Source organism: Alsobacter sp. R-9 (genome assembly GCF_054612375.1).
On sequence record NZ_JBTSWJ010000004.1, the window covers coordinates 55,958 to 165,699 of the forward strand.

Sequence of the window (109,742 nt, forward strand, 5' to 3'; positions counted from 1 at the left end):
GGGGACCGCGCAGCCGCCCACCGGCACGCCACCGAAGGACCGGCTCGAGGGCGTGATCCGCAGCCGACCCGCCGGAAGGGCCCCGGAAGCGGGTTCCGTTCCGCCCACCATGATGACGAGCGCGGTGTCCGTCGCCTTGCCGACCAGCTCGCTCGCCACGGAGATCGCGCCGCCGAACGGCACGAGGGTCTGTCCCGTGTCGCTGCGGTGGATGCCGATGCCGCTCAGCCCTCCCGTCGTCGGGACCGCGGAGAGGAACACGGCGCCGTTGCCCGCGCTGGGCTGGAGCCTCGGCAGGCCCGTGCCGGTGATCGCCGAGAAGATCTGCCGGTAGGCCGGCGGCGACACGGTGAAGTCGATGATTCCGAGAGCATGGTCGGACCCGTTGCTTTCCACGACCGCGAGGTGGTTCGCCGCCCCGAAGAAGCGATGCCGAACGGTGCCGGCGGAGGGAAAGAAGGCAGTCCCGTTGACGGTGTAGCCGGCGCCGGGCGTGACGGTGATGCTGCGTCCGCCGGCGCTTCCGTTCCCGGTCGACCAGAAGCCTTGCTGAGTCGTCTCGAAGAGGCCCGGCAGAATGCCGAGAGGAGAACAAGCCATGATGAAAAAACCTCGGTGAAAGCAATGACGGGAAGTGTTCCGGGCCAGGCGGAACCTGTCAACGGAGGGCCCGCTCCCGCAGGACGGTTGACCGGCTGAGCCGTCCGCCGGCGCCAACGGCGGGAGAGCTCCCATGTCCATTGGTCGAAGGCGGGAAAAACACCAATTTCTCAAGGAGATAAGCGGTCTTTCCCCGTCCTTGACACCGTTTCGACCGGAAACTATGGTGCGCGCGACTTTCAGGGGGCGTCAGGGACGGCGTCCCGGGCTCATGCAACGCGCGGCTCCGACGATGGCGGCAGACGACGGGCATCAAGAGCACGGGACCGGATCCGGATCCTCCAGGGACGTCGAGCTCTCCGGTCGGCTCCAGCGCCTGGAACAGCGGCTCGCGCAAGCGAAGGCCGAGGATCCGAGGCGAAGCGCAGCCAGCCAGACCACCAGCACCGGGCCCTCGGCGATGGGCAAGGCCTTCCGTCTCTCGACGGAGTTCATGGCCGGGATCATCGCGGGTGCGCTCATGGGCTACGGGCTCGACAGCGTCGCAGGGACGCGGCCCTGGGGGATGATTGTCTTCCTGATGCTGGGCTTCGGCGCCGGCGTCTGGAACGTGATGAGGGCGTCCGGCTTCGTGAAGCCGCCCTCTCCTCCTCCGGGCGGCGGCTCCTGAGACCGGCGCAGGCATCATCCCGCCGGGTGGATACCGGCCGGCGGACCAGGATGATGCCCGCACAAGACGTGGTGCCGCCCCGGCGGCGTTGAAGCGGAGACCGGCTCGCCGGGCGCCGCGACAGAGAAGAGAGAGCCCGACCGGCCATGGCCGATCCGATTCATCAGTTCGAGCTGAAGACCCTTGGCGGCCCTCTGTTCCACATCGGGCATACCGAGATCGTCTTCACCAACTCGGCGTTGTACATGCTCGGCGCGGTCGCGCTGATCACGGTCGTCATGCTGATGGCCACGTCGAGCCGCTCGATGGTGCCGACGCGGCTCCAGTCGATGGTCGAGGTCCTCTACGAGTTCGTGGCGGACACGGTGCGAAGTTCGGCCGGCTCGGACGGCATGAAGTTCTTCCCGCTCGTCTTCTCGCTGTTCATCTTCATTCTCGTGCTGAACCTCGCGGGCATGCTGCCCTACGGGTTCACGGTGACGAGCCACATCATCATCACCGCGGCGCTCGCGGGCGTGGTGATCCTGACCGTCATCATCTACGGCCTCATGGCGCACGGGACCCACTTCTTCGGCCTGTTCGTGCCGTCGGGCGTGCACCCGGCGATGCTCGCGATCCTGGTGCCGATCGAGGTGATCTCCTTCATCTCCCGCCCGATCAGCCTCAGCGTCCGTCTGTTTGCGAACATGCTGGCGGGCCACATCGCGCTGAAGATCTTCGCAGGCTTCATCGCGACGCTGCTCGGCGCCGGCGCCTGGGGCCTCCTCGCCCCGCTGCCGCTGGCGCTCACGGTGGCGCTCACCGCCCTGGAAGTCCTGGTTGCCGTGCTGCAGGCCTACGTCTTCGCCACGCTGACCTCGATCTACCTGCACGACGCCCTTCATCCCGGTCACTGAGACCGGCTCCTTCCCCACGATCCGACCTCAAGGAGAGTTCCATGGATCCCGTTGCTGCGAAGTACATCGGCGCTGGTCTGGCCTGCCTCGGCATGGCGGGCGCCGGCATCGGCCTCGGCAACCTGTTCGGCCAGTTCCTCTCGGGCGCCCTGCGCAACCCGTCGGCCGCCGACGGCCAGCGCGGCACCCTGCTCCTCGGCTTCGCGCTGACGGAAGCGCTCGGCATCTTCTCGCTGCTGATCGCGCTGCTGCTCCTCTTCGCCGTCTGATCGGCGACTACGGTCGGATCCGACGCGGGCGGGAGCGGCTGACGCCTCCCCGCCCGCACGGACCGTTCCACGCATCGAGGTAAGGTCATGGCGCAGACGACGCACGCAACCACTCAGGCGCCGGCTCCCGGCGGGCATGGGGGCGGCTTTCCGCCGTTCGACAGCCACACCTTCGGCTCGCAGCTGCTGTGGCTGGCCATTGCCTTCGGGGCCCTCTACGTCCTGATGGCGAAGGTCGCGCTGCCGCGCGTCGCCGCCATTCTCGAGGAGCGCGGCCGCCGCGTCTCCGACGACCTCGACGAGGCCGCCAAGCTGAAGGCCCAGACGGACGACGCAATCGCGGCGTACGAGAAGGCCCTCGCCGACGCCAAGGCCCGCGCCCAGTCCATCGCCGGCGAGACGCGCGACAAGCTGGCCGCCGAGACGGATGCCAAGCGCAAGGCGCTGGAGGCCGATCTCAACGCCAAGCTCGCCGCGGCCGAGCAGCAGATCGTCGACGGCAAGGCCAAGGCCATGCAGAACGTCCGCGGCATCGCGGTCGATGCCGCCTCGGCCATCGTCCAGCGCCTCGCCGGGTCCGCGCCTGCGGCCGGCGACGTCGAGGCCGCCGTCACCAAGACCCTGTCGCGCTGAGGTCCGCCATGTTCGAAGCCGAATTCTGGGTCGCCGTCGCCTTCTTCATCTTCGTCGGCATCGTCATCAAGATGGGCGGCGTGAAGGCCCTCACCTCGGGACTCGACGGCCGCGCCGAGAAGATCCGCGCCGAGCTGGAGGATGCCAAGCAGCTGCGCCTCGAGGCTCAGCGCGTGCTCGCGGACTACCAGAAGAAGCGCCAGCAGGCCGAGGCCGAGGCCGAGGAGATCGTCCGCACCGCCCGCGCCGAGGCCGAGCGCCTCGCGCAGGAGACGCAGGCGAAGCTCGCCGACTTCGTCACCCGCCGCACCAAGATGGCCGAGCAGAAGATCGCCCAGGCCGAGGCGCAGGCCGCCGCCGAGGTGCGCGCCGCTGCTGCTGATGCCGCGGTTGCTGCCTCCGAAGCCTTGCTTCGGGCCCGTGTCGCCGGCGGCGACGCGGACAAGATGATCGCCCAGGGCCTCGCCGACGTGAAGGCGCGGCTGAACTGAGGTCTTGGCCTGAACTGCCTGACCCAGACACCCGAAAGAGCCGCCTCCGGGCGGCTTTTTTGTTTGCCGTCGCGTCGCGGCTCACTCCTCCCTTCTCCCCACGCCGTGGGGAGAAGCTGCCCCGCAGGGGCGGATGAGGCGCCTCGCTGCGCTCTCTTCCACTGCCGCCCCTCATCCGCCTCCGCTGTGCTCCGACATCTTCTCCCCGTGGACGGGGAGAAGGGCATGGCACCGCCGGGGCTTGTTCCGCTTGCCGCTCAGGAGAACGAGACGCCTTCGGGCGTCGTCAACCCGGCGTCCGGTTGCCCTCCTCCAGCGCCGCCCTGATCGCCTTGAAGTCGCGCCAGGCGAGGCGCTTCTGCAGGGGCTGGCGGAGCAGGTAGGCGGGGTGGAGGGTGGCGATGGCGCGGATGCTGCGGGTGCCCGTGTCGTAGGTCGTCCAGCGGCCCCGGGCCTTCAGGATGCCATCCTTCACGCCGAGAAGCGCCTGCGCCGAGGGGCCGCCGAGGCAGACGAGGATGTCGGGGTCGGCGAGCTGCACCTGACGCTCGATGAAGGGCTGGCAGACCGCCGCTTCCTGGGGGGTCGGCGTGCGGTTGCCGGGCGGCCGCCACGGGATCACGTTGGCGATGTAGACGCTGCCGCGGTCGAGGCCGATGGCGGCCAGCATGCGGTCCAGCAGCTGTCCCGAGCGGCCGACGAAGGGCAGGCCCGAGCGGTCCTCCTCCGCACCCGGCGCCTCGCCGACCAGCATCACCCGGCCCGCCGGGTTGCCGTCGGCGAAGACGAGCGACTTCGCCGTCTTGCGCAGCGCGCAACCCTCGAACGTGTCCAGCAGGCCGCGCAACTCCTCCAGCGTCTTCGCCGAGCGCGCGAGCAGACGGGCGGACTGCGCGGCGTCCGACGGTGCAGGCGGCGCGGCGGAGGCAACCGTGGCGGCGGCCTGCCCGCGGGACGCCGGCGGCGCGGGCTGGGGTGCCGATGCACCGCGCCCCTCCGGCGCGGCGGGGTTCGCCACCATCCGGTCGTGCGGGCTTTCGTCGATCGCCACGTCGACGCCCATGTCGGCGTACCAGCGCAGCAGCTGCGCGGCCGCATGATGGAGGTCGGGCTGGGTCATGCCGTCATTCTAGGGCACCGGGGCATGCGGGAGGAAGGGGCCGCGCATCGGCCGAAGGCACGAGGCGGCGCGGCATCTCCCCGCTTGCGGGCGCCATGGGCCTCGTCCATAGGTGGGGCCAACCGCAAGACCCGGCGGAGACGCCGGCGGACGGGCAGCAGGAGCAGGGTTGCGATGGATCTGGCCGAAGCGCAGAGCATGCCGCGCGAGGGCATGGACTACGACGTGGTCATCGTGGGGGCGGGGCCAGCCGGGCTCGCGGCGGCGATCCGGCTGAAGCAGGTCGCGCCCGATACGTCCGTCGTCGTCGTCGAGAAGGGCTCCGAGGTCGGGGCCCACATCCTTTCCGGCGCCGTCATCGACCCCGTCGGCCTCGACAGGCTCCTGCCCGACTGGCGCGAGGACCCTGATGCGCCGCTGCGCACGCCCGTGACCGACGACCGGTTCTACGTGCTCGGCCCAGCCGGGGCGCTGCGCCTGCCCAATGCGCTGATGCCGCGGCTGATGAACAACCACGGCAACTACATCGCCTCGCTCGGCAACGTGGCGCGCTGGCTGGGCCAGCGGGCCGAGGCGCTGGGCGTGGAGATCTACCCCGGCTTCGCCGCCGCCGAAGTGCTCTACGACGACAACGGCGCCGTGGTCGGCGTCGCGACCGGGGACATGGGCATCTCGAAGTCCGGCGAGGTGAAGGAGAGCTTCACCCGGGGCATGGAGCTCCGGGGCAAGTACGTGCTCTTCGCCGAGGGTGCGCGGGGCTCGCTCTCCAAGCAGCTCATCGCCCGCTACAAGCTGTCGGATGGGCGCGATCCGCAGAAATTCGGGATCGGGCTCAAGGAGCTGTGGCAGGTCGCCCCCGAGAAGCACCAGCCGGGCCTCGTGCAGCACAGCTTCGGCTGGCCGCTCGGCAACGGCACGGGCGGCGGGTCGTTCCTCTACCACCTCGAGGACAACCTCGTGGCGGTGGGCTTCGTCGTCCACCTCAACTACGACAACCCCACCCTCTCCCCGTTCGACGAGTTCCAGCGCTTCAAGACGCACCCGCTCGTGCGCGACACGTTCGAGGGCGGCAAGCGCATCAGCTACGGCGCCCGCGCCATCACCGAGGGGGGCTGGCAGTCGGTGCCGCGGCTTTCCTTCCCGGGCGGGGCTCTGGTGGGCTGCGCCGCCGGCTTCGTCAACGTGCCGCGCATCAAGGGCAGCCACAACGCGATCCTGTCCGGCATGCTGGCGGCCGAGCACGTCGCGGCGGCGCTGGCGGAGGGCCGCGCCAACGACGAGCTTTCGAGCTACGAGGAGGCCTGGCGGTCGAGCGCCATCGGCCAGGACCTCTACAAGGTGCGCAACGCCAAGCCGCTGTGGTCGCGGTTCGGGACGGCCGTCGGCGTGGCGCTGGGCGGGCTCGACATGTGGACCAACGAGCTCTTCGGGTTCTCGCTGTTCGGCACCATGAAGCACGGCAAGCCCGACCACGCGACCCTGAAGCCGATCGACCAGGTCAAGCCGATCGTCTACCCCAAGCCGGACGGCGTGGTGTCCTTCGACAAGCTGTCGTCCGTGTTCCTGTCGGCGACCAACCACGAGGAGGACCAGCCGGCGCACCTGAAGCTGGCCGACCCGTCGGTACCGGTGGCGAAGAACCTCCCGTTGTACGGCGAGCCGGCCCGGCTCTACTGCCCGGCGGGGGTATACGAGGTCGTCTACGCGGACGCCGAGGCGCGCAAGGACCCGCGCTTCGTGATCAACGCCCAGAACTGCGTGCACTGCAAGACGTGCGACATCAAGGACCCGGCGCAGAACATCACCTGGGTGACGCCGGAGGGCGGCGGCGGGCCGAACTACCCCAACATGTGAGAGCGGCGACGAGGCGCAGCGGCGCCCGAAACGAAAAAAGCCCGGCCTTCGCCGGGCTTCTTCATGCCTCTCGCCGAGGATCAGCCCTTGCGGACGATCGGGGCGGGCGACGGAGCCGGCTTGGTGGCGCAGGCGGCCACGAAGCTCATCATCAGGACGACGGCGACGGCCTTGGCAACGGTCTTGGTCATTCGGGCCTCCTCGGGCGCGACGGTGGATACCGGCGCCATGATGCGGCCCGATCCGTAAACAACACGCAAAAGTCGCGTTATCGTTCGGTAAATCCCGCCGCCGGGCTCACGCTTCCGAAGCAGCCCGCCCGGACGGGCGCGGCGGAGCCCGACGCGGGGTCTCGTCGTCGGATCGTGACGACCTGCCGCGACGGCGCGTGCGGTCGATGCTTGCCGCGCCACCCCAAAAACGCCATGTTGCGAGGGCGATTCAGGGTGCCATGGGCCATGCGGGCCCGTCTCCGGCCGGACGGCCGACTCGCACACAGGGAAAGCGGGACGTCGTGATCTTCGCCTCACTCGCCGCCCGGCGCCGGGCCAGCCTTGCCGCCGCCGCTCTCCTCGTGAGCCTCGGGCTGCCGGCGTTCGCCAACCAGCCGGCGCAGCCCGCCTATTCGGACACCATCGACGCCGGCTCGTCGCTGGCCGGCAACTACCTCTCGGCGTGGGTGGCCGGCACCGCCCGTGACACGAGTGCCGCCGCCTTCTTCTACCGCGAGGCGCTGCGGGACGACCCGCGCAGCGCGGAGCTCACCGAGCGGGCCTTCATCGCCCTGCTCGTCGAGGGCTCCTATGCGGAAGCGGGCCGCCTGGGCGAGAAGGTGCTCGCCCGCGATCCCAACAACGGCGTCGCGCAGCTCGCCCTCGCCGTGCGCGACCTCAAGGGCAAGCAGTGGTCGAAGGCGCGCCAGCGCCTGTCGAAGGGCGGCAAGAACCGGTCCGACGACATCACCGCGACGCTGCTGACCGCGTGGTCCTACGCCGGTTCCGGCAACGGCAAGCGGGCGCTCGAGATCGTCGACGGCATGAAGGGCGGCGACGCCATCGCCGTGTTCCGCGACTACCATGCGGGCCTCATCGCCGACCTCACCGGCAACCAGGCCGAGGCGGAGAAGCGCCTCAAGGCCGCCTACCAGGCCGAGAGCAAGACGCTGCGCATGGTCGACGTCTATGGCCGCTTCCTCGCCCGCCGGGGCAAGACGGACGAGGCGAAGCAGGTCTACCGCGATTTCGACAAGTTGCTGCCGCGCCACCCGATCACGGTCGATGCGCTGGCGAGGCTGGAGGCCGGGACGCCGCTCGACAGCGCCGTGCCGACGGTTTCGGCCGGGGCTGCCGAAGTGCTCTACGGGCTCGGCGCAGCCGGCAACCGCCAGGGCGACGAGATCGCCGCCATGCTCTACCTGCGGTTGGCGCTTTGGCTCGACACCACGAATCCGCTGACGACGATCACGCTGGCCGACATCTACGACCGGCTGAAGCAGACCGAGCGCGCCAACGACACCTACGACCTCGTGGCGGCCGACTCGCCGCTGCGGCGCAGCGCCGACGTGCAGATCGCGCTCAACCTCGAGCAGCTCGAACGCCGGCCTGAGGCCGTGGAGCAGCTCCAGAAGGTGCTCGCGAAGTCCCCGAAGGACATCGAGGCGCTCAGTGCGCTCGGCAACATCTACCGCTCGCGGAAGGACTTCGCGAAGGCGGCGGATGTCTACACGCAGGCCATCGACGCCGTCGGCCCGATCGACAACAGCCACTGGAGCCTCTTCTACTTCCGCGGCATCGCTTACGAGCGCACCAAGCAGTGGCCGAAGGCCGAGGCGGATTTCCGCAAGGCGCTGGAGCTGTTCCCCGACCAGCCGCTGGTGCTGAACTACCTCGGCTACTCGTGGGTCGACCAGCACATGAACCTCGACGAGGCCTTCAAGATGCTGAAGCGTGCCGTCGAGCAGCGGCCGACGGACGGCTACATCGTCGACAGCCTCGGCTGGGCCTATTATCGCCTCGGACGCTACGACGAGGCCGTGCGGCTCCTCGAGAAGGCCGTGGAACTGAAGCCGGCCGACCCGGTGATCAACGACCACCTCGGCGATGCCTACTGGCGCGTCGGCCGCAAGCTGGAAGCCACCTTCCAGTGGAACCACGCGCGCGACCTGAAGCCGGAGCCCGAGGACCTGCCGAAGATCCTCAAGAAGCTCGAATCCGGCCTCGAGGACGACCCCAAGCCCGCGGCGGCCGAGATCGAGAAGAAGGCGAACGGCGGCTGAGCCGGACGGCGGCGCGAGCCCCGGGTCCGCCTCCATGCTGCGCGACCGCGCCCCGGCGAAGGTCAACCTGACGCTTCACGTACTCGGGCGCCGCAACGACGGGTTCCACGACCTCCTGAGCCTCGTGGCCTTCGCCGGTGTCGGCGACGGCCTCGTCCTCGAGGCCGGACGGTCCCTGGCTGTGAAGGTCGAGGGGCCCACGGCCGCGCAGGCGGGGCCCGACGACGACAACCTCGTCTTGCGGGCCGCCCATCACCTCGCTGCGCTCGTCCCCGGCCTCGTTGCCGGCCGTTTTCGATTGACGAAGCGGCTGCCCGTCGCGGCGGGCCTTGGCGGCGGTTCCTCCGACGCGGCGGCGGCCTTGCGGCTCCTCGCCCGCGCCAACGGCCTTCCGCCTGACGACCCGCGGCTGGCGGAGGCGGCCCGGCGCACCGGCTCGGACGTGCCCGTCTGCCTCGCGCCGCGGGCGCGGGTGATGGCAGGGACGGGCCACGAGGTCGGTCCGCCTGTCCCGCTCGATCCGCTGTTCGCGCTGCTGGTCAACCCGCGGGTCGCGGTGCCGACGCCCGCGGTGTTCAGGGGACTGGCCCTCGCGCCCGGTCAGGCCGGCCCGTCGGCGGGCTTCACGGCGCCGTCGGACCCGACGGCCTGGGCGAACGAAGGACGCAACGACCTCGAACCGCCCGCCATCGCGACGGCGCCGGCCGTTGCCGACGTCCTGCTGGCGCTGCGCGGCCTCCCGGGCTGCCGGCTCGCGCGGATGTCGGGCTCGGGAGCAACGTGTTTCGCGCTGTTCCCGGACTGCCATGCCGCAGCCCGCGCGGCACGCGCGCTCCGCGCCCTCCATCCGGACTGGTGGATCAGCCCGACGGTCCTGCGGTAGGGGCTGCCGACGCGCAGGGCGCGGCGGTCAGAGCGACTTGTGAGACCCGTCGCAGAGCGGCGACTTGCCCGTCTGCTTGCAGGTGCAGAAGAAGGCGCGCTTGTCCGCGTCTGCCGTCCATTCCATCGGCACGAAGGCCGTGCCCTGGTGCGAGCCGTCGCAGAAAGGCTGGTTCTTCGACTTGCCGCAGGCACACCACCAGTAGGTCTGTCCGGCCTTGACTTCGACGGGGATGGGGGCGGTGCCGCCCACGGCAGGCTTGTCCATGAAGGTCCCTCCCGGCGGCAGGGCGCCACCGACGGCCAAGCCTAGGCCGCCGCGATGCCGCGCCGGAAGGAGCAGGCCTGCAAGGATCGGCTTGCAGCAACGCCCGGAGGCGCGATGGGTCAGCCTTCAGGCCGCGGCGAAGCCGCCGCCTTCGGTCTTCAGCCACGCGGCACCGCACGCCTTGGCGAGTTCGCGCACACGCAGGATATAGCTCTGCCGCTCGGTGACGGAGATGACTCCCCGTGCGTCCAGCAGGTTGAAGGCGTGGCTTGCCTTGATGCACTGGTCGTAGGCCGGCAGCGCCATGGCGTGACGCTCGCCCTCGCCGCGTTCGCCCTTCTCCAGCAGCGCACGGCACTCGGCCTCGGCGTCGCGGAAGTGACGGAAGAGCATCTCCGTGTCCGCGGCCTCGAAGTTGTGGCGGGAGTATTCCTGCTCGGCCTGCAGGAAGACGTCGCCGTAGGTGACCTTGTCCGCCCCCTCGCCGCCATTGAAGTTAAGGTCGTAGACGTTGTCGACGCCCTGCACGTACATGGCGAGGCGCTCGAGCCCGTAGGTCAGTTCGCCCGAGACGGGCGAGCACTCGAAGCCGGCGACCTGCTGGAAGTAGGTGAACTGGCTCACCTCCATGCCGTCGCACCAGCACTCCCAGCCGAGGCCCCAGGCGCCCAGCGTCGGGCTCTCCCAGTCGTCCTCGACGAAGCGGATGTCGTGGAGGCCGGGGTCGATGCCGATGGCATAGAGCGAGCGGAGGTAGAGGTCCTGCAGGTCCGGCGGGGACGGCTTCAGGATCACCTGGTACTGGTAGTAGTGCTGGAGGCGATTGGGGTTCTCGCCGTAGCGGCCGTCCTTGGGGCGGCGCGAGGGCTGCACATAGGCCGCCTTCCAGGGGCGCGGGCCGAGGGAGCGCAGCGTCGTCGCAGGATGGAACGTGCCGGCGCCGACCTCCATGTCGTAGGGCTGCAGGACGACGCACCCGTGCTCCGCCCAGAAGCGGTGGAGCGTGAGGATGAGCCCCTGGAACGAGCGTTCCGGTCGCAGCGTTTCAGTCATCGATCAGCCCGCCTGAGGGGCCCCGGCCCCGAACGGCGCGCACCGTAGAAGCGGCCCCCGAACCGGTCAAGCACGCCACGTGCGCGGGCGCACACCGGCGGGGACGGCCCTGCGGTACCGGTGGAGCAAGGCCGAAACGGCCAAAGAACCGGGAGTTGCGTCATGAAGCTTGCACTGTTCGGCGGCGCCGCCCTCATGGCCGCGCTTCTTACCCCCCTCGCCGTCTCCGTCGTTGGCGCGACGGCCCGCGGCCCGGTGCTCGCGGACCTCGAGGTGCCGGTCGGCGCTGTCCAGACGATGTGCGCCATCGAGCGGGAGCGCGGCATCGCCGATGCGGCGCAGGCCGCCCCGGCGCGCCCCGCGCCCGTGGTGTCGGAGGATGCGTCCGAGGGTTGTGCCCGGCCGGTTCGCGTCGTCGGCCCGACCTACGGCGAACCGGTCCTATGCCGGAAGTGACGGCTCGGCGCCGTCCTGTCCTTCCGCGGCAAACAGCGGCCCGAAGCTGAGACGGTGGTAAGGGCAGGGTCCGACCGCGCGGATTGCCGCGCGATGCGCAGCCGTCGCGTACCCGGCATGCCGTTCGAATCCGTAGTCCGGATAGTGCCGGCCGAGCCGAGCCATCAGCCTGTCGCGGGTCACCTTCGCGACGATCGAAGCTGCCGCGATGGACGCGACCCGGGCATCGCCGCCGACGACGGCTTCGCCCGGAACGGGGCAGGCGGGCACGTCCCGCCCGTCGACCAGCAGGAACAGCGGCGGTCGGCGGAGCCCTGCCACGGCACGGCGCATCGCTTCGAGCGTCGCCGCGCGGATGTTGATCGCGTCGATCCGGCTCGCCGGCACGGACGCTACGGCGACGTCGGACGTCGCCATGATCACGTCAAACAGTTGCTCCCGCCGCTCGGCCGTCAGGGCCTTTGAATCGTCGAGGCCGGTCGGCAGGCGATCGGGATCGAGGATGACGGCGGCCGCGACGACCGGTCCCGCCAAAGGCCCGCGTCCCACCTCGTCGATGCCCGCCACGGGCACATGCCCGGACCGGATCAGCGCCGCTTCGCGCGCGAAGTCCGGTCCGCTGCGGACGGTGATCGAGGAGGCTGCGGAGCGGGCGATTCGGGCCATGTCCCATGGTCACCACCCGCGGCGCCGCCGCAAGTCCGGTCCGCCGGCCCCCCGCCCTGTCCTGTTCCGTGGAGTTCCGCCCACAAACGCACCTTGGTGGCCTTCGGAAGATCCTGCCAGGGGATTCCGATGATCGCGGCCTCCATCGCGTGCAGCGCGTTGAGGCTGGTCCGCGGATCGGCGAACCGCAGGCGAGCGAAGGCGGCCACGGCACCGAGGGCCCGCAACTCCTCCTCGCTCGTGATCCCCACCTCGTTCAATCGGCGCTCCATCACCGGGCCGAGGTTGCGCATGTCCGCGATCCGGCCCATGGCTCAGCCCGCCGGCGGCGGCAGAACGAGCCGCCCTTCCCCGTCGAAGGGCCAGAACGGGTTGTGCGCCACCTCCCAGACATGGCCGTCGGGATCGGCGACGAAGGCGATGGTGCCGCCCCACTCGGCCGTCGCCGCTGCCTTCACCAGCGTGGCGCCGGCCGCGAGGAAGACGTCGACCGCACGTTGGACGGCATCCTGCGTGGCGACGTTGTAGGCCAGCGTCACGGCCGGACCCGTCGGCGGAACGGAGGCCCCGGTATCCCGCGCCAGTGCATCCCGCCCGTAAAGCGACAGGATGGTCCCGCCGCAATCGAAGAAGGCGACGGTGGGCTGGCTGTCGGCCGAGGCGCGCCATCCCAGGGCCTCGTAGAAGAGCCGGGCACGGGCAACGTCGGCGACGGCCAGCGTCACGAGGTGGAGGCGCGGCGGCAGCGCAGCGGGTGCGGGATCGGCGGAGCGGGCCATGGCGGCCTCCTCGGTGGTGGCGGACGGCCCCGGTGAAGCGGGGGCCATCCGCCCGATTCAGAACAGGGACAGCTGGCGGCCTCCAGGACCGGGCGAGACGAACAGGTCCGTCCTCAACTTGAGACGGCGCCGGTTGAAGCCGAGGCGCTGCGCGGCGATCTCGAACCGGCGGCCGATCATCCAGGCATAGGGCCCGTCACCCGTCATGCGTTCCCCCCACTTCGCGTCGTAGTCCTTCCCCCCTCGCGTCGAGCGAATGAGGGACAGGACGTGCCGAAGCTTGTCGGGATGATGCTCCAGAAGCCACTCCCGGACGAGGTCGCGCACCTCGAGCGGCAGGCGCAGCAGCACATAGCCCGCCTCGCGGGCGCCGGCCTCCCACGCTGCCTCGAGGATGCGCTCGAGTTCCGGATCGTTCACGGCGGGGATGACAGGCGCGACCATGACCGACGCCGGAATGCCGGCCTGGGCCAGCTGACGGATGGCCTCGAGCCGCCGGTGCGGCGCGCTGGCGCGCGGCTCCATCGACCGGGCGAGGCGACCGTCCAGCGTCGTCACCGACAGGGCGACCTTCACCAGCCCCTTCTCCGCCATGGGGCCGAGGATGTCGATGTCGCGGGTGACGAGCGCCGACTTCGTGACGATCCCGACCGGGTGGTTGGTCCGCGCCAGCACCTCCAGCACCTGCCGCATGACGCGGTGCTCGCGCTCGATGGGCTGGTAGGGGTCGGTGTTCGTGCCGATGGCAATGGTACGCGGCACGTAGTCCTCGGCCGCCAGTTCGCGCTCAAGCAACTGCGCGGCACCGGCCTTGACGAACAGCTTCGTCTCGAAGTCGAGCCCCGGCGACAGGCCCATGTAGGCGTGGGTCGGCCGAGCGAAGCAGTAGACGCAGCCGTGCTCGCAGCCGCGGTACGGGTTGATCGAGCGGTCGAACGAGATGTCCGGCGATTCGTTGCGGATGATGATCGACTTCGGCTTCTCCGTCGTCACCTCGGTGCGCAGCGGCGGCAGTTCGGCGGCGCTGCCCCAGCCGTCGTCGGCACTCTCCCGCGCCACCGGCTCGAAGCGGCCGCTGCGGTTGGTCGCCGTGCCGCGACCGCGGCGGCGCTGCGGGTCGACGAGGTCGGCGACGCAGGACCGACCGTCGCCGACCTGGAAGTTCGTGGCGGCGCCCTGGCCTGGGCACCCGAGCCGGCCGGCGGGGGCGGCAGCCGGTTTGACCGAGGCCATCGAGCGAGTCTCCTTCTGGAACATAAGAAGAACAGATCACTCTCCAACGCCGTTGGCAAGGCCGCGTTCCCTTCTTGTTCACAACGCGGCGTCGCACCCCCGCGCGCGGATGTTGCACTGCAGCGTAAGCTCTGCCTGACTAGGGACGATGATCAGTGCCCTCATCCGGGTCCCGCGCGAGGACCCCGCCCTCCTCGACACGCTGGCAGCTCTCGTGCCCGCCGTGGCGGACGGGCTGCTGCGCGATGCCGTGCTCCTCGCGGACCAGGAGACCGACTACCTGCGCACGGTGGCGGATGCCTCGGGCTGCATGGTCGTGGCCGAGGGCCAAGGCAACCTGCGGTCAGGCGCGGCGGCGGCGCGGGCGCCATGGCTGATGGTGCTCGAGGCCGGGTTGGTGCCGGGCGGCCCGTGGATCGAGGACATCGCCGACGCCGTCCGCGACCGAGAGGTCGCCGTCTTTACCCTGCGGGCGCGCCGGGGCCCGGGGCCGGCGCTGCGTGCCGCCGCGCTCAACGTGATGGCCGGGGTCGTCGGCATCGCCCACCCGGACCTCGGCCTCGTCCTCCCGCGCGAATGCATCGAGGCCGGCGAGCGCCTGCCGCGGGTCAGGCGCCTCGGGAGCGTCCTGCACGACCGGCGCGGAGCGCCGGCGCGCTCATAGGCGGGTCGTGCTCTGGAACGTGTTGCACTGGCGCATGTCGCCGGTGCGAAGCCCCGTCATCAGCCAGCGCACCCGCTGCTCCGAAGAGCCGTGGGTGAAGCTGTCGGGCACCACACGGCCGCTCGACTGCCGCTGCAGCCGGTCGTCGCCGATCGCCGTGGCGGCGTTGACGGCGTCACGCACGTCCTTCTCGTCGATGTTCGAGTGGCGGGCGTTCATCTTGTTGGCCCAGACGCCGGCGAGGCAGTCGGCCATCAGCTCGACGCGAACGGAGAGCGCGTTGGCCTCCGCCCGGTCCGAGGCCCGCGCCTGCGCCTGCTGCACCTTGGGCAGGATGCCGAGCAGGTTCTCGATATGGTGGCCCACCTCGTGGGCGATGACGTAGGCGTAGGCGAAGTCGCCGCCGCCGCCGAAGCGCCGCTTCATGTCCTCGAAGAACGAGGTGTCGAGGTACACACGCCGGTCGCGCGGGCAGTAGAACGGCCCCATGGCCGACTGGGCGCCGCCGCATGCCGATTGCGTGTAGCCCGAGAAGAGCACCAGCTTGGGCACCTCGTAGCGCAGGTTCGCCTGCTGCGGCAGCACCTGCGACCAGACGTCCTCGGTTTCTCCGAGCACCTTGGCCACGAACACGCCGACGTCGTCGCTTGGCGGCGCCGTGTTGCGCGGCTGGGCCTGCTGCTGCTGGACGGATGGACCGCGCCCGCCGGCCACCATCTCCGCGCCGCCGATGAGGATGGCCGGGTTGATGCCGAGCGCCCAGCCGAGGATGCCGAGCACGACGATTGTGCCGATGCCGAGCCGGCCGCCCCCGCCGCCGAGGCCGAACCCGCTGCCGCCGCCCCCGTAGCCACCGCCCTGGCCGCGGCGGTCCTCCACGTTCTCGGACGTCCTGAGGTCGTCGTACCGCATGGGCTCCCCCCGTCGCCGTCGCGATGGCCGCGCTCTGCCTCCATCAATGCCGCGCCGGCGCTGCGGTTGCAACGGCATGGCGACGCACCCGGCGCCGCAGGGGGGCGCCGGGTGCGGTCGGATCGGGGCCCGGTGGAGGGCTACTCCGCGGCTTCCTTGACAGGCTGCGGCGGGGTCCAGCGCAGGATCGGCGCGCGCGCGGCGCGCGTCTCGTCGAGGCGCCGGCGCGGCGCGAGGCGCGGCGCCTGGGTGAAGCGGGCCGTGTCGCCGTCGCGCACGGAGAAGGCGAGATCGCGCAGCGTCGCGATGAAAAGGTCCAGCGACGCCTTGGATTCGCTCTCCGTCGGCTCGATCAGCATGGCGCCGTGCACGACGAGCGGGAAGTACACCGTCATCGGGTGGTAGCCCTCGTCGATCATCGCCTTGGCGAAATCGAGGGTGGTGACGCCGGTGTTCTTCAGCCACGTGTCGTCGAAGAGCGCCTCGTGCATGCAGACCCGGTCGCCGAAGGGCTGGGACATGACGTCGCGCAGGCCCGCGCGGACGTAGTTGGCGTTGAGCACCGCGTCCTCGGACGCCTGCCGCAGCCCGTCCGCCCCGTGCGAGAGCATGTAGGCGAGCGCCCGCACGAACATGCCCATCTGCCCGTGGAACGCCGTGAGCCGGCCGAACGGATGGGCATCACCCGCCTCAGCGGCGTGCTCGACGAGGGCGAAGCGGTCGCCGTCGCGGCGCAGGAAGGGCACCGGAGCGTAGGGCGCGAGCCGCGACGACAGCACCACCGGCCCCGCGCCCGGCCCGCCCCCGCCATGCGGCGTGGAGAAGGTCTTGTGCAGGTTGATGTGCATGGCGTCGACGCCGAGGTCGCCCGGGCGCGTCTTGCCGACGATGGCGTTGAAGTTGGCGCCGTCGCAGTAGAAGTAGGCGCCGGCCTCGTGCATCGCGTCGGCGATGGCGACGACGTCCGGCTCGAACAACCCGCAGGTGTTGGGGTTGGTCAGCATGATCGCCGCGACCTCGGGGCCCAGCAGGGCCTTCACCGCGGCAGGGTCCACGGTGCCGTCCTCGCGGGCAGGGACCGGGCGGACCTCGAAGCCGATCAGCGCGGCTGTGGCGGGGTTGGTGCCGTGGGCGCTGTCGGGCACCAGCACGACGCGCCGCGTGGCGCCCTCGCCGCGCGCCTCGATGGCGGCCTTGATCGCCATCATGCCGCACAGTTCGCCGTGTGCGCCCGCCTTCGGCGACAGCGCGACGGCGTCCATGCCGGTGAGCGTCGCCAGCCAGTGGGCGAGCGTCTGCATCAGGTCGAGCGCGCCCTGCACGGTCGAGACCGGCTGCAGCGGGTGGACGTCACCGATGCCCGGGAGGCGGGCCATCTTCTCGTTCAGGCGCGGGTTGTGCTTCATCGTGCACGAGCCGAGCGGGAAGAGCCCGGTGTCGATGCCGTAGTTCTTCTGCGACAGGCGCACGAAGTGGCGCATCGTCTCCGGCTCGGACAGGCCCGGAAGGCCGATGGGCGCCTTGCGCTGCAGCGTCCCGAGGCGCGGTGCGAAGGCCTCCGGCTCGTCGAGGTCGACGCCGGTCACGTCGGCGCGGCCGATTTCGAAGAGCAGCGGCTCCTCCTGCATCAGCGCGCGGTTGCCGGTGAAGGTCGCGACGTCGCCGCTGCCCGCGTCACCCGGCGTGGTGGGGCGTCCCTGGCGGTTCAGCATCACAGCACCTCCTTCAGGCCCGCGACGAGCGCGGCACGGTCGTCATCGGTGTTCACCTCCGTCGAGGCGACGATCATGAGGTCGTCGAGCCCCTGCCCCGGCAGCAGGCGCGACACGGGCACGCCGGCGAGGATGCGGCGTGCCGCCAGGTCCTCCACCACCTCGGCGGCGGGGCGGGACAGGCGCACCGTGAACTCGTTGAAGAACGAGCCGTTGAGCACCTGCGCGCCGCGCACGCCAGAGAGGCCGTCGGCCAGCTTCACCGCGTTGGCGTGGTTGATGCGCGCGAGCCGGGTGAGACCGGCCTCCCCGAGCAGCGTCATGTGGATGGTGAAGGCGAGGCAGCACAGCCCCGAGTTGGTGCAGATGTTGGAGGTCGCCTTGTCGCGGCGGATGTGCTGCTCGCGGGTGGAGAGCGTCAGCACGAAGCCCCGCTGGCCGTCGGCGTCCACCGTCTCGCCGCACAGGCGGCCCGGCATCTGGCGCACGTGCTTCGAGCGCGCCGCGAACAGGCCCACATAGGGCCCGCCGAAAGACAGCGCGTTGCCGATGGACTGGCCCTCGCCCACGACGATGTCGGCGCCCATGGCGCCGGGCGCCTCCACGAGGCCGAGCGACACGACCTCGGTGAACACGGCGATCAGCAGCGCCCCGCGGGCGTGGCAGGCGTCGGCCACGGCACGCAGGTCGCGCAGGTTGCCGAAGACGTCCGGCGTCTGCACGACGACGCAGGACGTCTGGTCGTCGATGCGGGCGATCAGGTCCTCGGCCGCCGTCACGTCCGGCGCCAGCGCGTCCACGGTGTCGCCGGCCATGTGCGAGAGCGTGCGCACCACGTCGGCGTAGTGGGGATGCAGGCCGCCCGACAGCACCGCCTTGCGGCGGCGGGTGACGCGGTGGGCCATGAGCACCGCCTCGCCGCAGGCGGTGGAGCCGTCGTACATCGAGGCGTTGGCCACCTCCATGCCGGTGAGCGCCGCGACCTGGGTCTGGAACTCGAACAGGTACTGGAGCGTGCCCTGCGCGATCTCCGGCTGGTAGGGCGTGTAGCTCGTGAGGAACTCGGAACGCTGGATCAGGTGGTCGACCGTCGCCGGCACGTGGTGCTTGTAGGCGCCGGCGCCGACGAAGAAAGGCACCGAGCCGGCCGGCACGTTTCGGGCGGCCATGGCGCCGAGGATGCGCTCGACCTCGAGCTCACCCTTTCGGCGCGGCAGGTCCACGAGGCCGGCGAGGCGCTTGTCGGCGGGGATCGAGGCGAACAGCTCGTCGACGGAGGCGACGCCGATCTTCGCCAGCATGTCGCCGCGTTCGACGTCGGAGAGGGGCAGGTAGCGCATGGCGTGGGGTCGTCCCGCTCGGCTCAGAGGTTGGCGACGTAGTCGTTGTACTGGTCCTCGGTCATCAGCTCGCCGAGCTGGGAGGCGTCGGCGATGCGGATCTTCAGGAACCAGCCCCGGCCCCTGGGGTCCTCGTTGACCGTGCCCGGGGCGCCCTCGAGCTCGCCGTTGACCTCCACGACCTCGCCCGAGACGGGCGCGTAGATCTCGCTCGCCGCCTTGACGCTCTCGACCACGGCGGTCTCGCCGCCCTTGGCGACGGCCTTGCCGACCTGCGGCAGCTCGACGAACACCACGTCGCCCAGCTGCTGCTGCGCATAGTCGGTGATGCCGACGATGCCGGTGTCGCCCTCGACGCGGATGTACTCGTGGTCCTTGGTGTAGCGGGTCTCGGCCATGGCGGGTCTCCTGTCGACGGGATCAGACGGCGCGCCGCGCGTAGCGGTGCGGGACGAAGGGCAGCGGCACGACCCGCGCGGGCAGCGGGTTGCCCCGCACCACCAACGCAAGCTCCGTGCCGGGGGCGGCAAGGGCGGTCTCGACGTAGCCCATGGCGACGGGGCCGCCGACCGTGGGGCCGAAGCCGCCGGATGTGACGACGCCGACGGCGCGGCCGTCGCGGGTGGTAACGACCGTGCCCTCGCGGGCCGGGGCGCGTCCTTCCGGCAGGATGCCGACGCGCTTGCGCGACGGACCCTCCGCGAGTTCGCGACGGATACGCTCGAAGCCGGGGAAGCCCCCCTCCTCGCGGCGGCGCTTCTGCATGGACCAGACGAGCGCGGCCTCGACGGGCGAGGTCGTGGTGTCGATGTCGTGCCCGTAGAGGCAGAGCCCGGCCTCGAGGCGCAGCGAATCACGGGCGCCGAGCCCGATCGGCTTCACCTCCGGCTCGGCGAGCAGCGCGTCGGCGACCTGCTCGAGTCGGCGGGCCTTCACGGAGATCTCGTAGCCGTCCTCGCCGGTGTAACCGGAGCGGGAGACATGGCAGTCGATGCCATCGAAGGTGGAGGACGCCGCCGTCATGAAGGCGAGGTCGGCGGCGCCGGGAACGTGACGCGCGAGGACCTCGGCCGCCTTCGGCCCCTGCAGCGCGAGGAGCGCGCGGTTCTCGGCGGTGAGGAGCCGGACGCCGGCAGGAAGGCGGGCACCGATGTGGGCCCAGTCCGCCTCCTTGCCCGCCGCGTTGACGACGAGCATCAGCACGCCTTCCTCCGCCGGATCGGCGGAGCGGGTGACCATGAAGTCGTCGAGGATGCCGCCCTCGTCGTTCAGTAGTTGCGAGTAGCGCTGATGGCCGGGCTTGAGTCCGACCACGTCGGCCGGGCACAGCGCCTCGAGGGCCCGCGCGACCGTCTCGTGGTCGGCACCGATCAGGAAGCCCTGGCCCATGTGCGAGACGTCGAAGAGGCCCGCGTTCTCGCGCGTCCACTGGTGCTCGGCGAGGATGCCCGTGGAGTACTGCACCGGCATGTCGTAGCCGGCGAAGCCCACCATGCGGGCGCCGAGCTGACGGTGACGGGCGTTGAGGGGCGTGATGCGCAGCGGCGCCGGGTCGGCGGGCGGCGAAGCAGCGGTCTGGACGGCGCTTCTGGCTTCGGAAGTCTCGGTCACCGATGGCATCCCCGGTCAGCGTTGCACGGCCGGGCCTTGCGGCCCGTTGCGTGCCCCCTCTGTCCGAGAACCTGAGAGATTTCCCGCTCCCGCCCTCGCCGGGCCGGACCGGTTACCCCCGTCGGTGAGCCGTCCTTGCGGACGACTGCTTTCCAGAGTGCCAGCTCCCCGCGGTCCTTTTGCCTGAGCGTTTCCGGGGCGGTTGCGCCTTCGGCGCCGGCGCAGGGACCCTAAGGTTCCGGCCGGTCTCTTCCGCGAGGATCGTGAGCTGTGTCGAGGCGTAGTGGCTCGATCGGCCGGAGTCAATTGCGCCGACGGGACCGTCCCCGCGGCATTCCGTTCGTGTCGTTCCGGCGCGAGGCCGGCTCCCCCTGCTGCCGGGGAAGCCTCACCCGCGCGGCTTGCGTCGAGGAGCCTCGACGGCCGTGCCCTTCGGGTCGAAGCCCACGATGATGGCCATCTCCTCGCCCTCCTTCGGAACGAGGAGGCCTTCCTCGATCACGACGAAGCTCGCCTGGGTGTCGCCGGCGGGGATCGTCACGGACGGGCGCTGGAGCTTCGACGCCACCACCTTCTCGCCGCGCTTGACGACGAAGCGGACGGGGGCGGGGAAGGTGCCTGGCGAGCCGGACGGCCCCAGCAGGGCGCGGCCTTCCACGCCGACCCGGATCGAGATCTGGTTTCCGACCACCCTGCACTCGCGCGCCGTCTGGCCCAGCGAGAGCTGGTGACGCACGGCGCCGCCGCCTTCGACCCGAATCGCCGCGCCTCCATCGAGGATCTCGACCTGGGGGCACTCCACGTCCGTGTTCTCCGGCAAGGCCGGCGGAGGCGTGGTGGAGCCGCCGTTGCGGAAGAACTCCGTGAAGGACGAAGAAGAAGACGAGGCGGTGGACGTCGCGGGAGCCCGGTCGTCGGAGCCGAGGCCAAGGCTGGAGCATCCGGCGAGGCCGGTGGCGGCAACGAGAATCAGGACGGCGGCAGGGCGATTCACGGACATGACGTCTTTCGTTCCGGAAGAGCCCCGGCGTGGAGCCGGGGCGTGGGACGGGGGACGGCGGGCGCGCACGGCGCAGCCGTCGAAGGCATCACGGCAGGCTCTCGAAGGCCTTGCCGAAGCCGTTGAGGGACACGGGAATGCCGATGCCCTCCTCCGGCGTCTGGAACACGATGAAGGTGGCCGCCTGCCCGTTGCGCAGCTTGCCGAGCAGGTCGTCGTCCATCACCACTTCGGCGATGCAGCCGGTGGTCATGCAGCGGACGAAGCCCGCCCGCCCGACGTCGGTCGTGTCGATCTTGAGACCGAGCCCCGAGGGAAGCAGGACGCCGAGCGGGGCGATGACGCGCAGAAGCCGGCTGCGGCCGTCGGCCGTCTTGAGCACGATGACGACGAGGGAGACGTTGGGCTTGTCCTCGGCCTGCACGCTCTGGACGATGGCGCACTGCTCGGTGCGGGCGCCCGGCGGCGTCTCGCAACGCATCTGCCAGTCGCCGAAGGTGTTCTTGACGGGCCCTTCCGCAAGGGCCGTCGCGGAGAGGCCGCCCGCCAAGCCGAAGGCCAACGCTGCCGCGGCGAATCCGAGCGCCCGGCCCGGCCGTCCGAAGAGCCTCATCCGTCTCGCTCCCGCCTTGTCGATCCCGCACCCGGCGACGCCGCCCCGTGCGCGATCGGCCTCTTGTCCGGCGTTTTGGGACCATGACCGGCCGGTCGTGTCAAGGCAAGGCGCTGACATGGCGAAGGAGAGGTGCCGGGACGAAACCCATCAAGATCGTCCGAAAGAAGGGTCTCTCGCGCCTCCATGACGCAGATCATTGACCGGAAGTGGACGTTGCACTGCAGCGCCCTTTGTGATTTTTGGCGTCTGTCAAACTGCGTAGAGGGCCTCCTGTCAGGCTGACGCGACCGTCCAGACCCCCGCGGACGGCTTTTCAGGTCGACAGAACCGCCCGCGGCGCCGACCGCAAGGCAATCGGGAGATCGCAAGGTGAAGATCAACTTCTGGAACCGTTCAGCGCTCGCACTGGCGGCGCTCGGTCTCAGCGCCGCCGTACCGGCCATGGCCGGCACCGGCCAGCCCTCGCCATGGCAGATCGGCCTCCAGGGGCCCGTCACCGAGGTCGCCAAGTTCACCTACGACCTGCACACCGCGCTGGTCTGGATCATCTCGCTGATCTCGCTGTTCGTGCTCGGCCTGCTGGTCGTGGTGGTGGTGAAGTTCAACGAGAAGGCGAACCCGACGCCGTCGCGCACGACTCACCACACCGGCCTCGAGATCGCCTGGACGATCATCCCGGTGCTGATTCTCGTGGGCATCGCGATCCCGTCCTTCCGCCTCCTGAAGTTCCAGGTCGAGCTGCCCAAGGCCGACATGACCGTGAAGGTCTACGGCAACCAGTGGTACTGGTCCTACGAGTACCCCGCGGACCAGGGCGGCGGCTTCCGCTTCGACTCGAACATGCTGACCCGCGAGGAGGCCGCCAAGGCCGGCCAGCCGGGCCTGCTCGCCGTCGACAACGAGATGGTCGTCCCCGTCGGCAAGACGGTCGTCCTCCAGGTCGTCGGCAACGACGTGATCCACTCCTTCTCGGTCGCATCGCTCGGCTTCCGCATGGACGCCGTGCCCGGCCGCCTCAACCAGACGTGGTTCAAGGCGGAGCAGGAGGGCATCTACTACGGCCAGTGCTCGCGCCTGTGCGGCCAGAACCACGCCTTCATGCCGGTGGCGGTCCGCGTCGTCAGCGCGGAGAAGTACCAGGCGTGGCTCGCGGACGCGAAGAAGAAGTTCGCCTCGACGGAGACGTCGCCGGTGAAGGTCGCCGCCGCTTCGGCGCAGTGACCCTCGCCCCGACCCAGGAATAAGAAGCCCGGAAAAGACATCATGGCTCACGCGGCTACTGCCCACGACGCACATCATGGCATCCCGACCGGCTGGCGCCGGTGGGTGCTGTCGACCAACCACAAGGACATCGGGACGATGTACCTGCTGTTCGCGCTGGGGGCGGGCCTGATCGGCGGCGCGCTCTCCATCGCGATGCGCCTCGAGCTCCAGGAGCCGGGGATGCAGTGGTTCACGAACCCGCAGACCTACAACGTGTTCGTGACGGGCCACGGCCTGATCATGGTGTTCTTCGTGGTCATGCCCGCGCTGATCGGCGGCTTCGGCAACTGGTTCGTGCCGATCATGATCGGGGCGCCGGACATGGCGTTCCCGCGCATGAACAACATTTCGTTCTGGCTGCTGCCCTCCTCCTTCGCGCTGCTGCTCATCTCGATGTTCGTCGAGGGCGCGCCGGGCGCGAACGGCTTCGGCGGCGGCTGGACGGTCTACCCGCCGCTGTCGACCTCGGGGCATCCGGGCCCGGCACTCGACTTCGGCATCCTGTCGCTGCACATCGCCGGCGCCTCGTCGATCCTCGGCGCGATCAACTTCATCACCACCATCCTGAACATGCGCGCGCCTGGCATGACCATGCACAAGATGCCGCTGTTCGCGTGGGCGATGCTGATCACCGCCTTCCTTCTGCTGCTGTCGCTGCCGGTGCTCGCGGGCGCCATCACGATGCTGCTGACGGACCGCAACTTCGGCACGACGTTCTTCGACCCGGCCGGCGGCGGCGACCCGATCCTGTACCAGCACCTGTTCTGGTTCTTCGGGCACCCCGAAGTCTACATCATGATCCTGCCGGCCTTCGGCATCGTCTCCCACATCATCTCGACGTTCTCGCGCAAGCCGGTGTTCGGCTACCTCGGGATGGCCTACGCCATGGTGGCGATCGGCGCGGTCGGCTTCATCGTGTGGGCGCACCACATGTACACGGCCGGCCTGTCGCTCGACACGCAGCGCTACTTCGTCTTCGCCACGATGGTCATCGCCGTCCCGACGGGCGTGAAGATCTTCTCGTGGGTCGCGACGATGTGGGGCGGCTCGATGCGCTTCACCACGCCGATGGTGTGGGCCATCGGCTTCATCTTCCTGTTCACGGTCGGCGGCGTGACGGGCGTGGTGCTGGCGAATGCCGGCGTGGACCGCGCCCTGCACAACACCTACTACGTGGTGGCGCACTTCCACTACGTGCTGTCGCTCGGCGCCGTGTTCGGCATCTTCGCGGCCTGGTACTACTGGTTCCCGAAGATGACGGGCTACGTCATCCCCGAGTTCATTGGCAAGCTGCACTTCTGGATCGCCTTCATCGGCGCCAACGTGCTGTTCTTCCCGATGCATTTCACGGGCCTGGCCGGCATGCCGCGGCACTACGTGGACTATCCGGACGCCTTCGCGGGCTGGAACCGGATCTCGTCCTATGGCTCCTACATCTTCGCGTTCGGCCTCCTGGTGTTCTTCTACGGCATCTGGGTCGCCTTCCAGCGCAAGGAGAAGGCGGGCGAGAACCCGTGGGGCCCCGGCGCGACGACCCTGGAGTGGACGCTGCCGTCCCCGCCGCCCTTCCACCAGTTCGAGACCCTGCCGCGCATCACGGGTTCCGAGCACTGATCCTGCGACGGGCCGGCCCATCCGGGCCGGCCCGCCGATCCTCCGCCCCGTCGCGTTTTCCCGCGGCGGCGCCGAGGACCGGCAGGGGCGAGAGCCCCGGCGGGCACCGACCGACGAGATCGACCATGTCACTGGCCAGCGACAGCTTCACGACCGACACCGCGAGCGCCCCGCGCCTGTCGTCCGGTTCGGCAGGCGACTTCTTCGCCCTCCTCAAGCCGCGCGTGATGTCGCTCGTGGTCTTCACCGCGCTGACGGGCATGATGCTCGCCCCGCACGTGAACCCCGTGCTCGGCTTCGCATGGCTGCTGGCCATCGCGGTCGGCGCCGGTGCGTCGGGCTGCCTCAACATGTGGTACGACGCGGACATCGACGCGATGATGTCGCGGACCGCCAAGCGTCCCATCCCCGCCGGCAAGGTGACGCCGCAGGAGGCCCTGGCCTTCGGCACGGTGCTCTCGGTGGGCTCGGTGGCGTTCCTCGGGCTGACGGCCAACTGGCTCGCGGCCGGCCTGCTGGCCTTCACCATCTTCTTCTACGCCGTCATCTACTCGATGTGGCTGAAGCGCTGGACGGCGCAGAACATCGTCATCGGCGGCGCGGCCGGCGCATTCCCGCCCATGATCGGTTACGCCGCGGCGACGGGAAGCCTGTCGTGGGAGACGGCCGTCCTCTTCGGCATCATCTTCCTGTGGACCCCGCCGCACTTCTGGGCCCTGGCGATCCTCAAGACCGCCGATTACCGGAAGGCCGGCGTGCCGATGCTCCCTGTCGTGGTGGGCGAGGACAAGACGCGGGTGCAGATCCTGCTCTACTCGCTGGTGCTCGCCCCGTTCGCTCTCGTGCCCTTCGCCATGGGCTTCGCGGGTTGGGCCTACGCCGCCACGGCGGCCGTGATGGGCGCGCTGATGGTGCTGCACAGCTGGCGCCTCTACCGCGAGACGGACGCCGAGAAGGCCCGCAAGGCGGCGGTGAAGGTGTTCACCTTCTCCATCCTGTACCTCTTCGTCGTCTTCGCCGTGCTGCTCGTCGAGCTGAGCGTCGGCGCCTCGCGCCTTGCCGCCATCGCCGCGCTGGTGCGCGGCCTCGTGGGAGGCGCGGCGTGAGCGAACCCGGCCGCGGAGGCATCGTCCTCACCGAGGAGGAGCAGAAGCGCCGGCGCTCGCGCTCCATCGCGCTCGGCCTCGTGCTGGGCGCCCTTGCCGTGCTGTTCTTCGTCGTCACCATCGCCAAGCTTGGTGGCAACGTCCTCAACCGCCCTCTCTGACGCCATGAGCGAGACGTCCACCTCCCCCGACCCCGCCCCCTCCCCCGCCGACCGCCAGCAGCAGCGCCAGCGTGCGGTCCGGCGCACGGCCATGATCTGCTCGGGTGTGTTCGTCGGCATGCTGGGCGCGGCCTACGCGGCCGTTCCGCTGTACGATCTCTTCTGCCGGGTCACCGGCTTCGGCGGCACGCCGATGGTGGCGCGCGTCGCCCCCTCGACCGTGGGCGAGCGGGTCATGACCGTCCGCTTCGACTCGAATGTGGCCCCGGGACTCAACTGGAAGTTCGAGCCCGAGGTGCCGACGGTGCAGGCCCGCGTCGGAGAGACGCTGACCGTCTTCTACAAGCTCACCAACACGGGCTCGAAGCCGACCACGGGCATCGCCTCGTTCAACGTGACGCCGGAGATGACCGGCGGCTACTTCAACAAGATCCAGTGCTTCTGCTTCAACGAGATCACGTTGCAGCCGGGAGAGAGCATGGAGGCGCCGGTGGTGTTCTTCGTCGATCCGGCGATCGACAAGGAGCGCGACCTCAAGAGCGCCAGCATGATCACCTTGTCCTACACCTTCTTCCCGGCCAAGGGCTCGCCAAAGCCCCTGGCCGAGGTTAAGGACCTGACGAAACCACAACTGTGACCGGGGGTGCCCGGACCCGCGAGGGACCGGGCGGCATACGAGCGGAGAGCGACCCAATGGCGGACGCCCACACCAAGAACCACGACTACCATCTCGTCGACCCGAGCCCGTGGCCGTTCATCGGCTCGATCTCGGCCTTCGTCATGGCGGTCGGCGCCGTCATGTGGATGAAGGGCATCCCGGTCGGTGGCCTGAAGGCCGGCTCGGTGATCTTCGGCCTCGGCCTGATCGGCGTGCTCTACACGATGATCGCCTGGTGGTCGGACGTCACCCGCGAGGCCGAGCACGGCGGGTTCCACACCCGCGTCGTGCAGATCAGCCACCGCTACGGCATGATCATGTTCATCGCCTCCGAGGTGATGTTCTTCGTCGCGTGGTTCTGGGCGTACTTCGACGTCAGCCTCTTCCCCAACGCCGCGCCGCAGTTCCAGCGCACCGAGGTGATCGGCGGCGTGTGGCCGCCGAAGGGCATCGCGGTCTTCGACCCGTTCCACCTGCCGCTGCTGAACACGCTGATCCTGCTGACCTCGGGCACCACGGTGACCTGGGCGCACCATGCGCTGCTGCACAACGACCGCGAGGGGCTCAAGTGGGGCCTCGTGCTGACGATCGTGCTCGGCGCGCTGTTCTCGGTCGTGCAGGTCTACGAGTATTCGCACGCCGCCTTTGCCTTCAAGGGCAACGTCTACGGCGCCACGTTCTTCATGGCGACCGGGTTCCACGGGTTCCACGTGCTGGTCGGCACGATCTTCCTGATCGTCTGCCTCGCCCGCGCGCTGAACGGCCACTTCACGCCCAAGCAGCACCTCGGCTTCGAGTTCGCCGCGTGGTACTGGCACTTCGTCGACGTGGTGTGGCTGTTCCTCTTCGTCGCCATCTACCTGTGGGGTTCGAAGTGGGGTGCCGCCGCGGCCGCGGCCGCCGGCCACTGACGTCGATCCTCGTGCAGCGATCCGGGGCGGCCACGGCCGCCCCTTTCGCTTTTCCGGGGCCGGGAGTGTTCTGCGCATGAGCGAGCCGCGCGACGACTGGCACGGGCCCTCGCCCTCCCCGATCGGGGCGGGGCTGGCCGGAAAATGCCCGCGCTGCGGGCAGGCCTCGATGTTCCAGGGCTTCATTGCAGTGCGGCCGTCGTGCCCGAGTTGCGGGCTCGACTACGGCTTCGCCGACTCAGGAGACGGACCGGCGGTGTTCATCATGCTCATCGCCGGCTTCCTGATCGTCGGCGCCGCGCTGTTCGTGGAGATCCGCTACGAACCGTCGCTGTGGACACACCTCATCATCTGGCCGCCGCTCGTCATCGGGGTCTGCCTCGCCATGATGCGCCCCTTCAAGGGCGTGCTGATCGCGCTGCAGTTCCACAACAAGGCCGAGCAGGGCCGCCTCGAGCGCTGACCGATGGCCGCACGTTCCCGCCTGTTCTTCCTCGTCCCCGCCCTCTTCACGCTCGTCGGCGTGGGCCTGCTCGTGGCCCTCGGGGCCTGGCAGGTGGAGCGCGGCGGAGCGAAGAAGCGGCTCATCGCGCGCGTCGAGCAGCGCGTCAACGAGGCGCCCCGCCCGCTGCCGCCGGAGGCCGCGTGGGCCGCGCTCTCGCCGAAGGAGTACGAGTATCTCCGCGTCACGGCGCAGGGCACGTTCCGGCACGACCTGGAGGCCCGGATGCACGGGCTGCGGCAGCCCGACCGCCCCGGCCAGCCCACGCTCCAGGGCTTCTACATCCTGACCCCGCTTCAACTGGCGGACGGGTCGACCATCATCGTCAACCGGGGCTTCGTGCCGACGGAGCGCGGCGACCCCGCCACCCGGGCCGCCGGGCAGGTCGCGGGCCCGCAGACGGTCACCGGGCTCCTGCGCGCGCCGGAGGTCCGCGGCTGGTTCGTCCCGGAGAACGACCCGGCCAAGAACGTCTGGTTCACCCGCGACCCCGGCGCCATCGCCGCCGCCCGCGGCCTCACCCGGGTCGCGCCCTTCGTGCTCGAGGCGGATGCCACGCCGGTGCCCGGCGGACTGCCGGTCGGCGGGAACACCCGCATCTCGTTCCCGGACAACCACCTGCAGTACGCGATCACGTGGTTCACGCTGGCCATCGGCCTGATCGTCGTGTTCGTGGTCTGGCTGCGCCAGCAGGCCCGCAAACCGCCGGAGGCGGAGGGCTGAGCGCGGGCACCGCCTGCTTGTCAGTCCTGCGCAAGACTCCTACGCTCCCCACCAGACGAGGACCCACGGCCGTGCAGCACGTTTCAACCCGGGGCGAAGCTCCCGCGCTCGGCTTCTCAGATGCTCTGCTCGCGGGTCTCGCCCGCGACGGCGGCCTCTACGTGCCTGCGCAGTGGCCCACGATCACGGGCGACGCCATCGCCGGGCTTGCCGGCGTGCCCTACGCCGAGGCGGCGCGGCGCATCATCGGCCCCTTCGTCGACGGCGACATCGACGAGGCCGCGTTCGGCCGCATGGTCGAGGACGCCTACGCGGGCTTCCGCCATCCCGCTGTGTGCCCGCTCACGCAGATCGGCGACAACCTCTTCATCCTCGAGCTCTTCCACGGCCCGACGCTGGCGTTCAAGGACGTGGCGATGCAGCTGCTCGGGCGTCTGATGGACCATGTCCTCGAGCAGCGCGGGCAGCGCGCCACCATCGTGGGCGCCACCTCGGGCGACACCGGCGGCGCGGCCATCGAGGCCTTCGGCGGCCTCAAGCGCGTCGACATCTTCATCCTGTACCCGCACGGCCGGGTGAGCCCGGTGCAGCGGCGGCAGATGACGACGGTCGCGGCCGACAACGTCCACGCCATCGCCGTCGAGGGCGACTTCGACGACTGCCAGGCGCTGGTGAAGGCGATGTTCAACCACCACGCCTTCCGCGACGAGCTCGGCCTTTCCGGCGTGAACTCGATCAACTGGGCGCGGATCGTCGCCCAGATCGTCTACTACTTCACCGCGGCGGTGAGCCTCGGCGGACCGCACCGGCCGGTGTCCTTCTCGGTGCCGACGGGCAATTTCGGCGACATCCTCGCCGGCCACGTCGCCCGGCGCATGGGGCTGCCGGTCGGCGTCCTCAACATCGCGACCAACACCAACGACATCCTCGCCCGTACCCTGCGCACGGGACGCTACGAGGTGACGGGCGTCGTGCCGACGACCTCGCCGTCGATGGACATCCAGGTGTCGTCGAACTTCGAGCGGCTGCTGTACGAGGTGGTGTCGGAAGACGCCGGCGAGGTGCGGCGGATGATGTCCTCCCTCGCCCAGTCGCGGTCCTTCACGATCCCCGACGCGGCGATGGCGGCCATCCGGCAGGGCTTCACCGCCAGCCGGGCACCGGAGGACGCCGTCGCCGCGGAAATGGCGCGGACGTGGACCGATGCCGGCTACCTGCTCGACCCGCACACCGCCGTGGGCGTGGTCAGCGGGCGGGAGGTGCTGGCGCGCGACCCGGCGACTCCGCTCGTCGTGCTCGGCACGGCCCACCCCGCGAAGTTCCCGGATGCGGTGAAGGCGGCGACGGGGCAGTCCCCCGCCCTGCCCGCCCATCTGGCCGACCTGCACGACCGGCAGGAGCGCTTCAGCGTCCTGCCCAACGACCAGACCCGTATCGAGCGCTTCGTGCGCGAGCGAGCGCGGGCGACGCGGGATGCCGCGGCATGAGGGAGCCAGCGGGCGTGGGCAGGTGGTGCGGTGCGTGACAAGGCAGGCATGAGCGGCCAGGTCTCTCCCCAGGGACGCCTGCGTGCGGCGCCGCGGCCGGAAGCCGTCCGCGTCACGACGCTGCCCAACGGGCTGCGGGTGGTGACCGAAACGATGCCGCAGCTGGCGACGGCCGCTCTCGGCGTGTGGATCGGCGCCGGGACGCGCCACGAGCGCGACGGCGAGCAGGGCCTCGCGCACCTCCTCGAGCACATGGCCTTCAAGGGCACGCGGCGGCGCAACGCGCTGCAGATCGTCGAGGAGATCGAGGCCGTCGGCGGCGACCTCAACGCCGAGACGAGCGTGGAGCGCACGTCGTACTACGCCCGGGTGCTGGGCGAGAACGTGCCGCTGGCGCTGGACATCCTCTCGGACATCCTCACCGAGCCCGCCTTCGACCGCGACGAGCTGAAGCGCGAGAAGGGGGTCGTGCTGCAGGAGATCGGCGCCTGCGAGGACACGCCCGACGACATCGTCTTCGACATGTTCATGGAGACCGCGTTCGGCGGGGCCCCGATCGGCCGGCGCATCCTCGGCACGCCGAAGACGGTCAGGGCGCAGACGCCGGTGTCGATGCGCCACTTCCTCGACCGGCAGTACCGCGGCCCCGACATGGTGGTTGCGGCGGCCGGCGCCGTCGACCACGACGCCGTCGTGGACGAGGTCGCCCGCCGCTTCGAGCGGTTCGACGCGGGGCCGGGCGAGACGCCGGCCGAGGGCCGCTACGCCGGCGGCGACGAGCGCAAGGTCCGCAAGCTCGAGCAGGCCCACCTCGTCGTCGGCTTCGAGGGACGCTCGTTCCACGATCCGGACCACTACACCCTGCACGTGTTCTCGAACCTCCTCGGCGGAGGCATGTCGTCGCGCCTGTTCCAGGAACTGCGGGAGAAGCGGGGCCTCGCCTACGAGATCTATTCCTTCCACCAGCCCTTCACGGACGCGGGCGTCTTCGCGATCTACGGCGGAACGGGGGAATCGACGCTGCCGGAGTTCGTGCCCGTGATGCTCGACGTCATGCGGGCGGCGGCAGAGAACCCGACGCAGGCGGAGGTCGACCGGGCCAAGGCGCAGATCAAGGTCTCGCTGCTGATGGGCCTCGAATCCTCCGCCCGGCGCGCCGAGCAGATGGCCCGCCACGTGCTCGCCTTCGGCCGCGTGATCCCGCGCGAGGAGATCGTCGCGGCGATCGACGCCATCGGCGTCGACGACGTGCGCCGGGTGGCGGCCCAGATGCTGGCGAGCACCCCCACGGTGGCCGCCGTCGGCCCGGTGAAGAAGCTGCCCGATCCCGTCGGGATGGCGGGACGCCTGGGTTCGCGGGGGGCCTGAGCGCATGGCGTTCTTCCGGCTCACCTCTCCCAGCGACGAGACGCCGATGGTGCGCGGGCGCGGGTTCTTCCTGCGGCCGCCCCGCTCGGACGACCACTCGGCGTGGGCGCATCTGCGCGAGGAGAGCCGGGAGTTCCTGCGTCCGTGGGAGCCGATCTGGCCGTCGGACGACCTCACCCGCTCGGCGTTTCGCCGCCGGGTGCGGCGCTACCAGCACGAGATCGACGAGGACCAGGCCTATCCGTTCTTCCTCTTCCTCGAGGACGGCACGCTGATCGGCGGTCTCACCCTCGGCATGGTGCGGCGCGGCGTGGCTCAGGCGGCGACGCTCGGCTACTGGATGGGCGCGCCTTATGCGGGCAAGGGCCACATGACACGCGCGGTGCGCGCAGCCGCGGGCTATGCCTTCGACACGCTGCGCCTGCGCCGCCTCGAGGCGGCCTGCGTGCCCATCAATGCGGCCTCGACCCGCCTGCTGGAGAAGGTCGGCTTCCGGCGCGAGGGCTACGCGCGGCAATACCTGTGCATCAACGGCGTCTGGCAGGACCACCTGCTCTACGCGCTGTTGCGCGACGACTTCCGCTTCGACACAGGATCGCCGTGATCAGGGCTCACTGGAGCGCGTCGCACGGCCGGGGCGCGGTTGCCTTGCCCGGTCACCGGCGTGGGACTACCACTGGCACATCCGGCCGCCCGGCAGGATCATTCGCGTGCCGCCGTCGAGGTTCGTCGTCCTTGCGTCATCTGCTGAATGTCCTTCTCGTCCTCGGCGGCCTGCTCGCCGGCCTCCTCGGCGGCGTCCTGCTGTCTGCAGGCCCGGCGCTGGCGCTGGACCCGGTGGCGGTGAAGGCCGAGGGCGGCACCATCGACCTCCTGCGATTCGTGCAGCGCTCGCGGTCGGACGGCGACCAGATCCAGATCTCCACCGCGCCCGGCTCCGACGGCATCGTGCGGCGCATCGCCATCAAGGCGAAGGAGGAGGGCACGCGGCCGGACTGGATCGTGTTCGCCCTGCGCAACGAGAGCAACGAGCAGCTGGTGCGCTGGCTCGTGGCGCCCCACTTCCGCCTCGTCGATTCGGGCGTCGTCTGGCCGGACCTCGGCTCGCAGCGCATCACGGCCGTCACGGCGAGCCAGGGCGAGAGCCCTGACCGCGAGGAGAGCGCCGAGGCCGACATCTTCGAGATCGTGCTCGATCCCGGCGCCACGGTGACCTACATCGCCGAGCTCGCCAACCCGCGGCTGCCGCAGCTCTACCTGTGGAATCCGGACGACTACAAGGAGAAGATCAACGGGCTCACGCTCTACCGCGGCATCGTCATCGGCATCGCCGGCCTGCTGGCGCTGTTCCTGACGATCGTGTTCGTCGTGAAGGGCGCCGTGATCTTCCCCGCGGCCGCGGCGCTCGCGTGGGCAGTGCTCGCCTACATCTGCATCGACTTCGGATTCTGGCAGAAGATCGTGCCGACCTCGCCGGAGGGCGAGCGCGTCTACCGCGCCGCAGCGGAGGCGGTGCTCGCCGCCACGCTGGTCGTGTTCCTGTTCGCCTACCTCAACCTCAACCGCTGGCACGTGCGCTACAGCCACGTCACCGCCGTGTGGCTGCTGTTCCTCGGCGGGCTCATCGGGCTCGCGGTGTTCGACCCGAGCGTGGCGTCGGGCGTGGCGCGGATCTCCATCGCCGTCGTCGCCGCCGTCGGGTTCGTTCTCGTCATCTACCTGTCGACCCATGGCTACGACCGGGCCGTCCTGATCACGCCCACGTGGTTCCTGCTGCTGGCCTGGGTGATCGCGGCGGCCTTCACCATCGCCGGGGAGATCGCCAACGACGTGGTCTCGCCCGCCCTACTCGGCGCGCTGGTGCTGATCGTGATGCTGATCGGCTTCACGGTGATGCAGCACGCCTTCGCCGGGGGGGCCCTCGCGCAGGGGCTCGTCAGCGACGCGGAGCGCAAGGCGCTGGCCCTCGCCGGGTCGGGCGACAGCGTGTTCGACTGGGACGTGACCTCGGACCGGATCGTCGTCAGCCAGGACGTCGAGAACCAGCTCGGCATGAAGCGCGGCACGCTGGAAGGGCCGGCCGCCGGCTGGCTCGAAGTGATGCACCCCTTCGACCGCGACCGCTTCAAGGCGACGCTCGACGCCGTGCTGGAGCAGCGTCGCGGGCGCGTCCATCTCGACTTCCGCCTGAAGACGGGAGACGGGCACTACTACTGGTACGAGCTCAAGGCCCGGCCGGTCGTCGGCTCCGATGGCGAGGTGATGCGGGTGGTCGGCACCCTCGGCGACGTGACCGACGCGAAGACGGCCGAAGAGCGCATCCTGCACGACGCCGTGAACGACAATCTCACGGGCCTGCCGAACCGGCGCCTGTTCATCGACCGGCTCGAAAGCGCGCTCACCCTCTCCAAGGCCGACGACGCCGTGCGGCCGACGGTGATCGTGCTCGACATCGACCGTTTCAAGCAGATCAACGAGTCGGTGGGCGTGCCGACGGGCGACTCGATCCTGCTCGCCATGGCGCGGCGGCTCGGGCGCCTGATGAAGCCGCAGGACACGCTGGCACGCATCACGGGGGACCAGTTCGGTCTGCTCATCCTGTCGGAGCGCGAGCCGGAGCGGATCACGGTCCTCGCCGACACGGTGCGGCGCGTCATCACGGCGCCCGTGGTGTTCGGGGAGCGCGAGATCTTCCTCACCGCCTCGCTCGGCATCGCCCTGCCCGATCCCACGGCGCAGGGCCGCGGGGACGACGTCGTCCGCAACGCCGAGATCGCGATGATGCACGCCAAGCGCCTCGGCGGCGACCGGATCGAGGTGTTCCGCCCGGCCATGCGCGCGCAGCGGACGGACCGGATCGCGCTGGAGATGGACCTGCGACGCGCGCTGGAACGCAACGAGATCAAGGTGCTGTTCCAGCCGATCGTGCGGCTGGAGGACCGGACGGTTGCCGGCTTCGAGGCGCTGATCCGCTGGGATCATCCCAAGCACGGGCGCCTTGCCCCGTCGGAGTTCATCCCCATCGCCGAGGAGAGCGGCCTCATCGTCGACCTCGGCATCTTTACGCTGGAGAAGGCGAGTGCCGAGCTCGCCGCATGGCAGCGGGCCCTGGAGGTCGATCCGCCGATCTTCGTCAGCGTCAACGTGTCGAGCCGCCAGCTCCTGCGCCACGACCTGCTGCAGGACGTGAAGCTCGCCATGAACCGCTGGGCCATCCAGCGCGGCACGCTGAAGCTGGAGATCACCGAGGGGCTGGTGATGGAGAACCCGGAGTATGCGGCGCAGATCCTGGCGCGGCTGACCGACCTCGGCGCCGGCCTCGCGCTCGACGATTTCGGCACGGGCTATTCGTCGCTGAGCTATCTCCAGCGCTTCCCGTTCGACACCATCAAGATCGACAAGTCGTTCGTGCGCCCCGACGCGAAGGGCAACCGGCCCGTCATCCTGCGCTCCATCATCACCATGGCGCACGACCTCGGGATGGATGTCGTGGCGGAAGGCGCGGAGACCGAATCGGATGCGGTCGAGCTCCACCAGTTCGGCTGCGAGTATGCGCAGGGCTACGCCTTCGGCCCTCCGATGACGGCGCTGGAGGCCCGCAAGCTCGTCGGCGCGGCGACCGAGGCGGCCTGACGGCATGAGCCGGCTCGACAGCGTCATCCGCCGTCTCGAGGCGCAGCGCCGGGCCCTCGACTGGGCCGCCGAGCGGGTGCGCGAGCGGCCGGGGCTCGTCGTGGAACTCGGCCTCGGCAACGGCCGGACCTACGATCACCTACGGGAGGCCCTGCCCGGCCGCGAGATCGTCGTCTTCGAACGCGCGCCGGCCGCCCATCCGGACTGCATGCCTCCGGCGCACCTGCTGGAGGTGGGCGACCTGCGCGACACCCTGCCCGCCTTCGCCGGCCGCCGTCCGGGAGAGGCGGTGCTGGTGCATGCGGACCTCGGGACCGGCGATGCCGCCGTGAACGCCGAGCTCGCCCGCATCCTGTCGCGGCTGCTGCCGCCGCTGCTGGCGCCGGCTTCCCTCGTGCTCTCCGACCAGGAACTCACCCTCGGCGTGCCGGACGAGGCGACGGTGCTGGGCCTGCCGGAGCGTCGCTACTTCGTCTACCGGATGCGGTAACGCGCCCGCGTTTCGTCCGCGGACCGTTCTCTCTTCACCACTCGAGCCTCCACGCCGCCGTCATCCCCGGCGCGCCGCAGGCGCGGGAGGGGGATCCAGACGGCCCCGGGCGTCCCTGCATCCCCTTCCCGCGTCGCTTCGCGAGGCGGCGGGGATGACGGCGGAAGGGATTACGCCGGGAACGACGGCAGACGTCCCGCCGCGCCGGGCTCACGCGTGCCCGGCCTCGCTCGACAGCATGGCGGGGTCGACGCCGATCTTGCGCATGGCGCGCTCGTACTTGGTGTCGAAGCCGCCGTCGAAGAGGAAGGCGGGGTCGGCGTCGCAGTTGAGCCAGCCGTTCTCGTTGATCTCCGTTTCCAGCTGGCCCGCCCCCCAGCCGGCGTAGCCGAGGGCGAGGATGGCGTCCTTCGGACCTTCCCCCTGGGCGATGGCGCGCAGGATGTCGACCGTCGCCGTGAGGCAGATGCCCTCGTCGATCGGCAGGGTCGAACGGTCGATGAAGAAGTCGGCGGAATGCAGCACGAAGCCGCGGCTCGTCTCGACGGGGCCCCCCTTCAGCACCGCGACCGTCTCGGCCCGGGTTGGCAGGGTGATGCCCTTTGCGGTGGGGATAATCTCGAGCTGCTCCAGCAGGTGCGGCAGCGCGATGTTGGGAGCCGGCTGGTTGATCACGAGCCCCATCGCGCCTTCCGGCGAGTGGGCGCAGACGTAGATGACGGTGCGGGCGAAACGCGGATCAGGCATCCCCGGCATGGCAACCAGCAGTTGGCCATCGAGGAAACCGCGTGAGCCCATATCCTCACCAATGTTCAACGGATCCAGTTCAATCATCGTAGCCCCTTTCCAACGCGAAGCCAACGCGACGCCCCTCTCCTTGGTTCATCCAGCCGCCATCACGGGCTTATCACTTGGAACCTGGCCGGCCCGGATGCATGAACATGTGATGATGGATTTCGCGTTCCGGAAGCTGCGCCGGCCTGCATTTCCTGGCACGGTCTTCGCCGTGCTGGCCTGCGTCTGCGCCGCCGTGGTCGAGGCGGGGCCCGCGGCCGCGCCGGGCGCGTCGCCGTGGTCCCCCGGCCTGCATTCCGCGATCCGGCTCGTCGACGGCGGTCCCGACATCGCGGACACCGCGGCATGGCGTGCCGGCCTCGAATTCCGCATGGATGCCGGGTTCAAGACCTACTGGCGGACGCCGGGAGACAGTGGGCTGCCGCCGACCTTCGACTGGACGGGCTCCGAGAACGTCGCGGACGTCGCCGTGTCGTGGCCGGCGCCCTACCGGTTCGACGACCAGGCCGGATCGTCCATCGGCTATGTCGAGACGGTGCTGCTGCCCCTGCGCGTCACGCTGGCCGACCCGCGCAAGCCGGCGAGGCTCACGCTGAAGCTCGACTACGCGGTCTGCGAGAAGATCTGCATCCCGGCACGGGGAGAAACACAGCTCGTGCTTTCGCCGCGCGGACAGTCGACGACGCACGCGGTGGCGCTCGACCGGGCGGTGTCGCGGGTCCCGCGACCCGTCCCCTTCGGCGACCATGCGGCTCCCTCCATCGCCTCCGCCTCCGCCACGCCGGACGGAAAGGCCTTGAAGGTCACCGCCCACGTGCCAAGGACACCGGGCATCGTCGACGTCTTCACGGAGGGGCCCGACGGGTGGAGCTTCTCGGCACCCGTGCCGCTCGCCGTGCTCGACCGGCCCGACGGATCGCGCACGCTGACCTACCGCGTGACCGTCGACACCCGTCCCGCGGGCGCCCGGCTCGCCGACCTGCCGCTGCGTTTCACCGTGACCGCGGGCGAAGAAGCCGTCGAAACCAGCACGAAACTCGACGGCAAGGGCGACGCGCACTAGTTTCGGCAGCGCGGCCTCGGCCGAAACGTGACATCCATGGAGTTCCTGATGACGATCGCAGTCGGCGACACGCTTCCTCACGCCGTTTTCCGCGTCATGACGCCGGACGGCCCGGCGACGCGGACGACCGAAGAGGTATTCGGCGGTCGCAAGGTCGTTCTGTTCGGCGTGACGGCCGCCTTCTCGCCCACCTGCCACCGCAACCATCTGCCGGGCTACCTCGCCCACGCCGACGAGATCCTCGCCAAGGGCGTCGACGCGATCGCGGTCACCAGCGTCAACGACGTCTTCGTCATGGACGCGTGGGCGGAGACCACCGGCGCCAAGGGCAAGATCGAGTTCCTCTCCGATGGCAACGCGGACTTCGCAAAGGCCATGGGCCTCGCCATCGACGGGACCGGCTTCGGCCTCGGCATGCGCTCGCAGCGCTATTCCATGATCGCGGAGGACGGCGTGGTCACGTCGCTGGCCGTGGAGGACGTGCCGTCCAAGGCCGAGGTGTCGAGCGCCGAGGCGATGCTCGCCAAGCTCTGAATTCAGAGTTCGGACGGTTCGGCACACCGCGCGCGGTGTGCCCTACCGCTCCTTGAAGGGCGCCATGCCGGCCCGGGCGAGTTCGTCGACCCGCTCGTTCTCGGGATGCCCGGCGTGGCCCTTCACCCAGTGCCAGTGGACCTCGTGCCGGTGGCGGGCGACGTCGAGCCGCTGCCAGAGCTCGGCGTTCTTGACCGGCTTCTTGTCGGCCGTCTTCCAGCCGTTCGCCTTCCAGCCATAGAGCCAGGACGTGATGCCCTGGCGCACGTACTGGCTGTCGGTCCACAGGTCCACCACGCAGGGTCGCTTCAGCGCCTCCAGCGCCATGATGGCGGCCGTCAGCTCCATCCGGTTGTTGGTGGTGTCGGCCTCGCCGCCGTTCATCTCCCTGACCCGGTCTCCCCAGCGCAGCAGGGCGCCCCAGCCGCCGGGGCCCGGATTCCCCGAGCAGGCGCCGTCCGTGTAGATGATCACGCGGCCTTCGCCGGATGCTGCCGTCACGGGGCCCGCCCGTAGTCTGCAGCAGAATTGGCGCGCTCGTGGAAGCGCAGCTTGCGGAAGTATTCCAGCGGGTCCTTGGGCCGCACCAGCGCCCCCGGCGGCACGTTGAGCCAGTCGACGAGACGCGTCAGCATGAAGCGGATGGCGGCGCCGCGGCAGAGCACGGGCAGCGCCGCGACCTCGTCGGCGCCCAGCGGCCGGACCTTCTCGTAGGCGACGATCATCGCCTGGCCCTTGGTGAGGTTGTAGGAGCCGTCCGACTCGAAGCACCAGGCGTTGAGGCACACGGCAAGGTCGTAGGCCAGCGCGTCCGTGCAGGCGAAGTAGAAGTCGATCAGCCCCGTGAGGCGCTGGCCGAGGAAGAACACGTTGTCGGGGAAGAGGTCGGCGTGGATGACGCCCTCCGGCAGGCCCTGCGGCCATTCCCGCTCGAGCTTGCCGAGGGCTGCCTCCGCCGCGTCGCGCAGGCCGGGTTGCACCGTGTCCGCCCTGTCCCTCGCCGCGTCGAACAGCGGCCGCCACCCGTCGACCGACAGCGCGTTCGGGCGGCGCATGGGGAAGTCCGAGCCGGCGAGGTGCAACCGCGCCAGCGCCTCGCCCACGCCGGCGCAGTGGTGCACGCCGGGCCGGCGCACGCCCATGCCGTCGAGGAAGGTGACGATCGCCGCCGGACGCCCGGCCAGCCGGCCGAGGGCGGCGCCGGAGCGGTCCTTCACCGGAAGCGGGCAGTTCAGGCCGCGGGCGGAGAGATGCTCCATCAACCCGATGAAGAAGGGCAGGTCCTCCTCCTTCACCCGCTTCTCGTAGAGGGTGAGGATGTAGAACCCCTTCTCGGTGTGGAGCAGGTAGTTCGAGTTCTCCACGCCCTCGGCGATGCCCTTGGCGGCGAGCACGCCGCCGATGTCGTAGCGGGCGACGAAGGCGGCGAGTTCTTCGTCCGAGACGTCGGTGTAGACGGCCAAGGCGCTACTCCGCGGCGCCGGCGGTGGCGCCGTCCTTCGGGCGCAGGTCGCGCGGCAGGGGGAAGAAGACGCTCTCGTCCGCCGTCGAGACGGTCTCGACCGTCACCTCGTAGCGCTCGGCAAAGGCGTCGATGATCTCCTCGACGAGGATCTCCGGCGCGGATGCACCCGCCGTCACGCCGAGGCTGCGCAGGCCGGTGAAGGCCGGCCAGTCGATGTCCTGCGCGCGCAGGACAAGGCGGGAGACGGGGCAGCCCGCGCGCTCCGCGACCTCGCGCAGGCGCTGCGAGTTGGAGGAGTTCGGCGAGCCAACGACGATCATCGCGTCCACCGAAGGCGCCACGCGCTTCACAGCCTCCTGGCGGTTGGTGGTGGCGTAGCAGATGTCCTCCTTGTGGGGAGCGACGATGGCGGGAAACCGTGCGCGCAGCGCCTCGACGATCTCCCGCGTGTCGTCCACCGACAGCGTCGTCTGCGTGACGAAGGCCAGCGCCTCGGCATTGGCGGGGGCGAGCCTCTCCACGTCCTCCAGCGTCTCGACGAGGAGCACAGCGCCCTCCGGCAGCTGGCCCATCGTGCCGACGACCTCCGGATGGCCGGCATGGCCGACGAGGATCACCGTTCGGCCGCGCTTGTGGTGGATCTCCGCCTCGCGGTGCACCTTCGTCACCAGCGGGCAGGTCGCGTCGATGGCGAAGAGGCCGCGCTCCTCGGCCTGCTGCGGCACGGCCTTCGGCACGCCGTGGGCCGAGAAGATGACGGGGGCGCCCGTCTCCGGCACCTCGTCGAGCTCGTCGACGAAGATGGCGCCCTTCCGGCGCAGCCCCTCGACGACGTATTTGTTGTGCACGATCTCGTGGCGCACGTAGACCGGCGGGCCGTGGATGCGCAGGGCCTGCTCCACGGCGTCGATGGCGCGGACCACGCCGGCGCAGAAGCCGCGCGGGGCGCAGAGCAGCACGGTCAGCGGCGGCTTTTCGGGGGAAACGGCGGTCGACATCGGCGGCATCGGTCCGGAAGTCGGCCGGAAGCCGACGGGGCGGCGGAGCGAGCGAGGGCATGGCCCTTGCGCTCGCGATCCGCCTCGCGTTTGTGTGACCTTGCGGCGTCGAGGTCAAGCGCGCCGCCTGGACCGCTGCCCCGCGACCGGATGGTGCCGATGCCCCTGCGATATGCCCTCTTCGACATGGACGACGTGCTCTGCCACTACGACGTCGACCGCCGCATCGAGCGGCTCGCCGGCCTCGGCGGGACCACGCCGGCGGCGGTGAAGGCACGCATCTGGGACTCCGGGTTCCTCGACGAGGCCGACCGGGGCGGGCCGTGGACCGCGGACGCCTTCCTCGCCGAGTTCGGCCGCCGTCTCGGCGCGCCGGTGGGGCGCGACGCCTGGGTCGAGGCCCGGCGCATCGCCATGCTCCCGTTCAACGACGTGCTGCAGACCCTCGGCACGCTGTCCGCGACGACGCCGATCGGCATCCTCACCAACAACGACGCCCTGGTCGGGGAGACGCTGGACACGCTGTTCCCGGCGCTCCGGCCGCTGTTCGGCGAGCGGATCCTCGTCTCCGCGGAGCTCGGCCTCGCCAAGCCGGACCCTGATTGCTTCGTCGAGGCGTGCCGAAGGCTCGGCTTCGTCCCGGAAGAGACGTTCTTCACGGACGACCGGCCGGAGAACGTCGAGGGAGCACGGGCCGCCGGGCTGAAGGGGCACGTCTTCCGCGACCATGCCGGCCTCGTCAGCGCGCTGCGCGGCGCAGGCTTCGCCGTCTGACCCGCACGGCGGGAATCACCTTCGCGGGAACGGGGTCGCCGAGGGCGCGCTCCTTGCCTATGGTGGGGGCCGCTCCCCTCGGATCCCCCCATGGCCTCAGCCCACGACGCCAGCTTCCTTTCGCCGATCCTGATCTTCTGCGCCGGGGCCGTGGTGGCCGTGCCGGTGTTCAAGCGGGTCGGGCTCGGGGCCGTGGTCGGCTATCTCGCCGCGGGCCTCGCCATCGGCCCCGCCGGATTCCGGCTCTTTACCGACGCCGCCACCGTGAGCGCCGTGGCGGAACTTGGCATCGTGCTGCTGCTGTTCGTCATCGGGCTGGAGCTCAAGCTCTCCAAGCTCATGGCCATGCGCCGCGACATCTTCGGGCTCGGCGCCGCGCAGTTCGCGGGCAGCGCCGCGCTCATCGCGCTCGCGGCATGGCCGCTGGGCCTCAGGCCCGGCGGGGCCGTCGTCGTCGGCATCGCGCTCGCCATGTCGGCCACCGCCATCGCCCTGCAGATCCTCGACGAGCGCGGTTCGCTCCAGTCGCCCTACGGGCAGCGGACCTTTTCGGTGCTGCTGTTCCAGGACATGGCCATCGTGCCGATCCTCGCCCTCGTGCCCTTCCTCGCGCCGGGCGGAGCGGAGACCGGAGGAGGGTTCGTCGACACGCTGAAGGACGTGGGCGTCGCGATCGGTGCCCTCGCCGCCATCGTTCTGGCGGGCCTCTACCTGCTCAACCCGCTGTTCCGCCTGCTGGCGATGACCGGGGCGCGCGAGGTGCTCACCGCCGCGGCTCTGCTGGTGGTGCTCGGCAGCGCGCTGCTGATGCAGGTCGCCGGCATGTCCATGGCGCTGGGCGCCTTCATGGCCGGCCTTCTGCTCGCCGAATCGAACTTCCGGCACCAGCTGGAGGCGGACATCGAGCCGTTCCGCGGCCTGCTGCTCGGGTTGTTCTTCATGAGTGTCGGCATGTCCATGGACGCCGCGCTCATCCTCGAGCGCCTGCCGCTGCTGCTGGGCCTCGCGGCTCTTCTCATCGCCGGCAAGATCGCGGTCGCCTATGCGCTCGAGCGGCTGTCCCGCTCTTCCCGGCGTGACGCGGTGCGCAGCGCGGCGCTCCTCGCGCCGGCGGGGGAGTTCTCGCTGGTGCTGCTGCCGCTCGCCGGCTCCCTCGCCATCCTCACCCCCGGACAGGCGAGCCTCGCGACGGCGCTGGCCGCGCTGACAATGGCGCTCGGCCCGCTGGTGGCGAAGGGGATCGAGCTGGCGCTCGACCGGCAGGACGCCCGGCGGCCCGAACCGGAGTTCGACCTTTCGGCCTTCGACGGCGTGCAGGGCAGCGTCCTCGTCATCGGATTCGGCCGGTTCGGCCAGCTGACGACGCAGGTGCTGCTGGCCGAGGGCGTCGACGTCACCGTCATCGACAAGGATGTCTCGCGCATCCAGGCGGCCGCCCGGTTCGGCTTCAAGGTGTACTACGGCGACGGCACCCGCCTCGACGTGCTGCGCGCCGCCGGCGCCGCCAACGCCCGGCTGGTCGCCATCTGCGTCGACGACCGCGCGGGGGCGCTCACGGTCCTCGAACTCGTGCGCGAGCATTTCCCGCTCGCCCAGACGCATGCCCGGGCGTATGACCGCATCCACGCGGTCGACCTGATGAACGGGGGCGTCGATTACCAGATGCGCGAGACGCTGCTCTCCGCCCTGCAGTTCGGGCGCGATGCCCTCGTGGCGCTCGGCGTCGATCCCGACCGGGCCACCGAGGTGCGCGAGGCGGTGATGGAGCGCGACGCGCAGCGTCTGGCACGCCAGCACGCGGAGGGCGAAGTGCGGCCGGCCGACTACTCCAAGGTGCCGCGGCTCACGCCAGAGCCGCTGTCCCAGCCCCGTGCCAGGCCGCGCGCCCTGTCGCCAGAGACCAGTGCCGCGCTCGACGCGCGCAGCGAGGACGCATGAGCGGACCCGGCGGCCCGCACGACGCGGTCTTCACCCGCGGATCGACCTTCCGGCACGTCACCGTCATGTCGGTGACGGGCGCGGTGGGACTTACCGCGCTCTTCGTCGTGGACCTCGTCTCGCTGCTCTACATCTCGTGGCTCGGGGACGTGAACGTCACGGCGGGCGTCGGCTTCGCCACGACCGTGTTCTTCTTCTCCACCTCCGTGAACATCGGCCTGATGATCGCCTGCGCGGCCTCGGTGTCGCGGGCCCTGGGGGCGCGGGACCGGGCGCATGCGCGGCGTCTGGCGGGATCGTCCTGCGCGTGGATCACGCTCATCGCCTTCGTCGTCGGGGTCGGCATGCTGCCGATCCTCGACCCGCTCCTCACGTGGCTCGGCGCCACCGGCGAGGCGCATGCGGTGGCGCACCGGTTCCTGATGATCAGCATGCCGTCCAACGTGCTGATGGGGCTCGGCCTGTCCTTCTCCGCCGTGCTGCGGGCGGTCGGCGACGCCCGGCGGGCGATGTACGTCACGCTCATCGGCGGGGCGGCGACGGCGGTGATCGATCCGCTCCTCATCTTCGGGCTCAAGCTGGGCGCCGACGGGGCGGCGTGGGCCGTGGTGCTGTCGCGCGCCGTCTTCTGCGTCATCGGCTACCTCGGCGCGGTGCGGCTGCACGACCTCGTGTCGCCGCCCGACCTGAAGGCGATGCTGGAGGACGCCCGGCCGCTCGGCGCCATCGCCGGACCGGCGGTGCTCACCAACGTCGCGCCGCCGGTCGCCAACGGCTTCATGACGGCGGTGATCTCGCCCTTCGGCGAGGAGGCGGTGGCGGCCAATGCCATCATCCTCCGCCTCACGCCGGTCGCCTTCTGCGTGCTCTTCGCGCTGGCCGGAGCGGTCGGGCCGATCTTCGGGCAGAACCTCGGCGCCGGCCTGCACGACCGGGTGCGCCGAACGCTGACGGACGGGCTCCTGTTCTCTCTGCTCACCGTCCTGCTCGCGTGGGCCGTGCTGGCGCTCGGCCAGAACGGGGTCGTCGCGCTGTTCCATGCGGAGGGAGAGACGGCCTCGCTCCTGCGGCTGTTCTGCACCGTGATCGCCGGAAGCTGGATCTTCCACGGCGCCCTCTTCGTGGCGAACGCCGCGTTCAACAATCTCGGCGCGCCGCTGCTCGCCACCGCGTTCAACTGGGGCAAGGCGACGCTCGGAACCGTGCCCTTCGCGCTCGCCGGCGCGCACTGGGGCGGTGCCGCGGGGGCGCTCGTCGGCCAGGGGCTGGGCGCCATCGTCTTCGGCATCGCCGGGGTCTGGGCCGCCTATGGCAGCGTCGAGCGCATCATCGCGCGCACCACGGCACGGCAGGCGGCCGCAGCGGGAGAGTGACGATCTTCCGACTCGTCCTGCCGGGAGAATGTTTCTAGTCTCGGGTCAGCGATCCGGGGACCGGCGGCATGATCAACCTCTTCGAACTGATGCGGCAGGCGCAGGGAAACCCCGCCGAGGCCATGGCCCGCCAGTTCGGTCTGTCGCCGCCGCAGGCGGAGAGCGCCATCGACGCCCTGCTTCCTGCCTTCGCCCTGGCCATCCAGCGGCAGATGCAGAACCCGCAGGCGTGGCCGAAACTGTTCCAGGCCTTCGCCACGGCCCAGCAGCAGACGATGATGGAGGCGGCGACGCGCGCGTTCACCGGCGCACCCGCTCCGTCTCAGGACGATCTCGCGGGCGCGCTGTTCGGATCGAACGAAATCGCGCGGCAGATCGCTGCGCAGGCCGCCGCCATGACCGGCGTCAGCCCTTCGGTGCTGCAGCAGATGCAGGCGACGATGGCGGCGACGTTCATGGCAGGGATCGGCAAGGCGATGGCCGAGCAGGGCATGAACGCGTGGGCGTCCGCCCTCTCCGGAGGGTCGGGCGGCAACCCCTTCGCCGCCTTCGGCGACATGATGGGCAGGATGATGCAGGCGGCGACGGCCCAGCCCGGCGCCGCGGCCGGCGAGGCGAAGCCCGCAGCGCCGCCGCCGCCGATGTCGGAGATGCTCGATCCCGCCGCCGTGGGGCAGATGATCAGCAAGATGTTCGGCGCGACGCCGCCCGAGCCGCCCCCGCCCCCGCCGCCGCCCCCTCCCCCGCCGACGTCGTCCGAGCTGGGCCTCGACGCGCTCAACCAGATGGTCGAGACGGGCCGCGAGGTGCAGGAGAACCAGCTGAAGGCGATGCAATCGATCCTCGAGCGGATGTTCCCCGCGGAGGACAAGGGCGAAGCCGGCAAGGCCTGACGTGAAAAAGGGCCCTGTCCGGAGACAGGGCCCTGAGGCGGGCGCCGCGAGGGGGGCTAGGAGAACGGCGCCGCTTGGAGGGCAGGCCGGCCGTCAGGCGGCGCGGCGGACCTCGTTGGATTCGAAGCTGTCCATCAGACGAGCCGATCGAAGATGCTCCCTGATCCGCGCGCGCTCGCTGATGCGCCGCTGGGCGGCGCTGGCGGCGAGAAGCGAGGAGGGATCCGACGTCAGCGGGTCCGTCAGCGCCTCGAACACGTCGCCGCGGGCGACGCCGAGATCCTTGAGCAGGTAGTCGTCGAGGGCCAGGAGATTGGACACCTGACGACGGTTCTGGAATCGCGTCCACCACGTGACCACCTTGGCGAGCACTCCCTGCCGGGCCACGGCAGGCGCGACGGCCGGCATGGTGGGGGTGGGGCTCAGAGCGGGGGCGGACATCGTGGTCTCCATCGGGTGGGCCGCCAGCGGCGGCGCTTTGCATCGGCACGGCGCCGACGGTGATGACGATGCGCCCACCGCATTCATCAGTCCAACGAATGTTTCGCATGGACAGCATCAGCCAAGTTGATCAATATGGATCTCGCCCGCCCTGACCGTCCCGCCCCGGGACGCCGTCCGGTCCGGGCCACAGGCACCCGGCCATGACCGCGCTCCTCGACATCGACCAGTTGCGCACCTTCGTTGCGATCGCCGAGACCGGGTCGTTCACCCGCGCCGCCGAGGTGGTCCACAAGACGCAGTCCGCCGTCTCCATGCAGATGAAGAAGCTGGAGGAGAGGCTCGGCAAGCCGCTCTTCGCGCGGGACGGGCGGGCCTCGAAGCTGTCGGACGACGGCGAACGCCTGCTCGACTACGCAAGGCGCATCCTGCGATTGAATGGCGAGGCGCTGGCCAGCTTCTCGGACGCCGAACTCGCCGGCCGCGTGCGCCTCGGGGTACCGGACGACTACGCCGACCGCTACCTGCCGGAGATCCTCGCCCGCTTCTCCCGCCTCAACCCCAAGGTCGAGGTGACGGTGGTGTGCGAGCCGACCCCGATGCTGGTCGATCGCATCCATGCCAACGACCTCGACCTCGCGATCATCACCCATGTCGACCAGCGCGGCGCTTCCGAGTGCATCCGCCGCGAGCGGCTGCTGTGGGTGACGTCGCAGCGCCATGCGGCGCAGGACATCGTTCCGCTGCCACTGGCGGTGGGGCGTCCGAACTGCAGCTGGCGGCTGGCGGCGACGGAACGCCTCGAACAGGCCGGGCGAAGCTACCGGGTGCTGTATTCCAGCTGGAACTCCAACGCCGTCGGCGCTGCCGTGCTGGCGGGACTGGCCGTCGGCGTGCTGCCGGAGAGCGCGATCCGGCCGGGCATGCGCATCCTCGGTCCGTCGGACGGTTTCCCGACGCTGCCGTCGTGCAAGATCGGCCTCGCACGCAACAGGCTGGAGAACTCGGCGCTTGCGGACGCGCTGGCGTGCCTCATCATCGCCAGTCTCGACAACCTGCGCGGAGGCGCGGGCGAGGCGGTCGCGGCAGAGTAGTCAGCTGCCCGCGCTGGCGATCGCCGTGGCGGTGCCCATGATGGTGTCGTGCAGCGCCTGGCGGATCGAGCCCGAGGCACCGATGATGACGATCGACAGAACGGCCGCGATCAGGCCGTACTCGATGGCCGTCGCCCCGCTCTCGTCCTTCCAGAAACGTCCGATCATCCGACCCATCCGCTCTTTCTGTCGTTCGCACGACGATGCCCGCGAATGGTGAACGGGTTTCCCAGCGCGATCGCCGCAATTTGACCGGGGGCCGCCGCACCGGGGCCGCGCGTGCCGGAATGGTGAACGCGCCGTCAAGCCATGGCTTCACCGCGTGATCCCCTCAACGGCCAGGGGTGCCCAGCAGTTGCCCCGCCGCACGGGGCAGTTCGTTGCAGGCCGCGCACTTTGCATCCACGCAAGCGTCGCGTGATTGCCACGAGCGGTCTTCACCCTTAAGTCTGCCCGTCCCGACCCGGCGTTCCCGCGGTCGCTGCTGCCCAAAGGACGACCATGGCCCGCGATCTCTCCGACCTGACGCCCGTCGAGGGCCGTGACGAGCTCGTGGCGTGGCTGGAGGCGGGCTGCAAGCCCGCCTCGCGCTACCGCATCGGCACCGAGCACGAGAAATTCCCGTTCTACGTGCAGGATCATTCTCCCGTGCCCTATGCCGGGCCGCGGGGAATCGAGGCGCTTCTGCGCGGCATGCAGGCCCGCACCGGCTGGGAGCCGATCATGGACGGCGAGGCCATCATCGGCCTCTTCGATGCGGTCGGTGGCGGAGCCATCTCGCTGGAACCCGGCGGGCAGTTCGAGCTTTCCGGCGCGCCGGTCGAGACCCTGCACCAGACGGACGCCGAGCTGCGCGTCCACCTCGACGACGCCAACGCGGTCGCCGCCCCTCTCGGCATGCGGTTCCTCGGCCTCGGGCACAGCCCGACATGGACGCGGGCGCAGACGCCGGTCATGCCGAAGCAGCGCTACCGGATCATGTCGAACTACATGCCGAAGGTCGGCACGCGCGGCCTCGACATGATGTTCCGGACGTGCACCGTGCAGGTGAACCTCGACTTCAGCTCCGAAGCCGACATGGTGCGCAAGCTGCGCGTCTCGCTGGCCCTGCAACCGATCGCAACGGCGCTTTTCGCGAATTCCCCGTTCGTGGAGGGGCACACCAACGGGTTCCTCTCGACCCGCTCCGAGATCTGGCGGGACACCGACCGCGACCGGACGGGCATGATCCCGTTCGCCTTCGAGCCCGGCATGGGCTTCGAGCGCTATGTCGACTATGCGCTCGACGTGCCGATGTACTTCGTGAAGCGGGGCGACCACTACCACGACGTGGCCGGCGCCTCGTTCCGCGACCTCCTGGCCGGGCGTCTCCCGCAGCTCCCCGGCGAGAGGGCGACGATCTCGGACTGGGCGAACCACCTCTCCACGCTGTTCCCGGAAGTCCGGCTCAAGCGCTACATGGAAATGCGCGGCGCCGATGCCGGGCCAAAGCCGATGCTGGCGGCGCTGCCCGCGCTGTGGGTCGGCCTGCTCTACGACGCGACGGCTCTCGACGAGGCGGAAGCCCTGACGAAGGACTGGACTGCGGCCGAGCGGCAGGCGCTGCGCGATGGGGTGCCGCGCCACGCGCTCGCCACGCCGTTCCGGGGCGGCCTCGTCCGCGACGTGGCGCGGGACGTGCTCGCCATCGCGCGGGGCGGCCTTGCCCGGCGGGGGCATCGCGATGCGAAGAGCCGGGACGAGACCCTTTACCTGGAGCCCCTCGACGCGATCGTCGCGGAAGGCCGCACGGCCGCCGAAGGACTGCTGGCCGATCTTCACAATCGCTGGAGCGGTCGCGTGGATCCGGTGTTCGACGCAAACGCGTATTGAAACGACTTCGGCAAGACACCAACTGGCGGTTCATGAGTTCGTGCTGAAGTAGAGGCGGCGGGTCCTCCGTCCGCGCTGCGGCTCCGTTGTCCGCCGGGGCCGCCGTCTGCACCGGAACCACCCGCTGATGTCGTCCGTCCCCACGCCCCCGACCGCTGGTCTCATTCCGAATCCGTCCGACCTGATCGTGGTCGCGCAGGTGGCGCAGGCGCAGGACGGGAGGCCGCCGCCCCTGCCGGTGCCGATGGGCTTCGACGGCAGCTTCTTCACGGTGCTCGACCAGTGGATGGAACTGGTGGGCCGCGAGGTCCAGAAGGCAGTCGAGGCCATCCCGGGCCTCCCACGCGATCTCATCAACGCAACCGCGCAGGCCATCGAGCGCAGCGGCGGCGGCTGGCTGATGCTGCAGACGCTGGTCGCGGTGGCGCTGGCGGCGCTGACGGTCGTTGCCTTCCGACTCTGGACGTCGACGACCCGCGAGGGCGGCCTCGACGAGGTGGCGTGCCGGGCGGGCGCGTCCCGGCTGCTCCTGTGGGACACGCTCGACCGGATCCTGTTCGCCGTCGTCCTGATGACGGCCGGCCGCATCATGATGGAAGGATGGGGGCCGGAGGCCGGCCTTCCGGCGGCCTGCGGGAAAGCGGCGATCCGGTTCTACGCCGTCATGCTGGTGGCGCAGGTCGTGCTCCGGCCGGTGAGGCCCCGCTACCGCCTCGTGCCCGTTACCGACGGCGTGGCGCGGCGCCTCTTCGTGATCGTCGGCATCGGGATGGCGCTCTCGGTCGCGGGCCCCACCATCATCCCGGTCCTCGTGCGCAATGGCATGCCCTGGGCCTCGGCGCTGGCGCTCGCGCTGATCATGCTCACGCTCTGCGCGATCCTGCTGTCGTCCGGCGTCAAGCTGGCGGCCGACGGCATGGCCCGCGTCGTCGGCCCGGCCGGCCGCAATCTCGTCCTGCTCGTCGGCCTCGTCTTCACGGTGGGCCTCTACGGCACTTGGGCGATCAGCATCCTGCTGCGCCAGTTCCACACCTTCAACGCGGCGATGATGACCATCGGCATCCTGGTGGGGTTCGGGGTCGTGGACGCCACGCTGGGGCTGGAGGTGGGGCGTGACAAGCGCTCGCGCGCCCACATGGTCCGGCGCATGTTCCGGTTCGGGACGCTGCTGGCGATGGCCTACGTGCTCGGGCAGGTCTGGTTCGGTGCGCAGGGCGTGCTGCCGTCCGACATGTGGCCGGGCACGCGGCTCGCCATCCTCTATGGTGGCGGCACGGCGTTCGCCGGCTTCGTCGCGTGGGAACTGACCGACTACTGGGCGGCCCGGGCCATCGGCACCACGCCGCGCATCGACCCGCTGGGCGGCGACGACGATGCCGAGCCGGAGCCGGCGTCGCGCCTCGCCACCTTCTTCCCGATGGCGCGGGTGCTCGCCGCCATCATCATCATCCTGATGGCGACGCTGCTCGCGCTCTCCAACCTCGGCGTCAACATCGCGCCGCTGCTCGCCGGCGCCGGCGTGTTCGGACTGGCGCTCTCCTTCGGCAGCCAGTCTCTGATCCGCGACATCCTCTCGGGGGTGTTCTTCCTCGGCGACGACGCCTTCCGGGTCGGGGAGTACATCGACACCGGCCGCCTGAAGGGGACGGTGGAGCAGATCTCGCTGCGCTCGCTCCGGCTACGCCATCAGAACGGGCAGGTTCACACGATTCCCTATGGCCAGTTGCAGCAGATCACGAACTTCAGCCGCGACTGGTCGACGATCAAGTTCAACCTGCGCATCGAGCCCACCGTGGACCTCGAGCACGTCCGCAAGACCGTCAAGAAGGTCGGCCTCGCGATGCTGGAGGACCCGGAACTTGCGCGCGAGATCATCCAGCCGCTGAAGATGCAGGGCGTGGCCGACATCCAGGACAACGCCGTCGTGATCCGCCTGAAGTTCACCGCGCGCCCCGGCCGGCCGACATGGGTGCAGCGCGAGGGCCTGAAGCGCATCTACGTCGCCTTCCGCGAGCAGGGCATCCCGTTCGCCTCCAACGCCGTCACCGTGCGCGACGGCGAGCACCACCCGGCGCCCGGACCCGGGACGGTGGTGCGGCCCACAGCGTTCAGCCCGTCGTTCGGAGCGGCGGCCGGTGTCGCAGCCGCAAGTGCGGGTGCCGCGCTCGCGGCGGCAGGTGGGGCCTCGGCTGGGCCGGTAACGGCGGCGGATCGCTGAGCGGCGTCCTCGCGCCGGAACCACCGCACGATCGAACGCGGCTCGCCGGAACGCGGCGCGACCGCAGGCGTGACGGACGTGGTGGTGGCCGGCGGCCGATGCCGCCTGCGTCAGCTGTACGGGTCCGCCGCGTCGCGCAGGCCGTCGCCCATGAAGTTGAAGGCGAGCACCACGAGGATCACGGGCACCATCGGCGCCAGCAACCACGGGTAGAGGTTCACGGCGGCGAGGTTCTGCGCCTCGTTGAGCAGCACGCCCCAGCTGGTCACAGGCGGGCGCAGGCCGAGGCCGAGGAACGACAGAGCCGTCTCGCCGAGGATCATGGACGGGATCGACAGCGTGGCGCTGGCGATCAGGTGGCTCATGAAGTTCGGCACGAGGTGGTGGGCGATGATGCGCGTGCGCGAGGCGCCCATCAGCTCGGCGGCGCGCACGAAGTCCTCCTCGCGCAGCGACAGCAGCTTCGATCGCACGGCGCGCGCGAGGCCGGGCCAGTCCAGCAATCCGAGGATGATGGTGATGGCGAAGAAGACCAGCACCGGGCTCCAGTTCGCCGGCAAAGCGGCGGACAGGGCGAGCCACAGCGGCAGTTCCGGCAGCGAGCGCAGCACCTCGATCATCCGCTGCACCGTCGCGTCGACCCAGCCGCCCATGTAGCCGGCGAGGCCGCCCAGCGTCAGGCCGATGACGAAGGAGACGGCGATGCCCAGCAGGCCCACCGTCATCGAGATGCGGGCGCCGTAGATGATGCGGGAGAACAGGTCGCGGCCGAGCTTGTCCGTGCCGACGAGGAAGAACGTGCCGTCCTTCGGCGGGCAGACGAGGTGGAAGTCCCCGGTACCCAGGCCCCAGAAGTCGTAGGTCTCGCCGCGGCAGAAGAAGCGCAGCGGCTGCGGGCGGGTGGTGTCGACGATGTACTCGCGCTTGAACGTCTCGAGGTTGAAGCGGAACGAGTACGGATAGACGAACGGCCCCTTGAACTCGCCCTGGTGGAACAGGTGGACCGCCTGGGGCGGCGCCGAGAGGTGGTCGGCGTGGCGTTGCGCCAGCCGGTAGGGTGCGACCACCTCGACGAACGGCAGCATCAGGTAGATGAGCAGCAGGAAGATCGCCGAGGCCAGCGCAAGCCTGTGCCGGCGGAACTTCCACCAGATCAGCTTGATCGCCGAGGCGCGGTAGAACTTCTCCTCCGCCGCCGACATCTTCTCGGCGGTGTAGGCGTCGAACGGCGCCGGGTTGACGTAGTGCCCCGGGGACAGCGGGTCGTGCGTGATGCCGGCGGTGGCGGCGGGCGGCGGCGTCATGGCGCGTCCCTCACCGCTTGCCGAACCGGATGCGCGGGTCGAGCACCGCGAGCAGCAGGTCGGAGATCAGCATGCCGACCACGGTCAGGACGGCGACGAACATCAGGATGAAGCCCGCCAGGTACTGGTCCTGCTGCTTCAGCGCCTGCAGCAGCACGGGGCCGACGGTGGGCAGCGAGAGCACGAGCGACACCAGCACCGAGCCGGACACGAGATGCGGCAGGAGGTTGCCGATGTCGGCGACGAACGGGTTCAGCGCCATGCGGAAGGGATACTTGAGCAGTGCCGGCAGCGGCTTCATGCCCTTGGCGCGTGCGGTCACGGTGTACTGCTTCTGCAACTCGTCGAGGAGGTTGGCGCGCATGCGCCGGATCATCGCCGCCGTGCCGGACAGGCCGATGACGATCACCGGCGCCACGAGGTGCGAGGCGATGGACTGGGCCTTCCCCCACGACATCGCGGCGTTGGCGTATTGCGGATCCATCATGCCGCCGATGGACACGCCGAACCATCGGTTGAGATAGAACAGCAGGATCAGCGCCAGCAGGAAGTTGGGCGTGGCAAGGCCGATGTAGCCCACCAGCGTCGCCGCGTAGTCGCCGATCGAGTACTGGCGCGTCGCCGAGTAGATGGCGATCGGGATGGCGACGAGGTGGATGAAGATCACCGTCGCGATGTTGACGAGGATGGTCAGGCCGAGCGCGCTGCCGACCACCTCGTTCACCGGGCGCTGGAACTCGAACGACCAGCCCCAGTCGCCCTGCAGCAGGCCGGAATAGCCGTTGGGGCCGGGCCAGATGCCGATCCAGGCGAGGTACTGCTCCCACACCGGACGGTCGAGACCGTACTGGACGCGCAGGAACTCGGCCTTCGCCGCCGCGGCCGCGTCGCCCTGGGCGCGCAGCTCCTCGATCTGGTTGGTGAGGTAGTCGCCCGGCGGCAGCTTGATGACGAGGAAGACGAGCGCCGAGATGGCGAGCAGCGTCAGCGCCATCGTCACCGAGCGCCGCAGGAGGTAGAGGATCATCGCCATTCGCGGTTACCCGCCATAGTAGAATTCCTCGATGCGGTAGATGCCGAGCAGCGAGGTGGGCTCCCACGAGTAGAGCGCCTTCTCCGGCACGTTGCGCATCGTCTTCCTGATCACGACGGGCTGGAGTTCACCGGCGACGGTGCCGATGCTCCACAGGTTCTCGGCATAGAGCTTCAGCATCTGCGACCAGACCTGCGCGGCCTCCTCGAGGTCGCTCGCCGCCAGCCAGCCGCGGTACAGGTTGAAGAGCTGGCGCGCGGCCACGCTGTCGGGTTCCTCGCCGCTCTTGCCCTGCGTCTCGAACCACTGGCCCCACTTCGGCCAGGCGTAGTTGTCCTGCCGGATGGGCGCGAGTTCGCTCGGCGGCATCTGCGGCGTCGGCACGGCATTGTCGAGGCCGGTCGAGGCGACCATCACGGTCAGCCCCGAGAAGGAGCGCTGTCGCAGGATGGTGCGGTCCTGCGGCTTGACGAACAGCTTGATGCCGACGTCGCGCCACATCTCGGTGACGAGTTGCAGCGCATCGACGATGTCGGACGACTCGCCGTCGAGCTCGACGATGATCTCCATCGTCCGCCCGTCCGGCAGCTTGCGGATGCCCAGCGTGTCCTTCTCGGTCAGGCCGATCTCGTCGAGCAGCGCCGCGGCCTTCGCGGGATCGTAGGTCGCGTTGACCGTGCGGTATTCCTCCCGGTAGAGCGGGCTCTCCGAGAGGACGGTGTTGTTGCCCTCGACGCCGAGCCCGAACAGGAGCGCGTTGTTGAGGATGCGACGGTCGATGGCCAGCGAGAGCGCCTTGCGGTAGCGCAGGTCGCGATTGAGCGTGCGCCACACGGGGTCGTTGCAGGTCTGGTTCGGGTAGAAGGCGTAGGCCGAGCCGCGGGCATAGCGCCACAGCAGCGTCTTGTAGCCGTTGAGCGCCTCCCCCTCCTTCAGAACCGGGGCGTCGTTCATCGACAGGCCGCGCGCCAGCAGGTCCGCCTCGCCGGCATTGGCCTTGGCGGCAAACAGGCTGCCCGAGGCGATGTCGACGATCACCTTGTCGATGTAGGGCAACTGCTGCCCGGTCGGGTCGACGCGGTGGAAATAGGGGTTGCGCTCGAAGACGAACCGATTGGCCGGCGCCGCCGTCCGGCACACCCACGCGCCGAGGGTCGGCAGGTCCGGGTTGGAGAAGTCGTAGGCGTCGTCCATGCGGTTGTGCAGGGCGGCCCAGGACTTCACCTTGGCCTTCGTCACCAGCTGGTCGAGCTCGCTCTTGTCGCGGTAGCGGCGATGGAACTGGCGCAGGTAGTGGGCCGGGACGAACAGCGTCAGCGGCCGCGGCTGCGCCAGCGCCGGCAGGAAGCGGGGGTTCGGCTTGTCCCAGGCGAAGCGGATGCGGCGATCGTCGAGATACTCGACACGCGCGAGCTTGCCGTCGACGAAGAACACCTCCGGCGGGCCCGTGGGGCTCAGCTCCTTGTTGAGCGCGATGTCGACCCAGAAGTAGCGGAAGTCCTCGATGGTGAACGGGTTGCCGTCCGACCAGCGATGGCCCTCGCGCAGGGTGAAGGTGAAGATCCGGTTCTCCTCGACCTCCACGCTCTCGGCGAGGTCGGGCTTCAGCGCCAGCGTCTCATCGTAGCCGATGAGGCGCGTGTAGGCGTTGGCGGACAGGTACCGGAGGTCGCGGGCGCGCGCCGCCAGCGTACGAATCTCCCCGCCATAGCGTCCGATGGTGCGCTTGCGCTTCTCGAAGTCGGCGACGAGGGGCGTCTTCGGCAGGCGCTCGGCGACTGGCTTCAGCGTGCCGGCCTTGACTTGCGCCGCCAGCGAGGGCGCCTCGGTGAAGACGAGGCCCGTGGCGAGGGCGGGATTGACGACGGTGAAGGTCGCTGCGCCCGCGAGCAGCCCTCCGAAGGCGCGACGCGTGAGGACGGGACCGCCGGAGGGCGGGAAGCCGGAGCTCGTCATGACGCTGCCCTCAGGGGTTGGCTGCTCTCTTCGGCCGCCATGCAGACGAAGTGCCGCGGCGCGACTTCCGTCATCTCCGGGCGCGTCTCGCCCGGCCGGATGGTGAAGGGATGCGGCCACAGGGCCGGGTCGGAGAAACCGCCGCCGCAGACCAGCTCGAAGTCGAGCGGGTGGTCGAGGTCTGGGTTCGGCACCGCGGCCAGCAGCGCCTGCGTGTAGGGGTGGCGCGGATCGCGGAACAGCGTGGCCCGCGGGGCCTGCTCGACGATCACGCCGCGGCACATGACCGCGATCTCGCTCGCCATGTAGTCGACCACGGCGAGGTTGTGGGACACGAAGAGGAACGACAGGCCCAGCGCCGCCTGCAGGTCCTTCAGCAGGTTCAGCACCTGCGCCTGCACCGACACGTCGAGCGCCGAGGTCGGCTCGTCGCAGAGGATCACCGAAGGGTTGAGCGCCATGGCACGGGCGAGGCCGATGCGCTGGCGCTGCCCGCCCGAGAAGGAATGCGGGTAGCGGCGCATCGAGCGCTGGTCGAGGCCGACGAGTTCCAGCAGTTCCTTCACCCGCAGGAACTGCGCGTCCGAGGACCCCACGCCGTGCACGCGCAGCGGCTCGGCGAGGATGTCGTACACCGTCATCCGCGGATCGAGGCTGGAGAACGGGTCCTGGAAGACGAACTGCACGGCGCGGCGGTAGGCCTTCAGGTCCGCGCCCCTGAGGTCGAACACGTTGCGCGGGCCCGTTCCGTCGTCGAAATGCACGGTGCCGCTGTCCGGCGAGAGCGCGCGCATGATGATCTTGGAGAGCGTCGTCTTGCCGGATCCCGATTCGCCGACGAGCCCGACCGTGGTGCCGGCGGGGATGCTGAGGCTCACGTTGGACAGCGCCGCGACCTTCTCGGTCTTGCCGAAGAACGCGCCGGCGCGCAGCGAGAACGTCTTCGTCACGCCCTGGATGTCGAGGACGCTGCGCCCTGCGGGCGGCCTCGGCTTGCCGCCATGGGCGGCTGCGGCAGCCGCCGCGGCGTCGACCTTGATCTCGCGGATCGGCGTCAGCCGCTCGCCGGGAGGCATGTCGAAGCGCGGCACGGCGCGCATCAGGGCCTTCAGGTACGGATGCTGGGGCCGGCGGAAGATCTCCTCGCGGGACCCCCGCTCCATCAATTCGCCGCGGTACATGACGACGACCTCGTCGGCCATGTTGGCGACGACACCGAGGTCGTGCGTGATCAGCAGGACGCCCATCTGGGTCTCCTGCTGGAGTTCCTTGATCAGCGCGAGGATCTGCGCCTGCGTCGTGACGTCGAGGGCGGTGGTCGGCTCGTCCGCGATGAGCAGCGCCGGCTTGCAGATCAGCGCCATGGCGATCATCGCGCGCTGGCGCATGCCGCCGGAGAGCTCGAAAGGATAGGTCGTGAGCATCCGCTTGGGATCGCGGAAGCCGACCCGCTTGAAGACCGCCATCGCCGCCTCGTCGGCCTGCGGCTGGTCGACGCCGGTATGGATCTTCAGCGCCTCGGTGATCTGGTCGCCGACCGTGTGGAGCGGCGACAGCGACGTCATCGGCTCCTGGAAGATCATCGCCATGCGCGAGCCGCGCAGGCGACGGATCTCCTCGCCGTCCGGCTGGAGGTTCACGATGTCGATCGGGCCGGACGCCTGCGGATCGTTGAACAGCATCGAACCGGAGACGATGCGCCCCCGCTTCGGCAGGAGCCGCAGCAGGGCGTTGGCGGTGACCGACTTTCCGGAGCCCGACTCACCGACGACGGCGAGCGTGCGGCCGTTGGGAATGTCGAAGGAGAGGTTGCGCACGGCATGGACCACGCCGGCGTCCCCGTCGAAGTCGACGGACAGGTTGCGGATGCTGACCAGCGCGTTCGACGTCAATTCACTCCCCCTGCTCTTCTTGTAGACCGGGCGTTTACCGATTTGAAAGGCCCAAGCGTCGCTTTGCCCGGGTCACGGTTAAGGCCCGTGCCGGCCGGCACGGCTCCGGCGACGTGTCTGTGCGCCTGCGCACACGGCTCGCACGCGGTCATCCGAACAGCCCCGCGGCATCTTCGACGACGGCGCGGCCGCGGCCGCGCAAGAGGCCCATCACTTCCTCCAGGAAGCGCCACGTCCAGGCATCCTGGACCAGATGATGAGTGAGGATGCCGAACGGTTCCCCCGGGTCGTCGCCCCCCATCGCGACCAGCCGGGCCCGGGCGGCGAGCGCGTCGAGCAGTGCGACCCGGTCGGCGAGGCCGCCGCCTTCGCGCCACGCGACCGGGTCCCAGTGCGTGTTCACCTGCACCAGCCCCGGGACGGGCTGCGCCGCGTCGCGCACCCGGAACGTCGACAGCCCGACGAAGCCGAGCTTCGGCAGGGCCTGCACCACCTCGGGGGCGATCCGGTTCCATGGCGGCACCAGCACCGGCAGCAGTCGGGCGCCGAACAGGCGCTGCAGGCGCTCGAAGCCGGTGCGAAGCTCCTCCTCCAGCAGCGGCAGCGGCGCATGGCCGAGCTCGACCTTCTTCTCCCCCGCGGGGGCATGGTTCGCGTGGGCGAAGCCATGCTGCAGCACGCGGACATGGCCTTCCGTATCCAGGCGGCGGGCCAGCGCCTCGTCGGCGGTGCGCGGGATGACGGCAAGCGCCAGCGGCGCCGACAGGCGGCGCGACAGGTCGAGCAGCCGGTCGAGAGCCGCCGAGGGCGCCACGGCATCGTCGTCTCGCCACCACAGGCGCAGGTGGCGGGCCCGCGACGTCATGTCGTCCAGCGCGGCGGCGAGGCGATCGAAGGCCGAATCGACGCGGGCGGCCTCGCGGGCCGCATCGCCGACGATGGTCACCGTGGCGGGAAGGCCGCTGCAGTCGAGCGGGCTTTCGACGAGACGCGGGCGGACGGCCGCCTCGCGGACGGCGGCGAGAAGCCGCTGGGGCGCGAGGTCGGCCGCGGGGACCATGCCGGCGAGCCCCAGCCGCGACCACACCCGGGCGCGCAGCGACTGCTCCTGCTCGTTCCCGTCCTCGAACGGTACCAGCACCGCGCGGGCGCCGAGCCCGACCAGTTCGACGGCCGTGTTGTAGCCCGCCTGCGACACCACGGCGGCGGCACGCACCGCCATGGCGCGGAAGTCGGGACGGGCGCGCTCCACCACGACCGTGCCGGACGCCTCCGCCACCAGCCCGTCGAAATCCTTCGGCGACACGCCGTGCCCGACCAGGATTCGCCACCGCCGCGCGTCCGGGTCGAGCCGGGCGGCGTGCAGGGCGACGCGGTAGAGAGGCAACCCGGCGGCGCTGCCGCCTCCGGTGACGAGGACCTCGCCCTCGCCATCGCCGTTCGCGGGCCCGATGGCGGATCCGTCGGGGCCGATGTAGCCGGTGTAGGCGAGCCGCCGCTCGAGATCGGCTCCGACGGGCCATGACAGGCTGAGCGGCGCCACGGCACGGTCGCCGTGCACCAGCACGGCGTCGAAGGCGGCCAGCCGTTCCAGCGCCTCCTTCGCCTTTTCCGGGCGCGAGGGCGGATTGAGGATGTCGCGGATGGAGCAGAGGATCGCCGGGCGCGGCCGCAGGGCCTGCGCGGCCTCGACGAGCAGGGCGAACTCGCCCGAGAGCTGGCGGCGGCCGAACGGATAGAGTTCGGTGAGCAGCACCTGGGGGCGGACCGTCGCGAGGGTCCCGAGCAGTTCGAGCTGGCGCTCGACCAGCAGCGCCGGGGTCGCGACGCTGCCGTCCTGCTGGTAGAGCGTGCGGAAGTCCGTCCCCTTGCAATGGACGGGCGGGAGTTGCACGACCTCGACGCCCGGCATGGCGACGAGAGGCTCGGGCCTCCCGCCCGAGACCAAGGTCACCCGGTGACCGGCACCGGCCAACGCCCTCGCCACCGCAGCCGCACGCGCCAGATGCCCGACGCCGAGCAGGTGCGTGACGACGATGAGGACGGCCAGGGGCGGGCCGGCGACGGGTGTGAGGGTCATCGGATGTCCCGTCCCGCCAGGCTTTCGAGCAGTCCGCGCAGGCGTTCGGCGGCGACCGGCAGGGTGCGGCGCGTCCGCGCCAGGGTGCGTGCCGCAGCGGACCACGCCACCAGCGGCGACGGATCCCGCACCAGCGCGGCGAGTTCGCTGGCGAAGGCGGCGCCGTCCGCCTCCGGCACCAGCCGGCCGGTCTCACCGTCGGCGACCACGCCGGGAACGCCGCCCGCCGCGCCCGCGAGGGCCGGACACCCCTGAAGAGCCGCCTCCAGGAACACCATGCCGAAGGCCTCGTTGACCGCGGGCCAGACGAGGAGGTCGGCCGTGGCGTAGAGCCGGGCCAGTTCCGCCCTGTCGTGCACGAGGCCGTGGAACCTGACGTGCCCGGCGACGGGCGCGAACAGGGTCTCAACCTCCCGCCGTGCGGGGCCGTCCCCCGCGATGTCGAGCGTCGCAAGGCCCGCGACCGGCGCGAAGGCCTCCGCCAGCAGCCGGTAGGAGGACAGCTTGTCCCCCGGCCGCATCATTGCGACGGCGAGAAGCCGCAGCGGGGCGCCGGGCTCCCGCGCCGGGCGCGGAAGATCGGGCCAGCCGGCGGGGTCGACGAAGGGCGGGAACGACGGCAGCAGCTGCCCAGGCGGGGCATGGCGGGCGAGAACCTCGCGATCGCGCTCGTTGAGCACCAGCACGGCGTCCGCCGCATCGAGCGCCGCCTCGGCGAGCGCATGCCCCGCGGCCCAGGGTCCGCGGGCGCGGCGCGGCGCGCGGGAGCCCTCGGCGACGACGTAGGGGATGCGCAGCGCGCGGGCGATGCGCGGGCCGGCGACGTCGGGCGCCTTGTAGTAGCAGTGGTAGGTGAACACCGCATCGGGACGCGGGGCGGCCCGCCCGGTCACACGGTCGAGATAGGCATCCGCATACTGCCGCGCTTCGGCGGCCAGCCTGTCCGTCAGTTCGGCGTCGCCGCGGCGATCCAGCATGCGGATCCGCGTGGGGACGACGACCTCGCAGCCCGCTGCGTGCAGCGCGGAGCGCAGGAGCCGCGCCATCTCCCGGTCGCCGGAGGGCTCTTCGTGATCGGGGTCCTTCAGCGGGGTGAGCATGGCGACGCGCATCACCCGGAGGCCGGCTGCGGCGCGGCCTCGTCCAGACGCGCGAAGATGTCGGCGACGCCCGCGTCGAACGAGAATGCGTCGAGCACCCGGCGGTGCGCCGCCGCGCCGAGACTTGAGCGCAGGGCCGGATCCTGGATCATCCGCCGCAGGGCCTCAGCCAGCGCCCCGGCGTCGCCTGGCGGCACGAGCAGGCCCTCGACGCCGTCGGTCACGAACTCCGGCACGCCTGCGAACCGCGTCGAGAGCAGCGGCAGGGCCTGCGTCGCGGCCTCCATCAGCACGTTCGGCAGGCCGTCGCGGTCGCCCTTGTCCCCCTCCTTGCAGGGGAGCACGAACAGGTCGGCGTCGCGCATGGCGGCGATCACGCCGTCCTGGGCGAGCCCGCCGCGCCACTCGATGCGGTCGGCAAGGCCGAGGGCGGCCGCCCGCTGGGCCAGGGCCTGCCGCAGCTCCCCCGATCCGATGTGGACGAGGCGCCATTGCAAGGTCGGCGGCAGCGCGGCGAGCGCGTCGAGCAGGACGTCGAACCCCTTCTTCGCCACCGCCCGACCCACCGCGAGCAGCCGCACGGGGTCCTCCGCATCAGAGCCGGTCCGCGGCGTGCGTGCCGCCGGCGGGGCCGGGAACCGCGAGAGGTCGAGGCCGTGGTAGACGAGGCGCACCCGGTCCGGCGCCTCTGGCGGGCATAGCGGCAGGAGCGCGTCTCGACCCGCGCGCGTGCAGGTCACCGCCCAGGACGCGTCGGCGAGCTTCTCCCGCTTCTCCCAGTCGGGCGTCGTCCAGATGTCCTTGGCGTGGGCGGACACGCTGAAGGTGCGGCCCGTCAGCAGGGCCGCGTAGCGCACCACCGAGCAGGGCGTGTGGAGATAGTGGACGTGGATGTGGCGCACGGCGGGGTCGAGCTCGGCCGCCATCACGAAGGCCTGCCCGAGCCGCCGGCCGCGGTTGGGCGTGGGATCGCGCAGGAGATCGCGCCAGAACACGCCCATGAGACGGCCGAACCCGGGTCGCCGCAGGGCCGCGGCGGCCCCGCGAAGCACGCGCAGCGGTGCCTGGTAGAGATACTCGGGCAAATAGCGGACGGCGGCCGTGATCGACCGGTTGAGCGGATGCACGGCCTTGTCGGTCGGGTGGCGCAGCGCCCAGATCTCGAAGGGCAGCCCCCGGCGCTGCAGCGCCAGCATCTCCTGCGCGATGAAGGTCTCCGACAGGCGCGGATAGCCCTTCACGACGATGGCGACGACCGCATGGCCGGCGCGGAGGGGCGGTTCCGCGCGCAGGGGAGCATTCATTCGGCGGCGACGCCCACGGGAGGCTTCGGCCGGCCGCGCCGCGCGGCCTCGAGCCACGGCTTGGTCATGGCCTGGATGCGCTCGAGCCCGTCGAGCAGTCCCGGCACGAAGGCCTCCGACGGCTTGCCCTGGTTCTGCAGCGCCCGGATCGCGCGGGCCATCTCGGCCGGGTCGTGCGAGCCGCTCGGGTTGTCGAGCCCGTCGAGCTGGTGGACGAGGCCGAGCCGCTCGGCGCAGCTGGCGCGGATCGCCTGCTCCAGCCGCGGGCGCTTGCGCGGCACGATCAGGGCCGGCTTGTCGAGCGAGAGGATCTCGCAGAACGTGTTGTAGCCGCCCATGGCCACGATGGCCTTGGCCTTCTTCATCAGGTGCTCGATCTTGGCGTCGAACATGATGGCGTCGACGTTGTCGAGGCGCGAGATGCGGTCGAGGAAGTGCTTGCGCGTGCTGCGCGCGATGAACGGCCCGAAGACCACTAGCGCCGGCAGCGGGATGGACTTGTCGGCCTCGTAGGCGGACACGACCCAGTCGATGAGGTCCTCGCCGTCGCCGCCGCCCCCCGTCGTGACCAGAACGAAGGGACCGCGAGTCAGCTTGGGGTAGCGGGCGAGGTTGGGCTCGTCGGGAAGCTCGCGGCGCAGGTAGCCGGTGTAGACGAACTTGCGCGTGATCTCCGGCGGCAGGTCGAGCGCCACGAGCGGCTGGTAGAGGTCCTCCAGCCCGTAGATCCAGATGTCGTCGTAGAGGCGCAGCGCGTCGACGGCGCCCTTGCGCTCCCACTCGGGCACCAGCAGGGCGGGTTCGTCCATGACGTCGCGGATGCCGAGCACGAGGCGGGCACCCCACGCCTTGGCGGCCTCCAGCGTCGGCATGATCTCGCCGCGGAAGCCCGTCGGCTCCTTGTCGACGATGACGAGGTCGGGCTTCAGCGCGACGGCGGCGTTGCGGATGATCGTCTCGCGCAGCGCCACGGCCTCGTCGAGGTCGAGGTTCAGGTTGAGGCTGGTGTAGTCGCCGTTCGGCAGCTTCACCACGCCGGGGACACGGATGAAGTCGACGCCGTTGCCGAACTCGAAGCTGCCGATGACCGGCGAGCCCGAGACGATCACGACGGATGCGTCGGGGTTCGACTGGACGAGCGCGTTGGCAATGGCCCGCGAACGGCGCAGGTGCCCGAGGCCGAACGTGTCGTGGCTGTAGATCAGAACGCGGGGGGAGCGTTGGCCAACCGGCGGACTCCACCGACCGGCATGGGTGCCCGGTGTTCCGAAAGGCATCACAGACCGACCCCCATACGGACTCAAACGTCTTTTCGGCCCGACGTGACACCGTTCGAGGACGCGCCCACTCGCGTCATCGCCAGCCCCGCGCCGCCCCAAGGCTTCGGAGTTCAAGAAGATGATAGCCACTCGCCCCCCGTTTGGCACGACGAATTTTCCGCGGGAGCCTTGTAAAGTTCAAGTCCGCGTCCCCTGCGGCCTTCAAGGCACACCCCGCCCGCGCCGCGCGACGGGGCTGCATCATTTGTTCCGCAATATCAGTAACTTGCTCTTTCGAAGAGCACGGTGACGTTGTCGGCCCGCGCCGCCTCGCGGGGGGATCTGCCGCCGGCCGGGCCCGTCTCGAGGAGGGCCGGGGCAAATCCGGCGAGGGCGTCGAAGACAGCATCCGTGCGCCGCGCCACGTCCTCGTCCGTCGCGCCTCCGCGACGCATCAGGACCGGGTGGAATGCCACGAGTAGGGCCGCGCAGCAGGCCGGCAGCGCCGCAGCGAGGGCCGGGAGCAGATCATATTCGCCGCCCTCGATATCCACCTTGACGACAAGGCGCGATGCGGGGCCGACGCGATCAAGGAGCTGGGCGGGCGTCACGGCCGGTACCTCCCACCAGTCCTCCCCGCCGGCCAGCAGGGCGCTGCTCATGCTGTCGCCACGCTTGCGGGCGCTGCCGAGGCGGACGCTCCCGGGGCGGGCGGCGGCGGCGGCGGCCACGACGTCGACACGGCCGGCGAGCCGGGGGTTCGCCGCCAGATTGCCTCTCAGCAACTCGAGGGCCCTGGGGTCGGCCTCGACGGCGACCACGCGCTCCGCCCCCGAGGCCGCCGCGAACAGGACGGTCGGGCCGACCCAGGCGCCGATGTCGAGGACGGACGTGCCGGGCCCCGCCAGCGTGCCGAGCGCGGCCAGCGTCTCGGGCTCCCAGCGGCCATCCTCGGCGCGATCCCAGAAGGTCGGCTTGTCGTCCGTCACGGCGAATCGCCTGCCCCGCAGGTCGACCTGGCGGGGCACGGCGACGGGATCCTGATCGTCGTTCGGCGGCATCGCGGCTGCGTCGCACGCCGCGCCGCTCAGGGCAAGCCGTTCAGCCCCGCCAGTCGCCGACCACCGCCTGGACCAGCGCCAGCGCGGCGACGGCCGCGGTGTCGGCTCGCAGGATGCGGGGGCCGAGCGACAGGCGCAGAACGCCGGGAATGCGTCGCAGGCGCTCCTGCTCCTCGGCCGCGAAGCCGCCCTCCGGACCGACGAGGACGGCGACGGGGGAGCCCGCCGGAAGGGCGCGCAGGGCAGCGACGGGATCGGCGACCGGCGCGTCCTCGTCGCAGAAGACGAGCGTGCGCTGCCCGTCCCAGGCCCCCAGGACGGCCTCGAGCCGCTGCTCCGCGCCGATTTCGGGGACGTTGAGCACGCCGCACTGTTCGGCAGCCTCGATGGCATTGGCACGAAGGCGGTCCGGATTGAGCCGATTCACCTGGGTGTGGCGGGTGAGAACGGGCTGCAGCCGCGAGACGCCCATCTCCACCGCCTTCTGCACCATGTAGTCGAGCCGCGCCTGCTTGAGCGGCGCGAACAGGTAGTGGAGGTCGGACGCCGGCGTCTGCGGGCGCGTCTGCTCCGCCAGCTGCAGGACCGCGTCCCGCTTGCCGGACGGACGCAGTTCCGCCAGCCACTCCCCTTCCGTCCCGTTGAAGACCAGCAGCGGCGCGCCTGCCTGCAGCCGCAGGACGTTCAGCACGTAATGGGCCTGGTCGCGGTCGAGGCGAACCTCGCCGGCGTTGGCCAGGGGCGCCTCCACGAAGAGGCGCTGCGTCCTGAAGTCGTATCCCGCCACCCCGGCTCTCCCGTCCCGGCCGGAATTCGGCCTCTTTCCTTGGATAAAGCGCAATCGATTCAGGCACCACTGCGTCCAGCTGTCGATTGAACGGCGCAGTAACTTTCGGTATGGCAAGACGCGATTTGCGAGCGGTCAGAGAGGCCCGAGGCATGACGGATACGACGCGCGCGACGCGGGGATTGATGCAGGTGGTCGTTGTGGCAGGCGCCGCGACCCTCGCCTGCCTGTCGTTCAGCAGCCCGGCGAGCGCCCAGTCCGAGGAATGCAAGCCGCTGATGAAGCTGATGCAGGAGCGCATCGCGCTCGTGCAGCGCCTCAACACGATGAACAAGGCCAAGCGCAAGGACCCGAACGAGTTCTGCGCGGTCTTCACGCAGCTGTCGTCCAAGATCAGCCAGGCGATCCCCGAGGTCGAGAAGAACGGCGCCTGGTGCCACGTTCCCGACCAGGCCCTCACCGGCCTCAAGGGCGAGCTCGGCCAGGCCAACTCCGCGAAGGCGCAGGCCTGCAAGGTCGCCGCGCAGCAGAAGAAGATGCAGGCCCAGCAGGAGCAGCAGAGCCGCTCGGCTCCCGGCCCGCTGGGCGGCGGCGACAGCATCGTCGGCGGCCCGATCAAGATGCCGGCAGGCGCCCTGTGAGCGAGGGGTCCGGGCGGGCCCCTTCCCCCGATCTCGCCCTGCCGGACGCCCCGGCGGGCAATATCGTCGACCGCCTCGCGCCGGCCTCGTGGCGCCCCTATCTCCGCCTCGCGCGCATCGACCGGCCGATCGGCTGGTGGCTCCTCCTCCTCCCCTGCTGGTGGTCATCAGCGCTCGCGGCCGTGGCGGCGGGCGAACCGTGGCCGAACCCGGTCCACATCCTGCTCTTCCTGATCGGCGCCATCGCCATGCGCGGCGCCGGGTCCACCTACAACGACCTCGTCGACCGCGACCTCGACGCCCAGGTGGAGCGGACGCGGCACCGGCCGATCCCCGCCGGACTGGTGACGCCCAGGCAGGCGGCGGCGTTCATCATCTTCCAGTGCCTCGTCGGCCTCGCGGTCCTGCTCAGCTTCAACGGCTTCGCCATCGCCACCGGCTTCGCCTCGATGATCTTCGTGGCGGTCTACCCCTTCATGAAGCGGGTCACCTCGTGGCCGCAGGCGGTGCTGGGCCTCGCCTTTGCCTGGGGCGCGCTGATGGGCTGGGCTGCGCTGTTCGGCAGCCTGGCGTGGCCGGCCTTCGCGCTCTATGCCGCGGCGATCCTGTGGACGATGGGCTACGACACGATCTACGCCATCCAGGACGCGCGCGACGACGCGGTCGTCGGCATCCGCTCGACGGCCCGGCTGTTCGGCAACCGGGCTCGCGAGGCCGTCGGCCTTCTCTACCTGGGGACGGTGATCGCCCTGACGGCGGCCTTCCGCGGCGCCGGCGTCGGCCTGGTGGGCCACCTGGGGCTGATGGCCTTCTGCCTGCACCTCGTCTGGCAGGTGCGGCGCATCCGGCCGGACGACAAGGACGGCGCGCTGCGCCTCTTCCGCTCGAACCGCGACGCGGGGCTGATCCTCTTAGCGGGTCTGGTGCTGGACGCGCTGTCGCGTTTTTCCTGAGTCAGGCGGAGACGGCGAGGCCCGGCCTGCGGCGCATCAGGAACCGGGGGCGCCGGGCGGCGAGCGTCGCGGTCCGGCGGCGGATGCGCACCGCTCCCAGCTGGACGAGGCCGATGTGCTGCCACGGCGCCACGACGCGCCCGTCCCGGTCCTCGATCAACAGCGGCAGCCCGAGGTCCTCTGCATAGCGACGCCAGCGGGCGATGACGTCGCTGTCGTCGGCGGCGACGTGGATGGGCGTGGCCGTCTGCTCTCCGGGGAAGGCGATCGCCACCTCGAAGTAATCCTGTCCCGTGCCGGCGCGCCGGCTGAGCACGACGCCCAGCGCGCCGCGCGCCACGGAGCGGCGCGCCGCGAGGGGGTCATACCCCGCCCAGGCGCCCGAAAGTCCGCTGAAGGCGGGGGCTTCCCGCACCCCGACGGTGGTGCGGACCGCCGGCGGCATCCTGCCGCGACGGTCCGCGTTCCTGCCGCGCTCTCCTGAACGCATGTCCGACGTCTCCCTGAAGACGCTCCGGCGTTGTTCGCCGCTCTTCGGACATCATTCTTTCCTCGACTGTCGTGAGATCGCTTAACCCCGGTGGTTAAGCAGCCGTAACGTGACCGTTAACGGATGTTTTCCTTACCTCATGCTTGCTTGAGCATGGCCCTGCACGGCTTGCCGCGCTGCAGCATCGGCGCTAGAAGACCGCTGCCTTTCACCGGACCCGCGCATGCCCACCGTTTCGGATGACCTTTCGGCCCGGGTGCTCGATGCCACCCGAGACGCCGTGCGGGATGCCGGGCGGCTCGCCCTGGGGTGGTACCGGCCGGGGAGCCAGACGGCGGCGACGGTCGAGTACAAGGCCGGCGGATCGCCCGTCACCGAGGCCGACCTCGCGGTGGACTCCTTCCTGCGCGACCGCCTTCGGGCGATCGCTCCCGGTTTCGGCTGGCTCTCCGAGGAGACGGTCGACAACGACAACCGCCTCGGGCAGCGCATCATCTGGGTCGTGGACCCCATCGACGGAACCCGCGCCTTCGCCCGCGGCGACCAGGACTGGACCGTTTGCGTGGGCATCGTCGTCGACGGCCAGCCGGCCGCGGGCTTCGTCTATGCCCCGGTAACCGGCGAGATGTTCGAGGCCGAGCCGGGAGACGTCGCCCGCCGGAACGGGCGGCCGATCCTCGCCAGCGGCCGCGAGATGCTGCGCGACGCGAACGTCGCCGGCCCGGGCCGCTTCCTCGACATGCTCGCGACCGGCGAGGAGCCCGTGCGGCGCGGGGCGCGCCTGCGCTCGCTCGCGCTGCGGCTGGTGCGGGTGGCCGACGGCACGTTCGACGCAGGGCTGGCCGACGAGCGCGCCAACGACTGGGACATCGCGGCCGCGCACGCGATCCTTCTCGGGGCCGGGGCGACCCTGATCGGCGCTTCCGGGCGTGTGCCGGCCTACAACCGCCGGTCCACGCGGCACGAACCCCTGGTGGCGGGTGGGGAAACCCTGGCGCGACGGCTCGCCGAGCTTCTCTCCCGCCCCCGATGACCCAAACCGGCGGCTACGCCGCCTCCACACGACGAGGATGCACGCGACCATGACGACGAAGCAGCTCCCCCACCTGGTGTTCGGCGGCGAACTGACCCGCCTCGACGGGACGGAGTTCCGCGACCTGTCGAAGCTCGACATCGTCGGTATCTACCCGAACTACGCGACGGCGCACGCGGCGTGGAAGGCGAAGGCGCAGGCGACGGTCGACAACGCGCACATGCGCTACTTCGTCGTGCACCTGCACCGGCTGCTCGAGCCCGGCGCGACGGCCGAGACGGCTCCCGGCTCCCGCGACTGAGGACGCACGGGCGCATGCTCAAGGGGATCGGACGGTCCGCGCCCGTGCAGGCGGCCCTCGGCCGCATGCTGGCAGGCTACCTGCGGGTGGTGGGCCGCACGAGCAGGGTCGTCCTGGACCCGCCGGACCTGTTCCAGCGGCTCGATCCCCTCAAGCCGTTCATCTGCGCCCTGTGGCATGGCCAGCACTTCATGATCCCGCTCGGCAAGCGCCCGCAGGACCGCTACGCCGTGCTCATCTCGCGCCATGGCGACGGCGGCATCAACGCCGCCGCCTGCGACAGCTTCGGCATCCGCCCGATCCGCGCCTCGGGCGGCGCGCCCTCCAAGATGCACAGGCGCGGCGGCGTCTACGGCCTGCGCGAGATGCTGCGCGCGCTGGAGGGCGGCGACAGCGTCACGCTGACGGCGGACGTACCGAAGACGGCACGGGTCGCGGGCCTCGGCATCGTTACCCTGGCGCGCCTGTCGGGGCGCCCCATCGTGCCGGTGACGGTGGTCACGAGCCGGCGGCTCACGCTGTCCAACTGGGACAGGACGACGATCGGCCTGCCGTTCTCGACGCTGGTGGTCGCCGCGGGCGAACCGGTGCTCGTGCCGCGCGACGCCGACGACGCCGCCCTCGAATCGGCGAGGATAGCCGTCCAGACGGGCCTCGACGAGGTCCACGCCAGGGCCTATGCCCGCATCGGCTCGCGTGATCCCGGCGCCGTCCTGAGGCGAGAGGCCGCATGAGCGACCGCCTGCCCTTCACGCTGCGGCTCTACCGGGCGGCCTCGACGCTGCTCGGCCCGTTCACCGCGCTGCTGCTCAACCGCCGGGCCAGCCGCGGCAAGGAGGAGCGCACGCGCCTCGGGGAGCGGCGCGGCGAGGCGACGCAACGACGGCCCGCCGGGCGGCTCGCCTGGCTGCACGGGGCGAGCGTGGGCGAGACGCTCTCCCTGCTCCCCATCGCCGAGCGGCTGACCCAGAAAGGCCTGGCGGTCCTCGTCACGTCGGGAACCGTGACCTCGGCGCGGCTGGTCGAGCGCCGCCTGCCGCCGGGTGCCTTCCACCAGTTCGTGCCGGTCGACGTGCCGCGCTACGTGAAGCGCTTCCTGTCGCACTGGCGCCCCGACATCGCGCTGATCGCCGAGTCCGAGCTCTGGCCGAACATGATCGTGGAGACGGACCGGCGCGGCATCCCGCTTGTGCTCGTCAACGCGCGCATGTCGGAGCGGAGCTTCAAGCGCTGGCAGCGCCTGCTGCCGATGATCTCGGCGCTGCTGGGGCGCTTCGACCTCTGCCTCGCCCAGACCCGCGAGGACGCCGACCGGCTGTCGCAGCTCGGCGCGCCGCGCGTCGGCGTCATCGGCAACCTCAAGTTCGATGCCCCCGCCCCGCCCGCCGATTCGCTGCGGGTGTCCGGGCTGAGCGGCCTCGTGAGCGGCCGCCCGGTCTGGGTGGCCGCCTCGACCCACCCGGGAGAGGAAGAGCAGATCGTCGCCGTGCACGAGGCGATCGCCAAGCACTTCCCGGGGCTGCTGACGATCATCGCGCCGCGGCATCCGCAGCGCGGCGCCGACGTCGCCGCCATCGCGCAGGAGGCGGGGCTGCGCGTGGCCCAGCGCTCGCGCGGGCTCGAGCCGGACGGGGCGACGGACGTCTACGTCGCCGACACTATGGGCGAGCTGGGGCTCTTCTACCGCATCGCACCGGTCGTGTTCATGGGCGGGTCGCTGGTGCCGCACGGCGGCCAGAATCCCATCGAGCCGGGCAAGCTCGGGGCCGCGATCCTGCACGGGCCGCACGTCCACAACTTCACGGAAGTGTTCGCGGCGCTGGACCGGGACGGAGGGTCGCTGGCGGTCGCGGATGCACAGGGGCTCGCCAACGCGCTGGGGCGGCTGCTCGCCGACACGCCGCGCCTGAGGGCCATGGCGCGCAAGGCCTCGGAGACCGTGGAGCAGCTGGGCGGCGCCGTCGACCGGACCCTGCTGGCGGTCGAGCCCTTCCTGCTCCACATGCGCCTCGGGGACCGGGGATGAGGGCCCCGTCCTTCTGGTGGGAGCACGGGTCGGTCGCCTCGGCGCTGCTGGCTCCCGCGGGATGGGCCTGGGGCTTCGTCGCAGGGCGCCGCATGGACCGTGCCGGGACACGGGCGGAGGTGCCTGTCGTCTGCATCGGCAACCTGATCGCCGGAGGCGCCGGCAAGACGCCGACGGCCCTCGCCGTGGCCCGGCTCCTCGCGGACGCCGGGCGCCGCCCCGTGTTCCTCAGCCGCGGCTACGGCGGCTCCGCCCCGGACGCCCTGCTCGTGGACCCGTCACGACACCGGGCGGACCTGTGCGGGGACGAGCCCCTGCTGCTCGCCGCCGCCGCGCCGACGGTCGTCTCGCCCGACCGCGTGGCGGGCGCGAGGCTCGCCGCGCGGCTGGGTGACGTGATTGTGATGGACGACGGGCTGCAGAACCCTTCGCTCGCCAAGGACCTGTCCATCGCCGTCGTCGACGCCCCGCGCGGCATCGGCAACGGCCGCTGCATCCCTGCCGGTCCGCTGCGCGCTCCGATTGCAACGCAGTGGCGGCATGTGGACGCCGTGCTGGTCGTCGGACAAGGGGCGGCGGGGGACGAGGTGGCGGCGCTGGCGACGGGGGCCGGCATCCCCGTGCTGCGCGCGGCCCTGGTGCCGGACGACGCCGCCGCGGCCCGCCTGCGGGGCCGGCGCGTGCTCGCCTTCGCCGGCATCGGCCACCCGGCGCGGTTCTTCGACACGCTCCGCGCCTGCGGGGCAGACGTCGTTGAAGCCCTTGAGTTCGCAGACCATTATGCCTTCGCGCAGGGCGAGGCGACGGCCCTGGTGGCGCGGTCCGAGGCGGCCGGGCTCCTCGCCGTGACGACAAAGAAGGACCTCGCGCGGCTTGACCCCGACGAACGGGCAGCCCTTGTGGGCCGGCTCCACGTGCTTCCGGTCACGCTGCGCCCGGTCGGTGATGGGCTGGCAGGCCTGCTCGCAACTCTGCGTTGAGACGGGGCTCAGCTACGGGGGCGCGGCACTGCGCCCATGCGCTGCAGGACGGCCTCGCGGGAGACGTAGGGTTCCTGCAGGTCGACGCTCCAGTAGCGCAGCTCGTCGAGCGGGATCACCTCTCGGGTCACCCCGCAACGCACGAAGGCCCCGGGCTTGACGATCCGGAAATCCCCGTCGAGATACTCAAGAACCGCTTCGCCCTGGACCATGGGGCGGCGATCGAACCGGTTCATCAATTTCAACTCCGAAGAGCGGACCTGCTTTGGCTGAACAAGCAGTTGCCACATCTGCTTCTAGACTGCCGGAGCCGTTCCTCCAAGGCCTGTCACACCTCATGGATTTGAAGCGCCTCGTCAAGCTCGGCAGCCTCGCCCTCGCCGGGGTCGCGGTGGCCTGCGGCAGCGCGGCGGCGCGCGACCCCGTGCGCGTCAAGGTGCCGGCCAACGGGGTGACGCTGGCCGCGGTGATGTACCGGCCCGACGGCGAGGGTCCCTTCCCGGCAGTGGTCGCCCTGCACGGCTGCGCCGGGCTCTTCGGGCGTGACGGGCAGGTCAGCCGCCGCGAGGCCGACTGGGGCGAGCGTCTCGCTGCCCAGGGTTTTGTGGTGCTGCTGCCCGACAGCTTCGGATCGCGCGGGCTCGGGCCGCAGTGCCGCTCGCGGGAGCGCAAGGCACGCGCGTCCGTGGAGCGGCGCGACGACGCCCACGCGGCACGCCGCTGGCTGCAGGACCAGTCCTTCGTGAAGGGCTCCGCCGTGTCGCTCATGGGATGGTCGAACGGCGGCACCACGGGCCTCTATGCCATCCGCAACGAGCGCACGGCCCGTCCGGGGCGAGGCTTCCGCGTGATCGGCGAGGACTTCGCGCGCGCCGTCCTTCTCTATCCCGGCTGCCGGACCATCTCCGAGCGACCCTACCGGCCGCGCATGCCGCTGCTCGTGCTGGCCGGCCAGCTCGACGAGTGGACACCCGCCCGCTACTGCGAGCAGGTGGTGAACAAGGCCAGGGCGGCGGGGGCGGACGCCAGCATCACGGTGTTCCCAGGCGCCCACCACGACTTCGACTGGCCCGACCGGCCGGTGATGGTCATGCGCGGCGTCATCGTGGCCAACCGCACCATGGACGTGTTCTCGGGGACCAACACGGCGGCGCGGGCCGAGGCGCTGACCCGCGTCCCGGCCTTCCTCGCGCGCTGACGGCTCGTTCACACCACGGCGTGGAGCCCCACTCGGTTGCCCTCCGTGTCGACGATGTGGACGAAGCGGCCCATGCCCTCCGGCAACTCGATCACCGGTCCGGCGACGCGTCCGCCAAGCTTTTCAACCCGTGCGAGCATGTCGGGCAGGGCGCCGTCCGCGTTGAGGTACACCAGCGCGCCCTGGTCTGCCGGCGCGAGCCCCGGCCCGGCCATGACGCAGCCGGAAATGCCGCGCTCGCGCTCGTAGGGGAAGACGGCCATGCGGTTCGGGCCGATGGTCTCGCGGTTCAGCGTCGTGCCGAACAGGGCCTCGTAGAAGGACACCGCGCGCTCGAAGTCGGCGGCCGGCAGCTCGAACCAGACGGCCACCGTCGACCGGCGGGAGGGGGTGACGGGGTTGATGCTGGCAGTGGCGCCCATGGCGGTGTCTCCTCAGGTGGGTCAGGCCGCGACCGCGGCCCGGCATCACCATCGCCCTCCCCTGCTGACAGCTCCTGTCAGCAGTCACGAGACGGGGTCGGGAAGTCCGGCACTGCGCCGCCACTCCTTCACCAGGGCGCGCCGGCGCCGGGGCAGGCGCTCGGCAAGCGGCGTCACTTTGACCATCCGGTCCGTGCGGAAGTGGCGCCAGTCGCCGCGCAGTTCGCACCAGGCGGCAAGGACCCGCACGCGCTCGAAGAAGGCGAGCGACACGGGCCACACCACGCGCTCCGTCCGCTTGCCGCCGTCGTCGTAGACCAGCCGCAGCTTGGTTTCGGCCCGGATCGCGTCGCGCAGCACCGCAAGGTCGGCCTCCGCCGGAACCGCGGCCGTCGGCCCCACGATCAGGCCGCTGTCCTCGATCCCCTCCCCGCCATGCGGCAGCACGGCCTCGATGCGGGCCAGCGCGGAACGGGCGGCGGTGGCGAGGCGCGGATCGCCGTTCTCGGCCACCCATCGGGTGCCCAGCACGAGGGCCTCGATCTCGTCGGGCCGGAAGGTCAGCGGGGGCAGGAGCCAGCCCGGGCGCAGGACGAAGCCGACGCCCGCCTCGCCGTCGATGGGCGCGCCCTGCGCGGCGAGCGCGTCGATATCGCGAAAGAGCGTGCGCAGCGAGACGCCGAGTTCATCCGCGAGGACGCGGCCGGGAACGGGGCGGCGGTGGCGGCGCAGGGCGTCGATCAGGTCGAGGAGACGCTGCGCCCGCGCCATGGATCAACCGAAGAGGCTGCCCTGGCTGCCTCCGGCGGGCGGATCGCCCTTCGTCCGGGCCGGACGCGGCCGTGGCGTAGCATCCCCGGCCGTCGCACGCACGCGGCCGTCATGGAACTCGATGTCCAGCACCGTGCCGTCGGGGGCGGCGGCGGCGCTGCGCAGCGGCTGTCCGTCGGCATCGCGCACGAGCGCGAAGCCGCGCGCCAGCACGCCGTGGTAGCTGTAGCTCTCCGCCAGCTGCCACACGTTGGCGAGCCGGTCCCGGCGACGGTCGAGCGTCGCGGCCAGCGCCCGGCGGGCCCGTTCGCCCAGCGCGGACAGGCGGTCACGCCGCTGGGCGAGGCGCAGGGCCTCGGCCCGGGCGGTGGCGAGATGGGCCGCGCGCAGCCGGTCACCCAGCCCGTCGAGTCGCGCCCGGAACCCCGCGAGGCGGGCCTGCGGCGACAGGCGGGCAAGGCGCCGGCCGAGGTCGGCGAGCCGGCCCTCGTGCTTGCGGGAGTTCAGCACCAGCGCGTTCGTCAGCCGTCCGCCGGCGAGGTCCAGCCGCTGACGGGCCGGCGCCAGCAGGTCGTCGGGCCGGGGCAAAGCGCGGGCGGCACCGCGCAGCTCGGTGCGCCGGCGGTCGAGCAGGCGCCGGACGGCTCCGTCATGGCGCCGGGCAAGGTCGGCGACCTGCGCCATCAGGTCGGCGCGCACCGGCACCGCGATCTCGGCCGCGCCGGTGGGCGTCGGCGCGCGGCGGTCGGACGCGAAGTCGATGAGCGTCGTGTCGGTCTCGTGCCCGACGGCGGAGATCAGCGGAATGTCGCTCTCCGCCGCTGCCCGCACCACGCGCTCGTCGTTGAACCCCCACAGGTCCTCCAGCGAGCCACCGCCCCGGGCGACGATGATGAGGTCGGGGCGCGGCATGGGCCCGCCGGGCGGCAGCGCGTTGAAGCCGCGGATGGCGGCGGCGACCTCGGGGGCGCACGTGTCGCCCTGCACGCGCACCGGCCACACCAGCACGCGGCGCGGGAAGCGGTCCGCGAGGCGATGCAGGATGTCGCGAATCACCGCGCCGGTCGGCGAGGTCACGACGCCGATGACCTGCGGGAGGTAGGGCAGCGGCTGCTTGCGGGCGGCGTCGAACAGTCCCTCGGCGGCCAGCCGCCTGCGGCGCTCCTCCAGCTGGGCGAGCAGCGCGCCGACGCCAGCCGGCTCCAGCGTGTCGATGACGAGCTGGTACTTCGACTGGCCGGCGAAGGTGGTGATCTTGCCGGTCGCGATCACCTCCATGCCCGTCTCGGGCTTCACGCGCAGGCGGGATGCCGTGCCCTTCCAGATGACGCCGGCGAGGCAGGCACGCTCGTCCTTGAGGTCGAGATAGATGTGCCCGGAGGTGTGGACCTTCACCCCGCCAAGTTCACCGCGGACGCGGACATGGCCGTAGGCGTCCTCCAGCGTGCGCTTGAGCGCGCCGGAGAGCTCGGAGACGGACCATTCGGGGACGTTCGGGACCGGATCGGACATGCCCGATGTCTACCACGCGGCGCCGACCGTGCCAGCCCGGCCCCGCGGACGGGCGTTTTCCCCGGCGGGGGCGCTGCATTGCGGAAAAGCCGGTTTCCCCGGCCGCCTGGCATGTTCTAGACAGTCTCCGGCGACGCGAGAGGGACGGCCATGAAGATCCTGCTGATCGGCTCCGGCGGGCGCGAGCACGCGCTGGCGATGGCGCTGGCGCGCAGCCCGCGCTGCACGGCGCTGTTCACGGCGCCAGGCAATCCCGGCACCGCGGCGCTCGGCACCAACGTCGTCCTCGACGTGGCGGACCACGCGGCCGTCGTCGCCTTCTGCCGTACCATGGGCATCGGCCTCGTCGTCGTCGGCCCCGAGACACCGCTCGTCGCCGGCATCGTCGACGACCTCGCGGCCGCCGGCATCCGCACCTTCGGGCCCACGCGCGCCGCGGCGCAGCTGGAGGGCTCCAAGGCCTTCACCAAGGCGCTGTGCGACGAGGCGAAGGTGCCCACCGCCGCCTATGCCCGCTTCACGGCGGCCGAGCCGGCACGTTCCTATGTGCGCGAGCGCGGCGCTCCCATCGTCGTCAAGGCGGACGGGCTTGCCGCCGGCAAGGGCGTCGTCGTCGCCGCGACGGTCGAGGAGGCGGTCGAGGCCATCGACATGATGTTCGGCGGCGGCCTCGGCGCGGCCGGCGCGGAGGTGGTGATCGAGGAGTGCCTCGTGGGCGAGGAGGCCTCGTTCTTCGCGCTCGTCGACGGCGAGACGGCCCTGCCCCTCGCCTCGGCGCAGGACCACAAGCGCGTCGGCGACGGCGACACCGGTCCCAACACCGGCGGCATGGGCGCCTATTCCCCCGCCCCGGTGGTCACCCCGGCGATGGCCGAGCGGGTGATGGCGGAAATCATCCGCCCCAGCGTCGCCGCCATGAAGGCGCGGGGCACGCCGTTCAAGGGCGTGCTGTTCGCCGGGCTGATGATCACCGCCGAGGGGCCGAAGCTCATCGAGTACAACGTGCGCTTCGGCGACCCCGAGTGCGAGGTGCTGATGCCCCGCCTGCGGAGCGACATCGTCGACCTGATCGAGGCGACCATCGACGGCACCCTGGCCTCCGCGTCCCCGGCATGGCGCGAGGAGGCGGCTCTGACGGTGGTGCTCGCCGCGCGCGGCTATCCAGGGAAGCCCGAGACGGGGACGCCAATCCGCGGCATAGACACGGCGGCGCAACTGGAAGGCGTGACGGTGTTCCACGCCGGCACCCGGGCGGAGCCGGACGGCCGGATCGTGGCGAACGGCGGGCGCGTGCTCGCGGTCACGGCGCTCGCCCCCACCATCGCCGCCGCCAAGGCCCGCGCCTACGAGGCCGTGGACCGGATCGACTGGCCCGGCGGGTTCTGCCGCCGCGACATCGGCTGGCGCGCCGCCGGGCGAGACGGCTGAGCGGCCGGCACGCTATCCTGCCGCCCCCGTCCCCTCAGCGGAGCGTGTCATGTCCGACGATCTCGCCGACCTGTTCCCCGGCTTCGAGAGCCGCTGGATCCCCACCGAGGTGGGCAAGGCCTTCGCCCGCGTCGGCGGGTCGGGGCCGCCCGTCGTGCTGCTGCACGGCTTCCCGCAGACGCACGTGATGTGGCACAGGATGGCGCCGGCGCTGGCGCGCCACTTCACCGTGGTGGCCATGGACCTGCGCGGCTACGGCTGGTCCTCGGCGCCGCCCGGCGACCCGGCGCACGAGACCTACTCCAAGCGGGCCATGAGCCGCGACGTCGTCACGGTGATGGAAACGCTGGGCCACGTCCGGTTCCACTGCGTCGGCCATGACCGGGGGGCGCGTGTCGCCTACCGCCTGGCCCTCGACCATCCCGGCCGCGTCGACCGGCTCGCCGTGCTCGACATCATGCCCACCCTCACGATGTGGGAGGGCATGAACGCCAAGCGCGCCATGCAGGTCTACCACTGGACCTTCCTCGCCCAGCCGGCGCCGATGCCGGAAACGCTCATCGGCGGCGCGGCGCTCTACTGGCAGGACCAGAAGCTCGCCAGTTGGAGCGGCACGCGCACGCTGGAAAAGTTCGACCGGCGGGCGATGGCGCACTACCACGCGTTCTTCAACAACCCGGACCGCATCCACGCGTTGTGCGAGGACTACCGCGCCGGCGCCACCGTCGACCTCCTGCTCGACCAGGCGGACCGCGACGCCGGCCGCAGGATCCTGTCGCCGATGCTGGCGGTCTGGGGCAACGCGGGCATCCCAGCCGCAAGCTCCAGCCCGCTCGACGCGTGGCGCAGCACCTTCGCGCCGCAGGCGGAAGGGGCCGGTGTCGACAGTGGGCACTTCCTGCCCGAGGAGAACCCGGAGGCGACGCTGGCGCTCCTCCTGCCCTTCCTCGGCGCCAAGGCCTGAGAACGGGACCCCGCGACCGCGATGCGCGCCTCCCTCGTCACGTCGCCGCTGGTCGCGGCCCTCGTCGGCTTCGGCGGGACGCTCGCCGTCGTGCTCGCGGCCGCCAAGGGTGCAGGCGCAGACGCCGCGCAGACGGCCTCCTGGGTCACCGGCCTGTGCCTCGCCATGGCCGGCACGAGCGCGCTTCTCAGCTGGCGCCACCGGATGCCCATGGTGACGGCATGGTCGACGCCGGGGGCCGTGCTGATCGCGGCGACGACGACACCGCCGGGCATGGAGGCCGCCGTCGGCGCGTTCATGGTCGCGGGCGCGCTGATCGTGCTCACCGCCGGCGTGAAGCCCCTGGGCGACGCCGTCGCCCGCATCCCCGCCTCGGTGGCCTCCGCGATGCTGGCCGGCGTGCTCCTGCGCTTCGTGCTGCCGGCCTTCGACAGCGCCACCACCGCGCCGCTGCTCGTGCTGCCGCTGATCGGGCTCTTCCTCATCCTGCGGATCGCGAGCCCCGCCTTCGCCGTGCTGATCGTGCTCGCGGCTGGCGTCGCGCTGTCGGCGGGACTGGGCCTCGTCGGCCCGCTGCCGGGGTGGATCTGGCCCACGGCCGTCTTCATCCCGCCGCGCTTCGACGCGGGCGTGGCGCTGGGCCTCGGCGTGCCGCTCTTCCTCGTCACCATGGCCTCCCAGAACCTGCCGGGCTTCGCGGTGCTGCGCGCCGCGGGCTACGCGCCGCCGGTTCGCGCGGCGCTGGCGGTGACAGGCGGTGCCTCGCTGCTGACCGGGCTCATGGGCGCGCACACCAGCAACATGGCGGCCATCACCGCGGCGCTGGTGACGGGGCCGGACACCCATCCCGACAAGGCGTCGCGCTGGCCGGCGGGCGTCGTCTACGGTGCGGTCTACCTCGTCTTCGCGCTGCTCTCCGGCTTCCTCGTGGCGCTGTTCGCCGCGCTGCCGGTCGACCTGATCCGGACCGTGGCCGGTCTCGCCCTGATGACGCCGCTGCTCGGCTCGCTCGCGGCGGCGATGGCCGACGAGAAGCAGCGCTTCGCCGCCGTGCTGACGCTCGCCGTGACGGCGTCGGGCGTGACGTTCTTCGGCGTGGGGTCGGCCTTCTGGGGGCTCGTCGCCGGGGTCCTGGCGCTGGCCATCGAGGCCGTGCTGCGGCGTCCCGCGCCATGAGCGGCTGCGGCGCGGCCGCGATGCTGTAGAGTGCGCCGATGCCGCACCGCCGACACGCTCCTCCGCCTGCTCCTCCCCGCCCCGTCGCCCTCGCGCTCGGCGGCGGCGGCGCCCGCGGGCTCGCCCACATCGTCGTCATCGAGGCGCTCGACGAGCTCGGCGTCCGGCCGGCGCGCATCGTCGGCACCTCGATGGGTGCGGTCGTCGGGGCGGCCTATGCGGCGGGCGTTCCCGGCGCCGAGATGCGCCGCTACGCGCTGGAGCGCCTGAAGGACCGGGCGCGCGTCATGGCGCTGGTGCTGCAGGCGCGCGTCGGGCGCATCACCGACATCCTGTCGCGCGGCTTCGGCGCCAATCCGGTGCTGCTCGACGGGGAGAAGGTGCTCGACCTGTTCTGGCCGGAGACGGTGCCGGACCTGTTCGAGGACCTCGGCATCCCCTTCTGCGCGGTCGCGACGGACTATCACGCCCGCGACGAGGCCGTCTTCGACAGCGGGCCGCTGGTCACCGGCGTCGCGGCGTCGATGGCCATCCCCGGCCTGATCAAGCCGGTGACGGCGATCGGGCGCGTCTTCATCGACGGCGGGGTGGTCAATCCCCTCCCCTTCGACCGCCTCGCCGACGGCCCGGCGGGCGCCGTGACGATCGCGGTCGACGTCAGCGGCGGGCAGGTCGACGCCGAGGCGAAGACGCCGGAGCCCTTCCAGGCCATGATCGGCGCCGCGCAGATCATGCAGGGGGCCATCGTGGCGCAGAAGCTCAAGTCACGGGCGCCCGACATCCTCGTCCGGCCGCAGGTCGGCGGGCACCACGTGCTCGATTTCTTCCACGCGAAGGAGATCCTCGCCGCGGCGGAGACCTGCAAGGACGCCCTGAAGCGCGACCTCGAGGCGGCGCTGGGCAATGTGAGCGAGGCGCCCTGACTCAGCGCCGCTCGCGGAAGAACCCGCGCAGCATCGCGCCGGCCTCCGTCTCGCGGATGCCGCCATAGACCTCCGGCGCGTGGTGGCAGGTGGGCGAGGCATAGAGGCGCACGCCGTTCTCCACCGCGCCGCCCTTGGGGTCGTACGCGCCGAAGTAGAGCCGCCGGATGCGGGCGAAGGAGATCGCCGCCGCGCACATCGGGCAGGGTTCCAGCGTCACCACGAGGTCGCAGCCGACGAGCCGCTCCGTGCCAAGCGCCCCGCAGGCGGCCCGGATGGCGAGGATCTCGGCGTGGGCCGTCGGGTCGCGGTCCTCGAGCGTCCTGTTGCCGGCCCGCGCGACGACGGCGCCGTCCTTGACGACGACGGCGCCGATGGGAACCTCCCCCCGCCGGGCCGCCGCCTCGGCCTCCTGCAAGGCCTCCGCCATGGCGTCGATCCGCGACTGCGCTGCTGCCATGCCGGAATTCGCCCGTCCTTCGCTCGCAAGACGGGTCGCACTCTGCTATCAGCGCGGCATGAGCGACAAGACGAAAAAGGGTGGCGGCGGCTTCAAGGGCCGGCCGCCGCAGAACCGCGGTCCGCGTCGCGGACCGCCCGGCCCCGCCCGGGACGAGGGCGAGCGCCGCCCGCGCCGCGACGACGAGCGGGCTGCGCGCCCGCGCCGCAGCGACGACGAACGTCCCGCTCGCAGCCGCCGCGAGGAGGGGGACAGCCGCCCGCCGCGCCCGCGGCGCGAGGAGGGCGACCGCCCGTTCCGGCCGCGCCGCGACGATGCCGCCGGTGGCGAGCGCAGCTTCCGCCCGCGCCGCGAGGAGGGGGACAGTCGCCCGCCGCGCCCGCGTCGCGAGGATGGTGACCGCCCGTTCCGGCCGCGCCGGGACGATGCCGCCGGTGGCGAGCGCAGCTTCCGCCCCCGCCGCGAGGAGGGGGACAGCCGCCCGCCGCGCCCGCGGCGCGAGGAGGGCGCCCGCCCGTTCCGGCCGCGCCGCGACGATGCCGCCGGTGGCGAGCGGACCTTCCGCCCCCGCCGCGAGGAGGGGGACAACCGTCCCGCCCGCCCGCGCCGCGAGGAGGGCGACCGCCCGTTCCGGCCGCGCCGGGACGATGCCGCCGGTGGCGAGCGGACCTTCCGCCCCCGCCGCGAGGAGGGGGACAGCCGTCCTGCCCGCCCGCGCCGCGAGGAGGGCGACCGCCCGTTCCGGCCGCGCCGGGACGATGCCGCCGGTGGCGAGAGCAGCTTCCGCCCGCGCCGCGAGGAGGGGGACAGCCGTCCTGCCCGCCCGCGTCGCGAGGAGGGCGACCGCCCGTTCCGGCCGCGCCGGGACGATGCCGCCGGTGGCGAGCGGACCTTCCGCCCCCGCCGCGAGGAGGGGGACAGCCGTCCCGCCCGCCCGCGCCGCGAGGACGGTGACCGTCCCTTCCGCGGTCGTCGTGACGAGGGCGGCGACCGGCCGTTCCGGCCCCGCCGGGACGAGGGCGAGGGACGCGGCTTCCGTCCGCGCCGGGAGGACCGGCAGCGGTCCGCCAGCGCGCCGGCAGGCGAGCGTCCGAAGAAGGAGTATGCCGAGCGCATCGCCAAGGTGATCGCGCGGGCGGGGCTCTGCTCGCGCCGCGACGCCGAAGCGTGGATCGAGGCGGGGCGGGTCACCGTCAACGGCGAGGTGCTGGCGAGCCCGGCGCTCGACGTCACCGCGAAGGACCGCATCACCGTCGACGGCCAGCCGCTGCCGACGCGCGAGCGCACGCGGCTGTTCCTCTACCACAAGCCGCGCGGGCTGGTGACGACGGCGCGCGACCCCGAGGGGCGGCCGACGGTGTTCGGCTCGCTGCCGCCGGGCCTGCCGCGCGTGGTCACGATCGGCCGGCTCGACATCAACACCGAGGGCCTGCTGCTGCTCACCAACGACGGCGGGCTCTCCCGGGTCATCGAGCTGCCGGAGACGGGCTGGCTGCGGCGCTACCGCGTGCGCGCCTATGGCGAGGTGACGCAGGCGGACCTCGATGCGCTGGCCGGCGGCGTCACCATCGACGGCATGCACTACGGCCCCGTCGAGGCGGAGGTCGACCGCGAGCAGGGCGACAACGTGTGGATCACGCTCGGCCTGCGCGAAGGCAAGAACCGCGAGGTGAAGCGCATCCTCGAGCACCTCGGCCTGCAGGTGAACCGGCTCATCCGGCTCTCTTTCGGCCCGTTCCAGCTCGGCGACCTGCCGGAGGGCTCCGTCGAGGAGGTGTCGACCCGCATCCTCGCCGACCAGCTCGGCCCCGACCTCGCCGCCCAGGCGGGCGTCGACTTCGAGGCACCGGTCTTCGTCTACGAGGAGGACGACTTCCGCCCGAAGAAGCGCGAGGACCGGCCGCAGAAGCGCGAGCGCGAGGCCGCCCGCGGCGAGCGGCCGGAGCGCCCCCGGCGCGACCGAGACGGTGACGAGCGCCCGTGGCGCGACCGGGACGGCGACGAGCGGCCCCGCCGCGGCGCGCGGTTCCGCGACGAGGACGAGGCCCGTCCGGCCGAGGCTCCCGAGGCGCCGAAGCGCCCGGCGCGCCGCAGCCCGCTCGATCCGGCCCGCAGCGTGTGGCGTGCCGAGGAGCCCGAGGCGGCAGCCGGCACGGGCCGCAAGCTGCCGCGGCGCGGCGCCGACCCCAAGGCGGCGCGCGCCGAGAGCGGCGAGCGCGAGCACGTGCGCACTGGCAAGGTGCAGAGCCGCAGCGGCAAGACCGTGCTGGTCGAGCGCGTGGCGCGCGACCCGGCCGCGCAGGTCCGCGAGGACAAGCCCGTGCGCGCCCGCCGCGACGACTTCAACCGTGAGCAGGCACCCGACGAGCAGCGGCCCCGCCGCTCGGCCTGGGACGAGGGCGACGAGCGTCCGCGCCGTCCGTCCCGTCCGACGGGCGACGGCCCGCGCCGCGACCGCGACGGCGACCGGCCTGCCCGCGGAGGCTCCGTCGGGGACCGCCCCTACCGCGGCAAGCCCGGCGGCCGCTTCGGCGGCGAGCGCAGCGAGCGCCCGCGCGGCGACAGGCCCGAGGGCGACCGGCCCCGCGGCAGGTCGTTTGGAGACAAGCCTTCGGGCGGCAAATCCTTCGGGGGCAAATCCTTCGGGAGCAAATCCTTCGGGAGCAAGCCCGGCGGCGGCCGGCCGTTCGGCGGCAAGCCGGGCGGCGGGCGTCCCGGCGGCGGCAGGCCCGGCGGGTCCGGCGGGCCGCGGCGCCCGCGGCGCGACGACTGAGCGCCGCGATGCGGATCGTCGGCGGGCGGTTCCGCGGCCGGTCCCTCACCGGCCCGAAGAGCATGGCGGTCCGCCCCACGTCGGACCGCCTGCGCGAGACGCTGTTCAACGTGCTGGCCCACGCCTACGACGACCCCGTCGAGGGGGCGCGCGTGCTCGACCTCTTCGCCGGCACGGGTGCGCTGGGTCTGGAGGCGCTGTCGCGCGGCGCCGCCTACGCGCTCTTCGTCGACGATTCGACCGAGGGCCGCGGCCTCGTGCGCGCGAACGTCGACGCGCTGGGCGTGGCCGGCATCACCAAGGTGTTCCGCCGCGACGCCACGCGCCTCGGCCCCGCCCACCCCAACGCGCCGTTCTCGCTGGTATTCTGCGACCCGCCCTACGGGCGCGACCTCGCGCCGACGGCGCTCGCATCCGCCATCGCGGGCGGATGGCTGGCGCCCGGCGCGCTGGTCGTCGTGGAGGAGGCCGCCGACGCGGCCCTTGCGCTGCCTGCGCCGCTGGAGACGCTGGAGGAGCGCACCTACGGCGACACGAAGGTGCTCTTCGCACGCCTTCCGTGACGCGGCGGCTTCGTCGCCTCCCCGCCCGGATGATCGTGCGTCAGCGCCGGCCGAACAGGCGCTCGATGTCGGTGAGCTTCAGCTCCACATAGGTCGGCCGGCCGTGGTTGCACTGGCCTGAAAGCGGCGTCGCCTCCATCTCCCGCAGCAGCGCGTTCATCTCGTCGGGCCGCATCCGCCGCCCGGCGCGGATGGAGTGGTGGCATGCGACCGTCGCCAGCACGTGGTCGAGGCGCTTCTCCAGCGCCAGCGCGCTGCCCCACTCCTCGAAGCTCTCGGCGAGGTCCCGGACCAGCCCCGCCACGTCGGCGCCCGCCGACAGCGCCGCCGGCACCTGCGTCACCGCAACCGCGCCCGGCCCGAAGGGCTCCACCACGAGGCCGAGGTCGGCGAGCAGGGACGCCCGGTCGACCAGGCGCTCGGCCTCGACAGGGTCGAGGTCCACCACGACGGGGATGAGCAGCCCCTGGCGGGCGATGCCCCGGCCCTCCCGCTCGCGCTTCAGGCGCTCGTAGACGAGGCGTTCGTGCGCGGCGTGCTGGTCGACGATGACGACGCCGTCGCGGGTCTGCGCCACGATGTAGGTATCGTGCACCTGCGCCCGCGCCGCCCCGAGCGGACGGTCCAGCAGTTCGGGGGCGGCCTCCGGCTGGCCGGCGCGGGCGTCGGCGGACGGCGCCGCGAGCGCGGCGAAGGCAACCTGCGCCGCCTCCGCGAAGCCGGCCTGGGCGCGGCGCGGCTCCTCGGGTGCGGCGGGCGAGGATCGCCAGTCCCAGTCCAGCGGCCGACGGGACCCGCCGGACCACGCGCCCTGCTGCGCGGGCGGAGGCGAGCCTGGCCGCAGCGCCTCGAGCGTCCGGGCGGAAACCGTGTTGGCGGCCCGGTGCCCGGCGGCGCCGACCGCGTCCTTCAGCGCGCCGACCACCAGCCCTCGGACCAGCCCCGGGTCGCGGAACCGGACCTCGCTCTTGCCGGGGTGCACATTGACGTCCACGGCCCGCGCCGGGCACGTGACGAATAGCGCCACGGCCGGATGCCGGCCCGCCGGCACGACGTCGGCATAGGCCGCCTTCACCGCGCCGAGCAGCACCTTGTCGCGCACCGGGCGGCCGTTGACGAAGAGATGCACCGCCGCCGCGGTGGGCCGGTGATAGGTGGGCAGGCCGGCAAGGCCGCCCAGCGCGACGTCCTCCCGTGTCGCGTCGACCGGCACGGCATTCGTCACGAACTCGCGGCCCAGCACCTGCGACAGGCGACCCGCCAGCGCGTCGGCCCCCTCGCCCGGCACGGCCGGGTAGTCGAGGGACGGCGCCCCCTCCCCCGCCAGCGTGAAGCGCACGCCGGGGTGCGCCATGGCGAGGCGCCGGACCACGTCCGCCACCGCCTGCGCCTCGGCACGGTCGGTCTTCAGGAACTTGAGCCGCGCCGGCGTGGCGAAGAACAGGTCGGCGATCTCGACGCGCGTTCCGGGCCCCACCGCAGCGGGGCGCACCGGATGCTTGAGGCCCGCGTCGACGAGGATCGAGAGGCCATGGTCGGCGCCCGCGCGCCGGGTCGCGATGGTGAGGCGGGCGACCGCGCCGATCGACGGCAGCGCCTCGCCGCGGAAGCCGAGCGTGTCGATGGCGAAGAGGTCGCCGTCCGGGATCTTGGAGGTGGCGTGGCGTTCGACCGCGAGGTCGAGGTCCGCCGCGTCCATGCCCGAGCCGTCGTCGACGACGCGGATCAGCCGCCGCCCGCCGCCCTCGATGACGACCTCGACACGGCGCGCCCCGGCATCCAGCGCGTTCTCGACCAGTTCCTTGACGGCCGATGCGGGACGCTCCACGACCTCGCCCGCCGCGATGCGGTCCACGAGGACGGGGTCGAGGCGGCGCACGGCCATGTCGTGGAGGTCCGGAGGCTGCGGAGAATCACGGCGTTGAGGAGCATTTTAAGCCTCAATCGCGCGTGGGGCAGCAATCGACGGTAGAATTCCCCCGGAATCCGCCGAAGCCTGCGGCGTCACAGCCCCTGCGGCTTGCCGACCACCGCCACCAGCAGGCGCCCGTCGCCATAGAGGCGCCGCGCGGTGCGCGCGGTGTCCTCGCCGGTGACGGCGCCCACGAGGCCGTTGCGGCGGTCCATGTAGTCGATGCCGAGGCCCTCGACCTGGATGCGCACCAGCTGGCTGGCGATCTTCGTCGACGTGTCGAAGTTCAGCGCGTAGGACCCGATCAGGTACTTGCGCGCCTTCTCGAGTTCCTCCGCGTCCGGCCCCTTCTCGATGAGCGAGCGGATCTCGTCCTCGATCACCGCGAGCGACTCGGCGACGCGCTCGTTCTTCGTCGACGTGCCGCCGAGGTGCAGCGCCGCGTGCTCGAAGGGCGCCAGCTGCGACCACACCGAGTAGGCGAGGCCGCGCTTCTCGCGAACCTCGCGGAACAGGCGGGACGAGAACACGCCGCCGCCGAGCACGTGGTTCACCACCACGGCCGGGATCCAGTCGGGATCGTTGCGCGACAGCCCCGGCGCGCCGAAGCGCAGGGACGACTGCGGGATGTCGAGTTCGACCACCTTGCACTCGCCGCGCCCCTCCGCGACCACGTCGGGAACGGGCAGCAGCACGCCGGCCGCCGGCAGCTCGCCGAAGGTCCGGTCGAGCTCGGCCCCGAGGCTCGCGGCATCGATCGCGCCGACCACGCCCAGCTTCAGGTTGGCGCGCGTGAGCACGCGGTCGCGGTAGGCGACGAGGTCCTCGCGGGTGATCGTCGGCAGGCTCTCCAGCGTGCCGTGGACCGGCCGCCCGTAGGGATGGCCCGGGAAGGCCGTCTCGAAGAACAGGCGCCCGACCATCGAGTCCGGATCGTTGATCTCATGGCGGATGCCGGCCTCGATCTGGGCGCGCACGCGCTCCAGCGGCTCGTCGTCCAGCCGTGCCTGCGTCACCGCGAGGCGCAGCATGTCGAAGGCCTCGGCGCGATGCTTGACCAGCGTGCGCAGGTGGCCGGAGAGGCGGTCGCGGTCGGCGTGGAAGCGCAGCTCGATCGCGTATTCGTCGAGCCGCTCATGGAAGGCGGCGGAGTCGTAGGGGCCGGCGCCCTCGTCCAGCAGGCCGGACAGGAAGTAGCCGACGCCCGGCTTGCCGGCGGGGTCCTGCGACGAGCCACCCGGAACCGAGAACTCCAGCGCCATGAGCGGCACCGTGTAGTCCTCCACCAGCCAGGCCTCGATGCCGCCGGGCGAGACCACCCGCTGGATGCGCGAGGCGTGGCTCTTGTCGACGCGGGTGACGGGTGCGTTCATCGGACGGATCTCTGCGGCGGGCGGGCGACGGTCGTCGTGGGGACGCGGCTCACGCCGCGTCCTTCAGCAGGTAGCCGGTGACGGCACGGCGGGAATCGAGCCAGCGGGCCGCGGCCTCGCGCACCTGCCCGGCCGTCACCGCCTCGATGTCCTGCGGCCAGCGCGCGACGCTATCGACGCTGCCGCCGGTCGCCAGCGTCGAACCGTAGATGCGGGCCAGCGACGACTGGTTGTCCTGCGCATAGATGGTGTCGGCGACGAGCCGCGTCTTGGCCCGGTCGAGTTCGCGGGCGTCGACGCCGTCGCGCGCCACCTCGGCCACGACCGCCACGAGGTCGGCGTCGAGCGCCTCCAGCGTGACGCCGGGGCGGGGCACGGCGTAGAGCATCAGGCGGGAGCGGTCGACGGCGGTGCTCTGGTACCAGCCTCCGGCCGCCACGGCGACCCGCTTCTCGACGACGAGCCGGCGGTGCAGCCGGCCGGTGTTGTGGGCGGAGAGCACCTGCACGAGCACCTCCAGCGCCTCCGCCTCGCCGGGCTCGGCGGTGGTATAGGAGGGCACCATCCACGCCTTCTGCAGCGAGGGCTGCTCGACCTTGGGATCGGCGAGGCTGACCAGCCGCGACGCACGCAGCTCCGGCTCCTGCGGACGCGAGCGCACGGGCGCCTCGCCGCGGGCGGGGACCTTGCCGTAGGTCTTCTCGGCCAGCGCGCGGACCTCGTCCGGCGTCACGTCGCCGGCAACGACGAGGATGGCGTTCTCGGGCGTGTAGAAGCGCCGGTAGTAGGCGAGCGCATCCTCCCGGCCGAGGCCCTCGATCTCGTGCATCCAGCCGATGATCGGCGTGCCGTAGGGGTGGTGGGTGAACAGCGTCTTGGCCACGGTCTCGCCGAGCTGGGCGGCGGGGTCGGTGTCGGTGCGCATGCGGCGCTCCTCCAGCACCACGTCGCGCTCGGGGTCCACCACCTCGTCGGTCAGCACCAGACCGTGCATCCGGTCGGCCTCGAAGCCCATCACGGTCTCGAGGTGCTCGCGCGCGACGCGCTGGAAATAGGCGGTGTAGTCCATCGAGGTGAAGGCGTTCTCCTGGCCGCCGAGTTCGGCGACGACGTTGGAGAACTCGCCCTGCGGATGCTTCTCGGTGCCCTTGAACATCAGGTGCTCGAGGAAGTGGGCGATGCCCGACTTGCCGACCGGATCGTCCGCCGAACCGTTGCGGTACCACACCATGTGCGTCACCACGGGCGTGCGGTGGTCGGGGATGACCACGACGTCGAGCCCGTTGGCGAGCCTGAAGTCGGTGACCTGCGGCCCGGCCTCGGGCTTCGCGGCGGCAGTCGCGGCGGTGGACGGGGCGGCGACGTCGGTCATGCGATGCAGTCTCCGGTCGTTGTCAGCGCGGCATTGCAGCCTCGGGCTGCATGAACCCCATATAAACAGGGGTCCCGCCTTTCGACAGGACCCCCAGCCTTCTTTCCGGCGTCCGCAGTGACGCGGGCGCTTATTCCTCGTCCGGATCCTTCTGGCGCGGACGGAAGGTGCGCAGCGGATCGCGCTCCTCCGCATCGGTCATGCCGGGACGGACCAGTGTCTTGCCTGCGGTGAGCGGCCCCTTGTCGGAGGGCGTGCGCAGGCCGGGCGGCGGATCGGTGAGATACCGGCGCGGCGGCTCCTGGCCGGCGACGAGCGTGCGGCTGCTCGACGGCTCGGAGCCCATGCTCTTGCCGAGCTCCTGGAGCTTGTCCGGGGACACCCAACCCGATTCCGCGAGGCTGCGCTCGGGATGCACGGGCGCCGGACCCTCCGCCGTGCCGCGAGCGTTGGTGCGGCTGCCGGGAAGATCCGACGGGCGGGCGACCTTGCCGGCGCCGATGTCGGACTCGCGAGCATTGGGACGGGGCGTGCGGGCGGCCTTCGCCTCCGCGGCGCGGCGCGCCACGTCCGGGTCGTTCGGCCAGGCGGCCGTCTTGGTGGACGGAGCGGCCTCCGGCGGGCGAAGGGTCATCTTCGGCGGCACGACGAGCGGCGCGCGCTCCCGATACTCGATCTCGGGGGCTTCCTCGGTCGGCTTCATGCCAAACAGGTTGAGCATGCTGTCGAGGAACTGCGCCTGCGCGGGCGCGGCCATCATCATCGGCAGCGAGAGCGCGGCGGCAGCGGCGAGAAGGCGGGACTTCGAAACCATGCAGTCGACCCCACGTCTATGCGGCTGGCGTCAGCAATCACACCAACACGGCCGTTTTGAGGCATTCAGGCCGGCGGACGATCCGGATTCGGCCCGGAGGGCGACCGCCTGCGACCCTCGACGACGAGGGAGTCATACAGAAGCAGGCCCACGCCCGCAACGATGGCCGAGTCGGCAAGATTAAAGACGTATGGAAAGAAGGGGATCCAGTACAGCAGCACGAAGTCCGCCACGGCCCCGTAGACGGCCCGGTCGACGGCGTTGCCCAGAGCACCGCCGATGAGCAGACCCAGCGCCACCGCCACCAGCAGCGACGACGCCCGCCACAGCCACACTCCGAGGCCGATCGCCGCGACCACCGAGAGCACGACCAGCGCCCACTGGCCCCAGTCCTCGTGCTGCTGGAAGAGCCCGTAGGAGATGCCGCGGTTCCAGACCATCACGAGGTCGAACAGCGGCCAGACGCGCACCGGCGGCCGCTCGGGCAGCTGGAACACGAACAGGATCCAGGCCTTGAGGGCCTGGTCCGCGAGAAACACGAGCGCGACGAGCGCGAAGCCGAGTCGGCGGGGCGTCATGCCTCCGACTTAGGGCTTCGCCTCCGGCACGGCAACCGGCGAGGTCAGGCGAACGCGGGCCGGTGCGTCTCGCCCGGCCCTAGCGCGCCAACCGCGGCGGCTTTCCCTTCTCCCCCGGTGGGAGCGAAGGAAGCGCCCGGGCCTCGCGCACCGACGGCGGCAGCTTTCCCTTCTCCCCGCGTATGGGGAGAAGGTGCCCGCGCAGCGGGCGGATGAGGGGCCGCAGCCGCGGCAGCTCTACGCCGCCCCGGCGTGCGCGGCGTCCCACTCGCGCAGCGCCGCGGCGTCGCGGGGGGTGACGTCGGGATAGTCCGCATCGGTCCCGACCTCGGTCGAGATCTTCCAGGAGCGGGCGCACTTGCGGCCCTCCGCCGTCGTCGGCACCACCGCGACGCCGGGCACGTCCTCGATGCGGAAGGCCTCGTCCGGGCCGTCGCCCTCCATCAGCCAGAGGCCGGAGGTGATGCACACCTCGGCCATGTCCACCGTCGACAGGAGGTTGCGAAGCTCGTCGTCGGCCACGTAGAGCCGGGGCGCCGCTTCCAGCGAGGCGCCGATGCGCTTGGCAGCGCGCTCCACCTCGAGCGCGCCGGTGACCACGCGGCGGACGCGGCGGATCGTCGCCCACTTCTCGGCGAGCGCCCCGTCGAGCCAGCTCGGCGGCGTCTCCGGGAAGACCTCGAGGTGCACGGACTCGGCCTGCGGGTAGCGGGCCAGCCACGCCTCCTCGCCGGTGAAGACCAGCACGGGCGCGAGCCATACGGTGACGCGGCGGAAGACCTCCTCGATCACCGCCAGCGCCGCCAGCCGGGTCGGGCTGGAGGCCGGGTCGCAGTAGAGGACGTCCTTGCGCACGTCGAAGTAGAAGGCCGAGAGGTCCGTCGTCATGAAGGACGACAGCTGCGCCACCACCTTCTTGTAGTCGAAGTCCGCGTAGGCCTCGCGCACCACAACGTCGAGCTCCGCCAGCCGGTGCAGGATCAGCCGCTCCAGCTCGGGGATGTCGTCCATGGCGGACAGCGTCGCGCCGCCGTGGTGGGCGAGCGTGCCGAGCATCCAGCGGATCGTGTTGCGCAACTTCCGGTAGGTCTCGACGAAGGTCTTCAGGATCTCCGGGCCGATGCGCAGGTCGTCCGAGTAGTCCGACGCCGCCACCCAGAGGCGCAGGATGTCGGCGCCGCTGTCGCGGATGACGTCCTGCGGCGCGACGACGTTGCCCTTGGACTTCGACATCTTCTCGCCCTTCTCGTCGAGGACGAAGCCGTGGGTGAGCACCACGTCGTAGGGCGCGCGCCCGCGCGTGCCGCAGCTCTCCAGCAGCGAGGAGTGGAACCAGCCGCGATGCTGGTCGGAGCCCTCGAGGTACATCACCGTGTCGCGGCCGCCGTCGACGACCCGCTTCACGCCGGCAAGGCCGGGGAAGTGACGCGGGTCCTCGAGCGTGAAGGCGTGCGTGGAGCCGCTGTCGAACCACACGTCGAGCACGTCGTCGATCTTCTCGTACTGCGCGGGATCGTGCTCGGGCGCGAGGAAGCGGGCGCCCTGCGGGTCGCTGAACCACGCGTCGGCGCCCTCCGCCTCGAAGGCCGCGCCGATGCGGGCGTTGACCGCCTCGTCGCGCAGGACCTCGCCGGTCTCCTTGTGCACGAACACGGTGATCGGCACGCCCCAGGCGCGCTGACGCGAGATCACCCAGTCGGGCCGGTTCTCGATCATGCCGTTGATGCGGTTCTCGCCCACCGCCGGCACCCAGCGCGTGTGGCTGATGGCGGTCAGCGCCACCTGCCGCAGCGTGCGCCCGTCGAGGCTCGCCACCGGCTTGTCCATGGCGATGAACCACTGCGGCGTGTTGCGGAAGATGAGCGGCGCCTTGGAGCGCCAGGAGTGCGGGTAGCTGTGCTGCAGCCGCCCGCGCGCCACCAGCGCGCCGACCTCGGTCAGCTTCGCGATCACCCGCTTGTTGGCGTCGCCCTCCTTGCCCTTGTCGTCGAAGACGCGGGCGCCCTCGAAGAGCTTCACGTGCGGGTAGTAGGAGCCGTCGGGCGCGACCGTGTGGGGCACCTGCTCGGTGCCGGCGGCGGCGAAGACGGCGCGGTTGGCGACGAAGGTGTTGTAGTCGTCCGCGCCGTGGCCGGGCGCCGTGTGCACGAAGCCCGTGCCGGCGTCGTCGGTGACGTAGTCGGCGGCCACCATCGGCACGTCGAAGTCGTAGAAGCCTTCCGCCCCTGCCGCCCCGCGGAAGGGATGGCGGCAGGCCTGGACATGGGCGGGATCGACCTCGCGAAGGCGCTGGAAGCCCTCCACCTTGGCGGCCTTCATCACCTCCTCGGCGAGCTTGTCGGCGACCACGTAGAGGTCGCCCGGCTTCGCCCAGTTGCCCTCCGGCGCCGCGACGACCTTGTAGAGGCCGTAGGCGATGTCCTTCGAGTAGGCGATGGCGCGGTTGGCCGGGATCGTCCACGGCGTGGTCGTCCAGATCACGACCGCCGCGTCGCTCAGCGACACGTCGGTGGTGCGCTCGACGGGGAAGGCCACCCAGATCGTCGTCGACTGGTGGTCGTGGTACTCGACCTCGGCCTCGGCGAGCGCGGTCTTCTCGACGACCGACCACATCACCGGCTTGGAGCCGCGGTAGAGCTGGCCGGTCATGGCGAACTTCATCAGTTCGCGCGCGATCTGCGCCTCCGCCGCGAAGGCCATCGTCGAATACGGGTTCGCCCAGTCGCCCTCGACGCCGAGGCGCTTGAACTCCTCGCGCTGCACGCCGAGCCAGTGCTCGGCGAAGGCGCGGCACTCCTTGCGGAACTCGACGACGTCAACCTCGTCCTTGTTGCGGCCCTTCTTGCGGTACTCCTCCTCGATCTTCCACTCGATCGGGAGGCCGTGGCAGTCCCAGCCCGGCACGTAGTTCGAGTCGTGCCCCAGCATCTGCTGGGAGCGCGTCACCATGTCCTTGAGGATCTTGTTGAGCGCGTGGCCGATGTGGATGTTGCCGTTGGCGTAGGGCGGGCCGTCGTGCAGCACGAACTTCGGCCGGCCGGCCGCCGTCTCGCGCAGCCGGCGGTAGAGGTTGGTTTCCTGCCAGCGCGCCAGCAGCTGCGGCTCGCGCTGGGGCAGGCCGGCGCGCATCGGGAACTCCGTCTGCGGCAGGAACAGGGTCTTGGAGTAGTCGCGGCCGGCGGCGGCTGCGTCCTTCGAGCGATCGTTCATGGCGGGATCATCCGGGCGCCGGCGCGGCCGGCGGCATTGTCTGGGCTTCTGGCGTTCTCACGCCTCGGGGCGACAGGCGTCAGCATCCCGACCCGTCGCGCGGCGTCAGCCGGCAGCGAGGGCCGGGCCGGTAATTCGCGCGATGGACGCGTTATGGAGCCGTGACCGAGCCATGCCGGGCCTTCTAGCAGGCGGGCCGGCGCAGATAAAGGGCGTCCCCATCGAGGGCGTCGCGTTTCAGCCGACGCGCGGCAGCGGCAGCAGGGACGGCGCGCCCTCCCCCGCCGCGGCGCGGCCCAGCGCTTCGCGCGCCGTCGCGCTGTCGACGGCCATGCGGGCGACCAGCGCGTCGACGCTGTCGAACTTCTCCTCGCCGCGGATCCACGCCACGAACTCGACGTCCACGACGCGGCCGTAGAGGTCGCCGGCGAAGTCGAACAGGAACACCTCGAGCAGGGGGGCGCCATCGTCGAAGGTGGGCCGGCGGCCGAAGCTGGCGACGCCGTCCACCACGCGTCCGTCGTCGAGCGCGGCGCGGACGGCGTAGATGCCGTGGCGCAGGCTGCAGCCGGGCTCGAGCTTGAGGTTTGCCGTCGGGAAGCCGAGCGTGCGGCCGCGCTTGTCGCCGTGCTGCACGGTGGAGCGGACGATCCAGCGCGAGCCGATCAGCATCCCTGCCCGGGCCACGTCACCCTCCGCCAGCGCAGCGCGGATGGCGCTCGAGGACACGGGTTCCGCGCCGTCGAGCAGGGGCTCGACGATCCGCGACGCGAGGCCGCACGAGGCGGCGAGGCGGGCCAGTTCGCCGGGCGTGCCGGCGCGGCCCTTGCCGAAATGGAAGTCGTGGCCAGCCGCGACACCGCCCAGATGCAGGTCGCGCCCGAGGATGTCGCGCACGAATTCCTCGGCCGTGGTCGCGGCCAGGGTCGCGTCGAACGGCAGCACGACGGCGCCGTCGAGCCCCAGCGCCGCGGCCGTGGCCAGCTTCACGGGCTCGGGCGTCAGCCGGAACAGGGCATCCTGCGGACGGAAGAAGGCGCGCGGATGCGGCTCGAAGGTGAGCAGCACCGCGGGGCGGCTCATCCCGGCGGCGAGGTCGCGGGCGGCGGCGAGCACGGTGCGATGGCCGCGATGCAGCCCGTCGAAGTTGCCGAGCGCAGCGACGGCGCCCTGGAGCGCAGCCGGCACCGGCCCGCGGCCGCGAACCACGGCGAACGGCGCGTCGGAGCGGCGCGGATCGGTCGGCGTACGTTCACTCATGGGGGCCGGGCTGGGACCGCTGCGGCCGGCGCGGCGCCGGTCCGGGAGGCCGCAAACTGTCTCGCGCCGCCCCGCCGGTCAAGGGGCAGGGGCGTGAGGGACACGCGCTCAAGTGAGTTCCGGGGCCGAACGTCTGGGTTCCGGGGGCTAGGCGTCGGAGCGAGGAGATCGGGGAACTCAATGGAGAGATCGCGGGAACCGGCGTGAAGGTCGCAGGGCGCGACGGAGAGATCGTGGGGACCGGGGCGAGGATCGCGGGGACCCACAAGAAGATCGTGAGGCCGCGAGAGGACATCGTCGGGGCCCGGCGGGACGATCGTCGGGCTGGGCGACCGTGAGCTTCCCCGGCCTCGGGCGTGGGGTCGCAGACGGCCTCCCTCCCCCTTGTGGGGAGGGATCGAGGGTGGGGGGTCGCACCATGAGGCCGTGCTGTTCTTCGTCCGTGCCAGACGGTGATGTCCGGAAGAGATGTCCCGAAGACCCCCACCCCTGCCCCTCCCCACAAGGGGAGGGAAAGCGCTCCGCGTTCAGGGAGAGGGAGACAGCGAGAGAGCGAGAGAGCGAGGAAAAAGAGTGGAGTGAAAGAGAGAGAACGAGAAAGAGACGACCTCGACAGGACGACCGGCGCCCCTGACCGCTACGCCCTGCGTCGACCACGGCCGGCGATGCCTCTTGGCCTCGGTGCCCGCTCCAGGGCGGGGACACCGTCCCCTGCCCGGCCACTCGGTCGTCAGCGCGGCGCGCTGCCCGGCACCATCACCCAGGCCTCGCCCTCCAGCACGGGCTTGCCGTCGACGAGGCATTGGCAGTCGAGGCGGACGCGGCGGCCCTTCTCCACCATCTCGGCCACCTCGACGACCGCGGCGACGACGTCGCCGATCTTCACCGGCGCGAGGAACTTCAGCGTCTGCGAGAGGTACACTGCGCCGGGCCCCGGCATCCGGGTGCCGATGACGGCCGAGATGAGGCTCGCGGTGAACATGCCGTGGGCGATGCGCTGGCCGAAGCGCGTGCGCGAGGCGAAGTCGTCGGAGAGGTGGATCGGGTTCACGTCGCCCGAGACCTCGGCGAACTGGTTCACGGTGCTGGCCATCACCGTGCGCAGCAACGTCTCGCGCATGCCCACATGCAGTTCGTCGAAGGTGAAGGTCCTCAAGGCCACGGCGGGCTCCTTCCAGCAAGTCGGGCCGTACAGTACCGGCACGCGCCGCGCCGCGACCATAAGACTTTGTTCGCTAATCCTTCCCGAGGACCAGACTGCAACCGGTCCGTTAACGCAAACGAAAGCGCGCCCGACCTATTGCTGACCCCGAGCCGGACATACTTTCCGCACGCCGCGCCGGGTTGGAAGGCGCCGGGCGTTGAGGAGGCAGACCTTTGCAGATGGATCCATCGACCCCCATTCTCGTCGTGGACGACTACCAGACGATGATCCGCATCATCCGCAACCTCCTGAAGCAGCTGGGCTTCGAGGACGTGGACGACGCGACCGACGGCGTGGCGGCGATGGAGAAGCTGCGCCAGCGCAAGTACGGGCTCATCATCTCCGACTGGAACATGGAGCCGATGACCGGCTACGAGCTGCTGAAGACCGTCCGCTCGGACGACCGTCTCCGGCAGACGCCGTTCATCATGGTGACCGCCGAGTCGAAGACCGACAACGTCATCGCCGCCAAGAAGGCCGGCGTCAGCAGCTACATCGTCAAGCCGTTCAACGCGCAGACGCTGAAGCAGAAGATCGAGTCCATCTTCGGCGAGTGACGGCTCCGGCGCTGCCGCGCCGGCTCCTCAGCGCGGCGCGGACGCCGCGCCAGACGGCCGCTGGCCGGCGATGAGCGCCGCCACGCCGTCCTCGAGCACCCTGTCCGGATCGACCTGCGGCCCCAGCTGCCCGGCCGCCGCCAGCGTCGCGACCCCGTGCGACAGCGCCCAGACCTGAAGCGCCAGCGTGCGTGGGTCCCCCACCGCCTTGCCGGCTGCCGCGAGCGCCCCCGCAATCCCGTCGAGCAGGATGTCGAACGCCCCCGCCGGCGTGCCGGGCTCTCCCTCCGCGCGTGCCGGGGCCGCGCACCACGAGAACATCGCCTCGTACAGGCCCGGCTCCTCGCGCGCGAAGGCGAGGTAGGCCCGACCCATGGCCTGGAACCCGGCGGACGGGTCTTGGCTTCCGGCGAGCGCCGCGGAGAGCCGCTGGCCGAAGAGCGCGAAGCCCTGCTTCGCGACCTCGCCCAGCAGGGCGTCGCGGTCCCGGAAATGGCGGTACGGAGCGGCGGGGCTGACGCCCGCGAGCTTGGCGGCGTCGGCGAGCGAGAAGCCCTGGGCACCGCGCTCGCCGAGCAGGGCGCGCGCCGCCTCCACGAGCGCCTCCTTCAGCCGGCCGTGGTGATAGCCACGCCGGGCGAACGGCCCGCATCCGAAGGGAGGGGACCCGTGATCGCCGAAGGGACCGCGCCTGTGCATGACGCATGCGTTAGCCGATTGGCACGACCGCGGCAAACGCCGGGTTGGCCGGGCCCCGGCGCTTGACGCGCCCGTCCGTCCGTGAAACCTCGGGCTCTGCAGAGCGGGGGCAGCATGGACGGACCGGCCCGGTACATCTTTCCGATCCTGATGTCGGGCGTGATGGCGTTCCTGATGACGGCGCTCGTCACGGCGCTGAACGTCGGCTTCCCGCCGGACTACATGAAGCGCTGGGCCATCGCCTTCGTCGTCGCATGGCCGTGCGCGGTCGTGGCCGCCTTCATCGCGATTCCCATCGCCCGGCGCGGCACCCGCGCCATCCTCAGACTGGCAGGGCGGACATGACGATGCTGTCGCTCGTCGACCTGCGGCGGCGGATCGCCGCCCGCGAGCTCACCGTGGAGCAGGCCCTGCGCGAAAGCCTCGCCCGCATCCGCGAGGAGGACGGACGGCTCCGGTCCTTCGTCGCGGTGGCCGACCGGGCGACGTCGTCGGCCGACCCCTCGCTCCCCCTCGCCGGCATCGCGGTGGGCGTGAAGGACATCATCGACACCGCCGCATTCCCGACCGAGATGGGCGTGCCGGCGATCTGGGGCGGCTGGCGGCCGCGCTCGGACGCGCCGGTCGTGAGCCTCGTGGAGGCGGCCGGCGGCTTCGTCGCGGGCAAGACGCAGACGACAGCCCTCGCCTTCCTCGACCCGCCGACGACGCTCAACCCCCATGCCGCCGATCGCACGCCGGGCGGCTCCTCCTCGGGGTCCGCGGCCGCGGTGGCGGCGGGCCTCGTGCCGCTCGCCATCGGCACCCAGACCGGCGGGTCGGTGATCCGTCCGGCGTCCTTCTGCGGGGTCGCGGCGGTGAAGCCGTCCTTCCGCCTGCTGCCGACGGCGGGCGTGAAGGTGCAGGCCTGGACGCTCGACACGCTGGGGCTCTTCGCCGCCGGGATCGCCGACGTGACCGCGGCGCTGGAGGCGATCGCCGGCCGGCCGATGGTGCAGGCGCGCGAGCCGGCCTCGCTTCGCTTCGGGCTCGTGCTCCCCGAGCCGAGCGGCGAGCCGGAGCCGGAGATGGCCGATGCGCTCGAGCGGGCCGTGGCGCTGCTGGAGCGCGCCGGTCATGGGGTGCGCGCCGTGAACCTGCCGCCCGACGTGGAGGCCGGCTGGCACGCCGCCCCGCTCGTGCAGGGCTACGAGGCACGCGTGGCGATGGCGTGGGAGCTGAGGCACCACGCGAGCCGCCTGCCGCCGATGATCGCCGGCGTGCTGGCCGATGCGGCCGGCATCACGGCGCGGGACTACGACGCGGCGCGGGGCGTCGCGCGCCGCGCCCGCACGCAGTTGCGTGCCGCCTTCACGGAAGCAGAAGTCGACGTACTGCTGACGCCGTCGGCCCCCGGCCCGGCGCCGGGCCGGGAGAGCACGGGCGACCCGCGGTTCAACCGGCTCTGGACGCTGCTCGGGGTGCCGTGCGTCAACGTGCCGGGCTTCGCCACCGCCGCGGGCCTTCCGCTCGGCCTGCAGGTGATCGCGCCCTTCGCGCGGGATGCCCTGGCCCTTGCCGCGGCGCAGCGGCTGGAAGATCTCATCCACAGGGCCTGATCGAGACGCGACGGCGCGGATTAACCCATTCCATCGGCCCGCTCGACTTGGGAGCCGGCCGAAGTGCATGGCGTTGCTCAGGAACCGCGGTCGCTCCATTCGTTAAAGACTGGCTTAATCTGTTCAATCCCGCGCAAGACCTCGGTCATGATGCGCTGCAAGGTCGAAAAAGCTTCGACTCCCCGCGCGGCGGTGCTATCTTAAGAATGCGTAAACAGCGCAGGACGCCAAAAGGAGGACCCCATGGTCATTGCCCAGAGGCTGAATCTGGTCGCCATGTGCGCGGCTTTCGCTCTCGTGGGAGCCGTCGTGCTGGGACTGATCTGACGCGTTCGCCACAACCGGGGAAGCGGGGCTGGGGGAGCAGCTACCGCTGGATGGGGCTCCGGTTGCGAACAAGCCATCAAGCGAGCGCCGCCGGAGGCAACTCCGGCGGCGTTTGCATTTGGAGCATGTGATGCCGCGTCGGACTGTCGACCGGTACACGGGTGGAGGGCCGGCGGTCAGCCGGCGGGGGACGCCTCGTCGCCGAGCCGTGTCGACGGGCACGGCGTCCGCATGATTTCCCAGGACGTGTTGTTGAGCACCATCACGCAGCGGGCCAGCCTCAGTCCCTCGGGTGTGGCGAGGCAGGTCGTCTCGCCCATGTCGAAGGTCCGCCCGGCGGCCCGGCACGTGCAGGGAAATTCGGTTCCGGCAGGATGAACGCCCGCCTCGGCTTCCCCCGTCGAACCCGCGCCCTGCATCCCCTCGGCATGGGCCTTGAGCAGGCCGTCCGCTGCACCAGGAAGCGCAAGTTCTGTCGGATCGTCGAACGGAGGCGCCGTCCAAGCGGCCGCAGGGCCCGCGGCGATGACGCTGACCACGCCGAGGAGAATGATGCCGAGCATCCGTCCCATGATGGAACGATAGCACCGCTCCGGCGATCCGGCGAGGCCCTGCTTGGCCCGGGGCGCCATCCGTGCGACACGGGGATGCGACGCAGCAGGGAGACGACGATGCCGCGCTACATCCTCCTCGACAACGTGACGGGCACCATCGTCGCCGACACGCTCGACCTCGACGGACCGCCGCGCGACGAGAGCCCGCTGGAGGCGGTGAAGCGCTTCGACGGGCTGACGCTGGAGGACGAGCGCAGCTACGCCGAGGAGCATCCCAGCGCAGCGCTCAACAACCTTCTCGGCTATCTCGTGTACCTGGCGCCGGACGATCTGCCGAAGGTGAAGGAGGGCGTCGACCGGGACGCGGTCGATGCCGCGCTCGACGCCTGCGAACCTGTGGCCTTCGTCGAGGTGCGGGAACTCTGAGCACAGTCCGGGCTGTCGCCGCGGTCAGGCCGATGGCAGGGGCCGCACGCCGCACCACGACTGGCGCGTGCAAGATGCACCCGCTTCGGCAACCTCCGGTTCGTAGACGGGACCGCTCCAACCGCAAATCCTGATCCTCGGCCGCCTTTCGTCCGGCGGCAGTGCGGAACAGGGCCCATGCCGTTGGCGGTCATCGGCGGTCGCGGCTTCATGCCGGCCGTCATCGAGGCGGACAGCGACGCATCCCTCCTGTCGGCGCTGGCCGGCATGCCGTTCGCTCCGGCGGAGGCCAAGGCCTCCGTGGCCGGCGCGCGGTGGTGGCTGTCGCACCTGCCCTACCCGTCGGGCTGGTACGCGACCCGCGACGACCTGCGCGCCACCCTCGCACGCCGACGCCTGCCCGACCGGGACGACCTGCCCCTCGCCCCGCCCGCCGAGCCCGTCGGCGGGGGCGAGGTCGCAGACACGTCCGCGCTCGTCGCAACGGAAGTCTCCGCCGCCGCCCGCTGACGACCGCGGCCTGCAGCGCCGGCCCGAGGGGTTCATCGGGGCCGAGGGGTTCGCCGGAGGCCGCCGCCGACTGGCCGTCGCCGCCATCATCCCCGGCGCGACGCAGGCACGGGGAGGCCATCCCGAGCGTCCGGTCGAGCCGTGGAGACGCTTCCCCACTCGCCTGCGGCGCTCCGGCCGGTGTTGACGGCGGAGGGGGCGCGGCCCCGCCCGGGGGCTTCACCGGCGAGGCGCACGACCGCCGGGTCTCCTGCCGGACGCGGCCTGCGGCCGCTCCTCGGGATGAGGAGGCGGTGGTGGCGGCTGAGGAGGCGCTCGGCCCGCGGCGCCACCTCGGCGGATCCTGCGAGCTGCTCATCAGTATGGCGGGGTGGCCGTGCAGCGGTCGGCTCGCACGAGGCAGGAGAAGGCTGCAGGCGGCGCTCCGGCCGCGGCCCTCAGGGCCGCGCTCCCGCCTTTTGCCCGCCTCGGCCCGCCCTTGCTCGCCGTTGCCCGTCTTGGCCCGCCATTGCGCGCCTTGGCCCGCCATTGCCCGCCTTGGCCTGCCTTGACCCGCCATTGCGCGCCATTGCGCGCGAACACCCGGTCCCCATCTTGACGACGGCCCTCCCGTCCACCATGTAAATGTTCGTCACATTAACATGGAGGGACGGATGTCCTCGACACTGTCGCGTCACGCCTGGTCAGGAGAGGGTTGGGGCCCGCGTGCCGAGACCCGCACCTGGCGCCCGCTCGAACTCGCCGCGATGATCGGCGGCTTCGTGGTGTTCTGGCCCATCGGCCTCGCCATCCTCGCCTGGAAGGGCTGGAAGGAGGGCTGGTGGATGAGCTCCTGCCGGCGCGCCGAGCGTCAGGGCGAGAGCCGCGACGCCCGCTTCGGCGGCGGCTGGGGCGGCGGCTGGAACGGCAACCGCGAATTGCGCCGCGACAGCGGCAACAGCGCCTTCGAGTCCTACAAGGAGAGCGAGCTGCAGCGCCTGCAGGCGGAGTTCGACCGCCTCGTCGAGGAGCAGCACGCCTTCGGCGAGTACATCGAGGGCCTGCGCCGCGCCAAGGACAAGGCGGAGTTCGACGCCTTCGTCGCGGCCCGCCGGGGCACCGGCAGCGGTGCCCCGGAGACGCCGCCGGCCGCGTGATGCGGCCTCGGCGATGGCCTGACCATGACGGAGCCCGCCGCCCCCGCGGCGGGCTCTTTCTTTGGGGAGGGGCCGGTCAGCCGGCGGCAGGGGTCTCGTCGACGATGTCGGGCGTGCGCCAGCCGATCGACTGGCCGCAGTCGACGGCCAGCATCTGCCCGGTGACCGAGCGGGCCCCGGCGAGATAGGCCACCGCGTCCGCGATGTCCTCCGGCGCCACGGCCCGTCCGAGCGGCACCCCCGCCGCCTCGGTGGCGAGCCCCTCCTCCCCGTCGTGCGGGTTGGGCACGGTCGGTCCCGGGCCCACGCCGTTGACCCGGATGCCCGGCGCCAGCGCCTGCGCCATGGTGATCGTCGCCGTGTGAAGGCCCGCCTTGGTCAGCGTGTAGGAGAACACCTGCGGGGTGAGCCTGAGCACCCGCTGGTCCACGATGTTGACGATGGACGGATCGTCGGCCGGGTCGGCCTGAGCGGCGAAGCGCTGGGCCAGCAGCACCGGCGCGCGCAGGTTGATGTCGAAATGCCGCGCCCACCGGTCGAGGGCCATCGTCTGCAGCGTGTCGGCCTCGAACAGCGAGGCGTTGTTGACGAGAAGCGTGAGCCGCCCCAGCGCCCCGACGGCATCGGCGACCATGGTTTCGCACGCGGCAGAATCCGCGAGGTCCCCGGGGACCACGACCGCCCGGCGGCCGAGGCCGGCGATGCGACCGGCGAGCGCCTGGGCCTCCCCGGTCGAGCTGCGGGCATGGATCGCCACGTCGTAGCCGGCCTGCGCGAGGCGCCAGGCGATGGCGGCGCCGATGCGGCGGGCAGCGCCGGTGACGAGCGCGGTGCGGCGGCGCGTCACCTGAAGCCCCGCTCGCGCGCCTTGGCGAGGCGCTTCGCCTCGAGGTGCTTGGCGACGCGCAGGTAGCGGTAGAAAGCGAAGTTCATCGCCGTCATGAAGCCGTAGGCACCGCGAAGGGCGTGCCGGCGGCCGATGTAGGCCTTGATGAAGTTGGCCGGGAACTCGAGGAAGAGCCGCAGCACCGACACGCCGTCCCCGCGGGCCTGCATGTCGGCGACGAGCCGGTCGGTGTAGGCGTTGAGCTTGTTCATCTGGTCGCCGAGCGAGCGCACGGAGAAGTGGTGGATCGTGCCGCGCAGCTTCGCGACCCGTGCTCCTTCTACGAGGTCGACCCGATCCCAGACCGGCGAGGACGAGTAGGACCCCTTGTCGCGGCGGTAGAGCCGCACCGGCGTCAGCGCATAGGCGAAGCGGTGGGGGGCGCCCTCCCCGGGAAAGATCTCGGCGATGCGGATGCGGTAGGCGTCGGCCTGCGGCCCGGTGCCGGAGAACAGCGCACGGATCTCCTGCTCGAGATCGGGCGGCACCACCTCGTCGGCGTCGAGGTTCAGCAACCAGGGGTGGCGGCACTGGGTCTCGGCGAAGCGCTTCTGCGGGCCGTAGCCCTCGAAGGCGTGCTCGACCACGCGCGCGCCCAGAGACGCGGCCAGCGCCTGCGTTCCGTCGGTGGAACCGCTGTCCACCACCACGATGTCGTCGGAAAGCCCCCTCACCGCCTCGATCGTGCGGCCGATCCGGTCGGCCTCGTTGAGCGCGATGATGAACACGGAGACCGGCAGGGGCGCGTCGTTAACCGTCATGGACCCGCGGCGAGAGGGAAGCCGGCCCAAGGCAATGGCACGCGGCCGTGCCCGAGGCAAGCGGCGCGCGCCCCAAGTGCGGCAAAAACAAGGCGGAATCAACGGATAAACGTTCTGTTTACTTCGATGAACGCCCCCTTTCGCCAGTCGCTCAACGTTTAGGGATCATTGACCCTGAAGAAACGTTAGGGTTAAACGGCAAGCCTGTTTGGCGTATCCCCATCCTCGACGGCCGCTTTGGGCCGCCTGTCGAGGACGTTGCCATGAAGACGCTCCGCACCCTTGTTCCTTTGGCCGTCGCGGCTCTCGCGGCCGGCCTTGCGACCGCGCAGGCGGCCGATCTTCCCAGCCGCAACGATCCCTACGCGCCGGCGCCCTACGCCACCCTGCCCAGCTGGCAGGGGTTCTACGTGGGCGGCCATCTCGGCGGCGGCTGGGGCGAGGCGGGCGGCGTCGACACCTCCGGCCTGATCGGCGGCGTCCAGGGCGGCTACAACTTCCAGTTCGACAAGATCGTCGCCGGCGTCGAGGCCGATTTCACCTTCTCCGGCATCTCCGACACGACGCTCACCGCCAAGGCCGCAAACGACTGGCTGGGCAGCCTGCGCGCCCGCGCCGGATACTCGTTCGGCAACATCATGCCCTACGTCACCGTGGGCTTCGGCTTCGCGGACGTGAACTACACCACGCTGTGGGGCAAGACGAGCGACACCGTGACGGGCTGGACCTACGGCGCAGGCGCCGAGATGATGGTGATGCCGAACGTCTCGATCCGCGCCGAGTACCTGCGCTACGAGCTCGGCAGCTCCACGTTCCCGGGCAGCGCCGGGCCGGTCTCGGTCGACAGCCACGTGAACGTCCTGCGCGCCGGCGCGAGCTACAAGTTCTGAACCGTGGACGGCGGGGCGCTCGCCTCGCCGGAACCACGGTTTCGCCCCAATTGGCCGCCACACGGGCGGCCGATCACGAGCGGGAGCGCCGCCCTGGCGCCGTGATCGCCTCGTTTCCCCTGGGACCCGGCAGGGTTCCGTCCACGACCCGGGAGCGCACCTGCGCTCCCGAACACGTTCCGGAGTGAACCATGAAGAAGACCGCACTTGCCGCAGCCCTCGTGGCCGGCCTCCTTTCGACCTCGGCCTTTGCCGCGGACCTGCCCAGCCGCAAGGTGGCTCCCGCCGCCCCGGTCGCCTACGCCCCCGCCTTCACGTGGACGGGCTTCTACCTCGGCCTGAACGCCGGCTACGGCTGGGGCAACGGCAACGACGTCACCATCACGGGCGGCGGCACGACCTCGACGTTCACCGCGGGTGACGAGGGCGGCTTCGTCGGCGGCGCCCAGGCCGGCTACAACTTCCAGACCGGCCAGTTCGTCTTCGGCGTCGAGACCGACATCCAGTACGCCGACCTCGGCGGCAGCCGCACCTTCCTGCCGTCGGGCGTGACGACCGACAGCGGCAGCTACTTCGGCACCGTCCGCGGCCGTCTCGGCTTCGCGGCCGACCGCGCCCTGTTCTACGTGACCGGCGGTCTCGCCTACGGCGACGTCGGCGAGCGCGTGTTCGGCGGCAGCGACACGCGCGCCGGCTGGGTCGTCGGCGGCGGCGTCGAGTACGCCTTCACCAACAACTGGACCGCCAAGGTCGAGGGCCTCTACGTCTCGATCGACAAGGGCAACTCGGCCGGCGTGATCACGACCGGTGGCGTCGCCTACACGGCCACCCAGTCGACCGACAACGCCTTCGGCGTCGTCCGCGCGGGCGTGAACTACAAGTTCTGATCGGACCCTCGGGTCCACAGGGGAAAGGCCCGGCCATCGGCCGGGCCTTTTTCGTTGGGGTCAGGACACCCGCGTCTCGGCGAAGGCGGGCACCCGAGCGGCAAAGGCGTCGAGCCACGCCACGAGGCGGGGATGACCCGCCCGCCACGCGCCCTCGAAGCGAAGGTCGAGATAGCCCAGCGCGCAGGCCAGCGCGATGTGGCCGACGGTGATGCCGCCGCCGAGATCCGGCGGCGAGGCCTCCAGCGTCGCGAGACCCCGCTCCACCTTGCCCGCCTGGAGCGCCAGCCAGCGCGGCTCGCGCCGCTCGGCGTCGCGATAGCGGTTCTCGTAGACCTGCAGCAGCGCCGCGTCGGCGATGCCGTCGGCGAGCGCCTGCAGGCGCAGCACCTCGAGACGCGCCGGGCCCTCGCCATGCAGGCGGCCGCCGGCGCGGGCGTCGAGCACCTCGAGGATGACGCGGCTGTCGAACCACGTCGCGCCGTCGTCGTCGACCAGCGTGGGGATCTTCCCCAGCGGGTTCTGGCTGCGCAGCGTGTCGTTGGGGTCGGACGTGTCCGCCGCTTCCACGGCGATACGGTCCCGCAGGCCGAGCAGGCTTGCGGCGATGACGATCTTTCGGCCGAAAGGTGAGGCCGGCGATGTACGAAGCTTCATGTGGTCAGCCCAGTTGACGGCAGTGTCCCCGGGGCTGACTCCGTCAGTCGCTCATCAGCACCAGGTTGACCGCCTTCGGTCCCTTGCCCTTCTTGTCGGGCTCGACATCGAAGGTGACCTTCTGGCCCTGGTCAAGCGTCTGCAGCCCCGCCCGCGACACGGCCGTCACGTGGACGAAAATGTCCCGCCCGCCGTCATCCGGCTTGATGAAGCCGTAGCCCTTCTCGGTATTGAAAAACTTCACCACACCCTGTTGAGGCATGTCCTCGCTCCGCTCCGTCGGACCCAACGATCCGGCTCCGTTCCACGCGGTCGCCCGCATGTCGTGCCTACGGGATCCGACTGTCGTCTGCTGCCTCCCCGCTCACAGGGCTACATCATCCGCTCCTCCAGCCAGGAGGCGCCGCACGCACGTATTCCGTTTTTCCTGCAGATTGACTTCGTTTGCAAGAAGAAACCAGATTTCACATGCGCGTTGCGCAAATATCAATCAGAGTCTCGTCACCCGAGGAGCAGCGTGAGCGCCGGGACGTTACTGGAGAACATTCTTCTCCTCAGTCTTCGGGCACCAGCCAGTCGCAGCGGAACGGGGCGGAGGCGTCCCGGCGCAGCACGGTCGAGAGGGCGGGCAGCAGCACGGCCATGTCCTGCGCCAGCGTCCAGGGCGGGTTGACGACGAGCAGGCCGGAGCCGTTGAGCAGGCGCGGGTCGCGCCCGTCCGTGACGAGGAGTTCGATCCGCAGCACCCGTCGCATCGGCCCCTGCTTCACCGTCCGGTGGAAGGCGTCGATCTCGCGCGTGTCCTTCACCGGGTACCAGAGCAGGTAGACGCCCGTGCTCCATTTGCTCCACGCCTTCGCGGCGGCGGCGGCCATCCGCTCCAGCTCGCCCGCCTCCTCGAACGGCGGATCCACGAGCACCAGCCCGCGCCGCTCAGGCGGGGGAACGTAGGCGTTGAGCGCCGTCCACCCGTCGAGGGCGATGACCTTGGCGCGCCGGTCGCCGGCCATCGCCTCGGCGAGCAGTTCGACGTCGCGCGGGTGCTTCTCGATGAGGACGAGCCTGTCCTGTCGCCGCGTCAGGCGGCGGGCGATCTCCGGCGATCCCGGATAGGCGAGCGGCCCCGCCTTGGCGCGCAGATCGTCGATGGCCTCGAGATACGGCGCCAGCAGGTCCGCCGCGGCCGGCGGCAGCGCCGCATCGAGCAGGCGGCCGATGCCGCCGCGCCACTCCTGCGTGCGGCCCGCCTCGTCGGACGCGAGGTCATAGACGCCGATGCCCGCATGCGTGTCGATGACCCGCAGAGGCGCGTCCTTCTGCGTGAGGTAGGCGAGGACGCGGGCGAGCACCGCGTGCTTGAGCACGTCGGCAAAATTCCCGGCATGGAAGGCGTGGCGGTAGTTCATGCGCGCGATGGTCCCGGGTTGTCCTGCCTCGCTCCTCCCGGCGCGTCAACGCGCGGCGAGGCGGGATGAAGCCGGCTGACGGTCAGCGGGGGGCCGGGACGGAGATGGTGCGGGCGCGGCAGCCGCGCCGGTCGACCTCGCCGCAGGGCACGAAGCCGCGCAGGTCCCGGCTCATGCACACGCGCACCTCCTGCAGCACCTCGCCGCGGCAGGAGACGCCCATCATGTCGACGCGCAGGCCGGGATTGGCGGCGACGAAGGCGCGCTCGAGGTCGAGCGCCGTCGTGGTCTTGTCCCCGCCGGGCTGGCGGAACTCCGGCGGCACGACCACCTTGTCGCGCGCCGCCTTCACCGCCGCGAAGTAGTCCGCCGGGCTGAGGCCCGAGCACGTGCCGTGCTTGCGCCACTGGTAGCGGGCGAGCCCCTCGTCGGGGTAGACGCCGCGCACCGTGTCGAGCGCCATGCGGGAGGGCGAGACGCTCGCCGGCTGGCACTGGGTGGGGAAGCCGCGGTCGAACTGCGGCCACAGGCCATGGACCACGAAGCCGAGCCCGGCGCCGGTCCTGCACTGGTCACGACCCTTCTCGTCGCCGCCGCCGGCCTCGCAGAAGCCGGGGGACCACGACAGGGCGAAGACGTAGAAGTCGAACTCGCCGGGCGTGCCGCCGCGCCGCTCGCCCTGCGCGAGGGCAAGGGTCGCGGACGCGACGAACGCCAGTGCCGCCAGCGCCGACAGCAGCGCGGGTCGCCGGGCCGTCATCGCGGAAGCCGGGCCGGCCGGTCGATCAGGGACGCGCCGTGCGGCAGTTCGGCGGGAAGCCGAGCTGGCGGTCGAGGCCGCTCACGCACCACTCGACGCCCCAGCCCCAGCCGATGATGCCGGTGCTCTCGCCGATCGAGTAGTCGATCTGGCGGTGCTTGCCGTCCGAGGTGGTGGCGACGCCGGTGCAGAACAGGCGCGGGATGAAGTCGAGCCCCCACGGGCGGAAGCTCGTCGGGCGGATCTTGTCGAAGCCGACGATCGTCAGGTTCGAGTTCCAGTAGCTCGACTCGCGCTCCGAGAAGCGGCTCTGGATGCGGGAGAGGACGCTGGGATCGGCGCAGGCCGGGATGGCCGACTGGCTGCCCGAATAGGGCTGCGTCCAGGCCTCGGCCGGCATCCGCTCCGGGCCGGCGAGGGCCGGGCTCGCGACCGCGAGGGCGATGGCGGCGGCGGCCGACAGGGCGAGATGGCGCATGAGAGGCTCTCCGGACGAACGACGACGAATGATCACCTGGGGCGCCGCAGGGCGCAGATCGGCGGACGATGCGGCCCGGTTTGGCGCCGGTCAAGCCAAACGCGGGCTCCGGACGTTGATTTCAGCCGACAGTTGCAAGCATCTCACAGCGACGCTGCCGCTCTCGCCGCCTGGTCGTAGTGCCCGGAGAGCGCCCGCATCCGCGCCGCGAGGTCGGACAGGACCGTCTCGTCGAAGGCGAGGGCTCCCGCCGCCTTGACCAGCAGCTCCTCCCGGATGTCGCGGTAGCGCTGGCACGCCTCCGCCCCGGCCGGCGTGATGGCGATGGTCTTCTCCTTGCCGGCCCGCCCGCTGCGGACCAGCTTCAGGCCCTCCAGCTTGCGCGCGGCGTAGGTCACGAGATGCGTGTCCTCGACGTTCAGGACGAGGCAGATGTCGGCAAGCCGCTTGGGCTTGGCCCGGTGGTTGACGTGGTGGAGCACCAGCACGTCGAGGGCCGACAGGTTCGGGTAGCCCGACGCCGCCATGGCCCGCACCATCCAGCGGTGGAAGGCGTGCGAGGCCAGGATCAGCCCGAACTCGAACTCCGACAGCGCCGGCGAGGCCCCCGAGGCGAGGTGCGCCGAGGAGACGATCGGGCCGAAGGCCGGTGCACCGGATGCCGCCTTGCCGTTCACGTCCGCCTCCGCTGTTCCATCCGATCCACTCAGGGCCGCCCCTCCACTCATCCGCCCCTTCGGGGCACCTTCTCCCCACGCGGTGGGGAGAAGGGAGTGGTGCGGCGGCCCTGATTTCTTTCCACCCCACGCAGACCCGGTCCCCTTCGCCCCGCTTGCGGGGAGAAGGTGCCGCGCACGTGCCGGGCTTGCCCGGCTCGTGCTCCGAAGGAAGCGGGAGCGGGCAACTGCCCGCGCCCGCGAAGCGGGCGGATGAGGGGCCGGCGCCGGCCTGAGGCCCGCCTTGCCTCACATCTTCTTGTAGGCGTCGACCGCGGCCTGCCCGTCCGGGCCGGCCTTCTTCAGCCAGTCGGCGGTGAGCTGCTCGCCGACCTTCTTGAAGCCGTCCTTGAGCGCCGGGCTCGGCGGCTGGACCTTCATGCCCTTGGCGGCGAGCTGGTCGAGGTACCACTTGGTCTTGTCGGCGCTGAGCTTCCAGCCGCGCTCCTGCGCCGCCGCGGCGGCCTTGAGCACCGCGTCCTGCGTCGGCTTGTCGAGCGCGTCGAAGGCCGCCTTGTTGACGAAGATGACGTTCTTCGGCAGCCAGGCCTGCGTGTCGTAGAAGTGGGACAGCGTCTCCCACACCTTGCTGTCATAGCCGGTGGCGCCCGACGACATGAAGGAGTTGACGACGCCCGTGGCCAGCGCCTGCGGCAGCTCGGCCGCCTGGATCGTCACCGCCTGCGCGCCGACGATCTCGCCGATGCGCGTGGTGCCGACGTTGTAGGCGCGCCACTTGAGGCCCTTCATGTCCTCGATCGTGTTGATGTCCTTCTTGGCGTAGATGCCCTGCGGCGGCCACGGCACGGCGTAGAGCACCTGCAGGCCCTGCGAGGCGAGCTTCTTCTCCACCGCCGGGCGGGAGGCGTTCCACAGCTTCTTCGCGTCGTCGAAGCTGGTGGCGAGGAAGGGCACCACGTCGATGCCGAAGATCGGGTCCTCGTTCTCGTGCAGCGACATCAGCACCTCGCCGATCTGCGCCTGCCCGGTCTGGACCGCGCGCTTGA

General features: G+C 71.2%; 109 protein-coding genes, 1 pseudogene and 2 riboswitches (2 of these 112 running past the window's edge). Of the genes and pseudogenes, 54 read left to right on the top strand and 56 right to left on the bottom strand.

Translation table 11 applies throughout. The features are described 5' to 3' along the window. Positions 1–600: the beginning of a choice-of-anchor D domain-containing protein gene (locus ACX9GQ_RS08255; protein ID WP_459629039.1), read on the bottom strand. It extends 2,553 nt beyond the left edge of the window; only the first 600 of its 3,153 coding nucleotides appear in the window; it begins with the start codon at positions 598–600; its stop codon lies beyond the left edge, outside the window. 460 nt (positions 601–1,060) lie between these two features. Between ACX9GQ_RS08255 and ACX9GQ_RS08260 the strand changes: the two genes are divergently transcribed. From ACX9GQ_RS08260 to ACX9GQ_RS08280, 5 genes and pseudogenes are all read left to right on the top strand, one after another. Continuing rightward, the gene (locus ACX9GQ_RS08260; protein WP_459629040.1) at positions 1,061–1,270 is read left to right on the top strand and encodes an AtpZ/AtpI family protein; all 210 of its coding nucleotides are present in this window, start codon (positions 1,061–1,063) and stop codon (positions 1,268–1,270) included. A gap of 146 nt (positions 1,271–1,416) precedes the next feature. Further along, positions 1,417–2,166 carry a F0F1 ATP synthase subunit A gene (locus ACX9GQ_RS08265; RefSeq protein WP_459629041.1) on the top strand — a complete coding sequence of 250 codons (750 nt, stop codon included), beginning with the start codon at positions 1,417–1,419 and terminating at the stop codon, positions 2,164–2,166. Positions 2,167–2,207: 41 nt separating this feature from the next. Further along, on the top strand, positions 2,208–2,435 hold the full coding sequence (locus tag ACX9GQ_RS08270) for a F0F1 ATP synthase subunit C (RefSeq protein WP_091831801.1): 228 nt from the start codon (positions 2,208–2,210) through the stop codon (positions 2,433–2,435). A gap of 75 nt (positions 2,436–2,510) precedes the next feature. After that, positions 2,511–3,068, top strand: a pseudogene (locus tag ACX9GQ_RS08275) (F0F1 ATP synthase subunit B); the annotation flags it as partial. 8 nt (positions 3,069–3,076) lie between these two features. Further along, positions 3,077–3,559, top strand: a complete 483-nt coding sequence (locus ACX9GQ_RS08280) for a F0F1 ATP synthase subunit B family protein (protein WP_459629042.1) — start codon at positions 3,077–3,079, stop codon at positions 3,557–3,559. A 286-nt stretch (positions 3,560–3,845) separates the two neighbouring features. On the opposite strand, the gene ACX9GQ_RS08285 is transcribed toward ACX9GQ_RS08280, so the two are convergent. Then, a complete protein-coding gene (locus ACX9GQ_RS08285; protein WP_459629043.1) occupies positions 3,846–4,679 on the bottom strand; it encodes a uracil-DNA glycosylase in 834 nt (277 codons plus the stop codon). Positions 4,680–4,853: 174 nt separating this feature from the next. On the opposite strand from ACX9GQ_RS08285, the gene ACX9GQ_RS08290 reads away from it, so the two are divergent. From ACX9GQ_RS08290 to ACX9GQ_RS08300, 3 genes are all read left to right on the top strand, one after another. Then, positions 4,854–6,533, top strand: coding sequence for an electron transfer flavoprotein-ubiquinone oxidoreductase (locus ACX9GQ_RS08290; RefSeq protein WP_459629044.1), 1,680 nt, complete (start codon positions 4,854–4,856; stop codon positions 6,531–6,533). Between the two features lie 514 nt (positions 6,534–7,047). After that, complete coding sequence (locus tag ACX9GQ_RS08295) at positions 7,048–8,808, top strand: tetratricopeptide repeat protein (protein ID WP_459629045.1); 1,761 nt, start codon at positions 7,048–7,050, stop codon at positions 8,806–8,808. Between the two features lie 34 nt (positions 8,809–8,842). Continuing rightward, positions 8,843–9,691: a 4-(cytidine 5'-diphospho)-2-C-methyl-D-erythritol kinase gene (locus ACX9GQ_RS08300; protein WP_459629046.1), complete on the top strand. Its 849-nt coding sequence runs from the start codon at positions 8,843–8,845 to the stop codon at positions 9,689–9,691. A gap of 27 nt (positions 9,692–9,718) precedes the next feature. Here ACX9GQ_RS08300 and ACX9GQ_RS08305 read toward each other — a convergent pair whose 3' ends face one another. Both ACX9GQ_RS08305 and ACX9GQ_RS08310 read right to left on the bottom strand, forming a co-directional pair. Further along, complete coding sequence (locus tag ACX9GQ_RS08305; protein WP_459629047.1) at positions 9,719–9,958, bottom strand: CDGSH iron-sulfur domain-containing protein; 240 nt, start codon at positions 9,956–9,958, stop codon at positions 9,719–9,721. A gap of 126 nt (positions 9,959–10,084) precedes the next feature. Further along, entirely contained in the window at positions 10,085–11,011 is a 927-nt protein-coding gene (locus ACX9GQ_RS08310) for a glycine--tRNA ligase subunit alpha (protein WP_459629048.1), read from the bottom strand. A 162-nt stretch (positions 11,012–11,173) separates the two neighbouring features. Here ACX9GQ_RS08310 and ACX9GQ_RS08315 point away from each other — a divergent pair, with 162 nt between their 5' ends. Further along, positions 11,174–11,467, top strand: a complete 294-nt coding sequence (locus ACX9GQ_RS08315) for a hypothetical protein (protein ID WP_459629049.1) — start codon at positions 11,174–11,176, stop codon at positions 11,465–11,467. Here ACX9GQ_RS08315 and ACX9GQ_RS08320 read toward each other — a convergent pair. The 4 genes from ACX9GQ_RS08320 to ACX9GQ_RS08335 are packed head-to-tail and all read right to left on the bottom strand — an operon-like array spanning position 11,453 to position 14,145. Further along, on the bottom strand, positions 11,453–12,133 hold the full coding sequence (locus ACX9GQ_RS08320; protein WP_459629050.1) for a ribonuclease HII: 681 nt from the start codon (positions 12,131–12,133) through the stop codon (positions 11,453–11,455). The two genes, ACX9GQ_RS08315 and ACX9GQ_RS08320, sit on opposite strands and share 15 nt — an antisense overlap. Next, entirely contained in the window at positions 12,055–12,444 is a 390-nt protein-coding gene (locus ACX9GQ_RS08325; protein ID WP_459629051.1) for a TfoX/Sxy family protein, read from the bottom strand. The genes ACX9GQ_RS08320 and ACX9GQ_RS08325 overlap by 79 nt, the downstream gene beginning before the upstream one ends. Before the next feature lie 3 nt (positions 12,445–12,447). Then, positions 12,448–12,912, bottom strand: a complete 465-nt coding sequence (locus ACX9GQ_RS08330; protein WP_459629052.1) for a VOC family protein — start codon at positions 12,910–12,912, stop codon at positions 12,448–12,450. 57 nt (positions 12,913–12,969) lie between these two features. Next, positions 12,970–14,145, bottom strand: a complete 1,176-nt coding sequence (locus ACX9GQ_RS08335) for a PA0069 family radical SAM protein (protein WP_459629053.1) — start codon at positions 14,143–14,145, stop codon at positions 12,970–12,972. Between the two features lie 148 nt (positions 14,146–14,293). Between ACX9GQ_RS08335 and ACX9GQ_RS08340 the strand changes: the two genes are divergently transcribed. Further along, a complete protein-coding gene (locus ACX9GQ_RS08340) occupies positions 14,294–14,809 on the top strand; it encodes a hypothetical protein (RefSeq protein ID WP_459629054.1) in 516 nt (171 codons plus the stop codon). Here ACX9GQ_RS08340 and ypfJ read toward each other — a convergent pair. The 7 genes from ypfJ to ACX9GQ_RS08375 form a co-directional block, all read right to left on the bottom strand. Next, entirely contained in the window at positions 14,804–15,721 is a 918-nt protein-coding gene (gene ypfJ, locus ACX9GQ_RS08345; protein WP_459629055.1) for a KPN_02809 family neutral zinc metallopeptidase, read from the bottom strand. The genes ACX9GQ_RS08340 and ypfJ overlap by 6 nt on opposite strands. A 140-nt stretch (positions 15,722–15,861) precedes the next feature. Further along, a complete protein-coding gene (gene gcvPB, locus ACX9GQ_RS08350) occupies positions 15,862–17,433 on the bottom strand; it encodes an aminomethyl-transferring glycine dehydrogenase subunit GcvPB (protein WP_459629056.1) in 1,572 nt (523 codons plus the stop codon). Beyond that, positions 17,433–18,773: an aminomethyl-transferring glycine dehydrogenase subunit GcvPA gene (gene gcvPA, locus ACX9GQ_RS08355; RefSeq protein ID WP_459629057.1), complete on the bottom strand. Its 1,341-nt coding sequence runs from the start codon at positions 18,771–18,773 to the stop codon at positions 17,433–17,435. The genes gcvPB and gcvPA overlap by 1 nt, the downstream gene beginning before the upstream one ends. Before the next feature lie 23 nt (positions 18,774–18,796). Beyond that, positions 18,797–19,171, bottom strand: a complete 375-nt coding sequence (gene gcvH / locus ACX9GQ_RS08360; protein WP_459629058.1) for a glycine cleavage system protein GcvH — start codon at positions 19,169–19,171, stop codon at positions 18,797–18,799. 22 nt (positions 19,172–19,193) lie between these two features. After that, positions 19,194–20,384 (bottom strand): glycine cleavage system aminomethyltransferase GcvT, encoded by a 1,191-nt coding sequence (gene gcvT, locus ACX9GQ_RS08365; RefSeq protein WP_459629059.1) that lies wholly within the window; start codon positions 20,382–20,384, stop codon positions 19,194–19,196. A gap of 55 nt (positions 20,385–20,439) precedes the next feature. Continuing rightward, positions 20,440–20,544, bottom strand: a riboswitch (glycine riboswitch). A gap of 1 nt (position 20,545) precedes the next feature. Further along, positions 20,546–20,649, bottom strand: a riboswitch (glycine riboswitch). Between the two features lie 123 nt (positions 20,650–20,772). After that, the gene (locus tag ACX9GQ_RS08370; RefSeq protein WP_459629060.1) at positions 20,773–21,384 is read right to left on the bottom strand and encodes a hypothetical protein; all 612 of its coding nucleotides are present in this window, start codon (positions 21,382–21,384) and stop codon (positions 20,773–20,775) included. A gap of 88 nt (positions 21,385–21,472) precedes the next feature. Continuing rightward, positions 21,473–21,997 (bottom strand): invasion associated locus B family protein, encoded by a 525-nt coding sequence (locus ACX9GQ_RS08375; protein WP_459629061.1) that lies wholly within the window; start codon positions 21,995–21,997, stop codon positions 21,473–21,475. A 372-nt stretch (positions 21,998–22,369) separates the two neighbouring features. Here ACX9GQ_RS08375 and coxB point away from each other — a divergent pair, with 372 nt between their 5' ends. The 13 genes from coxB to ACX9GQ_RS08440 all read left to right on the top strand — a co-directional run bounded on the left by coxB (position 22,370) and on the right by ACX9GQ_RS08440 (position 35,916). Beyond that, positions 22,370–23,221, top strand: coding sequence for a cytochrome c oxidase subunit II (coxB, locus tag ACX9GQ_RS08380; protein ID WP_459629062.1), 852 nt, complete (start codon positions 22,370–22,372; stop codon positions 23,219–23,221). A gap of 42 nt (positions 23,222–23,263) precedes the next feature. Beyond that, positions 23,264–24,877, top strand: coding sequence for a cytochrome c oxidase subunit I (gene ctaD, locus ACX9GQ_RS08385; RefSeq protein ID WP_459629063.1), 1,614 nt, complete (start codon positions 23,264–23,266; stop codon positions 24,875–24,877). Between the two features lie 125 nt (positions 24,878–25,002). Continuing rightward, a complete protein-coding gene (locus tag ACX9GQ_RS08390; RefSeq protein WP_459629064.1) occupies positions 25,003–25,983 on the top strand; it encodes a heme o synthase in 981 nt (326 codons plus the stop codon). Beyond that, positions 25,980–26,144, top strand: coding sequence for a hypothetical protein (locus ACX9GQ_RS08395; protein WP_459629065.1), 165 nt, complete (start codon positions 25,980–25,982; stop codon positions 26,142–26,144). Before ACX9GQ_RS08390 ends, ACX9GQ_RS08395 begins: the two co-directional genes overlap by 4 nt. A 4-nt stretch (positions 26,145–26,148) precedes the next feature. Continuing rightward, complete coding sequence (locus tag ACX9GQ_RS08400; RefSeq protein WP_459629066.1) at positions 26,149–26,781, top strand: cytochrome c oxidase assembly protein; 633 nt, start codon at positions 26,149–26,151, stop codon at positions 26,779–26,781. A 56-nt stretch (positions 26,782–26,837) separates the two neighbouring features. Continuing rightward, the gene (locus ACX9GQ_RS08405) at positions 26,838–27,713 is read left to right on the top strand and encodes a cytochrome c oxidase subunit 3 (RefSeq protein ID WP_459629067.1); all 876 of its coding nucleotides are present in this window, start codon (positions 26,838–26,840) and stop codon (positions 27,711–27,713) included. Positions 27,714–27,789: 76 nt separating this feature from the next. After that, on the top strand, positions 27,790–28,176 hold the full coding sequence (locus ACX9GQ_RS08410) for a DUF983 domain-containing protein (RefSeq protein WP_459629068.1): 387 nt from the start codon (positions 27,790–27,792) through the stop codon (positions 28,174–28,176). Positions 28,177–28,179: 3 nt separating this feature from the next. After that, the gene (locus tag ACX9GQ_RS08415) at positions 28,180–28,938 is read left to right on the top strand and encodes an SURF1 family protein (protein ID WP_459629069.1); all 759 of its coding nucleotides are present in this window, start codon (positions 28,180–28,182) and stop codon (positions 28,936–28,938) included. A gap of 71 nt (positions 28,939–29,009) precedes the next feature. Continuing rightward, complete coding sequence (gene thrC, locus ACX9GQ_RS08420) at positions 29,010–30,425, top strand: threonine synthase (RefSeq protein WP_459629070.1); 1,416 nt, start codon at positions 29,010–29,012, stop codon at positions 30,423–30,425. 48 nt (positions 30,426–30,473) lie between these two features. Further along, the gene (locus ACX9GQ_RS08425; RefSeq protein ID WP_459629071.1) at positions 30,474–31,793 is read left to right on the top strand and encodes a M16 family metallopeptidase; all 1,320 of its coding nucleotides are present in this window, start codon (positions 30,474–30,476) and stop codon (positions 31,791–31,793) included. A 4-nt stretch (positions 31,794–31,797) separates the two neighbouring features. After that, positions 31,798–32,397: a GNAT family N-acetyltransferase gene (locus ACX9GQ_RS08430; RefSeq protein ID WP_459629072.1), complete on the top strand. Its 600-nt coding sequence runs from the start codon at positions 31,798–31,800 to the stop codon at positions 32,395–32,397. 131 nt (positions 32,398–32,528) lie between these two features. Beyond that, a complete protein-coding gene (locus tag ACX9GQ_RS08435; protein WP_459629073.1) occupies positions 32,529–35,426 on the top strand; it encodes a putative bifunctional diguanylate cyclase/phosphodiesterase in 2,898 nt (965 codons plus the stop codon). A gap of 4 nt (positions 35,427–35,430) precedes the next feature. Beyond that, positions 35,431–35,916, top strand: a complete 486-nt coding sequence (locus ACX9GQ_RS08440) for a class I SAM-dependent methyltransferase (RefSeq protein ID WP_459629074.1) — start codon at positions 35,431–35,433, stop codon at positions 35,914–35,916. A gap of 210 nt (positions 35,917–36,126) precedes the next feature. Here ACX9GQ_RS08440 and ACX9GQ_RS08445 read toward each other — a convergent pair whose 3' ends face one another. Further along, the gene (locus ACX9GQ_RS08445; protein WP_459629075.1) at positions 36,127–36,750 is read right to left on the bottom strand and encodes a YqgE/AlgH family protein; all 624 of its coding nucleotides are present in this window, start codon (positions 36,748–36,750) and stop codon (positions 36,127–36,129) included. 115 nt (positions 36,751–36,865) lie between these two features. Here ACX9GQ_RS08445 and ACX9GQ_RS08450 point away from each other — a divergent pair, with 115 nt between their 5' ends. Then, a complete protein-coding gene (locus ACX9GQ_RS08450; protein WP_459629076.1) occupies positions 36,866–37,774 on the top strand; it encodes a protein-disulfide reductase DsbD domain-containing protein in 909 nt (302 codons plus the stop codon). A gap of 48 nt (positions 37,775–37,822) precedes the next feature. Continuing rightward, positions 37,823–38,308, top strand: coding sequence for a redoxin family protein (locus tag ACX9GQ_RS08455; RefSeq protein WP_459629077.1), 486 nt, complete (start codon positions 37,823–37,825; stop codon positions 38,306–38,308). 42 nt (positions 38,309–38,350) lie between these two features. Here ACX9GQ_RS08455 and rnhA read toward each other — a convergent pair whose 3' ends face one another. From rnhA to ispH, 3 genes are read right to left on the bottom strand one after another with little or no spacing between them, the layout of a single operon-like run. Further along, positions 38,351–38,809, bottom strand: a complete 459-nt coding sequence (rnhA, locus tag ACX9GQ_RS08460) for a ribonuclease HI (RefSeq protein WP_459629078.1) — start codon at positions 38,807–38,809, stop codon at positions 38,351–38,353. Further along, positions 38,806–39,771, bottom strand: coding sequence for a homoserine kinase (locus tag ACX9GQ_RS08465; protein WP_459629079.1), 966 nt, complete (start codon positions 39,769–39,771; stop codon positions 38,806–38,808). Before ACX9GQ_RS08465 ends, rnhA begins: the two co-directional genes overlap by 4 nt. Positions 39,772–39,775: 4 nt before the next feature. Beyond that, on the bottom strand, positions 39,776–40,771 hold the full coding sequence (gene ispH, locus ACX9GQ_RS08470; protein ID WP_459629080.1) for a 4-hydroxy-3-methylbut-2-enyl diphosphate reductase: 996 nt from the start codon (positions 40,769–40,771) through the stop codon (positions 39,776–39,778). 159 nt (positions 40,772–40,930) lie between these two features. Here ispH and ACX9GQ_RS08475 point away from each other — a divergent pair, with 159 nt between their 5' ends. The 4 genes from ACX9GQ_RS08475 (at position 40,931) to ACX9GQ_RS08490 (ending at position 45,749) form a co-directional block, all read left to right on the top strand. After that, complete coding sequence (locus ACX9GQ_RS08475) at positions 40,931–41,545, top strand: HAD family hydrolase (protein ID WP_459629081.1); 615 nt, start codon at positions 40,931–40,933, stop codon at positions 41,543–41,545. Positions 41,546–41,635: 90 nt separating this feature from the next. Beyond that, complete coding sequence (locus ACX9GQ_RS08480; RefSeq protein WP_459629082.1) at positions 41,636–43,483, top strand: monovalent cation:proton antiporter-2 (CPA2) family protein; 1,848 nt, start codon at positions 41,636–41,638, stop codon at positions 43,481–43,483. Then, positions 43,480–44,856, top strand: a complete 1,377-nt coding sequence (locus ACX9GQ_RS08485) for an MATE family efflux transporter (RefSeq protein ID WP_459629083.1) — start codon at positions 43,480–43,482, stop codon at positions 44,854–44,856. The genes ACX9GQ_RS08480 and ACX9GQ_RS08485 overlap by 4 nt, the downstream gene beginning before the upstream one ends. 68 nt (positions 44,857–44,924) lie before the next feature. Continuing rightward, positions 44,925–45,749, top strand: coding sequence for a DUF937 domain-containing protein (locus tag ACX9GQ_RS08490; RefSeq protein ID WP_459629084.1), 825 nt, complete (start codon positions 44,925–44,927; stop codon positions 45,747–45,749). Between the two features lie 93 nt (positions 45,750–45,842). Here ACX9GQ_RS08490 and ACX9GQ_RS08495 read toward each other — a convergent pair whose 3' ends face one another. Beyond that, positions 45,843–46,190: a DUF1127 domain-containing protein gene (locus ACX9GQ_RS08495; RefSeq protein ID WP_459629085.1), complete on the bottom strand. Its 348-nt coding sequence runs from the start codon at positions 46,188–46,190 to the stop codon at positions 45,843–45,845. Between the two features lie 203 nt (positions 46,191–46,393). Here ACX9GQ_RS08495 and ACX9GQ_RS08500 point away from each other — a divergent pair, with 203 nt between their 5' ends. Next, positions 46,394–47,284, top strand: coding sequence for a LysR substrate-binding domain-containing protein (locus ACX9GQ_RS08500; RefSeq protein ID WP_459629086.1), 891 nt, complete (start codon positions 46,394–46,396; stop codon positions 47,282–47,284). Here the strand turns inward: ACX9GQ_RS08500 and ACX9GQ_RS08505 are convergent, their stop codons facing one another. Next, positions 47,285–47,452: a Flp family type IVb pilin gene (locus ACX9GQ_RS08505; protein ID WP_459629087.1), complete on the bottom strand. Its 168-nt coding sequence runs from the start codon at positions 47,450–47,452 to the stop codon at positions 47,285–47,287. 333 nt (positions 47,453–47,785) lie between these two features. Between ACX9GQ_RS08505 and ACX9GQ_RS08510 the strand changes: the two genes are divergently transcribed. After that, entirely contained in the window at positions 47,786–49,156 is a 1,371-nt protein-coding gene (locus ACX9GQ_RS08510; protein ID WP_459629088.1) for a glutamate--cysteine ligase, read from the top strand. A 127-nt stretch (positions 49,157–49,283) separates the two neighbouring features. Beyond that, positions 49,284–51,374, top strand: a complete 2,091-nt coding sequence (locus tag ACX9GQ_RS08515) for a mechanosensitive ion channel family protein (protein ID WP_459629089.1) — start codon at positions 49,284–49,286, stop codon at positions 51,372–51,374. 110 nt (positions 51,375–51,484) lie between these two features. Here the strand turns inward: ACX9GQ_RS08515 and ACX9GQ_RS08520 are convergent, their stop codons facing one another. The 10 genes from ACX9GQ_RS08520 to ACX9GQ_RS08565 all read right to left on the bottom strand — a co-directional run bounded on the left by ACX9GQ_RS08520 (position 51,485) and on the right by ACX9GQ_RS08565 (position 65,150). Further along, positions 51,485–52,678, bottom strand: a complete 1,194-nt coding sequence (locus ACX9GQ_RS08520) for an ABC transporter permease (protein ID WP_459629090.1) — start codon at positions 52,676–52,678, stop codon at positions 51,485–51,487. Between the two features lie 10 nt (positions 52,679–52,688). Continuing rightward, a complete protein-coding gene (locus ACX9GQ_RS08525) occupies positions 52,689–53,705 on the bottom strand; it encodes an ABC transporter permease (RefSeq protein ID WP_459629312.1) in 1,017 nt (338 codons plus the stop codon). Positions 53,706–53,717: 12 nt separating this feature from the next. Continuing rightward, a complete protein-coding gene (locus ACX9GQ_RS08530) occupies positions 53,718–55,667 on the bottom strand; it encodes an ABC transporter substrate-binding protein (protein WP_459629091.1) in 1,950 nt (649 codons plus the stop codon). After that, positions 55,664–57,559 (bottom strand): ABC transporter ATP-binding protein, encoded by a 1,896-nt coding sequence (locus tag ACX9GQ_RS08535; protein ID WP_459629092.1) that lies wholly within the window; start codon positions 57,557–57,559, stop codon positions 55,664–55,666. Before ACX9GQ_RS08535 ends, ACX9GQ_RS08530 begins: the two co-directional genes overlap by 4 nt. A 148-nt stretch (positions 57,560–57,707) precedes the next feature. Then, the gene (locus tag ACX9GQ_RS08540; RefSeq protein ID WP_459629093.1) at positions 57,708–59,639 is read right to left on the bottom strand and encodes a glycosyltransferase; all 1,932 of its coding nucleotides are present in this window, start codon (positions 59,637–59,639) and stop codon (positions 57,708–57,710) included. Then, on the bottom strand, positions 59,636–60,739 hold the full coding sequence (locus ACX9GQ_RS08545) for a glycosyltransferase family 4 protein (protein ID WP_459629094.1): 1,104 nt from the start codon (positions 60,737–60,739) through the stop codon (positions 59,636–59,638). The genes ACX9GQ_RS08540 and ACX9GQ_RS08545 overlap by 4 nt, the downstream gene beginning before the upstream one ends. 11 nt (positions 60,740–60,750) lie before the next feature. After that, entirely contained in the window at positions 60,751–62,043 is a 1,293-nt protein-coding gene (locus tag ACX9GQ_RS08550) for a glycosyltransferase family 4 protein (protein ID WP_459629095.1), read from the bottom strand. Beyond that, positions 62,040–63,320, bottom strand: a complete 1,281-nt coding sequence (locus tag ACX9GQ_RS08555) for a glycosyltransferase family protein (RefSeq protein ID WP_459629096.1) — start codon at positions 63,318–63,320, stop codon at positions 62,040–62,042. Before ACX9GQ_RS08555 ends, ACX9GQ_RS08550 begins: the two co-directional genes overlap by 4 nt. Positions 63,321–63,580: 260 nt before the next feature. Then, entirely contained in the window at positions 63,581–64,363 is a 783-nt protein-coding gene (locus ACX9GQ_RS08560; RefSeq protein WP_459629097.1) for an FkbM family methyltransferase, read from the bottom strand. A gap of 40 nt (positions 64,364–64,403) precedes the next feature. Further along, on the bottom strand, positions 64,404–65,150 hold the full coding sequence (locus ACX9GQ_RS08565) for a 16S rRNA (uracil(1498)-N(3))-methyltransferase (RefSeq protein WP_459629098.1): 747 nt from the start codon (positions 65,148–65,150) through the stop codon (positions 64,404–64,406). A gap of 152 nt (positions 65,151–65,302) precedes the next feature. Here ACX9GQ_RS08565 and ACX9GQ_RS08570 point away from each other — a divergent pair, with 152 nt between their 5' ends. Together ACX9GQ_RS08570 and ubiA are read left to right on the top strand one after the other, a co-directional pair. After that, on the top strand, positions 65,303–65,791 hold the full coding sequence (locus ACX9GQ_RS08570) for a hypothetical protein (RefSeq protein ID WP_459629099.1): 489 nt from the start codon (positions 65,303–65,305) through the stop codon (positions 65,789–65,791). Then, positions 65,788–66,744 carry a 4-hydroxybenzoate octaprenyltransferase gene (gene ubiA, locus ACX9GQ_RS08575; protein WP_459629100.1) on the top strand — a complete coding sequence of 319 codons (957 nt, stop codon included), beginning with the start codon at positions 65,788–65,790 and terminating at the stop codon, positions 66,742–66,744. The genes ACX9GQ_RS08570 and ubiA overlap by 4 nt, the downstream gene beginning before the upstream one ends. Position 66,745: 1 nt before the next feature. On the opposite strand, the gene ACX9GQ_RS08580 is transcribed toward ubiA, so the two are convergent. Next, positions 66,746–67,234 (bottom strand): DUF6101 family protein, encoded by a 489-nt coding sequence (locus tag ACX9GQ_RS08580; protein WP_459629101.1) that lies wholly within the window; start codon positions 67,232–67,234, stop codon positions 66,746–66,748. Positions 67,235–67,457: 223 nt separating this feature from the next. Here ACX9GQ_RS08580 and ACX9GQ_RS08585 point away from each other — a divergent pair, with 223 nt between their 5' ends. From ACX9GQ_RS08585 to lpxK, 5 genes are read left to right on the top strand one after another with little or no spacing between them, the layout of a single operon-like run. Next, positions 67,458–68,267 (top strand): 3'(2'),5'-bisphosphate nucleotidase CysQ, encoded by an 810-nt coding sequence (locus ACX9GQ_RS08585; RefSeq protein ID WP_459629102.1) that lies wholly within the window; start codon positions 67,458–67,460, stop codon positions 68,265–68,267. A gap of 49 nt (positions 68,268–68,316) precedes the next feature. Next, positions 68,317–68,568, top strand: coding sequence for a DUF4170 domain-containing protein (locus ACX9GQ_RS08590; protein WP_459629103.1), 252 nt, complete (start codon positions 68,317–68,319; stop codon positions 68,566–68,568). Positions 68,569–68,582: 14 nt separating this feature from the next. Continuing rightward, on the top strand, positions 68,583–69,302 hold the full coding sequence (locus ACX9GQ_RS08595) for a lysophospholipid acyltransferase family protein (protein WP_459629104.1): 720 nt from the start codon (positions 68,583–68,585) through the stop codon (positions 69,300–69,302). Next, on the top strand, positions 69,299–70,594 hold the full coding sequence (locus ACX9GQ_RS08600) for a 3-deoxy-D-manno-octulosonic acid transferase (protein WP_459629105.1): 1,296 nt from the start codon (positions 69,299–69,301) through the stop codon (positions 70,592–70,594). The genes ACX9GQ_RS08595 and ACX9GQ_RS08600 overlap by 4 nt, the downstream gene beginning before the upstream one ends. After that, positions 70,591–71,574 carry a tetraacyldisaccharide 4'-kinase gene (lpxK, locus tag ACX9GQ_RS08605; protein ID WP_459629106.1) on the top strand — a complete coding sequence of 328 codons (984 nt, stop codon included), beginning with the start codon at positions 70,591–70,593 and terminating at the stop codon, positions 71,572–71,574. The genes ACX9GQ_RS08600 and lpxK overlap by 4 nt, the downstream gene beginning before the upstream one ends. Before the next feature lie 8 nt (positions 71,575–71,582). Here the strand turns inward: lpxK and ACX9GQ_RS08610 are convergent, their stop codons facing one another. Then, positions 71,583–71,810, bottom strand: coding sequence for a DUF2093 domain-containing protein (locus ACX9GQ_RS08610; protein WP_459629107.1), 228 nt, complete (start codon positions 71,808–71,810; stop codon positions 71,583–71,585). Positions 71,811–71,911: 101 nt separating this feature from the next. Between ACX9GQ_RS08610 and ACX9GQ_RS08615 the strand changes: the two genes are divergently transcribed. Further along, positions 71,912–72,772, top strand: a complete 861-nt coding sequence (locus ACX9GQ_RS08615; protein WP_459629108.1) for a dienelactone hydrolase family protein — start codon at positions 71,912–71,914, stop codon at positions 72,770–72,772. An 8-nt stretch (positions 72,773–72,780) separates the two neighbouring features. Here ACX9GQ_RS08615 and ACX9GQ_RS08620 read toward each other — a convergent pair whose 3' ends face one another. The 3 genes from ACX9GQ_RS08620 to xseA form a co-directional block, all read right to left on the bottom strand. Continuing rightward, the gene (locus tag ACX9GQ_RS08620) at positions 72,781–73,194 is read right to left on the bottom strand and encodes a VOC family protein (protein ID WP_459629109.1); all 414 of its coding nucleotides are present in this window, start codon (positions 73,192–73,194) and stop codon (positions 72,781–72,783) included. An 84-nt stretch (positions 73,195–73,278) separates the two neighbouring features. Continuing rightward, positions 73,279–73,965 carry a helix-turn-helix transcriptional regulator gene (locus ACX9GQ_RS08625; protein WP_459629110.1) on the bottom strand — a complete coding sequence of 229 codons (687 nt, stop codon included), beginning with the start codon at positions 73,963–73,965 and terminating at the stop codon, positions 73,279–73,281. Positions 73,966–73,968: 3 nt separating this feature from the next. Then, positions 73,969–75,477, bottom strand: coding sequence for an exodeoxyribonuclease VII large subunit (gene xseA, locus ACX9GQ_RS08630; protein ID WP_459629111.1), 1,509 nt, complete (start codon positions 75,475–75,477; stop codon positions 73,969–73,971). 150 nt (positions 75,478–75,627) lie between these two features. On the opposite strand from xseA, the gene purD reads away from it, so the two are divergent. The 4 genes from purD to ACX9GQ_RS08650 are packed head-to-tail and all read left to right on the top strand — an operon-like array spanning position 75,628 to position 79,968. Beyond that, positions 75,628–76,905 (top strand): phosphoribosylamine--glycine ligase, encoded by a 1,278-nt coding sequence (gene purD, locus ACX9GQ_RS08635; protein ID WP_459629112.1) that lies wholly within the window; start codon positions 75,628–75,630, stop codon positions 76,903–76,905. Between the two features lie 49 nt (positions 76,906–76,954). After that, on the top strand, positions 76,955–77,869 hold the full coding sequence (locus tag ACX9GQ_RS08640; RefSeq protein WP_459629113.1) for an alpha/beta fold hydrolase: 915 nt from the start codon (positions 76,955–76,957) through the stop codon (positions 77,867–77,869). Positions 77,870–77,890: 21 nt separating this feature from the next. After that, positions 77,891–79,045, top strand: a complete 1,155-nt coding sequence (locus ACX9GQ_RS08645) for a benzoate/H(+) symporter BenE family transporter (RefSeq protein ID WP_459629114.1) — start codon at positions 77,891–77,893, stop codon at positions 79,043–79,045. Positions 79,046–79,083: 38 nt separating this feature from the next. Beyond that, positions 79,084–79,968 (top strand): patatin-like phospholipase family protein, encoded by an 885-nt coding sequence (locus tag ACX9GQ_RS08650; RefSeq protein ID WP_459629115.1) that lies wholly within the window; start codon positions 79,084–79,086, stop codon positions 79,966–79,968. 1 nt (position 79,969) lies between these two features. On the opposite strand, the gene ACX9GQ_RS08655 is transcribed toward ACX9GQ_RS08650, so the two are convergent. Next, positions 79,970–80,428, bottom strand: a complete 459-nt coding sequence (locus ACX9GQ_RS08655) for a nucleoside deaminase (protein ID WP_459629116.1) — start codon at positions 80,426–80,428, stop codon at positions 79,970–79,972. Positions 80,429–80,486: 58 nt separating this feature from the next. Between ACX9GQ_RS08655 and ACX9GQ_RS08660 the strand changes: the two genes are divergently transcribed. Both ACX9GQ_RS08660 and rsmD read left to right on the top strand, forming a co-directional pair. After that, positions 80,487–83,201 carry a pseudouridine synthase gene (locus ACX9GQ_RS08660; protein ID WP_459629117.1) on the top strand — a complete coding sequence of 905 codons (2,715 nt, stop codon included), beginning with the start codon at positions 80,487–80,489 and terminating at the stop codon, positions 83,199–83,201. Between the two features lie 8 nt (positions 83,202–83,209). After that, positions 83,210–83,764, top strand: coding sequence for a 16S rRNA (guanine(966)-N(2))-methyltransferase RsmD (rsmD, locus tag ACX9GQ_RS08665; RefSeq protein WP_459629118.1), 555 nt, complete (start codon positions 83,210–83,212; stop codon positions 83,762–83,764). 40 nt (positions 83,765–83,804) lie between these two features. Here rsmD and mutL read toward each other — a convergent pair whose 3' ends face one another. The 8 genes from mutL to ACX9GQ_RS08705 form a co-directional block, all read right to left on the bottom strand. Next, entirely contained in the window at positions 83,805–85,649 is a 1,845-nt protein-coding gene (gene mutL, locus ACX9GQ_RS08670; protein ID WP_459629119.1) for a DNA mismatch repair endonuclease MutL, read from the bottom strand. 119 nt (positions 85,650–85,768) lie between these two features. Continuing rightward, positions 85,769–87,049: a M16 family metallopeptidase gene (locus tag ACX9GQ_RS08675; protein ID WP_459629120.1), complete on the bottom strand. Its 1,281-nt coding sequence runs from the start codon at positions 87,047–87,049 to the stop codon at positions 85,769–85,771. Positions 87,050–87,098: 49 nt separating this feature from the next. Beyond that, positions 87,099–88,421 (bottom strand): M16 family metallopeptidase, encoded by a 1,323-nt coding sequence (locus ACX9GQ_RS08680; RefSeq protein ID WP_459629121.1) that lies wholly within the window; start codon positions 88,419–88,421, stop codon positions 87,099–87,101. Positions 88,422–88,551: 130 nt separating this feature from the next. Then, a complete protein-coding gene (locus tag ACX9GQ_RS08685; RefSeq protein WP_459629122.1) occupies positions 88,552–89,235 on the bottom strand; it encodes a hypothetical protein in 684 nt (227 codons plus the stop codon). Between the two features lie 65 nt (positions 89,236–89,300). Further along, positions 89,301–89,813, bottom strand: coding sequence for a signal peptidase II (lspA, locus tag ACX9GQ_RS08690; RefSeq protein WP_459629123.1), 513 nt, complete (start codon positions 89,811–89,813; stop codon positions 89,301–89,303). Between the two features lie 237 nt (positions 89,814–90,050). Beyond that, complete coding sequence (ileS, locus tag ACX9GQ_RS08695; protein WP_459629124.1) at positions 90,051–93,023, bottom strand: isoleucine--tRNA ligase; 2,973 nt, start codon at positions 93,021–93,023, stop codon at positions 90,051–90,053. A 237-nt stretch (positions 93,024–93,260) separates the two neighbouring features. Further along, positions 93,261–94,283 (bottom strand): bifunctional riboflavin kinase/FAD synthetase, encoded by a 1,023-nt coding sequence (locus ACX9GQ_RS08700; protein WP_459629125.1) that lies wholly within the window; start codon positions 94,281–94,283, stop codon positions 93,261–93,263. A gap of 730 nt (positions 94,284–95,013) precedes the next feature. Further along, a complete protein-coding gene (locus tag ACX9GQ_RS08705; RefSeq protein WP_459629313.1) occupies positions 95,014–95,403 on the bottom strand; it encodes a MaoC family dehydratase in 390 nt (129 codons plus the stop codon). A gap of 263 nt (positions 95,404–95,666) precedes the next feature. On the opposite strand from ACX9GQ_RS08705, the gene ACX9GQ_RS08710 reads away from it, so the two are divergent. Further along, entirely contained in the window at positions 95,667–96,044 is a 378-nt protein-coding gene (locus ACX9GQ_RS08710) for a response regulator (RefSeq protein WP_459629126.1), read from the top strand. A 27-nt stretch (positions 96,045–96,071) separates the two neighbouring features. On the opposite strand, the gene ACX9GQ_RS08715 is transcribed toward ACX9GQ_RS08710, so the two are convergent. After that, complete coding sequence (locus ACX9GQ_RS08715; RefSeq protein WP_459629127.1) at positions 96,072–96,641, bottom strand: TetR/AcrR family transcriptional regulator; 570 nt, start codon at positions 96,639–96,641, stop codon at positions 96,072–96,074. Positions 96,642–96,857: 216 nt separating this feature from the next. Between ACX9GQ_RS08715 and ACX9GQ_RS08720 the strand changes: the two genes are divergently transcribed. Both ACX9GQ_RS08720 and ACX9GQ_RS08725 read left to right on the top strand, forming a co-directional pair. Continuing rightward, on the top strand, positions 96,858–97,088 hold the full coding sequence (locus tag ACX9GQ_RS08720; RefSeq protein WP_459629128.1) for a DUF2798 domain-containing protein: 231 nt from the start codon (positions 96,858–96,860) through the stop codon (positions 97,086–97,088). 2 nt (positions 97,089–97,090) lie between these two features. Further along, positions 97,091–98,341: an amidase gene (locus tag ACX9GQ_RS08725; protein WP_459629314.1), complete on the top strand. Its 1,251-nt coding sequence runs from the start codon at positions 97,091–97,093 to the stop codon at positions 98,339–98,341. Between the two features lie 503 nt (positions 98,342–98,844). Here ACX9GQ_RS08725 and ACX9GQ_RS08730 read toward each other — a convergent pair. Beyond that, positions 98,845–99,300, bottom strand: coding sequence for a hypothetical protein (locus ACX9GQ_RS08730; RefSeq protein ID WP_459629129.1), 456 nt, complete (start codon positions 99,298–99,300; stop codon positions 98,845–98,847). 39 nt (positions 99,301–99,339) lie between these two features. On the opposite strand from ACX9GQ_RS08730, the gene ACX9GQ_RS08735 reads away from it, so the two are divergent. The 3 genes from ACX9GQ_RS08735 to ACX9GQ_RS08745 all read left to right on the top strand — a co-directional run bounded on the left by ACX9GQ_RS08735 (position 99,340) and on the right by ACX9GQ_RS08745 (position 101,294). Next, positions 99,340–99,648, top strand: a complete 309-nt coding sequence (locus ACX9GQ_RS08735; protein ID WP_459629130.1) for a hypothetical protein — start codon at positions 99,340–99,342, stop codon at positions 99,646–99,648. 177 nt (positions 99,649–99,825) lie between these two features. After that, entirely contained in the window at positions 99,826–100,158 is a 333-nt protein-coding gene (locus ACX9GQ_RS08740; protein WP_459629131.1) for a hypothetical protein, read from the top strand. Positions 100,159–100,811: 653 nt separating this feature from the next. Then, positions 100,812–101,294 (top strand): DUF2852 domain-containing protein, encoded by a 483-nt coding sequence (locus tag ACX9GQ_RS08745; RefSeq protein WP_459629132.1) that lies wholly within the window; start codon positions 100,812–100,814, stop codon positions 101,292–101,294. Positions 101,295–101,370: 76 nt separating this feature from the next. Here the strand turns inward: ACX9GQ_RS08745 and ACX9GQ_RS08750 are convergent, their stop codons facing one another. Together ACX9GQ_RS08750 and ACX9GQ_RS08755 are read right to left on the bottom strand one after the other, a co-directional pair. Next, positions 101,371–102,141 (bottom strand): SDR family oxidoreductase, encoded by a 771-nt coding sequence (locus ACX9GQ_RS08750; RefSeq protein WP_459629133.1) that lies wholly within the window; start codon positions 102,139–102,141, stop codon positions 101,371–101,373. Further along, a complete protein-coding gene (locus tag ACX9GQ_RS08755; RefSeq protein ID WP_459629134.1) occupies positions 102,138–102,941 on the bottom strand; it encodes a glycosyltransferase family 2 protein in 804 nt (267 codons plus the stop codon). The genes ACX9GQ_RS08750 and ACX9GQ_RS08755 overlap by 4 nt, the downstream gene beginning before the upstream one ends. A gap of 263 nt (positions 102,942–103,204) precedes the next feature. Between ACX9GQ_RS08755 and ACX9GQ_RS08760 the strand changes: the two genes are divergently transcribed. Both ACX9GQ_RS08760 and ACX9GQ_RS08765 read left to right on the top strand, forming a co-directional pair. Beyond that, complete coding sequence (locus tag ACX9GQ_RS08760) at positions 103,205–103,831, top strand: outer membrane protein (RefSeq protein WP_459629135.1); 627 nt, start codon at positions 103,205–103,207, stop codon at positions 103,829–103,831. Between the two features lie 191 nt (positions 103,832–104,022). Further along, positions 104,023–104,718: an outer membrane protein gene (locus ACX9GQ_RS08765; protein WP_459629136.1), complete on the top strand. Its 696-nt coding sequence runs from the start codon at positions 104,023–104,025 to the stop codon at positions 104,716–104,718. A gap of 60 nt (positions 104,719–104,778) precedes the next feature. Here ACX9GQ_RS08765 and ACX9GQ_RS08770 read toward each other — a convergent pair whose 3' ends face one another. From ACX9GQ_RS08770 to ACX9GQ_RS08800, 7 genes are all read right to left on the bottom strand, one after another. Then, a complete protein-coding gene (locus tag ACX9GQ_RS08770) occupies positions 104,779–105,375 on the bottom strand; it encodes a glutathione S-transferase family protein (protein ID WP_459629137.1) in 597 nt (198 codons plus the stop codon). Between the two features lie 43 nt (positions 105,376–105,418). After that, positions 105,419–105,637 (bottom strand): cold-shock protein, encoded by a 219-nt coding sequence (locus ACX9GQ_RS08775; RefSeq protein ID WP_459629138.1) that lies wholly within the window; start codon positions 105,635–105,637, stop codon positions 105,419–105,421. Between the two features lie 292 nt (positions 105,638–105,929). After that, complete coding sequence (locus tag ACX9GQ_RS08780; protein ID WP_459629139.1) at positions 105,930–106,781, bottom strand: 23S rRNA (adenine(2030)-N(6))-methyltransferase RlmJ; 852 nt, start codon at positions 106,779–106,781, stop codon at positions 105,930–105,932. Between the two features lie 82 nt (positions 106,782–106,863). After that, a complete protein-coding gene (locus ACX9GQ_RS08785) occupies positions 106,864–107,541 on the bottom strand; it encodes a ribonuclease T2 family protein (RefSeq protein ID WP_459629140.1) in 678 nt (225 codons plus the stop codon). A 25-nt stretch (positions 107,542–107,566) separates the two neighbouring features. Further along, on the bottom strand, positions 107,567–108,019 hold the full coding sequence (locus ACX9GQ_RS08790; protein WP_459629141.1) for a hypothetical protein: 453 nt from the start codon (positions 108,017–108,019) through the stop codon (positions 107,567–107,569). 143 nt (positions 108,020–108,162) lie between these two features. After that, positions 108,163–108,696: a winged helix DNA-binding protein gene (locus ACX9GQ_RS08795; protein WP_459629142.1), complete on the bottom strand. Its 534-nt coding sequence runs from the start codon at positions 108,694–108,696 to the stop codon at positions 108,163–108,165. A 288-nt stretch (positions 108,697–108,984) separates the two neighbouring features. Continuing rightward, on the bottom strand, positions 108,985–109,742 hold the 3' portion of the coding sequence (locus tag ACX9GQ_RS08800; protein WP_459629143.1) for a TRAP transporter substrate-binding protein. The gene runs 232 nt beyond the window's last position; 758 of the gene's 990 nt are visible here — the last part of the coding sequence; its start codon lies off the right edge, out of view; it ends in the stop codon at positions 108,985–108,987.

Bases quoted from the DNA above. Each gene is read 5' to 3' on its own strand.
- ACX9GQ_RS08260 (WP_459629040.1), top strand. From the start codon at position 1,061: ATGGGCAAGGCCTTCCGTCTCTCGACGGAGTTCATGGCCGGGATCATC.
- ACX9GQ_RS08265 (WP_459629041.1), top strand. From the start codon at position 1,417: ATGGCCGATCCGATTCATCAGTTCGAGCTGAAGACCCTTGGCGGCCCT.
- ACX9GQ_RS08270 (WP_091831801.1), top strand. From the start codon at position 2,208: ATGGATCCCGTTGCTGCGAAGTACATCGGCGCTGGTCTGGCCTGCCTC.
- ACX9GQ_RS08280 (WP_459629042.1), top strand. From the start codon at position 3,077: ATGTTCGAAGCCGAATTCTGGGTCGCCGTCGCCTTCTTCATCTTCGTC.
- ACX9GQ_RS08285 (WP_459629043.1), bottom strand. From the start codon at position 4,679: ATGACCCAGCCCGACCTCCATCATGCGGCCGCGCAGCTGCTGCGCTGG.
- ACX9GQ_RS08290 (WP_459629044.1), top strand. From the start codon at position 4,854: ATGGATCTGGCCGAAGCGCAGAGCATGCCGCGCGAGGGCATGGACTAC.
- ACX9GQ_RS08300 (WP_459629046.1), top strand. From the start codon at position 8,843: ATGCTGCGCGACCGCGCCCCGGCGAAGGTCAACCTGACGCTTCACGTA.
- ACX9GQ_RS08305 (WP_459629047.1), bottom strand. From the start codon at position 9,958: ATGGACAAGCCTGCCGTGGGCGGCACCGCCCCCATCCCCGTCGAAGTC.
- ACX9GQ_RS08310 (WP_459629048.1), bottom strand. From the start codon at position 11,011: ATGACTGAAACGCTGCGACCGGAACGCTCGTTCCAGGGGCTCATCCTC.
- ACX9GQ_RS08315 (WP_459629049.1), top strand. From the start codon at position 11,174: ATGAAGCTTGCACTGTTCGGCGGCGCCGCCCTCATGGCCGCGCTTCTT.
- ACX9GQ_RS08320 (WP_459629050.1), bottom strand. From the start codon at position 12,133: ATGGCCCGAATCGCCCGCTCCGCAGCCTCCTCGATCACCGTCCGCAGC.
- ACX9GQ_RS08325 (WP_459629051.1), bottom strand. From the start codon at position 12,444: ATGGGCCGGATCGCGGACATGCGCAACCTCGGCCCGGTGATGGAGCGC.
- ACX9GQ_RS08330 (WP_459629052.1), bottom strand. From the start codon at position 12,912: ATGGCCCGCTCCGCCGATCCCGCACCCGCTGCGCTGCCGCCGCGCCTC.
- ACX9GQ_RS08335 (WP_459629053.1), bottom strand. From the start codon at position 14,145: ATGGCCTCGGTCAAACCGGCTGCCGCCCCCGCCGGCCGGCTCGGGTGC.
- ACX9GQ_RS08340 (WP_459629054.1), top strand. From the start codon at position 14,294: ATGATCAGTGCCCTCATCCGGGTCCCGCGCGAGGACCCCGCCCTCCTC.
- ypfJ (WP_459629055.1), bottom strand. From the start codon at position 15,721: ATGCGGTACGACGACCTCAGGACGTCCGAGAACGTGGAGGACCGCCGC.
- gcvPB (WP_459629056.1), bottom strand. From the start codon at position 17,433: ATGCTGAACCGCCAGGGACGCCCCACCACGCCGGGTGACGCGGGCAGC.
- gcvPA (WP_459629057.1), bottom strand. From the start codon at position 18,773: ATGCGCTACCTGCCCCTCTCCGACGTCGAACGCGGCGACATGCTGGCG.
- gcvH (WP_459629058.1), bottom strand. From the start codon at position 19,171: ATGGCCGAGACCCGCTACACCAAGGACCACGAGTACATCCGCGTCGAG.
- ACX9GQ_RS08370 (WP_459629060.1), bottom strand. From the start codon at position 21,384: ATGTCCGTGAATCGCCCTGCCGCCGTCCTGATTCTCGTTGCCGCCACC.
- ACX9GQ_RS08375 (WP_459629061.1), bottom strand. From the start codon at position 21,997: ATGAGGCTCTTCGGACGGCCGGGCCGGGCGCTCGGATTCGCCGCGGCA.
- ctaD (WP_459629063.1), top strand. From the start codon at position 23,264: ATGGCTCACGCGGCTACTGCCCACGACGCACATCATGGCATCCCGACC.
- ACX9GQ_RS08390 (WP_459629064.1), top strand. From the start codon at position 25,003: ATGTCACTGGCCAGCGACAGCTTCACGACCGACACCGCGAGCGCCCCG.
- ACX9GQ_RS08400 (WP_459629066.1), top strand. From the start codon at position 26,149: ATGAGCGAGACGTCCACCTCCCCCGACCCCGCCCCCTCCCCCGCCGAC.
- ACX9GQ_RS08405 (WP_459629067.1), top strand. From the start codon at position 26,838: ATGGCGGACGCCCACACCAAGAACCACGACTACCATCTCGTCGACCCG.
- ACX9GQ_RS08410 (WP_459629068.1), top strand. From the start codon at position 27,790: ATGAGCGAGCCGCGCGACGACTGGCACGGGCCCTCGCCCTCCCCGATC.
- ACX9GQ_RS08415 (WP_459629069.1), top strand. From the start codon at position 28,180: ATGGCCGCACGTTCCCGCCTGTTCTTCCTCGTCCCCGCCCTCTTCACG.
- ACX9GQ_RS08425 (WP_459629071.1), top strand. From the start codon at position 30,474: ATGAGCGGCCAGGTCTCTCCCCAGGGACGCCTGCGTGCGGCGCCGCGG.
- ACX9GQ_RS08430 (WP_459629072.1), top strand. From the start codon at position 31,798: ATGGCGTTCTTCCGGCTCACCTCTCCCAGCGACGAGACGCCGATGGTG.
- ACX9GQ_RS08440 (WP_459629074.1), top strand. From the start codon at position 35,431: ATGAGCCGGCTCGACAGCGTCATCCGCCGTCTCGAGGCGCAGCGCCGG.
- ACX9GQ_RS08445 (WP_459629075.1), bottom strand. From the start codon at position 36,750: ATGATTGAACTGGATCCGTTGAACATTGGTGAGGATATGGGCTCACGC.
- ACX9GQ_RS08450 (WP_459629076.1), top strand. From the start codon at position 36,866: ATGGATTTCGCGTTCCGGAAGCTGCGCCGGCCTGCATTTCCTGGCACG.
- ACX9GQ_RS08455 (WP_459629077.1), top strand. From the start codon at position 37,823: ATGACGATCGCAGTCGGCGACACGCTTCCTCACGCCGTTTTCCGCGTC.
- ispH (WP_459629080.1), bottom strand. From the start codon at position 40,771: ATGTCGACCGCCGTTTCCCCCGAAAAGCCGCCGCTGACCGTGCTGCTC.
- ACX9GQ_RS08475 (WP_459629081.1), top strand. From the start codon at position 40,931: ATGCCCCTGCGATATGCCCTCTTCGACATGGACGACGTGCTCTGCCAC.
- ACX9GQ_RS08480 (WP_459629082.1), top strand. From the start codon at position 41,636: ATGGCCTCAGCCCACGACGCCAGCTTCCTTTCGCCGATCCTGATCTTC.
- ACX9GQ_RS08485 (WP_459629083.1), top strand. From the start codon at position 43,480: ATGAGCGGACCCGGCGGCCCGCACGACGCGGTCTTCACCCGCGGATCG.
- ACX9GQ_RS08490 (WP_459629084.1), top strand. From the start codon at position 44,925: ATGATCAACCTCTTCGAACTGATGCGGCAGGCGCAGGGAAACCCCGCC.
- ACX9GQ_RS08495 (WP_459629085.1), bottom strand. From the start codon at position 46,190: ATGTCCGCCCCCGCTCTGAGCCCCACCCCCACCATGCCGGCCGTCGCG.
- ACX9GQ_RS08500 (WP_459629086.1), top strand. From the start codon at position 46,394: ATGACCGCGCTCCTCGACATCGACCAGTTGCGCACCTTCGTTGCGATC.
- ACX9GQ_RS08505 (WP_459629087.1), bottom strand. From the start codon at position 47,452: ATGATCGGACGTTTCTGGAAGGACGAGAGCGGGGCGACGGCCATCGAG.
- ACX9GQ_RS08510 (WP_459629088.1), top strand. From the start codon at position 47,786: ATGGCCCGCGATCTCTCCGACCTGACGCCCGTCGAGGGCCGTGACGAG.
- ACX9GQ_RS08515 (WP_459629089.1), top strand. From the start codon at position 49,284: ATGTCGTCCGTCCCCACGCCCCCGACCGCTGGTCTCATTCCGAATCCG.
- ACX9GQ_RS08520 (WP_459629090.1), bottom strand. From the start codon at position 52,678: ATGACGCCGCCGCCCGCCGCCACCGCCGGCATCACGCACGACCCGCTG.
- ACX9GQ_RS08525 (WP_459629312.1), bottom strand. From the start codon at position 53,705: ATGATCCTCTACCTCCTGCGGCGCTCGGTGACGATGGCGCTGACGCTG.
- ACX9GQ_RS08530 (WP_459629091.1), bottom strand. From the start codon at position 55,667: ATGACGAGCTCCGGCTTCCCGCCCTCCGGCGGTCCCGTCCTCACGCGT.
- ACX9GQ_RS08540 (WP_459629093.1), bottom strand. From the start codon at position 59,639: ATGACCCTCACACCCGTCGCCGGCCCGCCCCTGGCCGTCCTCATCGTC.
- ACX9GQ_RS08545 (WP_459629094.1), bottom strand. From the start codon at position 60,739: ATGCTCACCCCGCTGAAGGACCCCGATCACGAAGAGCCCTCCGGCGAC.
- ACX9GQ_RS08550 (WP_459629095.1), bottom strand. From the start codon at position 62,043: ATGAATGCTCCCCTGCGCGCGGAACCGCCCCTCCGCGCCGGCCATGCG.
- ACX9GQ_RS08555 (WP_459629096.1), bottom strand. From the start codon at position 63,320: ATGCCTTTCGGAACACCGGGCACCCATGCCGGTCGGTGGAGTCCGCCG.
- ACX9GQ_RS08560 (WP_459629097.1), bottom strand. From the start codon at position 64,363: ATGCCGCCGAACGACGATCAGGATCCCGTCGCCGTGCCCCGCCAGGTC.
- ACX9GQ_RS08570 (WP_459629099.1), top strand. From the start codon at position 65,303: ATGACGGATACGACGCGCGCGACGCGGGGATTGATGCAGGTGGTCGTT.
- ACX9GQ_RS08580 (WP_459629101.1), bottom strand. From the start codon at position 67,234: ATGCGTTCAGGAGAGCGCGGCAGGAACGCGGACCGTCGCGGCAGGATG.
- ACX9GQ_RS08585 (WP_459629102.1), top strand. From the start codon at position 67,458: ATGCCCACCGTTTCGGATGACCTTTCGGCCCGGGTGCTCGATGCCACC.
- ACX9GQ_RS08590 (WP_459629103.1), top strand. From the start codon at position 68,317: ATGACGACGAAGCAGCTCCCCCACCTGGTGTTCGGCGGCGAACTGACC.
- ACX9GQ_RS08595 (WP_459629104.1), top strand. From the start codon at position 68,583: ATGCTCAAGGGGATCGGACGGTCCGCGCCCGTGCAGGCGGCCCTCGGC.
- ACX9GQ_RS08600 (WP_459629105.1), top strand. From the start codon at position 69,299: ATGAGCGACCGCCTGCCCTTCACGCTGCGGCTCTACCGGGCGGCCTCG.
- lpxK (WP_459629106.1), top strand. From the start codon at position 70,591: ATGAGGGCCCCGTCCTTCTGGTGGGAGCACGGGTCGGTCGCCTCGGCG.
- ACX9GQ_RS08610 (WP_459629107.1), bottom strand. From the start codon at position 71,810: ATGAACCGGTTCGATCGCCGCCCCATGGTCCAGGGCGAAGCGGTTCTT.
- ACX9GQ_RS08615 (WP_459629108.1), top strand. From the start codon at position 71,912: ATGGATTTGAAGCGCCTCGTCAAGCTCGGCAGCCTCGCCCTCGCCGGG.
- ACX9GQ_RS08620 (WP_459629109.1), bottom strand. From the start codon at position 73,194: ATGGGCGCCACTGCCAGCATCAACCCCGTCACCCCCTCCCGCCGGTCG.
- ACX9GQ_RS08625 (WP_459629110.1), bottom strand. From the start codon at position 73,965: ATGGCGCGGGCGCAGCGTCTCCTCGACCTGATCGACGCCCTGCGCCGC.
- xseA (WP_459629111.1), bottom strand. From the start codon at position 75,477: ATGTCCGATCCGGTCCCGAACGTCCCCGAATGGTCCGTCTCCGAGCTC.
- purD (WP_459629112.1), top strand. From the start codon at position 75,628: ATGAAGATCCTGCTGATCGGCTCCGGCGGGCGCGAGCACGCGCTGGCG.
- ACX9GQ_RS08640 (WP_459629113.1), top strand. From the start codon at position 76,955: ATGTCCGACGATCTCGCCGACCTGTTCCCCGGCTTCGAGAGCCGCTGG.
- ACX9GQ_RS08645 (WP_459629114.1), top strand. From the start codon at position 77,891: ATGCGCGCCTCCCTCGTCACGTCGCCGCTGGTCGCGGCCCTCGTCGGC.
- ACX9GQ_RS08650 (WP_459629115.1), top strand. From the start codon at position 79,084: ATGCCGCACCGCCGACACGCTCCTCCGCCTGCTCCTCCCCGCCCCGTC.
- ACX9GQ_RS08655 (WP_459629116.1), bottom strand. From the start codon at position 80,428: ATGGCAGCAGCGCAGTCGCGGATCGACGCCATGGCGGAGGCCTTGCAG.
- ACX9GQ_RS08660 (WP_459629117.1), top strand. From the start codon at position 80,487: ATGAGCGACAAGACGAAAAAGGGTGGCGGCGGCTTCAAGGGCCGGCCG.
- rsmD (WP_459629118.1), top strand. From the start codon at position 83,210: ATGCGGATCGTCGGCGGGCGGTTCCGCGGCCGGTCCCTCACCGGCCCG.
- mutL (WP_459629119.1), bottom strand. From the start codon at position 85,649: ATGGCCGTGCGCCGCCTCGACCCCGTCCTCGTGGACCGCATCGCGGCG.
- ACX9GQ_RS08675 (WP_459629120.1), bottom strand. From the start codon at position 87,049: ATGAACGCACCCGTCACCCGCGTCGACAAGAGCCACGCCTCGCGCATC.
- ACX9GQ_RS08680 (WP_459629121.1), bottom strand. From the start codon at position 88,421: ATGACCGACGTCGCCGCCCCGTCCACCGCCGCGACTGCCGCCGCGAAG.
- ACX9GQ_RS08685 (WP_459629122.1), bottom strand. From the start codon at position 89,235: ATGGTTTCGAAGTCCCGCCTTCTCGCCGCTGCCGCCGCGCTCTCGCTG.
- lspA (WP_459629123.1), bottom strand. From the start codon at position 89,813: ATGACGCCCCGCCGACTCGGCTTCGCGCTCGTCGCGCTCGTGTTTCTC.
- ileS (WP_459629124.1), bottom strand. From the start codon at position 93,023: ATGAACGATCGCTCGAAGGACGCAGCCGCCGCCGGCCGCGACTACTCC.
- ACX9GQ_RS08700 (WP_459629125.1), bottom strand. From the start codon at position 94,283: ATGAGTGAACGTACGCCGACCGATCCGCGCCGCTCCGACGCGCCGTTC.
- ACX9GQ_RS08705 (WP_459629313.1), bottom strand. From the start codon at position 95,403: ATGCGCGAGACGTTGCTGCGCACGGTGATGGCCAGCACCGTGAACCAG.
- ACX9GQ_RS08710 (WP_459629126.1), top strand. From the start codon at position 95,667: ATGGATCCATCGACCCCCATTCTCGTCGTGGACGACTACCAGACGATG.
- ACX9GQ_RS08720 (WP_459629128.1), top strand. From the start codon at position 96,858: ATGGACGGACCGGCCCGGTACATCTTTCCGATCCTGATGTCGGGCGTG.
- ACX9GQ_RS08725 (WP_459629314.1), top strand. From the start codon at position 97,091: ATGCTGTCGCTCGTCGACCTGCGGCGGCGGATCGCCGCCCGCGAGCTC.
- ACX9GQ_RS08730 (WP_459629129.1), bottom strand. From the start codon at position 99,300: ATGGCGCCCCGGGCCAAGCAGGGCCTCGCCGGATCGCCGGAGCGGTGC.
- ACX9GQ_RS08735 (WP_459629130.1), top strand. From the start codon at position 99,340: ATGCCGCGCTACATCCTCCTCGACAACGTGACGGGCACCATCGTCGCC.
- ACX9GQ_RS08740 (WP_459629131.1), top strand. From the start codon at position 99,826: ATGCCGTTGGCGGTCATCGGCGGTCGCGGCTTCATGCCGGCCGTCATC.
- ACX9GQ_RS08745 (WP_459629132.1), top strand. From the start codon at position 100,812: ATGTCCTCGACACTGTCGCGTCACGCCTGGTCAGGAGAGGGTTGGGGC.
- ACX9GQ_RS08755 (WP_459629134.1), bottom strand. From the start codon at position 102,941: ATGACGGTTAACGACGCGCCCCTGCCGGTCTCCGTGTTCATCATCGCG.
- ACX9GQ_RS08760 (WP_459629135.1), top strand. From the start codon at position 103,205: ATGAAGACGCTCCGCACCCTTGTTCCTTTGGCCGTCGCGGCTCTCGCG.
- ACX9GQ_RS08765 (WP_459629136.1), top strand. From the start codon at position 104,023: ATGAAGAAGACCGCACTTGCCGCAGCCCTCGTGGCCGGCCTCCTTTCG.
- ACX9GQ_RS08770 (WP_459629137.1), bottom strand. From the start codon at position 105,375: ATGAAGCTTCGTACATCGCCGGCCTCACCTTTCGGCCGAAAGATCGTC.
- ACX9GQ_RS08775 (WP_459629138.1), bottom strand. From the start codon at position 105,637: ATGCCTCAACAGGGTGTGGTGAAGTTTTTCAATACCGAGAAGGGCTAC.
- ACX9GQ_RS08780 (WP_459629139.1), bottom strand. From the start codon at position 106,781: ATGAACTACCGCCACGCCTTCCATGCCGGGAATTTTGCCGACGTGCTC.
- ACX9GQ_RS08785 (WP_459629140.1), bottom strand. From the start codon at position 107,541: ATGACGGCCCGGCGACCCGCGCTGCTGTCGGCGCTGGCGGCACTGGCG.
- ACX9GQ_RS08790 (WP_459629141.1), bottom strand. From the start codon at position 108,019: ATGCGCCATCTCGCCCTGTCGGCCGCCGCCGCCATCGCCCTCGCGGTC.